Source organism: Pseudomonas sp. NFX15 (genome assembly GCF_049132105.1).
Taxonomy (GTDB): domain Bacteria; phylum Pseudomonadota; class Gammaproteobacteria; order Pseudomonadales; family Pseudomonadaceae; genus Aquipseudomonas.
The window spans coordinates 288,358-403,700 of record NZ_JAFMPV010000001.1; the positions used below are offsets into that span (position 1 = coordinate 288,358).

Here is a 115,343-nt window from a genome sequence, read left to right on the forward strand (position 1 = left end):
CGATCAGGCTGTCGGCCTGCTCATTGCCGTTGGCGTAATGCACGTAGTTACTGACGCCCGCCATCACATCCGGGCGCAGCAGGTAATCCATGAAGGCATAACCGGCCTTTTCGTCCGGCGCGTCAGCCGGCATGGCGACCATGTCGAACCAGATCGCCGCGCCTTCCTTGGGAATCGAGTAGCCGATATCGATACCGTTGTTGGCTTCCTTGGCGCGGTTTTCCGCTTGCAGGATGTCACCGGAGAAGCCGACCGCGACGCAGATATCGCCGTTGGCCAGGTCACTGGTGTACTTGGACGAGTGGAAGTAGCTGACATACGGCCGCACTTTCATCAGCAGCGCTTCAGCCTTTTTGTAGTCTTCCGGGTTTTTGCTGTGATGCGGCAGGCCGAGGTAGTTCAGCGCCGCCGGCAGCAACTCCGGGCCATTGTCGAGTATGGCCACGCCGCACTTCTGCAACTTCTCCATGTTTTCGGGCTTGAAGATCAAGTCCCAGGAGTCCACCGGGGCATTGTCACCCAGCACGGCCTTGACCTTGGCAATGTTGTAGCCAATGCCGGTGCTGCCCCACAGGTACGGGAAGCCGTGTTCGTTGCCCGGGTCGTTGACCTGCAGCGCCTTCATCAGCACCGGGTTGAGGTTCTTCCAGTTCGGCAACTGGCTCTTGTCGAGCTTCTTTAGCGCCCCGCCCTGAATCTGCCGGGCCATGAAGTGGTTGGACGGGAAGACCACGTCGTAACCGGATTTACCGGTCATCAACTTGCCGTCCAGGGTTTCGTTGCTGTCGTAGACGTCGTAGGTAAAACCGATGCCGGTTTCTTTCTGAAAGTTTTTCGTGGTGTCCGGCGCGATGTAATCCGACCAGTTATAGATCTTGACGGTGTCGGCCGCCTGACTGATCGATGCAGCCAGCATCAGCGGGGCCAGGGTCAGTGTCTTTCGCAGCATGAGTCGATTCCTGTAGTTTTTTTTGTTGGCAGGCAATCAAAGGGATCAGTGTTCTATTGTTTTGAATTCAGAAAATCAGCACGTAGGTCTTGCGCACGGTTTCCTGGATGTCCCAGATACCGAGGGTGTTGGCCGGCATCATCAGCGCATCACCGGCTTCGATGTGCAGGGTTTCGCCGCCGCCATCCGGGGTGAAGGTGCAGCGACCCTGAATGAAGTGGCAAAACTCCTGGGCGACGATCTGCCGCCGCCAACGGCCGGGGGTGCACTCCCAGACGCCGGTCTCGACGCCGTCGTCGCGCTCCACACTGGTGGTAGACGCCACGGCCACGGGTGTACCCAGCGGCACGGCGACCGGATTGGACTCGTCCAGCTTCAGGGTTGCGGTGTTCTTGAATTGCGTGATGCTCATGGGAATACCTGTTGATGTAGAAACGCCATTTAGTGCATGAAACCTTCCATAAAACCGGCGACCCCGCTGGCGAGCTTGCGCCGCCACGGTGCGGTGGCCGGGTTGGCCAGGGTCTGGTCTTCATGGACAAAGCTGCGGATGATCGCGTTGTAGCCGAGCCAGCGGATCGGTTCCGGTTCCCAGGCCCGCAGTGCATCAATGCCACGCTGCGGCATCACCCAGGGCTGGCGGACCAGTTCGGTGTCGCGCCCCAGGATCAAGTCGGCCAGGGTTCGGCCGCCCAGGTTGCTGGCACCTACGCCCTCCCCGCCATAACCGCCCGACAAGGCAATGCCATTGGCCCGGTCGCAGAGCATGTGCGGCTTGAAGTGCCGGGACATGCCGAGGTTGCCGCCCCAGGCATGGGTGATCTGCACGTTCTTCAATTGCGGGAACAACTCGCCGAACAGATAGCGCCGCAGCTGTTTCTCGCCAGCAGTCAGGTCGAAGTCGTGGCGCAGTTTGCCGGCAAACTGGTAGCCGCCTCGGGCACCAAAGATCAAACGGTTGTCCGCGCTGCGCTGACCGTAGGTGACCTGGCGGCTGGCTTCGCTGAACGCCTGGCCACGGCTCAGGCCGATTTCGTCCCAAGTGGCCGCCGACAACGGCTCGGTCGCGACGATCAGGCTCTGCACCGGCATCTGGTAGCGCCCCAATGGCGGCAGCGTGACGGAGTAACCTTCTACCGCCGGCACCAACCAGCGGCTGCGCACCGAGGCTTTCGCCGTGCGCAGGCTGCCGGACTGCCAATGGGTAACCGGGCTGTTTTCATAAATCTTGACGCCCAGGCGCTCCACCGTGCGGGCCAGGCCGCGTACCAGTTTGGCCGGGTGAATCGTCGCTACGTGCGGTGCGTAGATCCCGCCATAGGGTTTGGCGACACGAATCTGCTGCGCCAGTTGTTCCGGGGTGAGCCAGCGATAATCGCTGTCATTGAGGCCTTGGCGATGCAAGTCGTCGAGGTACTGACGCAGGCTGGTTTCCTGCTCCGGATAACGGGCGGCGCAATACAGCACCCCGCCCTTGCGGTAATCGCAGTCGATGCCCTCACGCTCGAGGACAACTTCCACTTCATCGGGAATGCGGTGCAGCAAATCGTAGGAGGCGCGACGGTCTTCGGGCGACAGGCCCGTCAGCAGCCGGTCTTCGCCCAGCAAATTACCCATCAGCCAGCCGCCATTACGCCCCGACGCGCCGAACCCGGCGGTTTGCGCTTCGACGATGGCAATGCTCAGGTCGGGTTTGTGCTGCTTGAGGTAGTACGCGGTCCACAGCCCGGTATAGCCGGCGCCGATGATCGCCACGTCGACATCCAGGTCCCGTTCCAGCGCCGGACGCGCCAACAAAGGCTCGTCGAGCTGGTCCATCCACAAACTGATAGTGCGCCACGCCGGCATGCAAGACTCCGCCACTGAAAACGTCGATGGCGTGGATCCTAGTGCGAGGGCTCAGGCGCTGTCTTGCGCGCGTGCACGCAAAGAAATTTGTTTGACATAGGCCTTGGGCGACTGGCCCGTATGCTGGCGAAAACAGCTGTAGAACGCCGACAACGAATTGAATCCGGCAGCGAAGGCCAGTTCATCGATGCGCACGGGCGGCGTGGCGGCGTCCAGCGCCGCGAGCAAATGCTGCAGGCGCGCTTGGTTAACGTAGCGGTAGAAACTCTGGCCAAGCACCTGATTGAGCAGATAGGAAATCTGGTTGCGGCTGTAGCCGCACTCCTTTGCCACCCGTTGCAGGTCCAGTTCCGGGTCGAGGTACGGCTGCTGGCGCTGGAAATACTGTTGCAGGTCATCAGCCATGAAGCTCAGCTGGCGCGGCGACAAGCCGAGTCGGCTGACGGCCGGGCGCTGGCTGGCGGAGGTTTTGCTGACGGGGTGTTCGTGCACCAGCGAAGCATATTCGTTGACTCGCCAGATCAGCCCGTCCTTGACGGTGATCGCTTCACTGGCGCGAAACGACACCAGCCCATCACCGCCGCGCAAGGTAATCCGGTATTGAATGAACGCCGTGTTGCCGTCCAGGCGAATGCGGTCGGAATGCTCCAGGGCTTCATCTGGATCACGCGGCATACTGCTGCGCACGTACTCGCGCAAGTCGGCCAGGTTCATGACCCGGTTCTGGAAAAAGTCGTTGTATTGGACTTCGGGGTGATAAAGCGCCATGACGCCATCCAGATCCCGGTGCTTCCAGCGCAGGTGATAACGCATGACCGTCTCGCGCGTGGCCTGGGTTTGCAGCGGGCCATCATCATCGGCGTGCATTGAAAATCTCGACGGGAAAAACCCCGAGCTTGCCCAACTTCTGCCTGGCCTTCAACGACTAAACCGATGATGGCTTGTGGCCGCAACCCCCTCGCGAAGCGTGAGCTGAATCAAAAAAAATGCATCAATCGCCAAACGGCCTGAAAAATCCACATTCTTTTCACATACGGATGCTACTTTTAAAGACTGTCACTGGTTGAACCATTGAAGGTTCTTCCCTCCTACCATGAGCTAACGGAAGCGCTCGATAATGAAGGCGGGCAACACATGAACAAAGGGTTCAGTAAGGTCACCTTTCCAAACGCCTGCCAGCTGATGCGCTGGCATTTTCATCCCATGGGATTCGAGGCGAGCATGGATGCACCGGGCAGCATGATTGCCCGTCTGTTTGACCGGGCCACTGGCGAGACCATGATCGCCATTGCCGGTATTCCGTGCGCCACTGTCATGAATGCGGCAGATGTGGAACGAATAATCGAAGCGGTGGAGGACGAGCTGGAAGCCTTCATCCCCCCGGAGGCCCTCAGGAGTTATGCCTGAAGGCCCAGCCATTAGATAGCCCACTTCAAGTGGGCTTTTTGTTGCGCGCTAACCCCTACCTGTAGGAGCGAGCTGGCTCGCGAAGGACGTTAACGATTACGCGTACGGTCTGGATAAACGAATGGTTGCTACGTTTTTCGCGAGTAGGCTCGCTCCTACAGGGCATCGATACGGGCCGTGGTTTTGCGGTGATCGGCAAAAAACGCCTTGCCCTTGCCGATCCGGTCGGAGGCCTTGGGCAGGTTCGCGGCCTGTTTGTCCTGGGCATCAACGTACCAGTAGCAATGGCTGACGGCCCGAGTGATACCCACATAGGCCAACCGCAGAATCTCGTCCTTCTGGGCGCTGTCGTAGGGTTCGCTGTCACCTGCCTTGCCCAGGCCTGCCATGCGGTAAACCTGATTTTTGTATGGCGAGCTGGTCAGGTGTTGGCAATCGCCCAGCAGGAACACGGCATCCGCTTGCAGGCCCTTGGCGCTGTGATAGGTCAGCTGCTTCAGGCGCCGAGCCTCGAACGGCAAGCTCGAATCAACATTAACTACTGGCTGAATATGTTCTTCAATCAATGACTTATCGCTGCTTTTTCGATAAAGCATCAGGATCGAATCGCCTCTTCTGTAATGCTCCATCAGACGCTGGGCCATGCCCTGGTCATCACGATCGAGGATGTTCACCGGCAGCAACGCCTTCGGTTCGCCACTGGCCTTGGCCTTCTTGCCGGCAATCGCCGGTGCGGCGCGCACGATGTGCTCGGCGGCATCAATGATGTGCTGGTGGCTGCGATAGTTGTCACTGAGCATGACCTTGGTGGTGCTCGGTGACGGGAACTCCTTGTTGAACTCCATGAAATACGTCGGCGAACTGCCACGCCAACCATAGATGGACTGCCAGTCATCGCCCACACATAGCAGCGAAGAACGCTGGGCACCGCGCCCGACGTGCATGGCCGGCCCGCGACTGCGAATCTCTGCCAGGCTGGCCCTGATCCACGAGACGATCTGCGGCGAAACGTCCTGGAATTCATCGATCATCAGGTGCGACAACGGCCGCAGCAGGTCATCGCTGAGCAGCTTGAGGTTCTCAGGCGAATGCTCGCTGAACAGGGCAAACATCCGGTTGTAGGTCATGATTGGCGGTTTTTGGTCCAGCAAGTGATCTTCCAGCGCCCGCCAAAAGAGGCTCAACGCCTCGAAGAAGAACCGGTCAGGGTCATCCTTGGCGAAACGCATCTGCCCGACAGCGGTGGGCACATCCAGTCCAAGGTTTTCGATGAAACCGGCGGCAGCCACAAAGCAATCAAGCAACGGCGCGGACGCAAGCTCGCCGTTGATCTTGTAGTCGAAGCCAGGGCCGGCGCTGGCATCACCCGCCAACGATGCCAAGACACGCATGGATGACTCATAACTCTCTATCCATATCAATGGCTTACGACAGAAAGCTTGAAACAGGGTGCGCTTTACTGCCCATTCCGCACGCACGCTCAACTTGGCGTTGGGCCGTGTGACCTGTGGGTTTTCCCGGGGATCAAAGCCCAGTACCACCCAGGCATCCAGGGACGGAATGTAGCCATGGCAATGAAACGTCGAGCCGTTGATATCGAACGTCTGGCGCTTGGGTTCGATGCCCTTGATCGGCCAGGCGCCGGCGCGAAACCACAGGTCCTCGATGGCGTCACACAGTTCTTCATCGCGTTTAGCCGCCAACTCGGTTACGCCAATACGCTTTTGCACGTCCGGGTGATCGCGCTCCAGTTCCTTGAGTTGCAAGGCATGGCGCGATAACGGTTGGATCAGCTCGCGAAAACGCTGATCCTCCGTGTGCAGGTGGTGATAACAGGCATTGAGTTGTTGGCGTTGCGCGTCATTGATGCGCAGATCGAACGGGTTGCTGTCGGCCTCATCGTCGCCGTTGGCCGGCCGCAGGCTGAGGTTTTCAAACGCCTGCAGGCGCTCGAAGCCGGGAAGACTGCGGACCATCGGCAGGATCCGCGAGTGGAAGGTGCGCACCAGGTCCCGCGCCTCCTTGAAGCTGATCACGCGCCCCCACACGGCAAACAGTTCGGTCAACTTGTTGATGAAGTCTTTGCGTGACTCGCGGGTGAAGGTCACCACGGTCATCGAACTCAGCTCGAAGCCCAGGTAATGGGTCAACAGCAGGATGCGCAGCACCAGCGTGGTCGATTTGCCGGCACCGGCGCCGGCAATCACCGAGGTGGATGGCGTGTCACTGAAGATCATCTTCCACTGGGCGGCGCTGGGTTGGGCATGCGCTGGCAACAATCGGGCGACGTCGGCTTTCATGCGCTTCTTCAGTTCGGCACTCAACGGCAGGCGCCAATCGTCGAACAGCAAGTCATCGACATTCGGCGGCCGATGCGCGGTGGAGCGCGAGTCGCGGATCAGCAGGACTTGCCGCCCTTCTTCCAACCCTTCGAGCTTGCCTTCCTTATAGCCGTAATCGACACCGGCGCTGTGGCCGCTGCGAAAACCATCGGCCTGCCCATGCAGCCACGAAGCACGGTGCTGTGCGTGCAGGCGGGTCAGGCTGTAACCGAAGAACCGGGCCAGCAGTCGCTTGATCAGCGGCATCTCGGCCAGGGGGCGAAGCTCAGGAGGAAGATCGGGGGTGTGTTGCGGCACGCGGACTGACTCCAGGGTGTGAGGCTGTTGGGCGCTATGGTGTCTGCATTTGCCGTCGAGTTCTAGTGAATTGCTTGTAACTCATTGGCTTATGCGATGAAATGAAAGCCGGCTGAGAATCTTTCGAGGCTATTTCATATCAGTCTATTCGATCGGAATGCTGCATTTTTTACGCTTTTTATCGATGGTTACCTGTTGGATGATGGCCGCCATCACCCACCGGTCTCGCTTCGTGGTCAGGCACTAGGCCCCATGACGAACCTTTTCAGGAGACGATCATGCTTGAACTCAGACCTTTCAACTCGCTCGGTGGCGCTCACCACGGCTGGTTGGATGCTCACCACCATTTTTCGTTCGCCGAATACTACGATCCCAAGCGTATGAACTGGGGCAACCTGCGGGTCTGGAATGACGACGTGATCGCGCCCGGCACCGGTTTCCCACAGCACCCGCACCGGGACATGGAAATCATCACCTATGTTCGCGAAGGCGCCATTACCCACCAGGACAACCTGGGCAACAAGGGTCGTACCGAAGCGGGCGATGTCCAGGTCATGAGCGCTGGCACCGGGATCGCCCACAGCGAATACAACCTGGAAGCGACACCCACCAAGATCTTCCAGATCTGGATCATCCCGAATGAATCCGGTCTGGCCCCGTCCTGGGGCGCCAAGCCGTTCCCCAAAGGCGACCGCGAAGGTTTTGTCACCCTGGCCAGCGGCAAGGCAGGCGACGACCAGAGCCTGCGCATCCGTGCCGACGCCCGTTTGGTTGCCGCCAACCTGAAGGCTGGTGAATCGGCCGAATACGTACTGGACCCCGGACGCCGCGCTTATCTGGTTCCAGCCACAGGAATCATTGAAGTCAATGGTTTGCGTGCACAAGCTCGAGACGGTATTGCAGTAGCCGATGAGCAGGTGCTGCGGGTAACGGCGATTGAGGACAGTGAGATCGTGCTGGTGGACCTGGCCTGATTTGGCCAGACAAGCGGACAAAAAAGGGGCGACCACGATGGTCGCCCCTTTTTTTACGTTTGTGGGAGCTGGCTTACCAGCGAAGGCGTCACCAGCCTCAACATCTATGCCGAATCAACCGCCGATTTCGCTGGCAAGCCAGCGCCTACAAGATTGCGTGTTACTTGGAGGAAATAGCGCCATCCACCAGCGTTTGCGCCTCGGCCACCAGTTGCTTGAGGTGCTCGTCGCTGACAAAGCTTTCGGCGTAGATTTTGTAGATGTCTTCCGTGCCCGACGGACGCGCGGCGAACCAGCCGTTTTCGGTCATGACCTTCAGACCGCCAATCGCCTGGTCGTTGCCCGGTGCATGGCTGAGGATGCTCTGGATCGGTTCGCCGGCCAGTTCAGTCGAGGTGACCTGTTGCGGCGACAGCTTGCTCAGCAGGGCTTTCTGCTCCGGATTGGCCTTGGCATCGACGCGCACCGAGAACGGTTCGCCCAGCTCATCGGTCAGGGCACGGTAGGCTTGGCTCGGATCGCGGCCAGTACGGGCGGTCATTTCTGCCGCCAGCAGCGCCGGAATCAAACCGTCCTTGTCAGTGCTCCAGACGCCGCCATCCTTGCGCAGGAACGAGGCGCCGGCGCTTTCTTCGCCGCCGAAACCCAAGGAACCATCGAACAGGCCCTCGGCAAACCATTTGAAACCGACCGGTACTTCGTACAGGCGACGCCCCAGGCGCTTGGCCACGCGGTCGATCAAGCCACTGCTGACCACGGTTTTACCCACGGCTGCATCGGCGCGCCATTGCGGTCGGTTCTGGAACAGATAATCGATGGACACCGCGAGGTAGTTGTTAGGCGCGAGCAAACCGCCGGACGGGGTCACGATGCCATGGCGGTCGTGGTCCGGGTCGCAGGCGAACGCCACGTCGAAACGTTCTTTGAGGCCGATCAGGCCTTGCATGGCGTGACTCGACGACGGGTCCATGCGGATCTGGCCATCCCAGTCGACCGTCATGAAGCGGAAGGTCGAATCGACGTCCTTGTTTACTACGTCCAAGTCCAGGCGGTAATGCTCGGCAATTGCCGACCAGTAGCGCACCCCTGCTCCACCCAACGGATCAACGCCCAGGCGCAGCTTGGCATCGCGGATGGCGTCGAAATCAATCACGTTGATCAGGTCGGCGACGTAGGTGTTGAGGTAATCGTGACGATGGGTGGTGCTCGCCTTCAGGGCCTGCTCATAGCTGATGCGCTTGACGCCAGCGAGCTTGTTGGCCAGCAGTTCGTTGGCCTTGGCTTCGATCCACTTGGTGATGTGGGTATCGGCCGGGCCACCGTTGGTGGGGTTGTATTTGTAACCACCACTTTGCGGCGGGTTGTGCGACGGCGTGATGACGATGCCGTCGGCCAGGCCGCTGGTGCGACCCCGGTTGTAGCAAAGAATCGCATGGGAAATGGCCGGGGTCGGCGTGTACTCGTCGCCTTCGGCGATCATCACGGTCACGCCATTGGCTGCCAGCACTTCCAGGGCGCTGGCGCCAGCCGGCGTGGACAGGGCGTGGGTGTCGATACCGACAAACAGCGGGCCATCAATGCCTTGAGCTTCGCGATACAGGCAAATCGCCTGGCTGATTGCCAGCACGTGCCATTCGTTGAAACTCAAGTCGAACGAGCTGCCCCGGTGCCCGGACGTGCCAAAGGCAACGCGTTGGGTCGAAATCGCAGCATCAGGCTGGCCGGTGTAATAGGCCGTCACCAGTCGCGGGATGTCGACCAACAAGGCCGCCGGTGCCGGTTTGCCCGCAAAAGGACTGAGTGTCATGCAAAACCTCTGGAATCGAGTGGTTCAGGGATGGGTCGCAGTTTACTGGCAGTTTGACCGTAACGCGATGGGATCGATCCAGCCGCGCCACAGATGTTTTTTGCTGCATTCAATCGACCGTTTCCAATCGCAGGGCATCCCCCAAGAGACTCAGCGCGGCAGCCAGGTTGTGATCGCCGCCAAACGTGTGGCTCAGGCGCAAATGTTGATGGTGCAGGTCCTGGAGACTGAACAGCTCACCCGGCGCAATGACCACCTGTTGCGCCAGCAGACGCTGGAACACTCGCCGCACATTGACCTGGCGCACGGAGCGGGCCCAGATCGTCGCGCCGCCCTCAGGCTCGACGAAGTGCAAGGCGTCGCCCAAGCGTTCTTGCAACAACACGCTCATTTGCCCCTTGCGTTCCTTGAGCAGGCGTCGCAACACCAACAGGTGTTGGTCGAGACGACTGCTGCTGTACAAGCGTGCGATGGCTTTCTGGCGGATCGGCGAGAGACGAAAGGCTCGCAGCAAAAAGTGCCGTTGCAATTGCGCACTCAAATGCCTGGAAAGCAGATAGCCATAAGGTGCCTCCGGCCCGATGACTTTCTCGAACGTGGAAAACACCATAAGGCGCTCCGGCGCCAGCAGGTCACGAAAGCGCAGCCCCCCGGCGTCGAAGGCGAGTTCGCCATGGCAGTCGTTCTCCAGCACCCAGCTGTCATGCATCGCCAACAACCGCGCGACGGCTTGCCGGTTTTCGTCGGGCGCCAGGCTGCCGCGTGGCATGTTCAAGGTGGATGAGAGCATTACCAGACGCACCGGTTCGGTATCAAGCAGTACGTTAAGACGCTCAAGATCCAGGCCGCCATCGGTTTGCACCGGCAGTTCCATCACGCGCACACTCATGGTTTGCAACAAACGCAGGATCGTCCAGTCACAGGGCGACTCGACCACGACGGTGGCGTCTTTGAGGCCCAGTACGGTGATCAGGATTTCCAGCACGCCGCGCAAATCCGCGCCGATGTAGACGTCATCGGCATGCCAGTAACGCATCGGTGAGGTGGTGTAGCGCGCCGCCAGGGCCGTGCGCAATTCGAGTTCGCCGCAGGGTTGCGACGGCGACTGCGGCTGCCGGGGATACTGGCGCAGCAGCTCGCGCTCCAGGAGTAACAAAGGACTGTCGAGCGGCTGCAACAACGCTGGCTCATCGGTGCTCAGCACCAGCATCCCCGGGCGCCTTGCGTTGACGTAGACGGCTTCCAACAGGTCGCCGCCGCTGTCCAGCAGGTTGACCGAAGACACCGGAAGCGCGTAGTAGCCGGACTTGGCCACCGAATAGACGCGTCCCTCTTTCTCCAGCAGCGAATAGGCGTACTGGATGGTCGAGATCGACACATTCAGACGCTCCGCCAGGTGTCGCAACGACGGCAGGCGAATCCGTGCATCACCTTCAGATTCAGTGATCAGGCTGGCCAGGTAGCGGTACACCGCCTGGTACGCAAAATCCGTTTCACGATGACCTTTCATGGCTGAAAGCCGACGGCTCTGACTGACAATCCGTGCACGCTCAGCGACCTGCGGACCATTCATCTGCCAACAGCATGCTTGCGTCTGGCTCGCCGGCATCGACGGGCAACGTGGTGTCGATCAACGCCATGGACGCCGCGGCCAGTTGTTCGGCCATTGGCTCCATCCGGTAGAGCCGGCCAATCAGGCTGACCGGCAAACCACTGACGTCCACCATCCATTGCATGACCTGTTCGGCCACCGCAAAACCCTGCATGGCTCGGTGCAGGTCGGGCATGGCCACCAGCATGCCGGGATGGCACTGGCGCAGGAAACGCTCAAGCCCCGCGCCTCGGTCGACAAAGGGCGAAAACAGCAGGCACAACAGTTGCGCTTCGCTAAGGCCCAGGTTTTTTTGCGCCTCGAGCGCCGCGCGCTGACGCTGTCCTGACAGCGCGGCCGGGTTGCCGAAAACCTCGATCGCCTGCTCGCACAGGCGCTCCGGCAAGCGTTTGCGGCGCATCATCACCAGCGCACGCTGCAGGTATTGCGCCACTCCGACTTCGTAGCTGCGACCCTGAACGAAACAGGCCTGCAACCCCCTGACGTGCGCCGAGATCGACGGGCTGACGAATTCGCTGTCACTGATTTGCGTCGACAGTTCATCGGGCTGGAAACCGAGGAACTCGGTCAACAAGGGCCAGCGTTCTTCCAGGTTACTCACCAACATGTCATGAATGTCGAGGCAAGCGGCGCGGCGACAGGCCTCAAACTGCCCCAGCGGGCGCCATTGCGATCGCTCGTCATCCGCATGAAAAGCGTGATAGCAGTCGCTACCCAACTGATCGAGCAACGTGAACAGGCCCGCGTAACTCGATTCGCCGGCGTAGGATGGTTGCAAGCCAGCCTTGGCAGCCGAACGCTTCAATCCATCGATAAACTGTTTCTGCTGGCGCGGTGTGTCGCTGAAGATCAGAGCGTCCACCCCGCCGTCCCAGCGGGCGATTTGCCCGTAGAATTCGCCGGTGGCCAGATAACCGTCGTCCCACAGGTCGAGCCCACCGCTCCACGCACGACGGTGGCCGACCAGCAGCAGGTTCACACGGTTCGACTCGCGGCCGGCGTCGGAAATCGGCACCAGGTGATTGAATGGCAGGACCTCGCGATCATCCACCATCAGCACCTCGACCCGTGGATCGTCATAGACGAACAAGGCGCTGTTGGTGCGCTGCATGTTCTCGATTGCCGCGCTGCCTGCTCCGTTCAAGCGCAACGAGGCGATGCGCAGGCGAAACGTCGCTGGCGACCGCGTGGCGATGGTCAATTGCGCCGCGCGCAACAAGGCCAGGGTGTAGCAGTTGTCACGGGACCCGGACTGGATCGCCAGTACCTTGTAGTCGCCAATGTGCTCCATGCCCCCCGCCGCCACCGCCAGACGCTGGATCAGCAGTTGCAATGCGGTCCGTTCGGCCCGTGAGAAATAACCCAGCAATCGCTGCAATACTTGTTGGTAGACATAGTTCATCGCTTGATCATGGATGCTGGTCATCTTTATTTACCTGATGCTCGTAAGTTCAATATCGCGCGAACAGCAAATCCCGTTGGACTGGCCGCACGATTAGAGTCATTGACTTTATTGCCAAATGCTAACGCTTGAAGTTGATCGCAATCATTTGAAACGATCGCGCAAGCTCCGTGTTCGGGTGATGAAGATTAGGCTGTAACGCCCGGCTGGCAAGGGTTTTATCGACCAGGACGGGCGTCTTAGGAAATGTCCGACAGAGTCCCACAGACATTTAACACAAGAAATAAAGAAAGAAGTTGTCACTGCCTGTTCGGCAATTACACAACAACCCTTTAGTTCGCCAATGTACATCGGCGATGGACATTGAAACGTTTCAGCCTGACGCCCAGCCATGACTCATTCCTTGAGATGAAAGTAATCATTCAATTATCAGGGCTTAGTGGCTGATTAGAAGCTACAGATTACGGACAAAAACCAGTTCAGTTGCTTGCCCGGTCTGCGGGAAGGGGTTTTTAAGGGGCTGAAACGAAAGAGTCCGTGCAGGCACGGACTCTTGGGTGAGGCTGTGTTACGCCGGTTCGACCTGCAGGGCGACCCGCTCGCGGCATGGGCATTCGTCCATGTAGCGGTGCGCTTCGACGAACTCGGCAAACGGGAACACCCGAGTCTTGAGCGGCAGCAGCACGCGGTCGGCGGTCAGCTGGTTGATGTCGCGCAAGGCACGTTGCAGTGCGGCCTGGTCCTGGGTGATGCCCAGTTCCGGCTTGCCGGTGAAGTTGCCGATGCAGTGCACAAAGAACTGGATGTTCTTCTGAAACGCTGCGCAGGCCGGGAACGGCGTCTGGTTGCCGCCTTGCAGGCCATACAGTACCAGGCTGCCGCGAGGCGCCAACACATCGCCCAGCAATGACATCTGCGGACCGCCCAGTCCATCGAACACCACGTCTACGCCACGGTTATCGGTGATCTTGTTGATCCGCATCAACAGATCTTCTTCCTCGGTGACGATGACTTTGTCAGCACCCAGCGACAACAGGTATTCACGTTCCTCCGCCGTCTTGGTCGCAGCAATCACTCGAACGCCCAAGGCCTTGCCCAGTTGTACGAACGATGGGCCGGCGCAGTGGCTGGCGTCGGTCACGAGGGCAAACTGCCCCGGTTTGACCCGTGCCAGGTCGGCATAGGCGAAGTAGGCAATCAGCAACGGCGTGTAGTGCACGCTGGCTTCGATCGGGCTGAGAATGTCCGGATAACGCGTGACTGCCGTGCGCGGCAACACAATCAGCTCACCGTAGACCGGGTAGTCGTTCGGGCTTTGGGCCGGAAAGCTGGCCACTTTGTCGCCGACCGCGAGGTCATCGACGCCATCGCCGACCGCGGTGACGATACCGGCCATCTCCTGGCCGAGGCCCGAAGGCAGACGGGCATGGGACGGGGCCAGGTTCTGGCGCCACAGTGTGTCGTACCAACTGATGCCGATCGCCTCGACGCGCACCTGCACTTCGCCCGGTGCAGGCAAGGACGCCGCATGCTCTTCGCATTTGAGCACCTCGGCAGGACCAAACTTGTGAAAACGGATCGTGCGGGACATCGCAAACCTCGCCAATTGAACCTCTAATGCCTTGAACTCTAGCTGGGCTTTTAACCCAAGACTATCAGTGGGTATTAATAGTCGACATGCCTGTCATTGATTCCGCATCAGTGCCATTGATGACAATTGAGCCAGCAAACCGCAGCGACTCGTGCAGGAAATCTGAATTACCCGGTGCAGAGTACCAGCCTTTCCCCGTAATATTCCTGCGGGCCATTGTTCCCATATGGCCGCCCACGTCAAGCTTGCTGACTCTGCCAGGACTCCAGATGAATCGTAATGACCTGCGTCGTGTCGACCTGAACCTGTTGATCGTTTTCGAAACATTGATGCATGAACGCAGCGTGACCCGTGCGGCGGAGAAGCTGTTTCTCGGACAACCGGCCATCAGTGCGGCGCTCTCGCGCCTGCGCGGGCTGTTCGACGACCCGTTGTTCGTGCGCACCGGCCGCAGCATGGAACCCACCGCTCGGGCCATCGAGATCTTCGCCCTGCTCTCGCCGGCGCTGGATTCGATTTCCACCGCCGTCAGCCGTGCCGCCGAGTTCGATCCTGCCACAAGTACCGCCGTGTTCCGCATCGGCCTTTCGGACGACGTCGAGTTCGCCTTGTTGCCGATGCTGCTCAAGCGCCTGCGCGCCGAGTCGCCGGGGATCGTGCTGGTCGTGCGCCGGGTCAACTACATCCTGATGCCGGGTTTGCTGGCCTCTGGCGAGATCTCCATCGGCGTCAGCTACACCACCGACCTGCCGGCCAACGCCAAGCGCAAGGTCCTGCGTCGCAGCAAGCCCAAACTGTTGCGCGCCGACACCGTGCCGGGGCCGTTGAGCCTGGATGATTATTGCGAGCGCCCTCACGCGTTGGTGTCGTTTGCCGGCGACCTCAGCGGCTTCATAGATGAAGAACTGGAAAAACTCGGGCGCAAACGTCACGTGGTACTCGCGGTTCCGCAGTTCAACGGGTTGAGTACCTTGCTGGCGGGCACTGACATCGTCGCCACGGTGCCGGACTACACCGCCGATGCGCTAACCGCGGCAGGCGGCGTGCGAGCGGAAGACCCACCGTTGCCGGCGCGCAGTTTCGAACTGCACATGGCTTGGCGCGGGTCGCAGGATAATGACCCGGGCGAGCGCTGGTTGCGGTCGCGGATTCAGATGTTCTTCGGGGATCCGGATAGTTTGTGATTGAAGTCCACTGAACTCCAGAAAATGTAGGCGAAGTGCAACCTCCTCGAAACGGTATCGGCCAACGGTAGAAACTACTGTACGGATACCCATTTCTTGTACAACTTCGAGCCGCTATAGCGGCAACGACGAACCTCATCACAATCACCATTGGAGTTGTGGCCGAGTCAATCATCGATCCATAAACTCGCCAGGCACAAGATCCTGACTCAACTGGCCCGGCGCAAAGCCTCGACTAGCTCAGCCTTACGCATAGTTGAGCGTCCAGCGATTTGCTGTTTTCGCGCTCGGGTCATTAATTCCGTCTTGCTCATGTCCTCGAGTTGCTGACCGGGTCTAGGCACACCTTGGCGGCTAGCTGCCGCTCGACGGCCGGACGATTTACGAGCCTTTGTCTTTGCCGCTTCGCTGGTTTTCTGCCCCGAGCCTCCCTTACGCTCACCGCCACCTGATTGTTTGTTAACGGTAGCCCACGCACGGCTCTCAGCCTCGTTCTTGGAAACACCCTTGGCCTCATAGCTGTCTTCGATGTGTTCGGCCTTACGTTTCTGTTCGTCTGTGTATTTGTCTTTATCACCGCGTGGCATGATCGAATCCTCTTCGTTAACAGTGACATTCACCTACTAAGGTAGAAGCGCCGGTTTAACCATCAGTTCGTCCAGGTCGACCAGTGGTTTATCTGACTGATCTCGAGACCAATTACTCCCTTCGCTATTTTTTTGTCCAACGCCGGGCACGACCCGTTAACCGGCGCGCCTCAAGAGTTCGTTCCTTTCGTCAGGGGCATCTTAATTAAATAAACCTTTCGTATTTCCAGGACCTCCATTGCTAGACAACTGAACTGAAAACGAATGGCGAGGTGGATGATGAAAGCAGTGGTATTTCATGACGTGGGTGACATCCGGATGGACGATGTGGCCGACCCCGTAATTCAGGAACCAACAGATGCCGTTGTGAGAATTACGGCAGCAGCCATCTGCGGGACGGATCTGCATTTTATTCGGGGCACCGTCCCCGACATGCAGCCTGGGACGATATTGGGGCATGAAGGTGTCGGGATCATCGAGGCACTGGGCGATGACGTACGGAATCTTAAGGTGGGTGATCGGGTTATCATTCCCTCTACCATTGCCTGCGGTAACTGTTCCTATTGCAGGGCCGGCTATTTCTCACAATGCGATGTCGTCAATCCTCACGGCAAACAGGCCGGCACCTCGTTTTTCGGCGGTCCTAAAGGCACAGGACCGTTCCACGGTCTGCAAGCCGAGAAAGCTCGTATTCCCTACGCCCATATCGGCTTGATCAAGATTCCGCAGGCCATTAGCGATGACCAGGCCATTGCCATGTCGGATATTTTCCCTACCGCCTGGTTTGGCGCGCAGATGGCCGAAATCCGGGACGGCGATAGTGTCGCAGTGTTCGGCTGTGGCCCCGTTGGCCTATTTACCATTGTCAGTGCGAAATTGATGGGTGCCGGCCGCGTGTTTGCCATTGACGGCTTGGCGGACCGACTTGAGCGCGCCCGCGAACTGGGCGCCGAGTGCATAAATTTCGAAAAGGAAGACCCGGTGCAAACGCTGCACCGCCTCACGGACGGTATAGGTGTGGACCGCGCCGTTGATGCCGTAGGCATCGACGCCAACCATGCGCACCAGGCACATTCACAAACCCAATGGCAACCGGGCGATGCACCGGCTCAGGCGTTGCAATGGGCCATCGAAGGGTTGGCTAAGGCCGGCACCCTATCGATCATCGGCGTGTACCCACCGGGCTTTGACACCTTCCCCATGGGTGCGGCGATGAATAAGAACCTGACTATGAACATGGGCAACTGCCACCATCGCAAGTACATTCCCAAGTTGATCGAAATGACCTTGGCTGGTCGTGTCGACCCGGCAAAAATACTCACCCAGAAAGAGCCACTGACTGACGCCATTGAAGCCTTCAAGTCGTTTGATAAACGTGAGAGCGGCTGGATCAAAGTCAAACTGATGCCCCAAGGTTGATGAAGTCGGTCCGGGTTCGATAGCTGCCAGGAAACCCTCGGCAGCTATTGTTTTAGCCTGGAAAACAGTTCCAAGGTTGAAGCGATCAAAAAACAAGATTTTTGTCAGTTTGGCGCCCAGTAAAACCATCGATTTATTAAACAGATATTCTTTGATACCGGCTTGCATCGTCGCGGTCACAATTTTTACTGGAGGGTGAAACCCACCCGAAAACATATGACCAGGTTCAGCTTCCTGCCGCACAGCGTATTAACAGGAGCTAACAAACGGGACCGCACCCATGCATTCTCAATACACCAATGCCCAACTCCTCGCCTGTCGCTGCCTGGCGATGGAGCGGAATAAAAAGCTGTTTGATGAGGCAAATGCCATCAGCCGCTCCGCATTCGAACTGCTCGAGCAACCGGATCTGGACAGCGAGAAATTCCAACGCTATCTCCAACTGCGAAGGAAAGCTGAAACCCTGTTTTGCGAGGCCTTGGATCATCTGACCTTATTGAATGAAAACTTCCCGCCGCTTCCTGTTCAAAAGCTGATGGAGGCTTGCGACAGCTCACTTCACCAAGAGGAAAGCAGCGGATAGACCCTTATGCGAGTGCCTGGACTGGATGGACTTGTGGACGCTGGAAAATGGCTTGTCTGGATCGCTATATCGGCTACTACCATCCCTACGCCGCCAGCCATGACGAGCTGGATGCTGACCTGGCACTGCAGGAAGAAGTACGAAACGTAGCACGGCCAGTGGTCAATGCGGTGAGAGAACGGCGTACGGGCAACTTGTCCCAACCCGATGCCACATGACGCGTGCCGCGACCAAATAACGAAAACGCGTGACAGCCGTTCTTCTATTTATTGGAACCCTCTGGTCTTTGTGCTCTCCATCATAGAAACGGCAAAAGGGAGAATTCACCAGGATTGCCCTGGCAAATGGTCTGCGACCGAAGGGCGTTCTTATGGTTGAACACTGCAATCCTCATGGAAAACCTTATCGAATAGGTGGCATGGCCACCTGTGAAATGCCGTGTTTGAGCAGCTCCAGGCATTACCGCATCAGCGCTTGTATGACTGGCGCGACGACAAACGACAGACGCTGCGCTCAGCCTTATCAATACGCCTGTTGGAGCGCGCCATTGGTGTGATTTATCGCCCGCAAACCGAGCGCCAAAGCCATTACTTCGACGCGACCCTGAGCGAGCAATTTGATGCATACCTGTGGTTCGCCCATACCCTCGCCATCACACCGCTAAAGACCGTGCACTCGTCCAGTCATGAAGAGGACACCTTCCCCTTCGGCATATGATTGACCCAGCACCTGCCAGCGGTTGATTCAAGGTCTCTGATGAACGAGGGTTACCCGCTGGTGACTCTATGGGATTGGCCACCGGCGAAAACTCGTTCATTGCGGTGGAGGTATGGCATTGCTGATGCCCGCTCGCAGGTCGTCATTTTCCTGGAATTTTTTGTAACGTCGCCTACTCATTAGCCCATGAGTAAGTAACAAACGTATGGCGAGACAATGATCTGGGACCTCATGATGAAAATCCGAGCCACTGTTATTTGCGAAAGAGATAAACAGGTCTTGTTGGTGCGCAAGCCGGCGTCAAAATGGGCTCTGCCTGGTGGAAAGGTCGAGTTTGGCGAAGCTATTGCTGGAGCTGCGGCTCGAGAACTCCAAGAAGAAACGGGACTAAACGCCGAGCAGCTTCTATACATATTTGAGTTTGAATCTACTCATACCCACCATCATGTTTTTGAGGCTTCAATCATAAATATTGAAAGTGTGACCCCTCAAAACGAGATCAGCGAGTGTATTTGGTGCGCGCTGACCTCGATCGACCAACTCAACATAAGCAGGGCTACACAATCGATTATTAGGTCATTTGTACGTCGACTTTAAAATTATAAAACCGCTGCTGTGTACGCTCGGCAGAAAAATGAATTGGAATCCTGATCCACCGAATCAATGTATTGAACGGAGTCTTATCATGACTTGTCGCATACGCTTGGATTATCTACTGGACACATTTCTTGGCCCCATAGCAAAAACCGTGGAATGTGAGGGAGTGATCATTCCGATTACGCCTGGTGCCTTTCAAGTGCAGGTGCAAGCCCCTTTCCCGGAGGATCTTCACAAGGCACATACCGTGACTGTATTTCAACCGTCAAAACAGCCTTTAGCCGGCACCTTGGTTCACACTCGTAGAATGGCAAATGGGGATCTGGAACTGCAGATTGATGTATGACATCCAAGGGCGATTTCAATGGCCGCCGAAAGTCGATACATCATCAGCTTCATTGTTGTGCGTGCCCCATTTGCCTTGGTGGAAGCAAGTCGTAATTTATCAGGGCTATCCACGGTCATTTGCTGATGCCAACGACGATGGCATTGGTGATTTGCCAGGAAAATAATAACCAATGGTTCGCATGGTCCATCGCGTCAGCCCTTAAATACGTGATCACCAGGACGTCAATCAATCGGGCCGGTATCGATCGCTCGATCCTGGCGGTCACCCACAGCTTGGCCTTCTCGACAGCCCACCGTTATTTGTTTTCATCCGCTTTTTTCTGCTGAAGTTGCACAGACGATTTTGTGCCATCCGGATTGCTCTTCGCCGTGCTGTCAGAGTTGTCGAAACATCCCTGCAGCATCAGCAGGCTGCAGAAGCTCAGGCCTAAGTAAAAATGTTTCATTGTTGTCACCCATTAATTCTATTCCAGTGCCAAGAAAGCCATCAGAGGATAGGTTTTCCGCCTGTGACCCCAAACCGTTCCCCGGATATATAACTGCCTTCGTCCGATGCCAACAGTACATAAATCGGCGCTACTTCAACCGGCTGTCCTGGTCGTCCTAACGGGGTGTTTGATCCGAAGTTTTTCACCGAGTCTTCGGCCATCGTGGAGGGTATTAACGGTGTCCAGATAGGCCCCGGCGCTACGCTATTGACTCGAATGCCACGCTTGCCAAGCATCTGTGCAAGCCCTGCGGTGAAGTTCGCAATCGCCCCTTTTGTAGTGGCATAGGCCAACAAGCTGGGATTGGGCGCATCGGAGTTGACTGAGCTGGTATTGATGATCGAGCTGCCCTCCGCCATGTTGGGCAACGCCGCTTTGCAAATGCGGAATATGGCGGTGATATTGACATCGAATGTCTTTACCCATTCCTCGTCGGGAATTTCTTCCAACGTCTCATAGGTCATCTGAAAGGCTGCATTGTTCACCAGAATGTCAATGCGACCGAACTTTGCCACGGTGTCATTCACGATCCCGGCACAATGCGCCTGACTGGCAATGTTCCCCGGCAATAACAGGCATTGCCGGCCCGCGTCCTCGACCCACCGTGCGGTTTCTTTGGCGTCCTCATGCTCGTCCAGATAGGAGATCGCCAAATCAGCGCCTTCACGGGCAAAGGCGATCGCCACAGCGCGGCCAATGCCACTGTCGCCGCCAGTAATCAAAGCGATCTTGCCGGCCAGCCGGCCCGATCCCTCATAACTGGACTCACCGCAATCGGGATACGGTTCCATTCGGCTTTGCTCGCCGGGGACAGGCTGCTGCTGAGGTTTGAATGGAGGTTTTGGATAGGTCTTCATCGAAGTCTCTCCTGAGGTTTGTTGATTCGAAGCCACTTCAAGGTGGACTTGAATACTGCGCAGTGAGTTCGCTTTTTTCGCGAGTAGTCAGGGGGCAAGCGCGGGTTCGGGATCCAGCTTCCATGGTTAGCGAAGCGCGCCGGCTGGCATGCAGCCCGACGCAAGCAAACCCAGACGAAGGAAAAATTTCGTCTGCTCAGACTTTTCTGTCAGAGAGACAAGACTTCTGTTCAACCGAAAAAAGCGCGTGCCTGACGGGCGGTGTAAAGGCGAACTGTCCGTCGAAAACACTGAATTATCTGAAAACGCTGCTATCTATTTGCGAGCTCTTCATCAAGAGCAACTAAAAAGGGGAAGCAAACGTGAGCGGTGCTTTAGTCCGACATTTCGAAGCCATTTTCAGCCAGCTTCATACACTACGAACTGCTGTTGAATCCTTGAAGGAAAAGGAGCGAGTTCATTCGCTGCGGGGGCACCAAACCGTGGATAGCTCGGAGGCGATTCACCTTTCCTTCCAAAGACTTCAGACTGCCATCAAGGAAATGGAAGACACCTTATTGATGATTGCAGAAGCCACAGGCGAAATCGGTAAGCTCTGATTAACCGGGCACATTGATCTGCCCGAATCGAAGGCCGAGTAGAATTCGTTCGCCGAAAGCGCTTTGCCCGACATCCTCAAGCAGGAGCGAAGGTGAAAAACCTTCAGGACAAGTTAAAGCCATCGGCACGCAGACTAACGCCGACCAAGCCTTGATCGGATCAGCAGCACACCACCTTTTACGTGAGAACCGGCTTTGGTCGGTCGCATGACATACCGCTTATCGGTCATCTTGAAAATATTCAAAACATTTACAGGCCGGTTGAAATCGGAATTAGTGTCCGTTGCATACGGATGAATTAGCAAAGGCCAATCGATGTTGGAGAATAATCATGAATACCGGTAATAAAAATCAGGGTAATGATCGCGACAAGTCACCCAGCAGTGACAAAAAAGGTGGTCAGTCGGGCAGCGGCAATTTTGCCAATGATCGTGAAAAGGCCTCCGAAGCCGGCCGTAAGGGCGGACAACAAAGCCACAGAGGTGGTCGCAAATCTTGAGTTCGCTCAGTCAGACAGGGGCGGCATCGCTGCCCCTCCTGAAAAGGGGTTAGCCATGAGAGCGCCAATCGAAAGACACCTCGATGCAGAGCATTTAGAACCGGATCCACATGTTCAGGACGACAGGAAGCCGGAGATACCGGCGAATCCGTCTGTAATTCAACCTAGCGACGAATACGTCGAACAGCTACAGAATAGCGCGCGTAGCGAAACGTCGATAATTCAGCCGGGATGTTATGAGCGCCGACAAGGTGCAGTACAATCCGAGAGAGTTACCGGCGCTTCACATACGCCGCCTGTTTGCGAACGAAGTTCATAGTCGCAACGAACACCTGTCAGTGCGAGGTGGTGTATGCCTGTACATGTCATCAATTTCACCGGCCCAATCAATGCGTCGACCTGTGGTCAGCTTATTGAGAAAGCATCGACCGCGGTGCAGCAAAGTGCTTCAGGCTTGATCGTGAATATCGCGACTATGGGTGGTGAATGCAGTTACGGCTTTACCATGTATAACTTTTTGCTTTCGCTACCGATTTCGGTGCAAACGCACAATCTCGGAACCGTCGAATCGATGGGCAACATCGTTTTCCTGGCTGGCCAGCGCAGAACGGCTTGCGTGCATAGCAAATTTCTCTTCCATCCTTTTCACTGGCACCTTCAAGGTTCCGTCGATCATTCCCGTATGTCTGAATACGCCATGAGCCTGGACTACGACTTGCAACTCTATGCGCGCATCGTCGCCGAGCGGACGGAAGGTGCCGATGAGAAACTGGAAACGGAAAAATACCTGATTGCCGCCCCACGCATCATCGACCCTCCTCAAGCGTTGGCCTGCGGGTTGATACAGGCGATCGCGTCACCACTGATTGATGCGCAATCCGTGACCTGTACCATCCACTCGTGACGCCTTTGCTCTGCTTACGCAGGTTGCTCACTGCTCCCCAAAAAGACATGGCGTAGTATTGCGAGACGGCACAACGATTTGACCGCCATTTTATTAGGCCTTTGATCATGAAGTCTTCCGTGAAGCGTTCCCCCAACGTCCCGCAGCGCAAGGAGCTGATACCCAGCACCCTGCCCTTTCCTGTGGTCGGCATTGGCGCTTCCGCTGGCGGCCTCCAGGCGGTGGAATCATTTTTCGAGCACATGCCCAATGACAACGGCATGGCCTTCGTCATTATTTTTCACTTGTCGCCCGATTATCCAAGCCAAGTCGATCGGATCATTCAGGAGGTCACCAAGATGCCAGTGCGGCAGGTGACCGAGACGCTCTCCATCGAAAAGAACACCGTGTATGTCATCTCGCCGGCGCACAACCTGATGATGAACGACGGGTATCTGTCGGTGATGCCATCGGATCGGCCGCCTGGCATGCATGTGGCCATCGATCTGTTCTTCCGAGACCTGGCGGATGTGCACAAGGAACGTGCTTTCTGCCTGATACTGTCGGGTACGGGCTCTGACGGCGCAGTGGGGCTTTCACGGATCAAGGAACAAGGCGGCATCACCCTGGTGCAGACACCGGAAGATGCCGAATACGATGGCATGCCCCGTGCCGCCATCAATACGCAGATGGTTGATCTGGTGTTGCCCGTGGTGGAGATGCCGCAAAAACTGCTGGAGCTCTGGCGTAACTCGAAGTCCATCATATTGCCGACCGCCAACGACCCGGAAATCAAGACCACCCCTCCTGCTTCCGAACGCGATGCCGCCTTGGCCGAGCAGCAGCTGCAAGACATCTTGATCCAGCTGCGCAATGGAACCGGTCACGATTTCAAACACTACAAGCGGGCCACCGTACTGCGCCGCATCGAGCGTCGCCTGCAGGTGACCGCACAGCCGGATCTGGGCGCCTATTACGATTATCTGCAAGCTCACCCCGAAGAAACCAAGGCCTTACTGGGGGACATGCTGATCGGTGTGACCAATTTCTTTCGCGACCGCGAGGCCTTCGAGGCATTGGAACGCGATGTCATCCCCGATCTGGTTAAAGCCCTGCAGGACAGCCTGCCGCATCGGGATGAAATCCGAACCTGGTCAGCGGGCTGCTCTACCGGCGAAGAAGCCTATAGCCTGGCCATTCTGCTGACCGAGCAAATGGCCTTGGAGGCCAGCCCGGCCAAGCTGCAGGTGTTTGCCACCGACATCGATGACCGCGCGATTGCCTTTGGTCGAAGTGGCGTCTACCCCGAGGCAATCATTACCGACGTTCCGCCGCCGCGCATGCGCCAATATTTCACCCTGGAAAACCATCACTACCGCGTGCGCAAGGAAATTCGCGAGAAAGTGCTGTTCGCCAAGCACAGCCTGTTGCTCGACCCGCCCTTCTCGCAACTCGACCTGATCGTCTGCCGTAACCTGCTGATCTACCTCGACCGCGAGGTGCAGCGCGAGATCATGCAGATGTTCCACTTTGCCTTGCGCCCCGGCGGTTACCTATTCCTCGGTTCCTCGGAGTCCGCCGATGGCTGCCTGGATCTGTTTACGCCGGTGGACAAACGCAACCGCATCTTCCGCGCCAAGAGCGTCTCCAGCAGTCCCCGACGTGCCCCCACCCTGCCACGCGGCGGTTATGCACGTACGACGGCCGCCCCACGGCCTTTGGAGCCAGCGGTTGCTCGCAAGGTGTCGTTTGCCGACATTCACTTGCGCGCGCTGGAGAAAGCGGCACCGCCGAGCATCATCGTCGATGCCAATGCCAATATCCTGCACATGAGTGAAGGTGCCGGGCGTTTTCTGCGCTACGTGGCCGGTGAGATCTCACGCAATCTGTTGACGCTGGCCCACCCGGATCTGCGTCTGGACATTCGCACCACGCTATACCAGGTACAGCAGAGCGGGCTACCGGTCACCTCGCGCAAAGTCCGCATCGAGCGTGAGCAGCGCAGTTACCTGGTCGACCTGAACGTGCATCCTTACAAGGATGACGAGACTGACAGCGAATACAACCTGGTGATCTTCGAGGAGCACGAGGTCGATCCTCAAGCGCAGCTTGATGGCATTGTCAGCCAGACCGAAAACCAGATGTTGGCCAACCTTGAGCACGAACTGCAACGCACCAAGCTGCAATTGCAAGAGACCGTCGAACAGTCGGAAGTCTCCAGCGAAGAGCTCAAGGCTTCCAATGAAGAAATGCACGCCATCAACGAAGAACTGCGCTCAGCCACCGAAGAACTGGAAACCAGCAAGGAAGAATTGCAATCGATCAATGAAGAGCTGCTGACCGTCAATGCCGAACTGAAGGCCAAAGTCGAAGAGACCGACAAGGTCAACGATTACCTGACCAACCTGATTGCCTCCACAGACATCGCTACCGTATTCATTGATCGTAATTTGCGTATTCGCTGGTTTACCCCACGCGCCACCGAAATTTTCAGCATGCTGCCCGTTGATACCGGCCGCTCGCTGATGGACATCACCCATCGCCTGGACTATCCGGACATGGTCGAAGATGTGGCGACGGTCTTCGAGTCGCTGAACATGATCGAGCGTGAGGTCTGCAGCAGCGACCAGCGCTGGTACATCGCCCGCCTATTGCCTTACCGCTCCAGTGAAGACCACATCGACGGCACGGTGCTGACCTTTATCGATATCTCCAAGCGCCGTGCCGCCGAGGAGGAGTTGAGCATCAGTGAAGAGCGCATGCGCCTGGTCGCCGAGAGCACCCATGATTTCGCCATTATCATCCTCGATGATCACGGCGCGATCACCGACTGGAACACCGGGGCCAAGTTGATTTTTGGTTACGCCAAGGAGGAAGTACTCGGCGCCTATTACGATCTGATCTTCACACCGGAAGAACGCAGCTCAGGTGCACCGGAAATTGAACTGCGTACGGCTCGGGAGCATGGTCGGGGCGAAGATGAACGCTGGCACCTGCGCAAGGACGGCAGCCGTTTCTACTGCAGCGGTGAAGTCATCCGACTTGAAGGCGAGAGCCTCAAAGGTTATGTGAAGATCGCCCGCGACCTCACCGGCCACAAGCGCCTGCACGACGAACAAACTCAACGGCTGGCCGAAACCCAAACCAGCAGTCATCTCAAAGACGAGTTTTTCGCGGTGATGTCCCATGAGCTCAAGCACCCGCTCAACCTCATTCAACTCAACGCCGAATTGCTGCGCCGTTTGCCGATGACCAGAAGCGTCAGCCCGGCGATGAAAGCGGTCAATACCATTTGCGACGCGGTATCGAGTCAGGCGCGGATCATCGACGATTTGCTGGACGTTGCCCGTGTGCGCACCGGCAAACTCAAATTAAAAAAACAGGCGGTGGATCTGGGACGGATTCTGCAGGACATCCACACGGTGGTGGTCAACGATCAACACCCTTGCGAAATCATCCTCCAGGTACCGCAGCCGCCGGAGCCACCGCTGGTGGTCGATGCTGACAGTACGCGCCTGGAACAGATCATCTGGAATCTGGTGAACAATGCCCTGAAGTTCACCCCAAAGGACGGCCGCGTCGAACTGATTGCCCGACGTGTCGAAGACATGGCGCAACTGGACGTTATCGACAGCGGCATTGGCCTTGAACAGCACAACCTGCACAAGGTGTTCGACCTGTTTACCCAAGCAGAAAACCAGCACGCCATCCACCAGCGCGAAGGCCTGGGCATTGGCCTGTCACTGGTGCGGCAACTGGTGGAAGCCCACGGTGGCTCGGCGGATGTGCGCTCCGAAGGGACTGGTCGGGGCTGCACTTTTACCATTCGGCTTCCGCTGTGCCATCCCCATCAGCAGGCGGCAGATCAAGCGCAGACCTCCGGTGAATCAGGACGATTGTTTGGCCAGAAGATACTGCTGGTGGATGACTCCCGCGACGTGATGGAAGTGTTGCAAATGCTGCTGGAAATGGAAGGCGCCCACGTGGAAGCTTTCAGCGACCCGCTACTGGCCCTCAAAGCTGCGAAAGAAGGCAACTATGATGTGATCATTTCCGACATTGGCATGCCCGTCATGGATGGCCACGCACTCATCCAGGCCATTCGCCAGATTGTCCATCACAAATACACGCCGGCCATTGCGCTCACAGGTTATGCCACCAGCAGCGATCAGAAAAAAACCAGGCAATCGGGGTTCAATTACCACGTGAGCAAGCCGGTTGCCCATGATGACTTCATCGATATCATTGATGAGGCCTGTAAATCTCGACCCTATTAACTACTTAAAAAGCGCCTTGGCCTTGCCGCTTATTGCTCCCCTACACTTCAGGTGCCTTCTCCAACGCCTTCGACCGCCTGGGCATAGCGCTGAGTGGCTTCGGTCACCAAGCGTTTTCTTTCGTTTCGATCAATGAATTCTTGTTTCAGATATTCCTCAGCGAGGCGCAGCAGCTCCTCATATTGCTCTTGTGCGGTCATTCGGATTTCTGGCCGTTCCAGAAGTTTGTACCAGGTTGCTAATGCTTGCCCTTTTCGATCTTCGTACATGGCCATGACTCCGTTATTGGTATTCAGTAGAGGGTCATGACGACGCCTGTGTTCCTGAAATTTGAGCATGTACGGGTGCAGCCGTTGAACCGTGAAAGGTGTGTGATTGGGGAGCAAACACTTCTGAGATCAGAGCCGTCCGTCGGCATCTTCAGAAAGCAAATAAATGAAGTGAACCACTGTCGATAAATAGCATTCTTAAAGTTATGCCTGTGCTGGCCATGCCAGGCTGATTGTGTAACTCCTCATTGCCCGCATCGATGTGCGGGCTTTTTTTGCACGGTGGTTGAAAACTCCAAGATCACTGCGATACGCCAACATCCTTATTGGATGTCTCCTTTGTTCGATCGCCAAAGTCTTATTTGGATTCCATCGTCGCCGCTTGATTGCCGCCTTGCTCAGCGATCTTCGTCAACTTTTCGTCTGCCCCCTTTTCTTCAGCCAGTGTCGCGGATAAAAGCCCCACGGCGTCGTCTAGTTTGAGGTGCAGCCATTGCGATCAGCGTGCCGTAGCTGGCGATCTCGTAGTGCTCGACCTTCTGTGCCGCGCCAATCAGGCCTGCATCCTGAGCTTAATGCGTAACTTTCTCGAGACACGTGTGGCCTCACGTTCAAAAGACAAAGCCGTCGCAAGAAACAGATTTGGCGAGCCCACATCGAATCGCTCGGTTCTGGAAAAGTTGATCATCACGTTCACCTCGATAAGCGAAGTAAAGGAACACCGCGTCCCGCAGCGGTACGCGGTGAATAGCCTCACGTGTCAGATTTGGTTTGCGCACCGGCGCCGAGGTCGGCACCGGTGACCGGATTACTGTCCGGATCGGACATTGTCCTGGACTTCATATCCATCAGAAGCGCATCGTCTTCAGCACTTAATTCCACGCTGGCCATGCCATCACCGCCATCGACTGCTGGCGTGGGATCATCCACGAATTCCCAATCGTCTCCCTGGTTCCAGGGGCCACGCGTGCTGCCTTCCCCTTGAGACATGTTGAAGTACACGTTAGTGAATTCGGGCATACCCGGTAGCTTGCCCTGCGGAAAGTTTGGCTGGATGGCATGCAATGCTTTTTCGAAAGACACCTGGTGGGCAATCTCCCGCGTCATCAAGAAACCCAGCGCCTCTTTCACGCCTGGATCGTCGGTGACATTCATCAAGCGCTCATAAACGATTTTTGCCCGGGCCTCGGCAGCAATATTGGAGCGCATATCAGCGGTGGGCTCGCCAATGGTATCGACATACGCTGCCGACCACGGAATGCCTGCCGAGTTAGTCAGAGGGGCGCCGGCACCATACAGCAGACTGGTGATGTGAGAGTCGTTGCCGGCTCCGTTGATGGCGCGATAGAGCTCTCCTTCTGCTTCGACGCCTTCGGCCATTTGGCCTTTGGCACCCTTGTTCAACATGACGATGATCGAGCCGACAATCTCCAGGTGACTGAGCTCTTCGGTTGCGATGTCCATCAATAGATCTTTACGGCCAGGATCATCTTCCGCCAGAGCTTGAGTGAAGTAACGCGAAGCGGCTGCCAGCTCTCCTTGAGCTCCTCCGAATTGTTCGAGTAACAGGTTGGCCAACCCAGGATTGGGCTGGGCAACGCGTACGGTGTATTGAAGTCGCTTGTTATGTAAAAACATGACAAATCTCCTCAGGCTTATGAATGTTGGCGGCGTTTTTTTAGAATCGCGCGCCTACCTTCTTGTGAAGCAACAGCCCGTTAGAAATTTCAAAAATCTCCCATAGGTGGCGATAAGTGGTTATAGGTCGAAAGACCAAGCGGAAGCGGGACGGTTTTCGCTTCGTCGGATTTGTTCTTTTTTTGCACGCTAACCATTCGGAATACACGCCATTAAAGGAAATTCGGCAGAAAGAATGGGACGGCATTTCAACCATTTTCTTTATGAATCATAGTGTTTCAGAGCCGAAGGCGCGTCGGTGGCATGGGCTCAAACCAAATTCCAAGAATGATGAATTCAACAGCCGCCGTCTTTGGCGGAAGCGCGAGTCTCGTCCAGTAACAAGTCGACAACACGCTCCAACGCGTTCTGCGAGTTCTCGGTTGAACTGCTCGCTTGAGCATGACAAGCCAATTGGCGCGAAGCACTGTTGCCATCTTCCAGTAACACCAAAAGCTGATCGAACAGCTGCGATTCGTTGATTTCTTGTGCCGTCGACTCGAAAGTCGAGCGTGCCAGATTCAGCCACTGTTTGGCATTCATCACATCGCCACGGGCATCCAGAACAAACCTCCCCCGTGCGCCATATCGCTTGGCCTGCCAGCAGTTCTCTTTCAACAGTCGCTGCTGGGTTACATCAAAAACGGCGCCAGGTTGAGACACGTTGACCGCATGGGTGACGATCACCCGGAACAACGTGGCCAGCAACACCGTATCGTGCAAGCGCGGACAGGCATCGGTCATCCGCAACTCTAACGTCGGGTAGCGCGATGCGGGGCGAATACCCCACCAGCCATTGCCACCCTTTTCAATCGCGCCAATGCGTTGCAACAATGCCAGGTAGTCCTGGTAATCCATTTCATCCTGGAAATACTCAGGTGTGCCCATGCGCGGCCAGGCATCGCAAATCACCTGCCGATAGCTTTGAAAGCCGCTGTCTTCGCCTTCCCAAAACGGGGACGAACAACTCAGCAACAGCAGCATCGGCAGCCAAGGGGAAACTTCATTCATTACCGCAATGCGGTCGACGCCAGGGGGGATCTCGACATGGACATGCAATCCGCTGAGCACGCTGCGGCGGGCAACCGACTGGAACTCATTAAACAACTGCTGAAAGTGCGGCAACGGTGTTGATTGCTGATCCCGCCAACGAGCCAAGGGATGGCTGCCCGCGCACAATAGCCCTACTCCGTGATCGGCCAGTGCCTCGTTCAATCGCCCGCGAACTTCGGCCAGATATCCAAACGCTTCAGTGCTCGTTAAAAAGACTGGTGACGCCACCTCTATCTGCCCCTGGAACATTTCAAAGGCAAAACGTTCACCAACGATAGTGCGGCATGTACGCACGATCCCAATGGGCGGCTCAGCCAGCATCTGCCGGCTGTCCAGATCCGTTAGAAAATATTCTTCTTCAATGCCGAAACGCAGCAACGGGCCCATAGCAGCAGCTACCATCAGGGCACACGGGTGACGGTGAGTACGACAACTGCGATGCGTTCCACGCTTTCGTACCCAGGCTTGAGCAGTTCCTCGCCAAATACATCCGGGTCGGTTTCATGATAAGTCCAGCTGAAGTGGTCGCCGGACAACAAAGGTTTCAAAGCCGCGAGAAACGGATCCCCTGCCGCGACCATCGCTACGCCCGTGTATAACAACAGCGTCCCACCCTCCTCCAGTCGCGGCAGCGATTCACGGACAATCCGCACCGACAAGGCTTCGCCCAACGCGCCACCGCCATGGCGATAGGCGCGTTGCTGGTGATCATTCATGTAGGGCGGATTGGCAACAATCAGATCAAATTGACCTTCGACACTGTTTAACAAATCACTGTGGTACGCCGTCACATTCAAGGTGCCGGCCAGCTCCGCATTGACCGCTGTCAAACGCACCGCTCGCGGGTTGATATCCACCGCCAGAACGTCGGCTTCATGCCGAGCCTGCGCGATGATTACCGCCCCGACACCGGCTCCGCACCCAATGTCTACGGCACGCTTGATGGGTTCAAAGCGTTGCTGAAGCAGCGTTCTGATTGCTTGAGCGAACCGGTAAGTATCAGGTCCGAAAAAAACCGAATCGTTTTGCAACGTGGGATACGCCGAGTGCACAAAAAGCAGCTCGTTCAGGCTCGACCAGCGAACAACGCTGCGCCATAAATCGCCGTTTTTTTCGATGATGCCCGCCTGCTCCAAGGCATCGAGCGCCGTGTGCGAAAACAGTTCGCTGGTGAACGGCATCGACCATCCGAAGACATCCCGTAGATCCCTGGCGAGAGGTGCACGATAGCGCTCTAGAAAACGTTCGTGGGTCAAAGGCGTAGGGGTGATAAAGCGATAGTTGCTCCCAAGCAAACTCGCGCCCAGTTTCAGCAAAGCCCGGTCGGCCTTTTGTTGCCCTGTCATGTCGCCTCCAAGGGTTATCGCAAACTTGAGCGCAGCTGCATAAAAAGACGTGTTGCAAAGAGGCCGGCGGGACGCCAGTGACGCGACGCAGACAACCAAGGGATCAACGCGCCGATCTGGTCGACGGGTGATAAATATTCAAGGCTGCTTCTCAACGTTTCGATTTCCGCATCCTCCACCTCAGGTTGTTGCATATCCATGTGCAACGTACGGACACGGAAAGGTTGACCGTCCGGGTCTTTCCAACCATCGGCAATCCAGTCACGCAACAGTTGTTTCTCGTAGCCGCTGAACACACCGAACATCACTGCGCCACTGCCCTCGATCAGATGCCAAAATCGGCTGTTTTGAGGTGGTTGGCCACGAAGGATCCAACCCTTTCGCTCCATTGCGTCTAGAAAGGCATCCATCTTTCCCGGTTCAGCCAGCCATTGATTAACGGTGCGACCTTCGATCCGGCAAAAGTCGGAATGCATGTGTTGTCCGAACCGGCGTTTACGCTCCAGCATGGAAAGAACTTCCTGGTTTAAATCAAAACGCTGGATCACGGCAGTCGATCCTGATCCCAGGTCATTGAGGCGATAACCTTGTGCCACGCGTCGATAGAATTCCTTGCGTCCTTCTCCAGGCGGCATCAATTGCAGTAATGCCTGCACAGCCTTGCGACCATGGCCGGTACTCACATTGTCGATCGTCACATGCAACCGGAAATACTGCGGATCAATGCCGAGCTCGCGCAGTTCATAGGCTGTAATCAACAAGTGCAGCGGCAATTGCTCATAGCCAAGGTTGTAACCAATCGCCTCCGGCAGGTAAGTATCACCGCAGTGACCTAACGCCAGCTGCAACGCACCTTGCAGGTAATCTTCGTCGTCAAGGTTTTGCAGGTCTATGCAGTCATGCTCGCTCAGCAACGTACGGTAAATCACCACGTGATTGCGTCTTGCAATGCCTTCGCCCAGTTCTTCCAGGTAAGTGTCCAGAAGGCCATCGAAGCGGCAATCCTGCCAATGCGTCAGCAAGCCAGATAGCCACGCGCCATCCACGTTTTTGGTCGGTGCTACATGCTGTAGAAAGTACATTGCGTGGGATCTATTAGTGAAATAGCGTCGCGGGGCTCCTTCCTTGCGCGATTGGAGGTAACTGTCGTACTCACGCGCTACAGCGGCGCAGCGAGTTTGCGACCATTCCATTAGCTGCCGTGGATCGTCAGGCAAATCGGGAGGTAATTGCGCAGCTTCGCGCAATTGCCGCTCGATGTAATGGCACGCGAGCGAAGTTGCCTCGGTTGACTCCTTCAATAGCTCTTCGTAAACATACCGATTCGATTCGTTTTGTCCAAACCTGTGCGGCACAGAGATTCCGACTGGGGATTGAATGAGTGTCATGACGTCTCTCCCTATTGAATTAAGCCGCATCGATGGCGTCATGATCAGAAGAGTCTGTGCCTTAGCGGAAATTCCATTTTTAAGTTATGTGGCAAAGCGCTTGAATGAAATCTGTAGAAAAAGTCTGAACATCATCCCTCTGCGGCTTTCAAAACCTCAAGAATCGGATCAAGGAAGAGACAATGGCCCTTCACTTAGAATCGACCATCTCCACACTCCCTTCCCGTCAGGGTGCTTCTACCCTGCGCTTGGCATTCGGTATAGGTCTGCTTTTTTTCACCGGAGTTGCAGTGGCTATCGGGGCGTTGCTGACCATAGCGAACAACCTGGATACCCAGGACGAGCGCCGAACTGAATTTTATTCAGCCCGCGCGCTGGAAAACCGAATTGCATCGGCGAAGCGCTACATCACCAGCTACGCCAACTGGACGACGGCTTACGAACATCTTAGCGGCGAGGTCGACGTCAACTGGGCCTACACTGAGCAAAACGTGGGCAAAACCTTGTTCACCAAAGACGGCTTTGACGGCGTTTTCGTGCTCGACCACGAGCGCACCAAATACGCACTGATACGCGGCCAGCCTATGCAGCAAGACATCTCGGCTTTCGCACAGGCCTCGGCATTTTCACTGGTGGATCAAGTGCAGAATCAGGCTGACATGAGCCAACCTATCAGCTCCTACACCCTGTTCGAAGACTGGCCTGCATTAATAACCGCTTCAGCGATCCTGCCGGAAGATCAACCCGTCCAAAATCCCAAAACAGTGTCCGTGCTGGTCTTTATCGACAAGCTGACCCCGCGCAAACTTCGCGAACTGGGTAATGCCTATGGTCTGAATAACCTCACCCTCTTACTCGATGGCACGATAAAAGACACGCAGCCACGGGTGCCACTGGACAGCACCGGCTACAGTCTTGTTGCCGACTTGAATCGTCCGGGTTTTCACCTGATGTGGTCGTTGTTGCCGACACTGCTTGGCACCATGTTTGTGCTTCTTTTGGTGACGGCCTATTTTTTTCGCCATGCACTGCGCTCTTCCCAATTTGTCGATCGCAGTTTCGCTGCCATGCAAACGTCTAACCAGGCATTGGAAGAGGCTAACCAAGCGCTCGAGGCCAGTGAAGAGCGATTCAGGGCAGTGGCCGAAGCGGCATCGGATTGGATCTGGGAAATCGACAAGAGCCTTTCTATAACGTATCTGTCGGATCGTTTTGGCGCTGTGACGGGTTTTTCCGCTCGACAATGGTTAGGCCAGGATTTTGAAAAACTGCTGTCTTGCGACACTACACCGTTGTCTTTGTGGTTCACCAAAATGGCCGAAAACGCCTCTGCCAGTGATTTGCGGTGTACCTATCGCGACCATTCAGGCCAGACCCGCTATTGCCGGGTTTCTGCCCGACCGGCCATGGAAAAAGGTAGTGTGATGGGTTATCGGGGCACCGCCACCGACATCACTGACGAGGTCGCTGCCCACGCGCAGATTCAGCATCTGTCGCTCCACGATGCGCTGACCGGTTTACCCAATAGAAACAAACTGACGCGTTTTCTCGATGAGGCTTTGTTGCTCAAGGAGCGCGCCTCGGCACTGTCAATCCTGATGATTGACCTGGATAACTTCAAACCCATCAACGATACCCTCGGCCACCCTGTCGGCGACGCGGTTCTAAAAGAGGTGGCGCAACGCTTGCGCGAGTGCACCCGTGATCACGATCTGGTCGCCAGGCTTGGCGGTGACGAATTTGTCGTGGTGCTCAGCGGTATGGACAGCCACCACGAAATCGACAAATTCTGCACTCGCCTGATCGGCAATTTGCATCAACCAATCCCGTATGAAGGCAAAGCTTTGCATGTGGGTGCAAGCGTCGGCATTGCCCTTAGCCGTCGTCAAGGTTTTGTACCCGAGGAGCTGATCCGGTGCGCCGACATCGCTTTGTATCAGGCAAAATCGAGCGGCAAAAACACTTGGTGTTATTTCGAACCGCACATGAGCGAGCAAATTCGGAGTCGTCGCCAATTAGAGGATGATCTGCGCCGAGCAATTGAAAACCATGAGCTCTTATTACATTACCAGCCACGTTATAAGGTCAACGGCAAGGAAATCGTCTCTGTGGAAGCACTGGTCAGGTGGCAGCATCCGACCCGTGATCTACTAAGCCCCGACTTATTTATTCCTCTGGCCGAGCAAACCGATCTCATCGTACCGTTGGGTCGATGGGTGCTTCGCGAAGCTTGCGAGACAGCCCTGACCTGGCCCGATGATGTGATGGTCTCGGTCAACCTGTCCCCCGCGCAATTTACTCGCAGCGAGGTCGTCGAGGATGTTCGTGAGATTCTGATCAGCACCCGGTTCCCTGCCAGTCGCCTCGAACTGGAGATCACGGAAAACGTGATGCTCAACGACACCGAAGGCGCCCTGAAAAGCATGAACGCCCTTAAAGAACTGGGCGTGCGCTTGAATATGGACGACTTCGGCACTGGCTATTCATCGTTGGGTTACCTGCGAGCGTATCCGTTTGACGGCATCAAGATCGACAAACGGTTCATCGCTTCAATGACCAGTGGCGATAATGATCGGGCGGTTGTGCAGGCGATCATCGGCTTGGGCAAGGCATTAGGCCTGACGGTGACCGCTGAAGGTGTCGAGACCGAGGAGCAATTGAATATTCTCGACGAAGACCAATGTCAGGAGGTGCAGGGTTACCTGATGAGTCGTCCGGTCGATAAAAAAACAGTGTTACAGATGCTTTATGCTTGAAGAATCACGCTGGGCAGAGCGCTCATCCGAGTTCGGTCCTGATCGGGGCGAAGGTCGAACCTCGCCGCAGTTCGGCGGATTGCATAATTGAGACCTCAAAACGTTAGATCCTGATGTAAAACATATGGAAATTAACCTTTGCTGTGTTCAGGCGAGGTCGGACCCTCTTTGATGCCGCGAGGTCCAGCAACACCCCAGACGATCAAACCGATAACTGGAAAGACAATCAGGCCAACGGCCCAGGCGGCTTTGACACCTACCGATTTGTCGCTGCGGAACACACTGATCATGGCCCATAGGTCAACGAGCAGGATAATGACGGCGATTGCAATGGCAAAATAGCTGGTAGCTTGCGACATGACTCAACCCTCCTGAGACTGGTGATCATTAGGCCTCAGGGAATTGCTGGTGTTCCAAGCAAAACGTCTTGCACGTGGAGCTGGTAGTGCAATCCACGTCGCACAAAGAGTTGAATTCCATCTGTTGATCAGCTAGCGATCAGTTGTCTGAGAAATGATTGAAATCTTGCCGTTGCGCTCAATGATTGCGAACTTGATTTCTTCCAGCTTCTCAATGCCCTGGCTGGAACGTGCAGCCTCCATAATGTCGGCTTCCACCAGTCGCGCGTGACGTAATCGTTGATGCAACAGCTTGCCGTTCTCAACAATGATCGTGGGTTCGCCATCGATCAAACGTGAGACCCGGCTCGAACGTTGTTTGAGCAATGAAAATCCGACATCGATAGCAATCAGAGTGACGATAACGAGCATTGAATTCGTCAGTGAAAAATCATCACCCAGCAACGCTTGCTGAGTGGCCTCGCCAATAATCATCAGCAATACAAAATCAAAGGTGGTCAGCTCGGCCAACGAGCGTCGGCCAGCAATCTTGAACAGCACCATGAGCGCCACATACATCGCTGCCGCACGCAATACCGAATCCATGGGTCACCTATGGGAAAATGAACTGACTAAGTGTCACACCAGGGCTCCCGGGCGTAGTGACGTGACTTCGAAAAAAACCTAAGCCGTCGCCGCGCAGCGTGAGATACAAGTTGGCCTGCCCCTGATTGTCGGCTTGCACCCATAAGCGCATGCCATTGGACAAACTTCTGCTGCGCAACGGCTCAGGTTGCAGCGATTCAATGCTAAAGCCCTCCAGCATTTCCCCCGACAGATCCAGCTCGATTTGGGTTTCCGGCTTTGCGCTAATACTGACTTTCATCGAATTCGTCGAACCATTGCGGTGGAACATTTCGTATTCCACCCTGATATGACCATCCGCGCTGCGTACATCGCGAGAACTGAGTAGCCCCCGCGAGAACAGACCAATCAATCCAAAAAACATCAACAAGACCAGCACGTACCAACCGAACCGCTCAAAACGCCAAATCTTCATCTGATAGGACATGTTTTCGTGAATAGGATAATCCCGACTCTGTAAATCCGGGTGTTCGGCATCATCCTTCATCGTTTTATACCTCACACGCCGAGCGATGCCTGTTCATGGAAATGGGGTAGCCGTTGTAGGGCATACTCTGTTGCCTCCGTTTGCACTTGGCAGCGGGTACCAAAAAAACGGTGCTCATGAGTAAACACACTTTTGACGTCTTTCGATTGAAACGCCCAGGCGAAACAGATGGTGCCCGCGGGGATGCCATCAACGTCTTCAGGCCCCAGAATGCCCGTCGTTGCCACCGCGACATTGGCCGTACTGTCTTGTAAAGCGCCTAAGGCCATCTCCCTGGCAACTTCCAAGCTGGTCAGATTGAATGTTTCGATGGTGTAAGCGCGGACATGCAAGAGACGTTGTTTGGCTTGTGGGGAATACACGACGTAACCGCATTCAATGAACTGGCCGCTACCTTCGACTTCCGACAACAGCGTAACGATTTTACCGGCGGTGCACGACTCAGCCGTGGTCAGTATCAAGGAGTGTCTACGTAGGTAAGCGACTGTGTCCTCAGCGATGGCCATGATCAATTCTCGAAAGTGCTGTTTGTGTGCCAGCCTGATAATCCTCTCCCGCGACAGCGCGCAGATAGGCTTGATCAGCGAGCAGCCTCAAATCTCGCCATTCATTCCAAGTGACGATTCCCAATCGATCCATCTCGTCGGTTCGACGAACGAGTTCGTCATGGTAAGCATCAGGGCAGTCCATACGCAGCTGCTTATTTTCCAGCGCGCGATGCCAGGCATCAAAGGCCTGCAGTCTCGCCTCTTGAGCCGGTGTCAGTAGATTTTTGAAGGCATTCATCTCATTCGCCCAACCCGGATATTTCTTGGTGGAGCATTCGGCCACAGAATAGGTTCACAACATCTGACGAAGCGGAATTTTTAAGTTTTAGCATCAACCGACCCTGGCCATCGGAGTGGCACAGATCAAAATTTCTACCGCCAAAGTCCGCGCGCCCCTCTGTCACGGTTGTAGTCTGGCTACACGCTCCATACAACACCGTGACAACGACAGTTTGCATTTAAAAATCGACGAGCTTATACGGGCCACCAAGGATGCGTTGGCGCCTATGAGCAGATAGCTGAGCATTCTCGTGCTTGTTTCAGTCGATTAACGGTTTTTGGAAACCGGTTCATGAGGATCGACCAACGATAACCCCGGACTTAGCGGGTCGCTGACTCGCCGAGGATGAACACCATCATCACCAGCAGCCAGAGCAGGTACAGCCAGCCAAACAACCGCACCCACCCCCGGTGACGATAAAGGCCCTGGTAAAACACCAGCAGCAACAGAAACTGGCCAGCGGCGGCGAGCATGACCACGCTGTCGTGCCGCGGCCAGAACAACGTGACCAGCACTTCCACGGCCAGCAACAACAGCAGGCCAGCATAGACTTTCAACGCATTCACCAGACTCATGTCAGCGCCCCACCAGGTAAAGCGTCGGGAACAGCAAAACCCAGATCCCGTCCACCAGGTGCCAGTACAGGGTGACCATTTCCAGACGCGTGCTGGCCTGATGTCCTTGCAGCCGACCCCGTGTGAATCCCAGGTAAAGCCAAAGCCCCAACCCCACGGCGATCAGGACGTGCACGCCGTGCAGCGCCGTGGCAATGAAATACAGGTTCATGAACAAGCGCGCCGAGGGCAAGTGCAGCGGTGAATCCGCCGCGAAACCGGGTAGCAACCCTTCGCGGTATTCCAGTGTGTATTCGAGGCCTTTGCAGGCCAGGAACAGCGCAGCCAACAACGTTGCTCCCATCAGGCAGCGACGCAGACGCTGTTCACTCGCCTGCTCGCTGTCGGTCAGCGCCAGGGTCATCAACAAGCTGCTGGTCAACAGAATGAAGGTGTTGAGCGTCGCCAGGCCGAAGTGCAAACCCGCCACGGCTTCGGCGACGCCGTCGGGGTGCTGCATCCGGTAGAACCATGCCACCATGATAAGACTGCCGAACATCATCACTTCACCGGCGAGGAACAGCCACATGCCCAGCCACGCCGCCTCACGCTGTTGCGCCCAGGCTGCGAACGGTTCGGATGGCTTTTGCTCAGAGCGGATCACGGCGCGCCTCCGGGGAGTAATCGTAGGCTTCGAAGTCCACGGTCACCGGTGCTTCGAAATTATGCACCGGCGGCGGCGACGGCACGCGCCATTCCAGCCCGGCCGCCTCCCACGGATTCATCGGCGCCCTCTCGCCCCACCGCAGGGAGCCGAGCAAGTAGAAAAATGGCAAGGCGTACGCCAGCGCCAGAATCGACGCCCCGGCCGAAGACAGCACATTGAGAAATTGCAGGTCCGGGTCATAACTTTGGTAACGCCGGGGCATGCCCAGGTAGCCAAGCAGAAACTGCGGAAAGAACGTCAGGTTGAACCCGCAGAAAATCAGCACCGCGGTGATTTTCCCCCACAGCTGCGAATACAGGCGCCCGGTGATTTTCGGCCACCAGAAATGCAGTGCGCCGAAATACCCGGCCACCGCCGCGCCGACCATGATGTAGTGGAAATGCGCGACGACGAAATACGTGTCATGGGCGTGCAAATCGGCCGCCAGGAGCGCCAGGAACAACCCGGTCACCCCGCCGATGATGAACAGCCCGATAAAGGTCAGGGCAAACAGGAACGGTGCGTGCAGCACCAGGTCGCTCTTGTACAGCGTCGCGCTCCAGTTGTAGGCCTTGATCGCCGAGGGAATCGACACCAGAAAGCTCAACAGCGAAAACACCAGGCTGGCGTACATCGACTGCCCGGCGACAAACATGTGATGGCCCCAGACCAGGAAGCCGATCACCGCAATCGCTATGCTGGACCAGACGACAAAGCGATAACCGAAGATGCGCTTGTGCCCGGACGCCGTAATCAGCTCGCTGACAACCCCCATCGCCGGCAGGATCATGATGTACACCGCCGGGTGGCTGTAGAACCAGAACAGATGCTGGAACAGCAGCGGATCGCCGCCCAACCGCGGGTCGAATACGCCGATGTTGAACAGGTGCTCGGCGGCCACCAGCAGCAAGGTGATCGCCAGCACCGGGGTCGCCAGCACCAGAATGATCGAGGTCGCATACATCGTCCAGACAAACAGCGGCAGACGCATCCAGGTCATGCCAGGTGCGCGCAACGTGTGCACGGTGACGATGATGTTGATGCCGGTGAAGATCGAGGAGAATCCGGCGATGAACACACCGCAGATTACCGCCACCACGTGGCCGTTGCTGAACATCGTCGACAGCGGTGTGTAGAAGGTCCAGCCGGTATCAACCCCGCCCAGCAGCAACGCTAGCAAGGTGAACAAGCCGCCCCCCAGCAGCAGGTACCAGCTGAACAGGTTCAGGCGCGGGAACGCCATGTCCCGGGCGCCGATCATGATCGGCACCAGGAAGTTGCCGAACACACTGGGAATCGACGGGATCAGGAAAAACCAGACCATGATCACTCCGTGCAAGGTGAACGCGCGGTTGTACCCATCGGCGGTCAGCACGTCGCCGTTGGGCGTCACCAGTTCGATGCGGATAAGGCTCGCCGCCAGCCCGCCAACAAAGAAAAAGAAGGTCACGGTGATCATGTACAGCACGGCAATGCGCTTGTGGTCACGGGTCAGGAACCACGACAGCAGGCCTTGCCGATGCAAATAGCTGGGTGAGCTCATTTCGGATCCCCGGAGGCGGTGGCAGGCAATGAACGCAAATAAGCCACCAGGCGTTGCACGGCTTCTTCGTCCAGCAGATTGCTGTAGGTCGGCATGATCGGCAGGTAACCGGCCACCACCTGTTTTTGCGGCAGCATGATGCTGTCGCGCAGGTAGGCGTCGTCGGCCACGACCTGGCTGCCATCGGTCAGGCGAACCGAGCGGTTGAATATGCCAGCCAGGGGCGGCGCGCTCGCGGAATCATGGCAGCTGCCGCAGCCGTACTGGCGGTACAAGTCCTGGCCCTGGCTGATCAGGTCGGCGGCGCTGCCAGTGTCCTGCAGCCATTGCTCGTAGTCGCCAGGGTCGAGCACCACCAGCCGGGCAAGCATCGCGGCATGGTCGGTGCCGCAGTATTCGGCGCAGTACACCTGATAAATGCCGCTGTGTTCGGCCTGGAACCAGAGCATGCTGTAGCGCCCCGGCAGCACGTCCTGCTTGATGCGCAGGCTGGGGAAAAACAGGCTGTGGATCACGTCCTCGGAAATCATCGTCAACTTCACCGGGCGCCGCGCCGGGACGTGCAAGGTGTTGATCTCGCGCTGCCCGCCCTGGTGCTGGAATTTCCACATCCATTGGCGCGCAGTGACTTGCACTTCCAGGGCATCGGCTGGTGGCGTACGGGCGAAAAAGAACAGCCGCGCCGAGAACAGGAAGATCACCAACGAGCCTATGAACGGCAGAATAATCCACGCCAGTTCGATCGGCAGGTTGCTCTGCGGCCGATGATCGCGATCTGCCTTTTTCCCGCGCCGATAACGCCAGATGAAAATCCACAGCGCCACGAACACCGGCACCACGAACAACGCCATCATCCCGGTGAAACCGATCACCAGCCAATCGACCGACACTGCGTAATCCGACGCCTGCTCGGGCCACAAATGCAGGAAGCGCTCGTTCATGACAGCCTCCGGCGTTCGCGGCGCAGCGCCAGCAGGATGAACAGGCCCAGCGCCAGCACGGTCGCGACGCCGGCCACTTGCAGCAACAGGATGATCCGACTGTTGTAGGTGCCGCTCTGCGGATCGTAGTGATAACACAGCAGCAGAAGCTGCTCCTTGAGCGCGCCCAACTTGCCCTGCCCAGCTTCGGTCAACGCCAGGCGCAGGTCATCGGCCTGATAGCCGAGGCCATAGAGCCAGCGCGAGAGACGCCCGTCGCCGGTCACCACGGCGACGGCGGAACTGTGGGCGTATTGCTGCTGGTGTTCGTCATAGCGGTAGCCAAACCCGATCGAACCAGCCAAGGCCTGACTGGCCGCCGCATCGCCGCTGAGCAAATGCAGGCCCGGTTCGTTTGTCAGCGCCGGCCAGTGCTGGCTGAGTTTGGCCAGCTCCTCCCGGGCGGCCGTCGCGTCTTCCCGCGGATCGAAACTGAAGGCGATCACCTGAAAGTCGCGGCCGATCCGGTAAGGCTGATTGGCCAGTTGGCTGAACAGCGTTGAAAGCGCCGCGCCACAGACATTCGGGCAGCGGTAGTACAACGGCACCAGGAGCGTGGGCTGGCCCTTCAACAGGTCGCCCAGACGAACCGGATGATCGTGCTGGTCAGTAAACCGTGCGTCCCGCGCCAGAGGCTCACCGACCCGGGCCGGGTCGATGCCGGCGGCGCTGAACGGGTCAAACGCCTGCGCGACGCTGTGCTGCAGCGTCATCAGCCACAGCAACGCCAGCACCAGCGCGCCCCGTTCAAGGTTCATGGGGTGCGGCCTCGGGAGTTGGCCATCCCCGCTCCAGCAGGATGGCCCGCGCCTGTTCCAGCGGCAGGTGGACGATGCGGTGGTCGCGGTCGACCCAACCGTAGCTGTCGAGACGAATGCGCTCGGCAGCAAGTTGCCGTTCACCGTCCTGACGTGGTTGGGATTGCAGGCGTGGAGCCGGCGGTAGCAGGCGTTCCCGTTCGAGAGTACTCAAGGGTGGCTGCAGCGACGTCGCGTGCTGCTGATAACCGTTGAGCAGCCAGGCCACGCCGGTCAGGCACAACGCAATGGCGGCCAGCAGCAACGCCACGAACCCACCGACTTTGCGACTGTCGACCCGATTCGGTTCATGACCGCGCGGTTGTTCAGGTTTCATGGCGCCTCCTTTGCCACTGCCAATGCCACCAGGTCCACAGACCGAGGCCGTAAACGCCCTGACAGAACAGCGCCACGGCACCGACGCCGAGAGAAGCATCCGGGAATATCGACGGCAGGCTGAGCCAGATCGACTCCAGCGTCCCCAGCAACAGGATAGCCACACAACCCCAGACCAGCACCCGAGGCCGACCACCCCAGGGCGAAGCCAGCGCCAGCAAACAAGCCAGTTGCCCCGCCACCAGCACCGCGCTGACCCCACCCCACGCCCCCGCTTCGCGCATGCGATACCAGTAGGTCTCGTGCTCAAGGTTCACCGACCAAATGATCAGGTACTGCATGAAATGCACGTACACCCAGAGCGCCAGCGCGCTGACCAGCAACCCTCGCAATGTATGACACTGTGCCACCGGCAGCGGCACGAGATTCCAGCACAACACGCAGAGACCAGCGAACGCCAGGCCCTCGAGCAGTTGCCGGGCGATCAAAAGCAAACCGAAGATGCTGGAAGCGAACCCCGGCTGCAACGACATCAACCAGTCGACCGCCGCCAGGCTGGCGACCAGCGCGTAAAGAATCAACCCCGGACCACAGTGCCGCGGCGCCCAGCGATGCAGGACCAGGGCTACCCCGGCGTACAGCACGCTGCGCAGCACAAAGAACCACGGCGACAACCACACTCCACGAAACCCGGAACCCTCGACCGCGAACCATGGATACACCCACGCCATCGCGAGCAACGTCGGCAGCAACATGGGCACTAACCACGCCACCGCGCTGCGCCCCAAGCGACTGCCCGGCGCCAGCAGCACTTGCCAGCGGCCACTGACCAATGGCGTGAGCAGGGCCAAGAACAGACAGCCCAACACAATGTTGCTGCCGTTGATCGCGGCGGCCAACGCCCCCGCGCCGACCCAGGCTGGCTGCCAGATCCCGAGCAATACGATGCCGATGACACCCATGACGAAAACAGCGGATTGGCGCCTCATCGGTCGCCCTCCTCGAACGCCTGCCGCACTGACTCAGGCAAACGATCCAGCGGCGCCTGCTGGCTCAGCTGCAGCACACGCACATGGGCGACAATGGCCCAGCGCTCGTCCGGTTCGATGCGCGATTCGTAACCGTACATCAGGCCTTTGCCGTGTGCGATCACTTCCATCAGCTCAGCGTCGGTCGCGCCCAGCAAACGCGCTTCGCCGAGGGGCGGTGGTGGCGGAAAGCCGCGGCCGACCACCAGGCCATTCCCCCGACCACTCAGGCCATGGCATGGCGTGCAGAATGTCTGGTAGCCCGCCTCACCCTGGGTGAGCAAGGCATCAGTTATTGGCGGACGCTGCAGCCCTTTCGCTTCACGCGCAAGCTGACCGCGAGCGACGGTACCCGAGGGCGGCTGGCGACTGCTCAAGCCATTGGCGAACAAGGCGCCGGGGCGTTGTTCCTGCACCTTGGCCTGGCGCGACATATCATCGCAGCCGCTGCACAACACGGCGATGAGCAACGCCCAAGGCCAGGCCTTCATGGCTGCACCTCGTGTACGCTGATCGCACGTTCGGCCAGCCAGGCGCGGGTGACCTGACCATCGAACAGCGGATCGGCGGCCTCGATAAACAGAAAGAACCCATCGTCGCTGGCCCGCTCAAACGCCTGAGCGCCGAACAGAGGGTGATGCAAACGCGGTAAACGACTGGCGATCAGCAGCGTCAGGACAGCGGCCACCGCCGCCCCGACAACGGCGAACAGAAACGTCACCACCATCAGCGACGGCACGGCAATCAACGGCCGTCCGCCGACGTTTAGCGGGTAGTTCAAGACCGAGCCGATTTGCATCAGCAGCGCGAGCGCGATGCCCAGCAACGCCCCGAAGCAAGCGCTGCCCGGCACCCTGGACGCCCTGGGTTCAAATAGCGGCAGCAGCGCCTCCAGTGGAAACGGCGCGAACGCATCGAGCTGCCGATAACCCATCGCCCAGGCATGCAGGCTGGCCTCAACCAATGGTTGCGGCGCATCGAACTCTGCCAGCAAGCCCAGGGATTCAGGCATCGCCACGCTCCTTGTGCAGCGCTTGCTTGACCTCGAACGCCGAGACCATCGGCACGTACCGCAGGAACACGCTGTAGGGCACCAGGAACACGCCGAAGCTGCCGATGAACAACGTCCAGTCACACAGCGTCGGGGTGTAGCCGCCCCACGCCGAGACCAGGAAATCCCGGGTCTGCGGGGCGATCAACAACATGAATCGCTCGGCCCACATGCCCACCAGCACCGCCAGCGCCACCGCCGCCAACGTCCCCGGCCGTTGGCGCACCGACCGCCACCACAATGCCTGAAGCACGCCGACGTTGCAGAAGATGGCCAGCCAGAAACTCCAGGCGTGGGGCCCCGCCAGGCGCGTCATCAAGACCTCGATCTCATGAGCGTCGCCGCCGTAGAACGGCATGAACAGGTCCGCCAGATAGCCGTAGGCCGTCATCAAACCGGTGGCCAGCAGCAGGCGACCGAGCATGTCCAGATGACGCCGGGTGATCAACGCTTCGATGCGCAACAGCCAGCGCACGCCAATGGCGAGTAACGCCACCAAGGCAAACCCGGAGAACACCGCACCGGCCACGAAGTACGGCGGGAACAGCGTCGAATGCCAGCCGCTTTGCGGGCCCATGGTCAGCAGGAAGGAATAGCCGCTGGACACCGCAAACACTAACGGGATCGCCAGCATTGCCAGTACACGGGTGGTCTGTCGCCACAACGCCCAGTGCCGCTGCGAACCGCGCCAGCCCAGCGCCATCAGGCCATACAACCTCTGCGCGATCACGCCGGTGGCACGGTCCCGCGCCGTGGCAAAATCCGGAATCGCGCCCACCAGCAGAAACAGCACCGATACGCTCAGGTAGGACAAGATCGCGAACATGTCCCAGGCGGTCGGGCTCTTGAACTGCGGCCACAGGCCCATTTCATTTGGGTACGGCATGGTCCAGTAGAACAGCCATGGTCGCCCCAGGTGCAGGATGGGGTACAGCGCAGCACAGATCACCGCCATCAGCGTCATCAGTTCCGCGAGGCGATTGAGGCTGTGCCGCCAAGGTCGCTCAATCAGCCACAGCAGTGCCGAGATGAAGGTGCCGGCATGGCCGATCCCTAGCCACCAGATGTAATTGAGAATGCCGAAGCCCCAGTGCACCGGCTGATTGTTGCCCCACATGCCGACGCCGTTGGCCAGCAACACGGTGGCGGAGGCCAGGTACATCAGCAACAGACCGAGGCCGAGGCCGAACAGCCAGCGCCAGGTTCGCCGCCGCGTAAATTGTTGCAAGGGGCCGAACACCTGCCGCGACACTTGCTGATCACTCAAATCCCGGGGCAGAAAGTGGCCGGTGTCGTGCAGCAGCGGTTCAGCTTTCATCGTCACTCTCGCCATCTTCTATCCGCGCCAGATAGCTGGTGCGCGGGCGCGTCCCAAGGGCCTCGAGCAGGCGGTAATGCCGTGGATCACGGCGACCGCTGCTGACCGCGCTGGCGGCATCGGCGATATCACCAAAACGGATGGCCTGACTCGGGCAGGTCTGCTGGCACGCGGTAACCACCGCGCGGGTGTCGAATTCGACGCCGCGTTGCTTACTGTCGATCCGCGCCGCGCTGATGCGTTGCGTGCAATAAGTGCACTTCTCCATGACGCCCCGAGAGCGCACGGTCACTTCGGGATTGCGTTGCGCCTGAATCGACGGGGCGGCGTTGGCGCTCCAGTCCAGCCAATTGAAGCGACGCACCTTGTACGGGCAATACGACGCACAGGTGCGCGTGCCGATGCAGCGGTTGTAGACCATCTGGTTCAGGCCATCACGGCTGTGCACCGTGGCATTCACCGGGCAGCCGGTTTCACAAGGCGCCTGTTCGCAATGCATGCACGGCAAGGGTTGAAAACGCGAGCGCGGCGCATCCAGCGAGCCATGGTAATAATGGTCGATGCGCAGCCAGTGCATGCTGCGCCCCTTGGCGACCTGTTCGGCGCCGACCACCGCGATATTGTTTTCCGCCTGACACGCGGTGACGCAGGCGTTGCATCCCGTGCACAGGTCGAGGTCGATGACCATGCCCCATTGCGGGCCACTGTCGGCGGCTGCGGTGTAGAGCGACACGGGGATCTGTTGCGCCGGTATTTGCGGTTGCGCGCGTGGCACCACGCGTATCGGCGGTGTCTCATCGTTCGGCAATACGTGATGCGCCTGCGTGAAAGCGAGGGCATGGCGATCGCCGCTGGAACGCACCGAAGCATTCACCGACGAGGCCTGAATCGGTCGCACCGCATAGCCCAGACCGTTGCCGACCCGCCCGGCATTACTGCGGCCATAACCGGTGTACAAAGCGATCACCTGGTCGGCCTGCCCCGGTTCGATCCACGCCGCGCCGCGCAGTAATTGGCCCGGCAGCGCCACTTCGACGCCGTCGCCATTGCCTACACCGACCCGCTCCGCTAGCCGGGGTGACAACCCGACCACGTTGCTCCAGGTCAAGGTGCTAATAGGTTTTGGCAGTTCTTGCAGCCAGCCCAGATTGGCGAAACGCCCGTCCCACACGCAAGGGTCCGGGCGCACCACGGCTTCAAGGCCCTCGGAGTCAGGCATGTTCAACACCACCGGCGCCGCGTCAGGAACATCGACCGCCGCGGCAGCAGATTCGATCCAGCCATCGGCCAACGCCTGGAGCCACTGGTGTTGCGCGACGTGGGCCCAGGTGGTTCGCACAACACTCAAGGCATCGCTGTCGGCGGACGTTAGCAACAACTCGATGAACTGATGGCTGGTGCGGGTCGAGTACATCGGCTCGATCAACGGCTGAAGAATGCACGCGCTACCATCCGCCGCTCGTGCGTCACTCCAGCCCTCCAGTGCATGGTTGAGTGGCACATGCCAATGACAGTGCGAGGCGCTTTCATCGTAATAAAGCCCGGCATGCAGACAAAACGGCACCTTCTGCATCAGGCCCTCAAGGCCCAGCTCCGGCGCCGATGTCTGCAACGGATTGCAATCGAGCAGCAATAACTGGCTGACATTGGCCGCGTCCAGCTGCTGAACCAACTGTTCCAGTGGCGCCCAGAATTGACTGTGTTCGTAGCCCAGCAATGTCGGCGACTGCCAGTCCAGCGTCTGGCCATGCGCACCCAGCCGTTGGTTGAGCCGCATCACCTGGGCCTGCACATCCATCGCCGCTTGTGTGCCAACGCAGACCAAGCCGCGGCCGGGATGGGCCTTAAGCGCTGCGGCGGCGGCCTCGACCCAATCGAGCTGCCGCGCACTCAGGCGCGGCTGGTCGGCAACTTGGGCGCCCAGGGCTCGGCTCAGCGCTAATGCCAGGTCAGGCAGGCGTGACGGTGCTATCGCCAGTCGACGCGTCGCGGCGGCGCCGGTCAGGGTCGGGATGCTCTCGGCGACGAACGACAACGCCGCACCCTGCCCTTGCGCTGCTTGCCGCCGACGTTCGGCCCAACCCTGTTGCAACGGCGTCTGCCGCGGGCCACTGCCCAGCGGGTCATCTTCCAGGCAAACCAGCACCTCGGCGTTTTGCAGATAGCGCCGGGCCTGCAAAGGCTGGCCGAACACCCGCTCGCTGGTGCGCAAGGCTTCGGTTTCGGCGAAGGGCTCGGCGTGATAAAAGCGCGCCTCGGGCCAGCGCTGACGCAGCGCCTCCAATTGGCGCGCCAGGGTGGGCGAACTGCTGGCGCCGCAGAGGATGTGCAGGCCTTTGCCCTGCGCAGCGTCCAGCGTCAGTCGTTGCCGGGCCAGCGCACCGCGCACCTCGTCCCAACTGGTTTCCCGGCCCTTGAAACGCGGGGCTTGGGAGCGGTCCGGGTCGTACAGCTGCAGGATGGCTGCCTGGGTGAAGGCATCGCACGTCCCACCGGACATCGGGTGTTGCGGATTGCCTTCGAGTTTGATCGGCCTCCCCGCCAGTGTCTTGCCAAGCACGGGTTGGGCAACGCCGCAAAAGGGAATGGCGGTTGCGTACCAGCTCGCAACGCCGGGGGTCAATTGCGGCGCCTGGCGGACCGCTGGCACGGCGTGTTCAGGGGTTTTGCCACAGGCCGCGAGACCGGCCAGGGCCAGGGACGCCGCCATCAATTGCAGAAACCGCCGACGATCCATCAGGGGTGCGGCGCCGGGGAATTCCGCTTCGATCAACGCCTGCGCCTCGGGCTTTGCGGCCAATGCTTCGAGCCCGCGCCAATACGCAGCACCCTTGAGCCCGGTGAGGTGCTCGCGCAGGGCGGCAAAGTCCATGATGGAGGCGCTCATCGATGGCAGGTCCCGCAGTCGGTCAAGCCTTGCGCATCGATGTGCCGTTCTTTCATCAGGCGTTCACCGAGTACCCGCCGATCCTCGTCGGTGTGCCATTGCTGCGCGGTGACTTGCCCGACCGGACGAAGCTGCGGTGCCGGATCGCGATGACAAGCCAGGCATTGTCCCATGTTCAGCGGTTCGGCCTTGAACAGCAGTTGCATGCGGTCCACCGCGCCGTGGCATTCGCTGCAGCCGACGCCGGCGTTCACGTGCACGCCGTGGTGGAAGTACACGTAATCCGGCAGCTCGACCACGCGCTGCCAATGCAACGGCTGTTGCTCGCGCAGGCTTTTGCGCAACGGCTCGAGCACGTCGGCGTTCTTCCAGATTTGCGAGTGGCAGGTCATGCAGGTTTCGGTGGGCGGCAGACTGGCCATCGCAGAGGACTCCACCGAGCTGTGGCAGTAGCGGCAATCGATCTTCAGCTCGCCGGCATGGTGCGCATGGCTGAACGGCAGTGGCTGTTCAACCACCCAGTTACGGCCGGTTCGATAATCGGAGCGGTCCAGGGCCAACACCACGAGCAATCCTCCCGCGAGGCCGACAAACAGTATCAGTAGCCCCAGGCGCAGCCAGGTATCGGCCGAGCGGCTGAAGATCTGCGCCATCGCCGGATTCCAGAATTCGGGTTCATAAGGCTATGGCTCCGTCTGCACCCAGGAGTTCTAATTTTTTTGGCGTCATCACGCAGACAAGTGCGCTCCCCTTTTTACTTCGAGGCAGTACCGAGCCCATCTCCTCTTCTTGATGATTTTCCCAGTCGTTTGCCAGGCGCGCCGACGGCATATCGGTGCACCCGGGTGATCGGCCAGGGTGCGGGGGTTCATGTTTTCCAGCAGTGCTCATCGACACTGCTGCCGTCCTTTGAATTGTTATGAACCGGTTCAATCGGCGCCGGCATTGTCCTGCGAGGACGTTTCATTATCGTCGGGAACTTCGGTTTCTGCCGATGGGTATGACGATTGGCGCGTTTGGGCATTGGGATAGCCGGGTAAGCCACGGGTATCGCCCCGCGTGGTGCCCTCGTCGCCTTTCAGCGGATGCTGCCAGTCAGTCGTCGCGTTCGGGTCTTCGTCTCGTCCGGCACTTCCCAGAACGAAGCCGTCATCGTTGGGACTCTGATCGTTCTTGAGCGATTTTTCAGGCCGTGATGGTTTATTCATGGCTGCCTCCAATTGGCGTGGGTCGAACTTTTTTGAAGCGCACTTAACTGGGGAGTGCGATGCACAAGACGAACGGTGCGCGCGTTTATCTCTTCATTTCGCTCTACGCCTCTACATTTATCAAAAACTTATACGAAGCGGCGCCGGACGGGAGTCCCTGTAGAACTTCCGAGGCGGCCCGATACCATTCATCGGGTACATAAAAAAAACTTCAAGCATTTTTCAACGAGGCGAAATCCGAGTAAGTGTCCATTGCGACAATAAGCAACTAACGAAACGCTTTTAGATATTGGAGAGCTATCATGACTACAGGTAATAAAAACCCTGGAAACTTCGCCAATGATCGTGATAAAGCTTCTGAAGCCGGTAAGAAAGGCGGTCAGGCATCGGGCGGCAACTTTGCCAACGACCGTGAAAAAGCTTCGGAAGCAGGACGCAAAGGTGGCCAGAACAGCCACGGCGGCGGTCGCAAAGCCGAGTAAAATCAAGGGTGACCGTGCTTCCCTCACGCGCATGGACGCGATAAACGGGACACAACCACCTTAGGTGAAATCGACAATCCATGAAACGTCTCGCGCCTGCGAACGGCGGGTGTAATTGTGTTATCAACCTGCGTTGCCGTAATAGGCGAAGCGACGCGATACAACTTTATGTGGCTGGGTGGTCATATAGCCATTCAACTAATGAATATATGTCTGTTCTTTATGATCACCGTTATACATATGAGGCACATAGAAATGGCACAAGACAAACAAAGCGGAATGTCTGTAAACGAAGCGGGTAAAAAAGGTGGCGAAGCCACTTCCGCGTCCCATGACAAAGAGTTCTACCAGGAAATTGGCAGCAAAGGTGGCCAAAATAGCGGTGGTAACTTTAAAAATGATCCCGAACGTGCAGCAGAAGCTGGAACCAAAGGCGGTCAGAACAGTGGCGGCAACTTCAAAAACGATCCGGAACGAGCCGCCGAGGCCGGAAGCAAAGGTGGTCAGAACAGCGGCGGCAATTTTGCCAATGATCGGGAAAAGGCCTCCGAAGCAGGACGCAAGGGTGGTGAAAACAGCCATGGTGGTGGGCGCAACAGCAATAGCTAATGCGACTGGTGCAGGGGAGCCTAGCTCCCCTGCCATTTCCGCACCGCGGCGGCAAGTGGCTGCTTAATACCCCGCCAAAGGTGACTTCTAACGGACGACACTTTACTAGGAGCCCGCATGATAAACGCTCAATCAAACTCCCGTTGCGCATGCCAGGAATGCTCTTGCAGTTTCACTTCCGACAACGCGGTCGAGCGCGACGGCAAGCGTTATTGCAGTCAGGCCTGTGCAGACCTTCACCCGAACGGCAATCCCTGTCCGGCCTCTGATTGTCATTGTGAACGCAGCATGGCGCTGCATGACCGCCACGTTAGTGATTCGAAGCTGGACGAAGCGGTCGAAGAAACTTTTCCAGCCAGCGATCCGATATCGCCATGATCGACGCGCCGACAGGGGCGCGTCACCCTTTGTCTTTCAAATAGACCACGGGAGGCGCGCTGTTCTTTTTAAAAAGCCATAGCCCAATGATCAACGCCCCGGAGTTCGAATGGATAAGCGAAGAGAAAGCACCGAACGACAAGCGTGGCGGTAGATGAGTTCGCGCCCCGCTGACAGAGATTTCAAAATCAAAAGCCGAACGGTACGGGTACCCTAAATGAAATGACTTACCACAATCTGAACGGAGAACTCACCATGACATCACCCGTATCGATCTTCAGAGGGGCCGACGAAGAAGATGAACAGGCTCGGATAAACGCTATGTTTTATGAGGCGGACAAGCTTGAAGATATTGCCTACCGCCTGTTCGATGAAAGCACTCGAGACGCTGGCGTTTGGCAACACTTTAACGAAGTCAAATCCGCGGCAGATGCCAAACGCACCGAGGCTTGTCGCGCGTGGATGAACATGCGCCGCAAAGTTGCTCCTGTTTGACGCCCGATCCTTTCGTGGGTGGAACTATGGCGCGCTGGGTTGAAAAAAACACTGGCGAAAAACGTCCACGCTGCGCATCCGGTGGCTTGGCAACATCACACCGCGCAACATGAAGCGCACTATTGGCTATTGCCTGGGCTATCTCGCTGCGAGCTTGCTTTTTGGCCGGCTGTAATCTGATCATTTTCAACCCCAAGGGCGACGTCGCCAGCGATGAGCGCGATCTGATCGTTCTGGCGACGCGACTCAGGCCTCGCCGCCTCGACCCTGATGCCCTTCTGTGCCGACGCCACGGCCATTAGCATGGAAGGCGGCAACGAAAACGCCGCGTACCGACTGGCCGCGATTACCGACCAAGAGGTGTTGCTGGCGATTTCCCTGCCACGCTACTCCCTTGACACCCTGCAACTGGCACCCTTCGCCAATGAACGAGGCGCATCCATGACCGTCATATGCATCGACGCTGAACGGAGAAGATCAGCAAAAGAATTTCGTATACCCTTACGCTATCTCACTCCAAATGACCGCCGCCGTGAACCTACCCAAATTCAACGCACCCGACCTTGGCAACACGCCTTCGACTTCGGAAATCATCACTCGCCATCTGCGGGATGCGATTGTCGCCGGGCATTTTGCCGAGGATGAGCCGATCCGTCAGGACGACATCGCCCGCCAGTTCAATGTCAGCAAGATCCCGGTGCGTGAAGCCCTCAAGCGGCTGGAGGCCGAAGGGTTGGTGATGTTCCAGCGCAATCGCGGGGCAATGGTCACGCGGGTGTCCGATGCGGAACTGGCGCAGATGTTCGAAGTGCGGATGTTGCTGGAGGACAAGATTCTGCGCCTGGCGATTCCAAACATGACCGAAGAGACCTTCGCCCGTGCCGAACGCATCTGTCAGGAGTTCATTGGCGAGGATGATGTGGGGCGCTGGGCCGAGCTCAACTGGGAGCTGCATTCCTGCCTGTACGAGCCGGCGCAGCGACCGTTCCTGGTGAGTCTGATCCGTTCCGTCAACGACAAGCTGGAGCGTTATCTGCGCATGCAGATGAGCCTGTCGGCCGGTAAGGAACGGGCCGATCACGAGCACCGCGAGATTCTGGCGGCCTGCCGCGCCGGCGACGTGGACCTGGCGGTGAAGCTTCTGGACGAACACATTGCCGGCGTTTGCAAGACTCTGTTCGAACACCTGCCCCACACCCACTGACCGCTCTGGATACTGTGCCGATTTCGTCATCGATACAGGCTAAATCCATCAAGCCGCCCTCCTAGCGCACGGGCCACTCTTGCGTTCACTCAACCGAATGGACGTGGCCCTCCCATGAAACGCATCTCTGTGATCGATTCCCACACCGGCGGCGAACCGACCCGCCTGGTGACCGCAGGCTTTCCTGATCTGGGCACTGGCAGCATGGCCGAACGGCGCAAGGTCCTGGCCGAACAGCATGATCAGTGGCGCGCCGCCTGCGTGCTGGAACCACGGGGCAGTGATGTGCTGGTGGGCGCCCTGCTCTGCACGCCGGTGGACCCAAACGCCTGTGCCGGGGTGATTTTCTTCAACAACACCGGTTATCTGGGCATGTGCGGCCACGGCACCATCGGCCTGGTGGCGTCGTTGGCGCACCTGGGCAAGATCGGCCCCGGCGTGCACAGCATCGAAACGCCGGTGGGCACGGTGCAGGCTACCCTGCACGAAGACCATTCGGTGAGCGTGCGCAACGTGCCGGCCTACCGTTATCGCAAGGCGCTGGCGGTGCAGGTACCGGGCATTGGGCAAGTGGTCGGTGATATCGCTTGGGGCGGCAACTGGTTTTTCCTGATCGCCGAGCATGGCCTGCGGGTGGCTGGCGACAACCTCGAAGCGCTGACCGCCTACACCTTCGCCGTGCAGCAAGCACTGCAAGCCCAAGGCATTCACGGTGAAGACGGCGGCCTGATCGATCACGTCGAATTGTTCGCCGATGACGATCACGCCGACAGCCGCAACTTCGTGCTCTGCCCCGGCAAAGCCTATGACCGTTCGCCCTGCGGTACCGGCACCAGTGCCAAACTGGCCTGCCTGGCCGCCGACGACAAGTTGCAACCGGGACAGATCTGGCGCCAGGCCAGCGTCATCGGCAGCGCGTTCGAGGGTTCCTACGAATTGCAGGGTGAGCGCATCGTGCCGACCATTCGTGGTCGTGCGTTCATCAGTGCCGAGGCGAGCCTGATCATCGAACAGGCCGACCCGTTCGCCTGGGGCATTCGCCCATGAACGAAGGCCAGATGGCCGATGTGATCGTGATCGGCGCCGGCATTATCGGCGCCGCCTGTGCCCAGGCGCTGGCCCGTCGTGGCTTGCAGGTGCTGGTGCTGGACGCCGGCCTGCACAGCGCCACGGCCGCCGGCATGGGCCACTTGCTGGTACTTGACGACAACCCCGCCGAACTGGCCCTCAGTCAATACTCGTTGCAGCGCTGGCGCGAACTGGGCACGGATCTGCCCGACAGCTGTGCCTACCGCTGCAACGGCACGCTGTGGCTGGCGGCGAACGCCGAAGAAATGGCAGTGGCCCACAGCAAATTCCTCAACCTGCAAGCCCAAGGCGTGGCTTGCGAACTGATCGGCGCCAGCGCCCTGCGCCAGCGCGAACCGGAACTGAGCGAAGGACTCGAAGGCGGCTTGCTGATCAACGGCGACGGCATTCTATACGCCCCGGCGGCGGCCAGATGGATGCTCGACACGCCGAACGTCCACCAGCGCCGGGCACGGGTCAGTGCGGTCGACGGCAACCGCGTCGGCCTCGAAGATGGGCACTGGTTGAGCGCCGATGCCGTGGTGTTGGCCAATGGCATTCAAGCCAACGAACTGTGCCCGGAATTGCCCATCGAGCCAAAAAAAGGCCACTTGCTGATCACTGACCGCTACCCCGGCAGCGTCACCCATACCCTGGTGGAACTGGGTTATGTCACCAGTGCCCACAATGCCACTGGGCCGTCGACCGCCTGCAATATCCAGCCGCGCCCCACCGGGCAACTGTTCATCGGCGCCTCGCGGCAATTCGGCACCAGCGACCCACAAGTCGAAGGCTGGATGCTCGCGAAAATGCTCAAGCGTGCCGCCGAGTACATGCCCGGGCTGGCCCGGCTCAATGGCATCCGTGCCTGGACCGGTTTTCGCGCCGCCAGCCCCGACGGATTGCCGCTGGTGGGCCAACATCCTCAACAGCAAGGCTTGTGGCTGGCAGTCGGTCACGAAGGACTGGGCGTCACCACCGCCCCCGGCACCGCCGATTTACTGGTGGCGCAACTGTTCAACGAAACCCCGCCATTGGCCGCGCAGCCTTATCTGCCCCAGCGTTTTCTCGGAGAACCGGTCTATGCCTGAATTGCTGCTGGATGGCCGCGCCCTGAAAGTCGCCGAAGGCACCAGCGTCGCTGCGGCCCTGGCGTTGGCCAGTGACGGCTGCACGCGCACCTCGGTCAGCGGTCAGCGCCGTGCGCCGCTGTGCGGCATGGGCATTTGTCAGGAATGCCGGGTGACCATCGATGGCCGGCGTCGACTGGCGTGCCAGACCCTGTGCCGTGACGGCATGCAGGTGGAGACTCGGCCATGAATGAATACGCTGATCTGTTGATCATTGGCGCCGGCCCTGCCGGGATGAGTGCCGCGCTTGCCGCCGCCCCCAGCGGCGCGCGCATTGTCATGCTCGACGACAACTCGCTGCCGGGCGGGCAAATCTGGCGCGACGGGCCTCAAGCCAACGTGCCCGGTCAGGCCCGGCGCCTGCGTGAGCGCCTGGCATCGTGCAACAACGTCCGCCATCACGCCGGTACTCGGGTGATCGCCAATCCTGGCACGAAACAACTGCTGGTGGAAAATGACGACCATGGCTGGTTGATCAGCTACGACAAACTGATTCTGTGCACCGGCGCCCGTGAATTGCTGCTGCCCTTCCCCGGCTGGACCCTGCCGGGTGTCACCGGTGCGGGTGGTTTGCAGGCGTTGATCAAGGCCGGTTTGCCGGTGCAGGACGAGCGTGTGGTGATCGCCGGCAGCGGTCCGCTGTTACTGGCCAGTGCCGCCACCGCCAAACAGCATGGTGCGCACGTGCAACGCATCGCCGAGCAAGCCAGCCGCAGCGCCGTCGCCGGGTTCGCCGCGCAACTGCCGCGCTGGCCCGGCAAATGGCTGCAATCGTTCAACCTGTTCGACCACCATTACCGCACCGCTACCCACGTATTGGCAGCGCTCGGCACCGACCGGGTGGAAGGCGTGCGCCTGCAACAACAAGGCAACATCGTCGAACTGGAATGTGACCGACTGGCCTGTGGTTTCGGGTTGATTGCGAATATCCAGTTGGGTCAGGCACTGGGTTGCGCCATCGAAGAACAAGCCATCGCCGTGGATGCCTGGCAAGCCAGCAGCCGCGCCGACCATTATGCGGCGGGCGAATGCACCGGGTTCGGCGGCAGTGAGCTGGCCTTGGTGGAAGGAGCGATTGCCGGCCACGCAGCGGTCGGCAATCTGCAAGCCGCCAGGCAATTGTGGCCTCGCCGGGCGCGCTGGCAGGGTTTCGCCAAGGCACTGAACCGCGCGTTCGCCCTCGATCCGCGACTCAAGTCCCTGCCCCAACCCGACACCCTGGTTTGCCGCTGTGAAGACGTGCCCTACGCGGCATTGACCGGTCACGCTGACTGGCGCGAAGCCAAGCTCGCCAGTCGCTGCGGCATGGGCGCATGCCAAGGCCGGGTGTGTGGCGGTGCAGTGCAGCATTTGTTTGGCTGGCAGCCCTCGGCACCGCGCCCACCCTTCAGCCCGGCGCGGATCGAAACCTTGATGTCCCTCGACGATACCCCGCCAGCGTGATGACCACGCCAGGGGTTTCGGCCACGCTGCCAAGTCTCTATGATCCCGGGGGTCACCCTCAGACCCCAAGCGCCATGTATCCCTCGCTCACCACCTTTAAACCTTGCGACCTGCTGACGCTGCTGAACAGCCTTCAGCCCATCGCGCCGTTGCTTGACACCCTCTCGGACGTGGTGTTTTTCATCAAGGACTGCGAGGCCCGCTACACCTTCGTCAACCAGACCCTGGCCCGGCGTTGTGGTTTCAAACACCGGGACGAACTGTTGGGGCGCACCGCCGAAATGGTCTTCCCGGAACGCTTCGGTCCGCTGTACACCGAGCAGGATCGGCGCGTGCTGTCCAGCGGCCGCGAACTGGCCGATCAGCTGGAACTGCATTTGTATTATGGTAATCAGCCGATCTGGTGCCTGACCCACAAACTTGCCTTGATGGATGAGCAGGGTCGAATCGTCGGCCTGGCCGGTATTTCCCGCGACCTGCAATCGCCGCAGTCGAATCATCCGGCGTTCCAGAAACTCGCCGCCGTGGATGCCCATATCCGCCGCCACTTCGCCCGCGCCATCAGCCTCGCCGAACTGACCACCATCGCCGGGTATTCCGTGGCGCAATTGGAGCGCCACTGCAAACGGGTGTTCCAGCTCACCCCACGGCAAATGATTCACAAGGCGCGCCTGGAAGAAGGCTCGCGGTTGTTACTGCACACCGAGTTGCCGATTACCGAGATTGCCTTGCGCTGCGGGTATACCGACCACAGTGCTTTTAGCCGGCAGTTTCGGGCGCTGACCAGTTTGTCGCCGAGCCAGTATCGCGATAATCAGCGTTAGGCGGGAGATGAAACGTGGCCAGTGTTCCTTAAAGGTGCGCCCACACACCCATTGCTCCCATCTGTAACACTGCCATCGTTTGCCCAGGTTCACTCTTCCACCTGATGCTCTCTTGCAAGACCTCTACTCCAAGGCCTGACAATTAATTCACCGTCGAGACTGGCATTGGGCACGTTGATTGCTATTGTTAATATCGTATACGAAATCCCCAATACGATATCTAACAGCACTCACATCAACGAGGCCTCTATGAAAAACCCCGCATTTGCCGTAGCCCTCAGCGCTGTTCTCAGTACGTCCTTTATCGCCACGTCCCAGGCCGACAAGCTCGACGACATCATCGGTTCGGGCAAGCTGCGCTGCGCCGTGACCCTGGACTTCCCGCCCATGGGCTTTCGCGATGCCAGCAACTCGCCGGCCGGCTTCGATGTGGACTATTGCCACGACCTGGCGAAGATCCTCGGGGTCGAGGCCGAAGTGGTGGAAACGCCGTTCCCGGATCGCATTCCGGCACTGGTCTCCGGGCGGGCTGACGTGATCGTCGCGTCCACCTCCGACACCCTCGAACGCGCCAAGACCGTCGGCCTCACCGTGCCTTACTTTGCCTTCCAGATGGTGGTGCTGACCCGCGACGATACCGGCATCAACGGCTTCGACGACCTCAAGGGCAAAGCCGTGGGTAACACCAGCGGCACCTATGAGGCCATCGCCCTGGAGAAAGATGTGAAGAACTGGGGCTCTGGCAGTTTCCGCGCCTACCAGTCACAGAGCGATACCCTGCTGGCTGTCGCCCAAGGCCACATCGATGCCACCGTGGTCACCAATACCGTGGCCGCCGCCACCCTCAAGTCGGGCAAATACAAAAACCTGAAAGTCGCCGGTAACGCCCCGTATGTCATCGACTACGTGTCCCTGGGGGCCAAGCGCAGCGAGTACGGCCTGCTCAACTACCTCAACCTGTTCGTCAACCAACAGGTGCGCACCGGTCGCTACAAGGAGCTGTTCACTAAATGGGTCGGCACCGAGATCCCGCCGACCAACCTGACCGTGCCTCAGGTCTACTACTGAGATGTCCGGCATGCCTAGGCCCATTTCTCTGACCGGGCGTAGCCTGGTGGCGGGTGCCGCACAAGGCGCCCTGCTGTTTGCCGATGTCGGCTTGAGCTTCTGGGGCGGCGTCGATCCCTGCACGGGTGAAGTCATCGACCGCCATCACCCGCTCAGCGGCCAACACCTGGCCGGTCGCGTGCTGGCGATTCCCAGTGGTCGCGGCTCGTGCACCGGCAGCAGTGTGTTGATGGAGTTGATCAGCAACGGCCATGCACCGGCGGCACTGGTGCTGGCCGAAGCCGACGAGATTCTGACCTTGGGCGTGCTGGTGGCGCAGACCATTTTTGCCCGTTCCCTGCCGGTGCTGTGCATCGGTCAGGAGGCCTTCGCCGCCTTGCGCGGCCAGGCCTTCGCCCGGGTCGAAAATACAAGGCTGAGCCTGTTCGAGCACCTGCCGGGCGACGCCTGGCAGGCGCTCGACAACCCACTTCCAAACACTGGCAGCCGCGCCTCGATCAGGCTCACCGAGCACGATCAGGCGCTGCTCGATGGCCGGCATGGCAAGGCCGCACAAATGGCCATGCAGATCGTCCTGCGCATGGCCGAACTGCAGGGTGCCGACCACTTGGTGGATGTCACTCAAGCACACATCGACGGCTGCATTTACACGGGACCTGCGAGCCTGCGCTTTGCCGAGCAACTGGTGCAATGGGGCGCAAAAGTGCGGGTGCCCACCACCCTCAATTCAATTTCTGTCGACCAGCGCCGTTGGCGCGAACTGGGTATTGACCCGGCCCTGGGTGAACCGGCCAGTGCCTTGGGCGATGCCTACATGGCGATGGGCGCACAGCTGAGTTTTACCTGCGCGCCGTACCTGCTCGACACTGCACCTAAGGCTGGCGAGCAGATCGTCTGGGCAGAATCCAACGCCGTGGTCTACGCCAACAGCGTGCTCGGTGCACGCACCCTCAAATACCCGGATTACCTGGACATCTGCATCGCGCTCACCGGTCGCGCCCCGCTGATCGGCTGCCACCTGGACGCGCAACGCAAGGCACGTTTACTGATCGAGTTGCCGGCCCTCGGTGAACTGGACGATGCCTTCTACCCGCTGTTGGGTTACCACATTGGTGCCCTGGCCGGCAGTCGCGTACCGCTGGTGCTGGGACTGGAAAATCACCAGCCGAACTTGGACGACCTCAAAGCCTTTGGCGCGGCTTTCGCCACCACCTCTGCGGCGCCCCTGTTTCACATCGCCGGGATCACCCCCGAGGCCATTGACCCGGCACAGGTGCTGGATGCCGACACGGCCATTGCCGTGGAAAAAATCCGCCTGAATGACCTGCTGTCGAGTTGGCGCGAACTCAACAGTGCTCGCGATAACCGGGTGGATGTGGTGTCGCTGGGTAACCCGCACTTTTCCCTCAGCGAGTTCGCTCACCTGGCGCGACTGTGCCGCGCACGACACAGACACCCGCAGGTGGTGCTTGCCATCACCTGCGGTCGTGCCGTGTTGGAGCAGGCCCGCGAGGCCGGGCACATCGCTGTGATCGAAGCATTTGGCGCGACCCTGGTCACCGACACCTGCTGGTGCATGCTCGGCGAACCGGTCATCCCCCTGGCGGCCAAGACCCTGATGACCAACTCGGGCAAATACGCCCACTACGCACCGGGCCTGGTCGGCCGCAAGGTGCACTTCGCCAGCTTGGCCGAATGCGTCGACGCGGCCTGCACCGCAACGGCCAGCGGACGTTTGCCAGCCTGGTTACAACCTGCCGCCCTACTGGAGAGCCCAGCGCATGTTTGACTACAGCTTCCAATGGCGCTCCGCCCTGCGCGCCCTGCCGGACATGCTGGCCGGTGCCATTGTCACCTTCGAAACCGCCGCGTTGTCGATGATCTTCGGCGTACTGATCGCCCTGGCCCTGACGGTGATGCGCGAGGCCAAACACCCTTTACTGCGCGGTTTCGGCAACGGCTGGGTGTCGATTGCCCGCAACACCCCGTCGCTGTTCCAGATCTACATCCTCTACTTTGGCCTCGGCTCGCTGAACCTGCACGTCAGTTCCTGGTTCGCCCTGCTGGCCGGGATCACCTTCAACAATGCCGGGTACCTGGCGGAAAACTTTCGCGGCGGCCTCAAGGCCGTGCCGAACACGCAGGTACGTGCGGCGCGTTCCCTGGGCATGAGTGCCTTCCAGGCCTACCGCATGATCATCGTCCCGCAACTGCTGCGGATCGTGTTCTACCCGCTGACCAATCAGATGGTCTGGGCGGTGTTGATGACGTCGCTGGGGGTGATCGTAGGGCTCAACAATGACCTGACGGGGGTGACCCAGGAATACAACGTCAAAACCTTCCGCACCTTCGAGTATTTCGCCATCGCAGCGGTGCTGTATTACGCCATTGCCAAGGCTATCGTCGCGACAGCGCGGCTGATGGCCTGGCGGTTGTTCCGTTACTGAGGAGCTGTGCATGTTTTCCACCGATTTTTCCTCGAATGACCTGATGTTCCTGCTCAACGGTGCGTGGGTCACGATGCAGCTGACGTTCTGGTCGATCATTCTCGGCTCCGTGGCCGGGTTGTTCTTCGGTCTGCTGCGGGCCTTGCTGCCACGGGCCAGCCTGCCGCTGGCGTGGGTGCTGGACGTGTTTCGCAGCGTGCCGTTGCTGATCCAGTTCGTGCTGTTCAACTCGCTCAAAAGCATCGTCGGTTTGAACATCAGCGCCTTCAGCGTCGGCTGCATTGTGCTGGGTGTTTATGCCGCCGCGTACTTCACCGAGATCGTGCGTGCTGGCGTGTTGGCGGTGCCGTTCACCGTGCGCCGGGCCAGCCGTTCGCTGGGGCTGAGCTTCTTGCAGGACTTGCGCTGGATCGTCCTGCCGATGGCCACCCGGGTAGCGTTCCCCGGCTGGCTGAACCTGGTGCTCGGTGTCATGAAAGACACCGCGCTGGTGATGTGGATCGGCATCGTCGAACTGCTGCGCGCCTCGCAAACCATCGTCACCCGCATCCAGGAACCGTTGCTGGTGCTGTGCATCGCGGGCCTTATCTACTACGTCATGAGCCTGGTGGTCGCACGCCTGGGCGCTCGTCTGGAAAGAAGGTGGCAAGAAAATGATTGAGATCGACAACGTACACAAATCATTCGGCAACCTCGAAGTGGTCAAGGGCGTCAACCTGACGGTGAACAAAGGCGAAGTGGTGTCGATCATCGGCGGCTCAGGCTCCGGCAAATCGACCTTGCTGATGTGCATCAACGGCCTGGAACCGATCCAGAAAGGCAACATCCGCGTTGACGGCGTCGAGGTCCATCACAGCGCCACCGACCTCAATCGCCTGCGGCAGAAGATCGGCATTGTGTTCCAGCAATGGAATGCCTTCCCGCATCTGACCGTGCTGGAAAACGTCATGCTCGCGCCGCGCAAAGTGCTGGGCAAAAGCAAGGCTGAAGCTCAAGAGCTGGCAGTCAGGCAACTGACCCACGTCGGTCTGGGCGACAAGCTCAAGACCTTCCCGGGCAAGCTGTCCGGCGGACAGCAACAACGCATGGCCATCGCCCGCGCCCTGGCCATGTCACCGGACTACATGCTGTTTGACGAAGCCACCTCGGCCCTCGACCCGCAGTTGGTCGGCGAAGTGCTGGACACCATGCGCATGCTCGCCGAAGACGGCATGACCATGGTCTTGGTGACCCACGAGATCCGCTTCGCGCGGGACGTGTCCGACCGTGTGGCGTTCTTTCGCAATGGCCTGGTGCATGAGATCGGCTCGCCCGATCAGGTGATTGGCAATCCGGTGCGTGCGGAGACCGCAGCGTTCCTTAAATCAGTGAAATAACCCAAGGCCAAAGCAACCCTGTAGGAGCTGGCTTGCCAGCGATGGACCTCAACGATGACGCGTGCATGCTGGATAAACGCGTCGTCCTTGCACTCTTCGCTGGCAAGCCAGCTCCTACAGTGCTCAAGGTCCTGACAGACAACACAAGGATCAAACCATGCGTTCATCTAAAGTCATTCATGTCGTCAGCTGCCACGCCGAAGGTGAAGTCGGCGATGTGATCGTGGGCGGTGTCGCCCCGCCGCCCGGCGCCACCGTGTGGGAACAATCACGCTGGATCGCCCGGGACGAAACCCTGCGCAACTTCGTGCTCAACGAGCCCCGTGGTGGCGTGTTCCGCCACGTCAATCTGCTGGTTCCGGCCAAAGACCCTCGGGCGCAGATGGCCTGGATCATCATGGAACCGGCCGACACCCCGCCGATGTCCGGCTCCAACTCGTTGTGCGTCGCCACCGTATTGCTCGACAGCGGCATCCTGCCCATGACCGAGCCGCAAACCCGCCTGGTGCTGGAAGCGCCCGGCGGCCTGATCGAAGCCGTGGCCGACTGCCGGGATGGCAAGGTGCAACGGGTGGAAGTGAAAAACGTGCCGTCTTTCGCTGATCGACTGGACGCGTGGATTGAAGTTGAAGGCATCGGTTCGTTGAAGGTCGACACCGCTTATGGCGGCGACAGTTTTGTGATCGTCGATGCCCAAGGCCTGGGTTTCTCCATCCGCCCGGATGAAGCGGCCGATCTGGTGGCGGTCGGGCTGAAAATCACCCGCGCCGCCAATGAGCAACTGGGCTTCGTCCACCCGCTGAACCCTGAGTGGTCGCACATTTCCTTCTGCCAGATCGCCGCGCCCATCGTCCATGAGAACGGCATCGCCACCGGCGCCAATGCGGTGGTGATTCAACCGGGCAAGATCGACCGCTCCCCCACCGGCACGGGTTGCTCGGCGCGCATGGCGGTGTTGCACGCCAAAGGCTTGATGCAGGTTGGCGAACGTTTTGTCGGCCGCTCGATCATCGGCTCCGAGTTCCACTGCCGCATTGATTCGCTGACCGAAGTCGCCGGCCGTGCCGCGATTTATCCGTGCATTTCCGGGCGGGCGTGGATCACCGGCACCCATCAATTACTGCTCGATCCGAGTGATCCGTGGCCACAAGGCTATCGTCTGTCCGACACCTGGCCCGGCGCCTGACCACGCCATCCCTGAACCCCCAGACCAACGGCTAGCAAAACCCCCTAAAACCCGAAAAAAGAACTGGCCGAGCATCGTCATTTTAAATATCGTATACGAAATACAATTAACGAACCGGAGGCAACAATGAGCAAGCGCATTAACTGGAGTGGCGTCTTCCCCGCAGTGACCACTCAATTCAACGATGACTTCTCCATCAATCTGGAAAAAACCCATCAGGTGATTTCCAACGTGATCCGCGACGGCGTGTCCGGCCTGGTGGTCTGCGGCTCGGTGGGTGAAAACACCTCGCTGACCGCCGAAGAAAAAATCGCCGTGACCGAAGTGGCCGTCGATGCCGCCCGTGGTCGCGTGCCGGTGATTTGCGGTGTGGCTGAGTTCACCAGCGTGGCCGCGGCCAAGGTCGCCAATGCGGTGCGCCGGGTCGGCGTCGATGGCGTGATGCTGATGCCGGCGCTGGTCTACGGTTCCAAGCCGTTCGAGACCGCCGAGCATTACCGCTATGTGGCAAAAAACGCCGATGTGCCGCTGATGGTTTACAACAACCCGCCTATCTATAAGAACGACGTCACCCCCGACATCCTGATTTCCCTGGCCGACTGCGACAACGTGGTGTGCTTCAAGGACTCCTCTGGCGACACCCGCCGCTTCATCGACGTGCGCAACGAAGTCGGTGACCGTTTCGTGCTGTTCGCCGGCCTCGACGACGTGGTGCTCGAAAGCATCGCCGTGGGTGCCGAAGGTTGGGTCTCGGGCATGTCCAACGTGTTCCCGAAAGAAGGCGAAACCATCTTCCGCCTCGCCAAGGCCGGCCGCTTCGCTGAAGCGATGCCGATCTACGAATGGCTGATGCCGATCCTGCACCTCGATGCCCGTGCCGACCTGGTGCAGTGCATCAAGCTGTGTGAAGCCATCGCCGGTCGCGGCAGCGCGTTGACCCGTCCGCCACGCCTGGCCCTGCCGGAAGCCGACCGCGTGTTCGTCGAGCAGATCATGGCCAAGGCCTTGGCCAACCGCCCGGAGCTGCCGGACGTCGGTCTCTGAGTGATTGCCGGGCGGGTCTATGCAGACCCGGCCCGGCTGCCCGTTTTTTGCGCCTCAACAAGGAACGTCAGCATGTCCAATCCTCAACACACTCAAAGCGCAACCACACCCTCGGGACTTAAACGCGTCGTGGCCGCCGCCATGGCCGGCACCGTCGCCGAGTGGTACGAATTCTTTCTCTACGGCACCGCCTCGGCGCTGGTCTTTGGCCAGTTGTTCTTCCGCCAGACCGACAGCCCCGTCGATGGCATCATCGCGGCCTTCGCCCTGTACGCGGTGGGCTTTCTCGCCCGGCCATTGGGCGGTTTGGTGTTCGGTCACTACGGTGACAAATTCGGCCGCAAACGCCTGTTGCAACTGAGCCTGGTGGTGGTCGGCATCACCACGTTCCTGATGGGGTGCCTGCCTGGCTTCGACCAAATCGGTTACGCAGCGCCAGTGCTACTGGTGCTGTTGCGGTTGATCCAGGGTTTCGCTTTCGGTGGCGAATGGGGCGGCGCGATTCTGCTGGTGTCCGAACATTGTCCGGACAATCGTCGGGGCTTTTGGGCCAGTTGGCCGCAAGCCGGGGTGCCGGCCGGCAACCTGGTGGCCACGGTGGCCCTGCTGCTGTTGTCGTCGAACCTGTCGGAGCAACAGTTCCTCGCCTGGGGCTGGCGCGTGGCGTTCTGGTTCTCGGCGGTAGTCGTGTTGATCGGTTACTGGATTCGCACCAGCGTCGATGACGCGCCGATCTTCAAAGAAGCCCAGGCCCGCCAGGCACACACCAAGCAGCAACAGCTCGGCGTGGTGGAAGTGTTGCGTCATCACTGGCGTTCGGTGCTGGTGGGGATCGGCGCACGGTTTGCCGAGAACATCCTCTATTACACCGTGGTGACGTTCTCGATTACCTATCTCAAACTGGTGGTGCACAAGGACACTTCGCAAATTCTGCTGCTGATGTTCGGCGCGCACCTGCTGCACTTCTTCCTGATCCCGCTGATGGGTTATTTGTCGGACATTGTCGGGCGCAAGCCGGTGTACCTGACCGGCGCAGTGCTCACAGCGTTCTGGGGTTTCATCGGTTTCCCGCTGATGGACACCGGCAACAACTGGCTGATCATGGCCGCCATCACCCTGGGCCTGGCCATCGAGTCGATGACGTATGCGCCTTACTCGGCGCTGATGGCTGAACTGTTCCCGACACACGTGCGCTACACCGCTTTGTCCCTGTGCTACCAGGTGGCGCCGATCTTTGCCGGTTCCCTGGCACCGCTGATCGCCATCACCTTGCTCAACAAGTACCACAGCTCGACGCCGATCGCCTGGTACCTGGTGGGCGCCGCGCTGATTTCCGTGGTGGCTGTCGGCCTTGCCCGCGAGACCCGTGGCAAGTCATTGCGCCAGGTGGATGCCGAGTCGGCGGCACGGGTGGCGGCGCTGGACCCGGCCTCGAGGAGCCCACGCCGGGCCGATTCTCTGGCTTGAGTAAATCCCTGTAGGAGCGAGCCTGCTCGCGATGGACGTTAACGATACCGCGCTGATCCTGGATAAACGCGGTGTCGTAGAAACCATCGCGAGCAGGCTCGCTCCCACAAAGGTTTTGCGTTGCTACCCCCCTTTTTTCGACAGGAGCTTTCTTGATGTCTGAGATCCTCGGCTACAACTACATCGGCGGCGTCCGCAGCGCAGCCGGCAACATCGTCCTGCACAGTCACGACGCCAGCACCGGTGAAGCGCTGCCGTTTTCATTCATCCAAGCCACCGCGCAAGAAGTCGACGCCGCCGCCCAGGCCGCCGCAGCCGCCTACCCGGCTTTTCGCAACCTGCCGGCGACGCGCCGCGCAGAATTCCTTGAAGCCATCGCCACGCAACTGGATGCCCTCGATGATCAATTCGTCGCCCTGGTGACCCGTGAGACCGCCCTGCCCAGCGCCCGGATTCAGGGCGAGCGCGGCCGCACCAGCGGCCAGATGCGCCTGTTCGCCCAGGTCCTGCGTCGGGGCGACTTCTATGGCGCGCGCATCGACCGTGCGCTGCCGGAGCGTCAGCCGTTGCCACGGGTTGACCTGCGCCAGTACCGGATCGGCGTCGGTCCGGTAGCCGTGTTTGGCGCCAGCAATTTTCCATTGGCCTTCTCGACGGCGGGCGGCGATACCGCAGCAGCCCTGGCCGCCGGTTGCCCGGTGGTGTTCAAGGCCCACAGCGGGCACATCGCAACCGCCGAGTGCGTGGCCAATGCGATCTTGCGCGCCGCCGAGCAGACCGACATGCCCAAGGGGGTGTTCAACATGATCTACGGCGCGGGTGTCGGTGAAGCGCTGGTCAAGCACCCGGCGATTCAGGCCGTCGGTTTCACCGGCTCGCTCAAAGGTGGCCGTGCCCTGTGCGATATGGCCGCCGCACGGCAACAACCCATCCCGGTGTTCGCCGAGATGAGCAGCATCAATCCCGTGTTGGTATTGCCCGACGCATTGCGTGCACGCGGCGAGAAAATCGCCGGTGAACTGGTGGCATCGGTGGTCCAGGGTTGCGGGCAGTTCTGCACCAATCCGGGGTTGGTCATGGGTATTCGCGCCCCTGAATGGACGGCGTTCACGGCGCGACTCAGCAGCCTGATGGCTGAGCAACCGGCGCAAACCATGCTCAACGCTGGCACCCTCGGCAGCTATGAAAAAGGCGTGAAGGCCTTGCTCGAGCATCCGGGCGTGACGCACCTGGCCGGCCACGATCAGCAGGGCAACCAGGCGCGGCCGCAACTGTTCAAGGCCGACGTCAGCCTGCTGCTCAATGGGGATCCACTGCTCCAGGAAGAAGTGTTCGGGCCGACCACCCTTGTCGTCGAGGTGGCGGACGAGGTAGAGCTACGGCAGGCGTTGAACAGCGTGCACGGGCAACTGACGGCGACATTGATTGGCGAAGCATCGGATCTTCAGGCCCATGCGGAGCTGCTGGTACTGCTCGAACAAAAAGTCGGCCGGGTTCTGTTCAACGGTTATCCCACCGGGGTCGAGGTCTGCGATGCCATGGTCCATGGCGGGCCTTACCCTGCTACCTCCGATGCCAGAGGCACGTCGGTGGGCAGCCTGGCCATCGAGCGGTTCCTGCGTCCGGTGTGCTTCCAGAACTGCCCGGACGACTTCCTCCCCGACGCCTTGAAAAACGCCAACCCGCTGGGGATTGCACGGCTGGTGGATGGCAGCAGCCAACGCGGCTCAATCTAGACAACCCCACAAAAACTGTGGGAGCGAGCCTGCTCGCGATGGCGGTGTGTCATTCAACAATGATGTCGCCTGACATTGCGCCTTCGCGAGCAGGCTCGCTCCTACAGGATTGAGCACTTTGTTTCAATCAGCCGAGCAGCGCCATGAGGTCGTTGTACAGCGCCTCGGGAATATGCACGCCTGCCTCCAGGCTGCGTACCCGCGCCGCGTAACGTCGTTGCGACGGTAAGCGTGCGCCCTGCCCTTCAATGCCCTGGAACAATGTTTCGGCCCGGGCCAAATGTTCTTCAGTGGCATCCCCCAGGAAGCGCCGAGGGTCCAGGGCGATGATCAACTCGCCATGGTACGGCGACGACTTGCTGCCCCCGTCGTACGCCAGCGATTCGGCGCTGGTCAGGTCACCGATCAGCGGCCCGGCAATCAACTCCACCATCGCTGCCAGCGCCGACCCCTTGTGCCCGCCAAACGTCAGCATCGCGCCGCTGTCGAGCACCACGTTGGCGTCGGTGCTCGGCTGGCCTTGGGCGTCAACGCCCCAACCTTCGGGAATGGCCTTGCCGGCACGCCGGTGCAGCTCAATGTCACCCCGGGCAATCGCGCTGGTGGCGAAGTCGAACACAAACGGATCTTGCCCCGCACGCGGCCAACCGAAGGCAATGGGATTGGTGCCGAACACCGGCAGTCGTCCTCCCGCCGGCGCCACCCAGGCGTGGCTCGGGTTACACGCCAGTGCCACCAGGCCGGCAGCCGTCAGTTGCTCGATCTCCACCCACAGCGCCGAGAAATGTACACAGCGGTTGATGGCCAACGCCGCAATGCCGTTGGACCGGGTTTTCTGCGCCAGCAACGGCAACCCCGCCTGAAACGCCAACTGCGAAAACCCGCCGCCAGCATCCACCCGCACAATCGACGGCGCCTGGTCGATCACCTGTGGCTCGGCATCGGCTGACACCTTGCCGGCCCGCAGGGAATTCACACACCCAAGGACCCGGTACAAACCGTGGGAGGCACAGCCATCACGTTCGCCAGCGATCACCGTCGCCGCCACCGCTTGTGCATGCGCCAGATTAAAACCGTTATGCAACAAGATCGATTCGGCCAACTCACGGGCTTCGATCAGGGTCAGTCGGATCATGGTCATCTCCTTGGACAGACCGGTCAGGGTGGTCTGTTCGAGGCGTTATGGCTTGATGGGTTTGTGCATTGGCGGTGACGAAATTGGCACAGCGCAGGCCCGTTGAACCCGTGGCTGCCGAGATCCAGTGTAGGAGCGAGCCTGCTCGCGATGGCCGCACCTCTCTTTCAAGACTGATTGATGCTTTTGCGGCAACACAGAATTACCATCGACCCAATTGATGCATCATTAATAAAAGGCGCAGGCTAGAGAGCTGGCCAGGGTCTTATATCATTCCGAATGATAGTTACCTTCGCCCCATTCGATTCGTGACATATCACCCTGCCGCGCATCATTCGCCAATCTCAACACATTGGCGGATGCATCCATGGAACAGTCACTCAAACATTTGCGCTTCCCGTTGGCCTTGTTGGCCGTACTGGTGATGAGCGCCTGCGGTAAAGCCCCGGAAACTGCCGCCACCGCACCCGCCGCCAAAGTCAGCGTGGCCAAGGTGCTCGAACAACCGGTCAACGAGTGGGACGAATTCACCGGGCGCCTTGAAGCCCCGGAAACCGTGCAGATTCGTCCACGGGTCTCCGGCCAGATCGACGAAGTGGCTTTCACTGAAGGCGCACTGGTCAAGAAAGGCGACCTGCTGTTCCAGATCGACCCCCGCCCTTTCCAGGCTGAGGTCCGCCGCCTCGAAGCGCTGGTTGCCCAATCTCGCGCCAACGCGACCCGCAGTGAAAACGAAGCCCAACGCGGTGAACGCCTGCGTACCAGCAACGCCATTTCCGCGGAACTCGCCGACTCGCGTACCAGCGCCGCTCAAGAAGCCCGCGCCGCGGTCGGTGCCCTGCAAGCACAGCTTGATCTGGCGAAATTGAACCTGAGCTTCACCCGCGTCACCGCGCCGATCAGCGGCCGCGTCAGCCGCGCGGAAATCACCGCCGGCAACCTGGTGACCGCCGATACCACCGCGCTGACCAGCGTGGTTTCCACCGACAAGGTCTACGCCTACTTCGACGCTGACGAGCGCGTCTTCCTCAAGTACACCGAACTGGCTCGCCAGGGCAAACGCGGCGCCACCACCCCGGTCTACATGGGCCTGTCCAACGAAGACGGCAACCCGCACCAGGGCGTGATGAACTTCGTCGACAACCAGGTCAACCCGAAGACCGGCACCATCCGTGGCCGCGCCGTGTTCGACAACAGCGATGGCAGCTACACCCCGGGCCTGTATGCACGTCTGAAACTGGTGGGCAGCGGCACCTACAGCGCCATGCTGATCAACGATGAAGCCGTCGGCACCGACCTTGGCAAGAAGTTCGTGATCGTGATGGACGGCGACAACAAGACCGCCTACCGCGCTGTGGAACTGGGGCCGAAGATCGAAGGCTTGCGCATCGTGCGCAGCGGCCTGAACAAGGACGACACCATCATCGTCAAGGGCCTGCAACGGGTACGCCCTGGTTCACCGGTCACCCCCGAGGTGATTCCGATGGCCAGCGAACAAACCCTCGCGGCACTCGCACAACAACGCCAAGCGCTGGAAGCCAGCAACCTGCCCCAAGTCGCACCTGCCAAGGTTGCGCCGGGTACGGCTGTGAAACTGGCTGCCACGACCCCACGCGGTTAAGGGATTTCTACGATGAATTTTTCCCAATTCTTCATTTCGCGGCCGATCTTCGCAGCGGTGCTGTCGCTGTTGATCCTGATCGCCGGTGCGATCTCGCTGTTCCAGCTGCCGATCAGCGAATACCCGGAAGTGGTGCCGCCGACCGTTGTGGTCCGTGCCAACTTCCCGGGGGCCAACCCGAAAGTCATCGGTGAAACCGTAGCCGCTCCGCTGGAGCAAGCCATTACCGGCGTCGAGAACATGCTGTACATGTCCTCACAGTCGACCGCCGACGGCAAGATCACCCTGACCATTACTTTTGCGCTGGGGACTGACCTGGACAACGCACAGGTGCAGGTACAGAACCGCGTGACCCGGACCGAGCCGAAACTTCCCGAGGAAGTGACGCGCATCGGCATCACCGTGGACAAGGCATCACCCGACCTGACGATGGTGGTGCACTTGACCTCGCCGGACAAACGCTACGACATGCTCTACCTGTCCAACTACGCGATCCTGAATATCAAGGATGAGCTGGCGCGCCTGGGCGGTGTCGGTGACGTGCAGTTGTTCGGCATGGGCGACTATTCGCTGCGCGTATGGCTCGACCCGAACAAGACCGCTTCGCGCAACCTGACCGCGACTGATGTGGTCACCGCGATTCGTGAGCAGAACCGCCAGGTGGCCGCTGGTGCACTGGGCGCGCCCCCTGCCCCGAATGCGCAAAGCTTCCAGCTGTCGGTCAACACCCAAGGCCGTCTGGTCAGTGAGGAAGAATTCGAGAACATCATCATTCGCTCTGGCGACAACGGTGAAATCACTCGCCTGAAGGACATTGCGCGCGTCGAGCTGGGTTCCAGCCAGTACGCCCTGCGTTCGCTGCTGAACAATCAACCCGCCGTGGCGATCCCGATCTTCCAGCGTCCTGGTTCCAACGCCATCGAGATCTCCAACGAGGTTCGGGCCAAAATGGCCGAACTGAAGAAGAGCTTCCCCGAAGGCATGGATTTCAGCATCGTCTATGACCCGACGATCTTCGTGCGCGGCTCCATCGAGGCGGTGGTTCACACCCTCTTCGAAGCGCTGATCCTCGTGGTACTGGTGGTGATCCTGTTCCTGCAAACCTGGCGCGCCTCGATCATTCCGTTGGTTGCTGTGCCGGTCTCGCTGATCGGTACCTTTGCCGTGATGCACTTGTTCGGCTTCTCGCTCAATGCCCTGTCGCTGTTCGGCCTGGTACTGGCGATCGGTATCGTGGTGGACGATGCGATCGTGGTGGTGGAGAACGTCGAGCGCAACATCGAGCTCGGACTGACCCCGGTCGAAGCCACCAAGCGCGCCATGCGCGAAGTGACCGGCCCGATCATCGCGACGGCGCTGGTGTTGTGTGCGGTGTTTATCCCGGCGGCGTTCATCTCCGGTCTGACGGGTCAGTTCTACAAGCAGTTCGCCCTGACCATCGCCATTTCGACGGTGATCTCGGCCTTCAACTCGTTGACCCTGTCGCCAGCCCTGGCCGCCGTATTGCTCAAGGGTCACGACGCACCGAAAGACCGTTTTTCCCGGGTGCTGGACAAGATGTTTGGCGGCTGGTTGTTCCGTCCATTCAATCGATTTTTTGAAAAGGCCAGCCATGGTTATGTCGGCACCGTCGCCCGTGTGATCCGCTCCAGCGGTATTGCCCTGATGCTGTACGCCGGCTTGATGGTCCTGACCTTCTTCGGTTTCTCCAGCACCCCGACCGGTTTCGTCCCCGGCCAGGACAAGCAATACCTGGTGGCCTTCGCGCAATTGCCGGACGCCTCGAGCCTGGACCGTACCGAAGACGTGATCAAGCGCATGTCCGACCTGGCGTTGAAACAGCCGGGCGTGGAAAGCGCAGTGGCCTTCCCTGGCCTGTCGATCAACGGTTTCACCAACAGCCCGAACGCCGGCATCGTGTTCGTCACCCTCAAACCGTTCGAAGAGCGTAAAGACCCGAGCATGTCCGCCGGCGCCATTGCCGGTGCCTTGAACGGCCAGTACGCGAACATTCAAGAAGCCTACATGGCGATCTTCCCGCCGCCGCCCGTACAAGGCCTGGGCACCATCGGTGGTTTCCGCCTGCAAATCGAAGACCGGGGCAACCTGGGCTACGAAGAGCTGTACAAGGAAACCATGAACATCATCGCCAAGAGCCACAATGTGCCGGAACTGGCGGGCCTGTTCACCAGCTACACGGTCAACGTGCCTCAGGTCGACGCGGCTATCGACCGCGAGAAGGCCAAGACCCACGGCGTGGCTGTCAGCGACATCTTCGACACCCTGCAGATCTACCTGGGTTCGTTGTATGCCAACGACTTCAACCGCTTCGGTCGCACTTATCAGGTCAACGTTCAGGCTGAGCAGCAGTTCCGCCTCGAATCCGACCAGATCGGCCAGCTCAAAGTGCGCAACAACAAAGGCGAGATGATCCCGCTGGCGACCTTCATCAAGGTCAGCGACACCTCGGGCCCGGACCGCGTGATGCATTACAACGGCTTCATCACCGCTGAAATCAACGGTGCTGCAGCCCCTGGCTACAGCTCCGGCCAGGCCGAGAAAGCCATCGAGAAACTGCTCAAGGAAGAACTGCCGAACGGCATGACCTACGAGTGGACCGACCTGACCTACCAGCAGATTTTGTCCGGTAACACCGCGCTGTTCGTGTTCCCGCTCTGTGTGCTGCTGGCGTTCCTGGTTCTCGCGGCCCAATACGAAAGCTGGAGCCTGCCACTGGCGGTGATCCTGATCGTACCGATGACCTTGCTGTCGGCCATCACCGGTGTGATTGCCTCCGGCGGTGACAACAACATCTTCACCCAGATCGGCCTGATCGTACTGGTGGGCCTGGCCTGTAAGAACGCGATCCTGATCGTCGAGTTCGCCAAGGACAAACAACTCGAAGGCATGAACCCGCTGGCCGCGGTCCTGGAAGCGTGCCGCCTGCGTCTGCGGCCGATCCTGATGACCTCCTTCGCGTTCATCATGGGTGTCGTGCCCCTGGTGTTCTCCAGCGGCGCCGGTGCCGAAATGCGTCACGCCATGGGTGTGGCGGTGTTCTCCGGGATGCTTGGGGTGACCTTCTTCGGCCTGTTGCTGACGCCAGTGTTCTACGTACTGATTCGTAACTTTGTCGAGCGTGGCCAAGCGCGCAAAGCGGCCAAGGCCACCCTGAAGCTGGAGTCGCACTGATGAGTTTGAAAGCCTTCCTGCCGAGCCTCCTGGTACTGGCGCTGAGCGCCTGTGCCGTGGGCCCGGACTACAAGACGCCCACCACCGAGGCGGCCCACATCACGGCCGTCACCGATGGCGCCGCCGGCCAGAAGAACTTTGACCGTTCGCGTTTCGAAGGCATCTGGTGGCAGCAGTTCGAAGACCCGACCCTCAACCAGTTGGTGACCAAGTCCCTGCAAGGCAACCGTGATCTGCGCGTCGCCTTCGCTCGCTGGAAAGCAGCGCGGGCGATTCGCGATGACGTCAGCAACGATGCCATGCCGACCATCACCAGCCGCGTCAGCAGTGACCTGGGCAAAGGCCAGATTCCGGGACAGACCACCGATCGGGTTAACAGCGAACGCTATGACCTGGGCCTGGACATGGCTTGGGAGATCGACCTGTTTGGCCGCATCCAGCGCAATCTGGAATCGGCCAATGCCGAGCAACAGGCCTTTGAGGCTGACCTGTATCAACTGCAAGTCACCATGATTGCCGAACTGGTGGATTCCTACGGTCAACTGCGCGGTGCGCAACTGCGGGAAAAAATCGCCCTGGCCAACCTGGAAAACCAGCAGGAATCGCGCAAGATCACCATCAGCCTGCGCGACGCCGGCGTCGGCGATCAGCTCGATGTAGAGCGTGCCGATGCGCGTCTGGCATCGGTCGAAGCCAGCGTGCCGCAATTGCAGGCCGAGCAGGTTCGGCAGAAAAACCGTATCGCCACTCTGCTGGGCGAGCGTCCGGACAAGCTGAGCGTGGACCTGAGCCCAAAAGACTTGCCGGCAATTGCCAAGGCATTGCCCATTGGTGATCCGGGTCAGTTGTTGCAACGCCGTCCGGACATCCTCAGCGCCGAACGCAAGCTGGCCTCGGCCACGGCGCGTATCGGCGTGGCCAAGGCCGATTTGTTCCCACGGGTCAGCCTCAGCGGCTTCCTCGGCTTTACCGCCGGGCGTGGTTCGCAGATCGGCTCTTCGGCGGCCAATGCCTGGGCACTCGGTCCGAGCATCACCTGGGCGGCGTTTGACCTGGGCAGTGTGAAGGCGCGTCTGCGCGGTGCGGATGCCGATGCCGAAGGCGCCTTGGCGACTTACGAGCAGCAAGTGTTGCTGGCCCTGGAGGAGTCGGAAAATGCCTTCAGCGACTACGGAAAACGCCAGCAACGGTTGATTTCGTTGATTCGCCAAAGTGAGTCCAGCCGTTCCGCGGCGGACCTGGCAGAGATTCGTTATCGCGAAGGCACCGCGGATTTCCTCGTATTGCTTGACGCCCAGCGAGAACGCCTGGCCGCCGAAGACAGCCAGGCCCAGGCTGAAGTCGACCTGTATCGCGGCATCGTCGCGATCTACAAGGCCCTCGGCGGCGGCTGGCAGCCGGAGACGGTCGCCAGCAACTGACGGCGTTGTTAAAGAGCTCCTTTGGTTGGCCGCAACCAACCAATTCCTTTGCCCCGCGTCTCATTCGGTCGCGGGGCTTTTTTTGCCCATAATTTACAAATCTCCTGTAGGAGCTGGCTTGCCAGCGAAGGTGCCGGCACATTCAACATACGAGTCGCCTGACACACCGCCTTCGCTGGCAAGCCAGCTCCTACAAATGGATTTGCGTTAGACCCAGATCCCGCATTCACCCATGCCCTGTAGGAGCTGGCTTGCCAGCGAAAGCATTTCGTCAGCCGACGTATAAGGTGGCTGACACACCGCCTTCGCTGGCAAGCCAGCTCCTACAATGGTTAGCGTATGCATTGGCAAGATGAACCCAGCGCCTACAAGTTATCGGTGGCTTTCTTCGACGGTGACGGTTGCAGTGGTGCCGGCACGCAGGTTGTTTTTACCGGCGTAATCGGCGTCGATCTCGATTCGCACCGGCACCCGTTGCGCGAGCTTGACCCAGGTGTAGCTGGGGTTGATGTTGGCCAGCAGCCGGCCGCCGGGCAGGTTTTCCCGGTCGGCAATGGCGAAGGCGATGCTCTGGACTTTGCCGCCGAACGTTTCGCCGCTCATCAATTCGATGTTCACCCGGTCGCCCTCCCGGATCCTCGGCAACTTGGTCTCTTCGAAGTAACCGCTGACGTAAAACGAATCACTGTCCACCAGCGCCAGCAATGGCCCGCCGGCCGTGGCGAAGTCGCCCTCACGGGTCAGCAGGTTGGTGACAAAACCGGTCACCGGGGACACCACGTGGGTACGTTGCAAGTCGAGTTCGGACTGGGTCAACGCCGCAATCGCCAGTTGCACGTTGGCTTGAGCCAGCACCAGGTTGGCCTGATTGCGCAGCAAGTCAGCCTGGGCCACCGACACATCGGTATTGGCCTTCTCCCACTCTTCGCCGGAAATTGCCGAACGATCCTTGAGCGTGCGTCGGCGCTGCTCTTCGCTTTGGCGCTGTTTGAGCAAGGCTTGACTGGCGGTGATGGTCGCCTGGGCCTGCCCGAGCGAGGCTTTCGACACCTCGACCGCGCGCTTGGCATGCTCCACCGCCAGGTTGTACCGCGCCGGGTCGATCTCCAGCAACGCTTGGCCTTTATTGACGTGCTGGTTGTCCTGAACGGCCAGGCTGACGATTCGCCCGGAAACGTCGGCGGACAAGGTCACCACATCGGCGCGCACCCGGGCATCGCGGGTCCAGGGTGCGCGGGTGTAGTGCTCCCAGGCGAACCAGCCGAGGACCAAGGCGAGCAACACCACGGCGACGGTCGAGAGTCGGGAAAGAATATTGTTCAAGGTTTCACGCTCCCATCACCAGTATCAACGTGGCGCAGACGCAGACGTACAGCGCGCCCTCGAACAACGCCTCATGCCAGACAAACCGCAGCACACCGACGCGCCGCAGGATCCAGTCCAGCAGCAGAAAAATCGGCAAGCCCAGCAGCAACGCCTGGGCAATCGGCGGCAGATAGGCGCCCCCCACTTCCAGATCAATGGGCAAGGATTGGGTCTCCTTCAAGGCCTGAGGGATGAAAATAGCCGCGATAACGTTCGACGAACGACACCACGATCAACAGCGCCACGCGCATGCGGAACACCGACCACAAGTGTTCATGCGCATCGGTGTGCAACGCATCCAGCTCGTCGCCCAGGGCGCGCAGGCTATCGAGCACCTGCGTCGCCTCGACCCCGGGCCGGCCGGCGACCAGCCTGCCCGTGTCCCGTACGGTCGAAAACAAACGGCTTTGCAGATCCGGGTTGAGCAGCGCGTTGTTCTGCCCCTGTTGCCTGAGCTGATTCAAGGCAATGCCCAACGCCATGCAGCCCAGGCTGACCTGGAACAGTTCATGGGACTGCGGCTCCTGCGTGGCCGGTAGCAGCCCCAGCATCATCGTCAGCCGATCAACCATGCGGCTCTCGAAAGCGAATTGCTGTTCATCGGTCGCCGAAGTTTTCAGCAGCGCGTAGACCTGCTCACCGTTCTCCTTGTGCAGCCGGCGCATGCGCAAATCCGGCCGGAACGGGAAAATCAGCGCATACACGCTCAAGGCCAACACTGTCGCGCAGGTATAGGCGCCGGCAAACTCGAACCACTGGGTTGCGGTGTTTTGCCCGATCCCGACATTTAAAGGGCCGAGCAGCAAAAACGTCGTGAGCCCCAAACCAATGCCAGTCCCGGTGGTGGGCGGATTGGCCAAGCCCACCGCAACCGCGTAGAGCAACGGCACCAGCAACAAGGCGAGCATTTCGAAATTGCTGATCATCGGTACAAACAGAAATTGCAGCAGCGCCGACGTCACCAGCGCCAGGCCGAATCCCCGTGCATAGCTCTGCACCGCGAGCAGCGGCCGGGGAAACGTCGACATCAGCGAGCACAGGATGCCCAGCAACACCATGCCGGCACGCGCACCGTCCCAGCCGGTTTCGATCCAGATCAGACCGGCGATCGACAGTGCGCAAAACGCCCGTACCGCGTTCATGGTTGCCAGGGTCCAGTCCAGGTGCAGCGGATTTTCCCGCCCGCGAAACACACTGCTGGCAGGCCGCCCGCTCTGGATGGCGTCGCTTAATTCGAGGATCTGCTCCAGTTGTTGCAGCAGGCGCGCCTGCTCCCAGCGCAGCGACCAGGACAGTGAACGCAAAGTGGCCGGTAGCGGTTCGGTCAACTGTTCAGCCCTGTAGGCCAACCGATCGAAACGTTGTTGCAGGGAAGTGAAATGCTGGCGCTTTTCACTGGACAGCGAACGCCCCTGCTGCGCCAGTTCATCGAGAAACGCCAGTTCTTCGGCGCGTATTTGTTGGATTTCTTCGGGCAGCTCGCCTTCCCAGCGCTCGGTCAACAGTAGCCGCTGATGGCGCAAGGCGGTCAGCCGTGCCGTCAACAACACCAATTGATTGCCCAGCAATTGCACCAGCCCGTTGGCACTGCGCAGGCGCGGCGCATCGTAGTACATGTGCCGGCGCACGCCCTCCAGGCCGCTGATCTGGCCCAACAGCTGCATTTGCCGCTGCTGGAAATCGGCTTCACTTTCTTCGGTGCGAATCACCGCGCTGGCATGGGTGGCCAGCAGCTTGGTGATCTGGTCGATCCTGGCGAAGTAATCCTTGGCCACGGCTTCAGGCCTGGCGGTGAGCAGGCTGACCACACACACGCAGGCGACGGCCAACAAGGTTTCAGTGAGGCGGGTCACGGCCAGCAAAAAAGTGCCGTCCTGATCGGGGATCGCCAGCAACGCGATGACTACAGCGGTGTAGCCGCTGAGCACGAAGGCCCCGGAGCTGGTGTAACGCAACAATGTGCCGCCGGCCGTGCACAGCGCCAGCCACAGGGCCAGGGTGGCGATGAAAGGCAGCGGTGCCTGCGGAAAAATCGCCATGGTGGCCACCGCCACCACCGCGCCCATGGTCGTCCCGATGACCTGGCCAAAGCTGCGTGCCAGCACCATACCCCCCAGTGGCTGGCTGATGATGACCACCGCCATGATCGACCACTTCGGCTGGTCCAGGTCGAACAAAAACGCCAGGTACAGCGTGAGCAAACCAGCGACGATGGTTCGCAGGGCAAACAGCAACACCCCGGGGCCGGGGTGGAGCATGGCTTTGAAATATTGCAGCAACGCTTGCATGGGCAGGCTCATGAACATATCTCCTGCAAGCGTAGTCACTGCTGGGGGGTAACGAGAGGTTTCACTTGTCGACGCAGTCTGTAGGCTTTTTCATTCCCCGTTGAACGGTTGTTGACACAGTCAAGGTTTGACTCAACGCCGCGCCTGACAGAAGCTGGCGCCTTTGCAAAAGCTCGAACGCTTTGGATCTATGCATGCCCAAGTCCCGCCGCAATCTGTTGATCAGCCTCTGCGCCCTGCTCGTCCTCGGCCTCGTGTGGTTTTCCCTGCGTGTCACCACGCCGGTCATCCCCGAAGCCATTCTGCATGGCTACAGTGAGGCGCTGGCGGCCGCCCGCAACGGTCAACCGGGCGCGGCGCGGATGCTTTACCAGCAATTGGGTCGGCCGGACCTCTCGCCCAAGCGCCGGGTGTGGCTGCACGCCGAGTTGCCCAACTATCCAAGCTCAGTAGCGCTGAAGCTGGCGGATGCCGACTTGCAGAACGAAGCGCCCGAAGTACGCATCGCTGCGATCAAGAGCATCAGCGGCCTGGTGCCGAACGGCCAGCGCAGTTTATTGCTGGGGCCTTTGCTCGACGACAGTGAACAAAGCGTGCGGCTGGCCGCGATCAACGCCCTCTTGGGGTTGTCGCCGGATGATCTGGGCCTGTATTTCGGGCCGCTTGAGCAAGCCATCGACGCCTGGGAGCAAGTGCTCAAGAGCGCGCCGCAAAGCGCCGAAAACCAGTATCAACTGGCGCGCCTGCACCTGCACAACGCCGAGCTCAAGGAAGCCCAGCAGGCGCTGGACAACACCCTGCGCCTGGCGCCGGATAATTTGCCGGCGCTGGTGCTGCAAATCGAAGTGCTGGACAAGCAAGGCCAAAACGAAGCCGCCCGACAGCTGTTGGCCAGGCAACTGCAAGCCCAGCCCAGCTCGGCATACCTGCAACATGCATTGGGCTTATGGTTACTGCATCACGACCAAAGCGAATTCGCCCTGCTCGGCCTTTCCAAGGCGGTTGAACTTGAGCCGAACAACCGCGATTACCGCTACGACCTGGCCACCACGTTGCACGGCGAGCAGGAACTGGACGCGGCGCAGAAACAATTGCAGGAAATCGTTCAGCGTCATCCGAACGACCGCAAGGCCCGGGTGATGTTGATCAATTACTGGACGGAAAGCGGGCAACTGCAAAACGTCCAGGTGCTGTTGGCGCAGCTCGAACAGATGAACCCTGATGACCCGGCGCTGCAACAAGGGCTTTGAGCCCGACTGAAATTTCGTGGAACCGTCGTCGCGGCCAAGGGTCAAGTGAAAAGGCAGCCAATTGCCACAACTTCACCATGGCTGCCGGCTTACCAAAGGTCAGGAGAGGACGCCAATTTGTCTCGATTCAACGAATTCAAAAGCACAAAAGCCGCCACCGGTATCGAAGGTCTGGACGATATCCTTGACGGCGGATTGTCCCGTGGACATGTGTTTTTACTGGAGGGCGAACCCGGCACCGGCAAGACCACCGTGGCGCTGCACTTCCTGTTGGCGGGCGCGAAAGCCGGCGAACGTTCGTTGTACATCACGTTGTCGGAAACCGAGCGCGAACTGCGTCAGGGTGCGCGGTCCCATGGCTGGGAAATGGACGACAACGTCCATATATTTGAATTGACCCCGCCAGAAAGCCTGCTCAATGCCGAACAGCAACAGACACTGCTGTATTCCTCCGACCTTGAATTGGGGGAAGCCACTCGCCAGATCTTCGAAGTGGTCGAACGGATCCAGCCGACCCGCGTGGTGCTGGACAGCCTGTCCGAGATCCGCCTGCTGGCCCAAAGCTCACTGCGCTATCGCCGGCAGATTCTTGCCATCAAGCATTACTTCGTGCGCTACGACGCGACCGTCCTGTTGCTGGATGACCTGACCACCGAGTCCCTGGACAAAACCGTACACAGCGTCGCCCACGGCGTGATTCGCCTGGAAGAACTGACTCCCAACTACGGCGCCGAGCGCCGGCGCATCCGCGTGGTGAAGTACCGCGGCCAGAAGTATCGGGGCGGTTTCCACGATTTCACCATCATGAGCGACGGTGTCCATGTGTTCCCGCGGCTAGTGGCTGCCGAACATCGTGGTCAATACGTGCGCCAGCAATTGACCAGCGGCATTCGCGAAATGGATGCGTTGCTCGGCGGCGGTATCGAAACCGGTTCCAGCACGTTGATTCTCGGCCCGGCCGGTACCGGCAAATCGCTGATCTCCATGATCTTCGCCGCCGCGGCAGTGGCCAGGGGCGAAAAAGCCGCGCTGTTCATTTTCGATGAAGAGTTGGGGTTGCTGTTCGAGCGCATGAAGAACATCGGCATTGATTTGCAGGCGTTGCAGGACACCGGCAACCTGCTGATCGAACAAGTGGACGCGGCCGAACTGTCACCCGGCGAGTTCTCCCACCGCGTTCGCCGCTGCGTCGACGAAGGCAAGATCAAGACCGTAGTGATCGACAGCATCAACGGCTATCAGGCGGCCATGCCCGAAGAGAATGCGTTGGTGCTGCACATGCACGAACTGTTGCTGTACCTCAACCGACAGGGTGCCGCGACCTTCATGACCGTGGCCCAGCACGGCCTGGTCGGCGACATGCAGGCCCCGGTCGACATCACTTACCTGGCCGACACGGTCATTCTGCTGCGTTACTTCGAAGCGCTGGGCAAAGTGCGCCGGGCGATTTCGATCATCAAGAAACGCACCGGCAGCCACGAATCGACCATTCGTGAATACCGCATCAGCACCGAGGGCATGACCATCGGCGAACCACTGGAAGCGTTCCAGGGCGTATTGCGTGGCGTGCCCACGTATCTCGGAGCGAGCAACCCGTTGCTCGCGGATGAACGCCCGTGACGGCCATGCACGCAATACCGGAACGCGCCCTCATCCTTGCACCGCGAGGGCGCGACGGGCAGATTGCGCTGATGATGCTCAATGAAGCGGGCTTTCACGGGGTCATCAGTCTCGATCTGACGGGATTGTGCGCAGAGCTGGAACACGGTGCCGGCCTGCTGCTGATTTCTTCTGAGGCCTTGCTCGGCGGCGACCTCGAACCGCTGATCCGCCTGATCGAGCAACAACCGGCGTGGTCGGACCTGCCGATTGTATTGATGACGCATCACGGTGGCCCACAACAGAACCCCGTGTCACGCTTTGGCGAGCAATTGGGCAACGTGACCTTTCTTGAACGGCCTTTTCATCCGGTGACCTTGATCAGTCTCGTCACCACGGCCCTGCGTGGGCGGCGACGACAATACGAGGCCAGGGATCGACTGATCGACCTGAGCCAGAGCGAATTGCGCCTGCAAAACACCCTCGAAACCCTTGAGCAGCAGGTAGAGGAACGCACCGCGCAGTTGCGCCACAACGAGGAAGTGCTGCGCCAGTCGCAGAAAATGGAAGCGGTCGGCCAGCTTACCGGCGGCATCGCCCATGACTTCAACAACATGCTGACCGGCATCATCGGCAGCCTGGAGCTGCTGCGTCGACGCCTGGCCCGGGGTCGTACCGAAGACCTCGACAGCCTGATCGACCTGGGCGTGACGTCGGCCAACCGCGCGGCGGGCCTCACGCACCGCCTGCTGGCGTTTTCCCGCCGCCAATCACTGGATTCCAAACCCGTGGAGATGAACACCCTGGTGGTCTCCATGGATGAACTGTTGCAGAGCAGCATCAACGAAAGCATTCGCCTGGACATGCGACTGGACGAGCAATTGTGGGTGGCCGAGGCCGATCCCAATCAACTGGAAAGCGCCCTGCTCAACCTGGTGATCAATGCCCGCGATGCCATGCCCAATGGCGGTAACCTGCTGGTCGCCACGTCCAATCAGTACCTCAGCGAGGATTTCACCCAGGCACAAACCAATCTCGATGCCGGTGATTACGTGGTACTCAGCGTCACCGACACCGGTTGCGGTATGCCACAGAGCATCATCAACCGGGCGTTCGATCCGTTTTTCACCACCAAACCCATCGGCCAGGGCACGGGCCTCGGTCTGTCGATGATCTACGGCTTCAGCAAGCAGTCGGGCGGCCACGTCGCGATCCAGAGCGAAGTGGGCAAAGGCACCACGGTGAGTCTGTACCTGCCGCGTTTTGGCGGCGACCTGCCGCAGGATCAGCAGATCGACATTGTACACTCGCCCTTCGCCAGCAACGGCGAGACGGTATTGATTGTCGAAGACGATCCGGCGGTGAGAGTGCTGGTCAGCACGGTGCTGAGCGAACTGGGTTATGCCTTCGTCGAGGCGTCTGACGGGGCTAGCGCGATGCCGATCCTCGACTCGACCCAACGCATCGACCTGTTGATCAGCGATGTCGGCTTGCCCGGCATGAATGGCCGGCAACTGGCGGAAATCGGCCGGCAACTGCGCCCGGATCTGCGGGTACTGTTCATCACCGGCTACGCCGAGCACGCGGCGGTGCGCGGCGGATTCCTCGATCCAGGCATGCAGATGATCACCAAGCCCTTCACCTTCGATCTCTTGACGGCGAAGGTACGGGAGATGATCAAGGCCTGATCCCTAAGACAGCATGTCCTGCATCAGTTCCTGCAGCTTGTCCAGGTCAAACGGTTTGTCCAGGATCGGCGCCTTGCGCGTGATCGGGCTGTCGGTCTCGCGGATTTCCTGGGCGTAGCCGCTGATGAAAATCACCTTGAGTTCCGGTCGCAGCTTCACGGCGGGTTCGGCGATCTGTACGCCGGAGATCCCGCCGGGCAGGCGGAAGTCGGTGATCATCATGTCCAGGTGCGGTTTGCTGGCCAGGATCTCGAACGCCTGTTCGCCGTTCTCGGCCTGCAATACGCGATAACCTTCACCCGACAGGTAAGCGGACAGCACCATCAGGATCGAGGGATCGTCCTCGACGACGAGTACTACATCTTGTGCATCTTCGCTCATGGGAAGCCTTTGTTCGGTCAATAGCTGCTGATACGACCGTGGGGTCGACCAGAGGTTGCGTTTTTCTGGCTGTTTTCCTACAGCGGCAGACAAACGCGAAACAAGGCGCCTTCGCCAATCCGGCTCTGGACCGTAATAGTACCGCCGTGGGCGGTGACAATCTGTTCTGAAATAAACAAGCCCAGGCCGAGCCCGGCGACGGCATGCTTGGCCGACACGCGTTCGAACTGCTGGAAAATCCGCTTCTGGTTTTCTTCGCTGATGCCAATCCCCTGGTCCTGCACGTCCACCAATGCCTGGCCGCCTTCACTGTAGACCCTTAACGAGATCGGGCGCTTGGCCCCGTAGCGCAAGGCATTGGTCAACAGGTTGGAAATGACCTGCTCGATCCGGAACTCATCCCACGTGCCGATCACCGGTTGTTCGGCATCGACGGTGACCGAGGCTTCGGCCGCCTCGATCTGCTGGGAAAAGTTGCGCAACACGTCGCGAACCAGCTGCGAAAGATCGAAGACCGTCGGGCGGATCGACAACTTGCCGGTGCGAATGCGCGAGACATCGAGCATGTCCTCGATCAGGCGTATCAGGCTTTTGATCTGCCGCTCGTCGCGGTCGACCATGGCGTGCATCTTGTCCAGGGTGAACGCCGCGGCGTTGTCGCGGGCCAGGTGCATCTTGCGCAACTGGGTCTCGAGGATCAGGCCGTTGAGCGGCGTGCGCACTTCATGGGCCACGATGGACATGAAGTCATCGCGCATGCGCACCGCCTGCTCAAGCTCCAGCTGGGTCGCTTGCAGCTGTTTGAGCAGCGCTTCCTGCTCACGACGGCTTTGCTCCAGCGCCAGCACCTGTTCCTTCATCGCCTTGCTCTGGCGATACAGGTCGACAAACACGTTGACCTTGCTCTTGACCGCGTGGATATCCAGCGGCTTGTGCAGGAAATCCACGGCGCCGCTTTCATAGCCCTTGAACGCGTAGTTGAGTTCGCGCCCGGCAGCGCTGACGAAAACGATGGGGATGTTCTTGGTTTTTTCCGTACCGCGCATCAACTCGGCCAGCTCGAAGCCGTTCATGCCGGGCATCTGCACATCGAGAATGGCCATGGCGAACTCGTGTTGCAGCAGCAGTGACAAGGCTTCGTCAGCCGACAGCGCCTTGTACACGATGCGGTCTTCACGCTTGATCAGCGCTTCGAGCGCCAGCAGATTTTCCGGCAGATCATCGACGATCAGCAGTTTGGCCTGAATATTACTTAGCATGCGATTCGTTCCAGCTCGACAAGCAAACGGCCGATGCCGTGTATGGGAAGTATGTGGTCTGGCTGGTGTAAATCCAGCGCCGCCTGGGGCATCGTGGCGACCTGCGCTTCCAGCGGGTCTTGCACGATGGTCATGCCGCCGTGCTGTTTGACCTGGGCCAGGCCGCGTGCGCCGTCGCGATTGGCGCCGGTCAGCAGCACGGCCGCCAGGTGCACGCCATAGGCATCGGCGGCAGACTCGAACAGGTAATCAATGGCCGGCCGTGAATGGTGCACGCGGGGTTCCAGGCTCAATGAAAAGCTGCGGTCATGCTCCACCGACAGGTGATAACCGGGGGCGGCGAAGTAGAGCGTGCCGGCCTCGACCCGGGTTTTGTCGCTGGCCTCCAGCACCGGCAGCGCCACCCGCCGGGAAAAGACGTCCACCAATTGGCTACGGCGCTCCTCCGGCAGGTGCAGGACGACGATGATCGGCAACTCGAAACCTTCGCGTAGCGGGCCGAGGATATTGAGCAACGCCTCGACGCCACCGGCGGAAGCGCCGATGACGATGGCCTGGATGTCGGGCAAACCCGTTGCACTGTTCATGATTTGCGGTAGATCCGTTCTTGTCTGACCAACGCTTCGAATTGATTGCCGAAGGACGAAAAATCCGGGGTTTCCTTGCTGCCCAGCACCAGGAAACCACGATGGCAGAGGGACTCATGAAACAAGCCAAACGCCCGATCCTGAAGCTTTTTATTGAAGTAAATCAATACATTGCGACATGAAATTAATTGGGTTTCGGAGAACACGCTATCGGTCGCCAGGCTGTGATCGGCGAAGGTCACGTTCTCGCGCAGCGACTTGTCGAAAATCGCATAGCCATAGGCCGCCGTGTAGTAGTCGGCGAATGAAGTCTGCCCGCCCGCCTGCTGGTAATTAGCCGTATAGGCGCGGACATTCTCCATCGAGAAAATCCCTTGCTTGGCTTTTTCAAGCGAGCGCGGGTTGATGTCGGTGGCGTAGATGATTGTGCGGTCGAGCAAGCCCTCTTCGCGCAGCAGGATGGCCATCGAGTAGACCTCTTCCCCGGTGCTGCACCCGGCGATCCAGATCTTGATCGAGGGGTAGGTGCGCAGCAGCGGCACCACTTCCTTGCGGATGGCGAGGAAGTGCGACGGGTCACGAAACATCTCGCTGACCGGGATGGTCAACAGTTGCAGCAGCTGCATGAACGCCGTGGGATCGTGCAGGACTTTTTCCTGCAACGCCGAAATGGTGCTGCACTCGAACTGGCTCAACGCATGGTTGACCCGACGCTTGATCGAAGCGCCGGAATAATCGCGAAAATCGTAGCTGTACTTGAGGTAAATCGCCTCGATCAACAACCGCAACTCAATTTCGCTGCTGCGCTCTCCTGAAAAACTGCGTTCCACTAGATACGTTCCATTTTCGGTAACCACACACGAATCAGTGAAAACAGGCGATCGAGGTCGATGGGCTTGGCCAGGTAATCGTTGGCACCCGCCTGCAGGCAGCGCTCCTGATCGTCCTTCATGGCCTTGGCCGTCACCGCTATGATCGGCAGTTTGCGCCAGCGCGGATCCTTGCGGATTTGCACGGTGGCTTCAAAGCCGTCCATCTCCGGCATCATCACGTCCATCAACACCAAATCGATGTCTTCGACCTCATTCAATCGTTCAATCGCTTCGCGACCGTTGCGGCCAATGACCACGACCGCGCCCTTTTGCTCCAGCGCGCTGGTGAGGGCGAAAATGTTGCGCACATCGTCGTCCACCAACAGTACCTTACGGCCTTCGAAGACCTTGTCGCGACTGCGGGCGACCTTGAGCATCTTCTGCCGTTCATGGGACAGCCGCGATTCGACTTTGTGCAGAAAAAGTGTCACTTCGTCCAGCAGGCGCTCGGGAGAGCGTGCGCCCTTGATGATGATCGAGCGCGAATATTTGCGCAGTTCGGCCTCTTCATCACGGGTCAGGTTGCGCCCGGTGTAGACGATGACCGGCGGGAAGGAGCAGATGTCTTCGGTAGACATGCGCTTGAGCAGGTCATTGCCGAGCATGTCCGGCAGTTTCAGGTCGATGATCATGCAGTCGAAAACCGAGGTACGCAGCAGGTCCAGCGCTTCCTGGGCCAGGCCGACGGCGGTGATCTCGATGTCATCGTCGCCGATCAGGCGGGCAATGCTGTCGCGCTGCAAGTCATCGTCCTCGACCAGCAACACGCGCTTGACCTTCTGGATCAGCTTGGCTTCAAGGCGCGCAAAGACATCCTTGAGTTCTTCGCGAGTGGTCGGCTTGACGGCGTAGCCAACGGCGCCCATGTGCATCGCCGCTTCGACCCGGTCTTCGACGGAAATAACGTGCACCGGGATGTGCCGGGTTTCGGCGTGTTCCTTCAAGCGTTGCAGCACCGTCAGACCGGAGTGGTCCGGCAGGCGCATGTCCAGCAGGATCGCATCGGGGATGAACGCCTTGGCCAGGTCGTAGCCTTCGTCAGCACCGTGCGCCACCAGGCATTGGTAACCCAGTTCGTGGGCGAGGTCATAGAGGATGTGCGCAAAATTCGATTCATCTTCCACCACCAGGATGCAGCGGGTGTTGAAAGGCCCTTTATTGCGGTCATCGTCAAAGCGCGGGATGTCGACGGCCGCCGGCAGTGGCGACAACGTGGGTGGCATCGGACTCGGAGCCACCGCCATGGGCACAGCCCGCATCGGCTGGACAGGTTCATCGCCGGGTTCCACGTACTGTTGCGGCAACACCAGGGTGAACAGGCTGCCCTGCCCCGGCGTGCTGTTCACGTCGATCGAACCGCCGAGCAGCGCGGCCAGGTCGCGGGAAATCGACAAGCCAAGCCCGGTGCCGCCATAACGCCGATTGGTGGTGCCATCGGCCTGACGGAACGCTTCGAAGATACTTTCATGCTGCTCCGAGGCAATGCCGATCCCGGAATCGCGCACGCTGAACGCAATGCCATTGTTCGGCGCCGCCGCGACAGACAGTTTGACGCTGCCACTTTCGGTGAACTTCACCGCGTTGGACAGCAGGTTCTTGAGCACCTGCTCCAGGCGCTGGCGGTCGGTGAACATCATCAACGGCGCGCCATCTTGCACCTCGACCTGGAAATCCAGCTGTTTGTCCGTGGCCAACGGCTGGAACAGGCCACGCAGGCCATCGACAAGGCGCGCCACACTGGTGTTCTCCGGACGGATTTCCAGTTTGCCGGCCTCGACCTTGGAAATGTCCAGGATGTCGTTGATCAGGTTGAGCAAGTCGTTGCCGGCGGAGTAGATCGACTCGGCGAACTTGACCTGCTCGGCGCTGAGGTTTTCCTCGGGGTTTTCCGCCAGCAATTTGGCCAGGATCAACGAGCTGTTCAGCGGTGTGCGCAGCTCGTGGGACATGTTGGCGAGGAATTCGGACTTGTACTTGCTTGAGCGTTGCAGTTCTTCAGCACGCTCTTCGAGCTGGATCTGGGCCTGATTGAGCTGGGTGTTCTTCTGGTCCATGGCATCGCGTTGCTCGGCCAGGGCCTCGGCCTGCTCGGCGAGTTGTTCGTTGGTCTGCTCGAGTTCCACCTGTTGGGTTTCCAGGTGCGCCTGGGACTCCTTGAGAATCCGCGATTGTTCTTCCAGCTCTTCGTTGGCGGTCTTGAGCTCTTCCTGCTGCACTTGCAGCTCTTCGTTGAGTTGCTGGGTTTCGGCCAGCACTTCCTGCAAGCGCTGGCGATAACGCGCCGCCTCGATGGAGGTGCCGATGTTGCTGGCAATCAGCTCCAGCAACTCGACATCGCGGTCGTTGAGCGGGCGCAGGAAGCCCAACTCGATCACGCCATTGACCCGGTCGTCATCGCTGGTCGGCACTACCAGCACACTGTGCGGCAAACCGTCACCCAGGCCAGAGCTGACTTTGAAGTAATCCTGTGGCACTTCGTCCAGGCGAATCAGGCGTGCCTGTTGCGCGACCTGGCCGACAATGCCTTCGCCGCTGTAGAGCTGCTGATCGCGCTCTTCCTGTTCCCGGGAGAAGCCATAGCTGGCGACGCGCTTGAGGCCGCCATGCTCTTCGCGCACATAAATGGCCGCCACTGCCGTGCCCAGGTACTGTGCGCAAAATTGCAGGATGTTACGCCCCAGCATGTTCAGGCTCAGTTGCCCCAGCACCTGCTCGGCCAGTTCGGTCTGGCCATTGCGCAGCCAGGCCTGCTGTTCCAGGCGATGGGCACTGGCCTGCTGGGCGGCCAGGTTGACGCTGTAATTTTGCGACAGGGTGAGCAGGTCCCGGCGCCCGATATACGCCAGCAAACCGCTGACACCCAGGATGAACACCAGGTACAGGCTGATGCTCAACACCGTGGTCGAGCGAACGTTCTCGTTACGCGTGGTGCGCAATTGTTGCTCAGTATCGATGACGTCTTCGTACTGCTTGCGAATCGCGTCGGTCAGGCGCTTGCCGCGCCCGGCCTTGACCGCGGAGCGATAATCGCCGCTGCTGCGCTGCAAATCGATCATCGATTGCGCGTAGTGGGTCCACTCCAGTTGCAAGGCCTGTAGCCGCCGCAGGCGGTCGGTCTGCACCGGGTTGTCGGCGGTCAGTTCGAGCAAGGTGTCGAGCGCCACGGCAATGCGCGGCTTGGCGGTTTCGTAAGGGTCGAGGAAATGTTCGTCGCCACTGAGCAGGAAACCGCGCATGCCGGTTTCCAGGTCCACGGTCAGCTTGACCGCTTCATTGGCGTTATTGATCACCCGGTCGGTGTGTTCGACCCACTGGATGGTCGAGAGCAGATAAGTGATCAGCGACACGAAGAACACGGCACTGATAACGCCCAACCCCAAGGGCAGGCTGATGTTGCGGCTCAGGAGTTTACGGAATCGTTGCTCATCTACCGAGGACGCGGAGGTCATGGGGCGGGCCTTGTCGAACTGTCAGAATGCAGGGAGTTTGCCCCAAAACTGGCACATTGATCCAATTTTCTGACATGTTTTCGCGCAAAGTCCTACATTCCGCTGCGCCTGCGTAAAGCCGCGGGTTATCCTTGCTGGCCGGCGTCGCATGCTTTTTTGCATCGCATCGGGAACTTGTCGGGATCCGCCACTTACTCATGCAAGAGGCCGGTGATTTGCAGTGTCCGGTATTGCCCATTTTTTCAGGAATTCCACTATGTCATCCGCCAACGCCTCCATCATTCTTGTCGTCGAAGACGATGCCATCGTGCGCATGCTGATCGTCGACGTACTGGATGAGTTGGAGTTCCAGGTGCTGGAGGCCGATGGCAGTGAACAGGCGCTGAAGATCCTCAAGGACACCCGCCAACACGTCGACCTGATGATGACCGATGTCGGGTTGCCGGGCATGGACGGCCGCGAGTTGGCCATTGAAGCGCGAAAATTGCGCCCGACCCTGCCGATCCTGTTTGCCAGCGGCTATGCCGAGAGCATCGACGTGCCCGAAGGCATGCACTTGATCGGCAAACCCTTCTCCATCGATCAGTTGCGCGACAAGGTCAAAGGCATTCTCGGGTGACCTGGCGGGTGGCTGTGGTTTAATGCGCGACTTTTTCGCCCCCAGCCTGTCTTCGCTCCAAGGAAACCCCGTACATGATTGAGCCCCGCGCAACCAAAGTCCTGGTCATTGGTTACGTCTGGCCCGAGCCCCGCTCCTCTGCTGCCAGCGGTCACGTGATGCAAATCCTCGAGGTTTTGCGGGCGCAAGGCTGGGACGTCACGTTCAGCAGCCCGGCAGGCTTCGGCGAGCAACGTGCCGACCTGACGGCGCTGGGGATTCGCGAAGTCCCTATCGAACTCAACAACAGCAGCTTCGACACCTTCATCAGTGAACTGGCGCCGGACATCGTGCTGTTCGATCAATTCATGATGGAAGAACAGTTCGGTTGGCGGGTCGAGAAGTATTGCCCCGACGCCTTGCGCGTACTCGAAAGTTGCGACCTGCAAAGCTTGAGGCATGCGCGGCATCAACGCCTCAAGGAACGCTTGAAGGCCAGCAACGACAACGATGACTTCAGCGACCTGTTTGCCCCGGCGTTGCGTGAAGAATTCGAACACATGGCCGATACCGACCTGGCGAAGCGCGAGATCGCTTCGTTCTATCGCTGTGATCTGACGCTGATGGTGTCTGAAGTGGAAATCGAACTGCTGGTCAAGCAGTTCGGGTTTGCTCGCCATCTGTTGCACTGGTGCCCGTTGATGGTCGATCTGCCACACCTGCCACCGGTGCCCTTCGAAGACCGCGCCCACTTTCTGCATATCGGTAACTTTCGCCATGCGCCCAACTGGGATGCGGTGCTCTGGCTGAAAACCGCGATATGGCCGCTGATTCGCGCACAACTGCCCGGCGCTCAGCTGCATATCTATGGTGCCTATACGCCCCCCAAGGCGACCGCCCTGCACAACCCGGCCCAGGGTTTTCATGTGATGAATTGGGCGCCGGACGCGCTGCAAGTGATGTCGGCAGCGCGGGTTTGCATGGCGCCGCTGCGTTTTGGCGCAGGCGTCAAAGGCAAGATTGTCGATGCCATGGTCTGTGGCACGCCCAATGTGACGACGCCCGTCGGTGCGGAAGCGATGCATGGCGAAGAAGCATGGCCCGGTGCAGTCACCCGTTCGGCCCGCGATTTCGCCGATCACGCCGTGCAACTGCACAACGAAAAGGCGCGTTGGCTGGACGCCCAGGCGCACGGGCAAACCCTGCTCGCCAACCGTTACCGCAAAACCGTGCATGGCCCGGCGCTGATCCAGCGCCTGATCGAATGCCAACGGGACCTTTCCAACATCCGGCGCGACAACTTCACCGGCAGCATGCTGCGTCATCACCAGCACAAAAGCACCCAGTACATGGCGCAGTGGATCGAGGCGAAAAATCGCTTGAATCAGGATTAAGCCGCCACGCTGCGCACTACATAGTTACCGCCATTGCGCTGCCCGACCGGCTAACCTTTGAGCTTCACACCCCACGGACGGGGTGATTCGCACAAGGAATGGCCATGACTGGCAACACGCGCGGCTTGCTCGACAAGCAAACCTGGATGAGCACCGCCCTCGACATCGACACACTCAAACTGACCGATATCGTCTGGCCTGGCGTGCACAACGCCGGCATGGACAAACAATCGCCCCACTACGACGCCGTGATTGGCAACTGGACAGCCTGTCAGAACGATACGTTTTCCTGGCAACTGGCCAACGGCGCCCGGGCCTTTGATATTCGCCTGGGCTACACGGCCGGGGCGGATCGTTCAGGCTTTTACTTTCACCACAACGGATACCGCTCGCACCGCGTCCTCGACGACCTGATCGATGCCCTGCTGCTGTTCCTGGAGCGTAATCCGGACGAGTTCATCGTGCTCGACTTCCATCAATTGGCGGACGGCGATAAACCTTTCGACGTTAAAAGGCTCAGTGACTGGTTGGTGCGACGGCTCGGGCTGCGCGCCGTACTGCCCGGTGCCGCACTCCAGACAATTGGCGAATTGAAACGTGCGAGCCAGCATCGCCGCGTGATCCTCGCGGCGCCCGCCATTGCGCAGCTCGATGGCGAGTTTTTCTGGCCGCGCATTGCGCACAAGTGGCGCGACAACACATTTTCCGACACGGCCGAACTGCATCGTTTCATTGCCAAAACCCTGGAAGACGCACCTTACGAAACCTTTCTCTGGTCACTGTCGGCCAACACCTACTCCCTGCTGGGTGGGCCCGGCCATATCAAGCGACAAATCAACGACTGGTTCAACACCACGGGAGACTGGGTCACGCGTTGCAGCATCATCAGTACCGATTTCTTCGACGAGTCGGACATCGTCCGATACTGCTGGAGCGCCACCAGCATGAAAGCGGTCTACGGTCGCGCCCTGCACGAACCGCTGCACCGGCGGTAGTAGCGCTATCCCTGCGCCGGCAGGCATGATCGGGGCGGGATAACAACAAAGCGCCCTGACATGACCCGCACCGCCCGAGTGACCGACCCTTCCTATGAACTGATGGACGACCACAATGGCTTGTCCATCATCTATCGCCAGCACGGTTTCCCCTGCCCGCTGGTGCGTTGGCATTTTCACAAGGAATACGAACTGCACCTGATCGTCGCCAGTTCCGGCAAGGTGTTCATCGGCGATTACATCGGCAACTTCTACCCGCAAACCCTGTTCCTGACCGGCCCCAACCTGCCCCACAACTGGATCAGCCAGGTGGCCGAGGACGAAGTGGTGCCCAAGCGCGACATGCTGGTCAATTTCACCGACGAGTTGTTCGACAGCGGCTTTCAGGTGTTCGCCGAACTCAAGACCCTGGCACCGCTGCTGGAGCGTGCACAGTACGGCATCGAGTTTCGCTGCAAGCACACCATCGCCCAGGCCATGGAGTTGATGCAGCGCATCGCCGACACCCGCGGCGTTACCCGCCTCGGGCACTTTTTCATCCTCCTGGAATTGCTCGCGGCCAGCGACGACTACCAACTGCTCTCCGGCGCCACCACCGCGCAACTGGCTGACGAGCACAACATCGACCGCACCAACCGTGCGGTCGACTACATCTTTGCCCACTACGCCCGGGAATTGCCCCTGGAAGAAGTCGCCGAGTACCTGGGCATGAAACCGACGTATTTCAGCCGCGTGTTCAAGCAGGCTACCGGGCGTAATTTCATCGAGTTCGTCAATCGCCTGCGTATCAGCAAGTCGTGCGAGCTGCTGGCCGATGGCGACAAACCGGTGACTGACGTGTGCTTCGAGTCGGGTTTCAACAATATTTCCAACTTCAACCGGCGCTTCCAGCAACTCAAGGGCATGACGCCTTCGCATTACCGGCGCCTGGTGGTGCAGCGCCTGACCGAGCAAAACCTCGGCTGACAAGAGGAGCTCCTGTAGGAGCCGGCTTGAAGTGGTCCAGTATTTTTCAACCTGACGCACCGCTTTCGCTGGCAAGCCAGCGCCTACAACGTACGTATACCGTCTTGAAACCTGTACGGAATTAGTCCCCCTCCCTGGCTGAAAAGCCCTTCCTTGCGTTCACCCGCCCAAACCTCAGTGCAAAAAAGTATCAATCGAAGTGCGATGGATGATTTGTTTCCCCCGGCATTGAGGGATGTAATCAGTGCACATTCTTCCTGCCGTCGCAAGACACAAAAACAATAACTGTCCTTCTGTAGCCCGCCGGGTGCAGAAAAGGAGTGCACGATGCAACCTTCGGTAAAAGCCCTGCTTGCCCTCACCTGGATGACCCTCAGCAGCGTCAGCCTTGGCGCCCAGACCCTGACCATCGCCACCGTCAACAACAGCGACATGATCCGCATGCAAAAGCTCTCGAAAACGTTCGAGGCCGAGCACCCGGACATCAAGCTCAATTGGGTGGTGCTCGAAGAAAACGTGCTGCGCCAGCGCCTGACCACCGACATCGCCACCCAGGGCGGGCAGTTCGACGTGCTGACCATTGGCATGTACGAAGCCGCACTCTGGGGCGCCAAGGGTTGGCTGGAGCCGATGAAGGATCTGCCGGCCAGTTACGCCCTCGACGATGTGTTCCCGTCGGTGCGCGAGGGCCTGTCGGTGAAGGGTTCGCTGTATGCCCTGCCGTTCTACGCCGAAAGCTCCATCACCTATTACCGCACCGACCTGTTCAAGGACGCCGGACTGACCATGCCCGAGCGCCCGACCTGGGAGCAGATCGGTGAGTTCGCCGCCAAACTCAACAAGCCCGGGCAGGAACAGTACGGCATTTGCCTCAGGGGCAAGGCCGGCTGGGGCGAGAACATGGCGCTGATCACCACCGTGGCCAATGCGTATGGCGCGCGCTGGTTCGATGAGAAGTGGCAGCCGGAATTCAACGGCCCCGAATGGAAGAACGCGCTTAACTTCTACGTCGACACCATGAAGAAATCCGGCCCGCCGGGCGCATCGAGCAATGGTTTTAACGAGAACCTGGCGCTGTTCAACAGCGGCAAGTGCGCGATCTGGGTCGATGCCAGCGTCGCCGGCTCGTTCGTCACCGACAAGACCCAGAGCAAGGTCGCCGACCACGTCGGCTTCACCTATGCGCCGCATCAGGTCACGGACAAAGGCTCGGCCTGGTTGTATTCCTGGGCCTTGGCGATTCCGACCAGCTCCAAGGCCAAGGACGCGGCGAAAACCTTCAGCGCCTGGGCCACCTCCAAGGAGTACGGGGAACTGGTGGCGAAAACCGACGGCATCGCCAACGTACCGCCAGGTACCCGGGCCTCGACCTACAGCGAGGCCTACATGAACGCCGCGCCGTTTGCCAAGGTCACGCTGGAGTCGCTCAAGGCTGCCGACCCAAGCAAGCCGGGCGCCCGACCGGTGCCGTACATCGGCATTCAACTGGTGACCATTCCCGAGTTCCAGGGCATTGGGACCCAGGTCGGCAAATCCTTTTCGGCGGCGTTGATCGGCCAGACCACGGTCGACCAGGCGTTGGCGGCGGCCCAGCAAACCACCGAACGCGAGATGAAGCGCGCGGGTTATCCCAAGTAACCCCGCTGCCCGCTCCTGCCTTCTGTAGGCGTGAGCCTGCTCGCGATGACCGGCACCCATTCAACATTGTGGGTGACTGATACACCGCGATCGCGAGCAGGCTCGCTTCTACAGTTGACCTTCGTTGCCTGTACACAATCGGTTTGACGCCATGAATACCTCAACTGCCAAAGCTCACCTGGACCTTGCCCAACCTGCGCGCAAAACCCGCGTGGCCAACCCCGGCTGGTTCCTGGTCAGCCCTTCGGTGCTCTTGCTGCTGCTGTGGATGATCGTGCCGCTGGGCATGACCGTCTACTTCTCGACCATCCGCTACAACTTGCTCAACCCCGGCGAAAATGAGTTCGTCGGCCTTGAGAACTTCACCTACTTCCTGACCGATTCGGGGTTCCTGCCCGGCGCCACCAACACGCTGTTGCTGGTGGGCAGCGTGCTGCTGATCAGCGTGGTGTTCGGTGTGCTGATCAGTGCGCTGCTGGAGGCCAGTGAGTTTTTTGGTCGCGGTATTGTGCGGGTGATGCTGATTTCGCCGTTTTTCATCATGCCCACCGTCGGCGCACTGATCTGGAAGAACCTGATTTTCCATCCGGTGTCGGGGATTCTCGCCTACGTCTGGAAGCTGTTCGGCGCGCAACCGGTGGACTGGCTGGCGCACTACCCGCTGCTGTCGATCATCATTATTGTCTCGTGGCAGTGGCTGCCCTTCGCGATCCTGATCCTGATGACCGCCATGCAGTCCCTCGACCAGGAACAAAAAGAAGCCGCGCGCCTGGACGGTGCGGGGCCGATTGCGATTTTCTGGCACCTGACCCTGCCGCATCTGGCGCGGCCGATTGCGGTGGTAGTGATGATCGAGACCATTTTCCTGCTGTCGGTGTTCGCCGAAATCTTCACCACCACCAACGGTGGCCCCGGCTACGCCTCGACCAACCTCGCCTACCTGATCTACAACCAGGCGCTGGTGCAGTTCGACGTCGGCATGGCCTCGGCCGGCGGGCTGATCGCCGTGGTCATCGCCAACATCGCCGCGATCATTCTGGTGCGGATGATCGGCAAAAACCTGACCGACAAAGCCTGAGGCCTGCCATGACTCTTCAACAATCCCGTCGTTTGCAAAGCCTGTTGCTCGGCACGTTGGCCTGGGCCATCGCGATCCTGGTGTTCTTCCCGATCTTCTGGATGGTGATGACCAGCTTCAAGACCGAAATCGATGCCTTCGCCACCCCGCCGCAGTTCATCTTCACGCCGACTCTTGAGAACTACCTGCACGTCAATGAGCGCAGCGATTACTTCAGCTTCGCCTGGAACTCGGTGGTGATTTCCTTCAGCGCAACCGCCCTGTGCCTGTTGATCGCAGTGCCGGCGGCGTATTCCATGGCGTTCTACGAAACCCAGCGCACCAAGGGCACGCTGTTGTGGATGCTCTCGACCAAGATGCTGCCGCCGGTGGGCGTGCTGATGCCGATCTACCTGCTGGCCAAGAGTTTCGGCCTGCTCGACACGCGTATCGCGCTGATCGTGATCTACACGCTGATCAACCTGCCGATCGTGGTCTGGATGATTTACACCTACTTCAAGGACATCCCCAAGGACATCCTCGAAGCCGCGCGCCTGGACGGTGCCACGCTGATGCAGGAAATGCTCCGGGTATTGCTGCCTATCGCCAAGGGTGGCCTGGCCTCCACGGTGCTGCTGTCGCTGATCCTGTGCTGGAACGAGGCGTTCTGGTCGCTGAACCTGACCTCGTCGAAAGCCGCACCGCTGACCGCGTTGATCGCCTCCTATTCGAGCCCCGAAGGTTTGTTCTGGGCCAAGTTGTCGGCCGTGTCGACCCTGGCCTGCGCACCGATCCTGATCTTCGGCTGGATCAGCCAGAAACAACTGGTGCGCGGCCTGTCGTTCGGCGCCGTGAAATGAATCCTCCCGAATCCCTGTAGGAGCGAGCCTGCTCGCGATGGACGTGAACGATAACGCTGGCTGTCAGGCAGAACGTGTCGTCTGTGAGTTTTTCGCGAGCAAGCTCGCTCCTACAGAAAAGCCTGACCGGTTCAATCTGAATAAAAACATGCGGAGACCCACCACCATGGCCAACCTGAAAATCAAGAATCTGCAAAAAGGCTTCGAAGGCTTCTCCATCATCAAGGGCATCGACCTGGAAGTGAACGACAAGGAATTCGTGGTCTTCGTTGGCCCCTCGGGCTGCGGCAAGTCCACGCTGCTGCGGCTGATCGCGGGGCTGGAGGAAGTCAGCGGTGGCACCATCGAACTCGATGGCCGCGACATCACCGAAGTCAGCCCGGCCAAACGCGACCTGGCCATGGTGTTCCAGACCTACGCCCTGTACCCGCACATGAGCGTGCGCAAGAACATGTCGTTCGCGTTGGACCTTGCCGGCGTGCCCAAAGCCGAAGTGGAAAAGAAGGTCGGCGAAGCGGCGCGCATCCTCGAACTGGGGCCGATGCTCGAGCGCAAGCCCAAGCAACTGTCTGGTGGCCAGCGCCAGCGCGTGGCGATTGGCCGGGCCATCGTGCGCAATCCGAAAATCTTCCTGTTCGACGAACCGCTGTCCAACCTCGACGCCGCCCTGCGCGTACAGATGCGCCTGGAACTACTGCGCCTGCACAAGGACTTGCAAGCCACGATGATCTACGTGACCCACGACCAGGTCGAAGCCATGACCATGGCCGACAAAGTCGTCGTCCTCAACGGCGGCCAGATCGAGCAAGTCGGCTCGCCGCTGGACCTCTATCACCAGCCGGCCAATCTGTTCGTCGCCGGCTTTCTCGGCACGCCGAAAATGGGCTTTCTCAAAGGCCAGGTCACCCGAGTCGACGGCCAGGGTTGCGACGTGCAACTGGACGCCGGCACCCGCATCACGCTCGCGTTGAGCAGCGCCAACCTGAGCGTCGGCAGCGCCGTGACGCTGGGTATTCGCCCGGAGCATCTGGAACTGGCCAAGCCCGGGGATTGCACCTTGCAAGTCACCGCCGATGTCAGCGAACGCCTGGGCAGCGACACCTTCTGCCACGTCCGTACGTCTTCCGGTGAAGCCCTGACGATGCGCGTTCGCGGCGACCTGGCCAGCCGCTACAGCGAAACCCTGAGCCTGCACCTGGTTGCACAACACTGCCATTTATTCGATGCCAACGGTGTGGCATTGACCCGCCCGCTGCGCGTTGCCGCCTGATTTGCGAGAGCCTGCGATGAAACTCAACACCACCAACCTCAATCGCCTCGCGTCCGAAGTGGCCCTGCCCACCTACGCGCTTGACGATACCCGCCAAGGCATCGCGCACATCGGTGTCGGCGGGTTCCACCGTGCCCATCAGGCGTATTACACCGACGCGTTGATGAACACCGGAGAAGGCCTGGACTGGGCCATCTGTGGCGTCGGTTTGCGCGCCGAGGACCGCCGTGCCCGTGACGACCTCAAGGATCAGGACCACCTGTTCACCCTGTTCGAACTCGGCGACAGCGACGATACGCAAGTGCGAGTGATCGGCGCCCTGCGCGACATGCTGCTGGCAGAAGACGGCGCCCAGGCGCTGATCGACAAACTCGCCAACCCCGAGATCCGCATCGTCTCGCTGACCATCACCGAAGGCGGCTATTGCATCGACGACAGCAACGGCGAGTTCATGGCGCACTTGCCGCAGATCCAGCATGACCTGGCGCACCCGGCTGCCCCGACCACGGTATTCGGTTTTCTCTGCGCTGCCCTGGCCAAACGCCGCGCCACCAACACGCCGGCCTTCACCCTGATGTCTTGCGATAACCTGCCGCACAATGGTGCCGTGACCCGTAAGGCGCTGCTCGCCTTCGCGGCGTTGCTGGATGGGACGCTCAGGGACTGGATCGACGCCAACGTCAGTTTCCCCAACGCCATGGTCGACCGCATCACGCCAATGACCAGCACCCGGCATCGTCTGCAACTGGCCGACAAGCATGGCGTGGACGACGCCTGGCCGGTGGTCTGCGAGCCCTTTGTGCAATGGGTGCTGGAAGACAAGTTCGTCAACGGGCGTCCGGCCTGGGAGAAGGTCGGCGTGCAGTTCACCGACGACGTCACGCCCTACGAAGACATGAAGATCAAGCTGCTCAACGGCAGCCATCTGGCGCTGACCTACCTGGGGTTCCTCAAGGGTTACCGCTTCGTCCACGAGACCATGAACGACCCGCTGTTCGTGCGCTACATGCGCACGTACATGGACCTGGACGTCACACCACAACTGGCGCCGGTGCCGGGCATCGACCTGACCGAGTACAAGAACACCCTGGTGGCGCGGTTCTCCAACCAGGCGATTGCCGATCAACTGGAACGTGTGTGCTCGGACGGCTCGTCGAAGTTTCCAAAGTTCACCGTGCCGACCATCAACCGCCTGATTGCCGATGGCCGCGAGACCAAGCGCGCAGCGTTGGTGGTGGCCGCGTGGGCCTTGTACCTCAAGGGTGTGGATGAGCAAGGCCGGACCTACTCAATCCCCGACCCCCGGGCAGCGTTCTGCCAGGCGCTGGTGGCCGATGATGTGCTGATTACCCAGCGTTTGCTAGCGGTCGAGGAGATTTTCGGGACGGCATTGGCGCGCTCACCGGCGTTTGTCGCAGCGTTCGAGTGGTGCTGCAACAGCTTGCGCGAAGTGGGGGTGTCGGGGACTTTGGAGCGGGTACTGGCGTAAGTCCCGCGGTGAACCGGCTGCCCTCTTCGCTACAAGGATACGCAATCCACTGTAGGCGCTGGCTTGCCAGCGAAGGCGGCCTGACAGTCAGCACAAATGTTCAATGTTCAATGAAATCGACCTGACGATCCAAGGACCTTGCATGACCACCCCACGACACTTCCTCGGCATCGACTGCGGCACCCAGGGCACCAAAGCCATCATTCTCGACGCGGCCAGTGGTGAAGTGCTCGGCCAGGGCGCGGCCGGCCACAGCCTGATCAGTGGCGCCAATGGCCGTCGCGAACAGGACACGCATCAATGGCTGGAAGCTTTCGCCACCGCCACCCGCCGCGCCTTGCTCGCCGCCAAAATCGATGGCCGGTCGATCCTCGGCATTGGCGTGTCCGGCCAGCAACATGGCCTGGTGCTGCTCGATGCCCAAGGCCAGGTGTTGCGCCCGGCCAAACTCTGGTGCGACACCGAAACCACGGCGCAAAACGACCACCTGTTGGCTCACCTGGGCGGCGAACAGGGTTCACTGGAACGCCTCGGCGTGGTCATCGCGCCGGGCTATACCGTGTCCAAGCTGTTATGGACCCAAGAGCAGCACCCCGACATGTTCGCCCGGATCGCCCGCATCCTGCTGCCCCACGACTACCTTAACCATTGGCTCACCGGCCGTAGTTGCAGCGAATACGGCGATGCCTCGGGCACCGGGTATTTCAACGTGCGCACACGCCAATGGGACGAGCAACTGCTGGAGCACATCGACCCCAGCGGACGCCTGCACGCTGCGTTGCCGGAACTGATCGAGGCCGACCAAACGGTCGGCACGATCCTGCCGGGAATCGCCGAACACCTGGGCATCAACCCGAGGGCATTGGTATCCAGTGGCGGCGGTGACAACATGATGGGCGCCATCGGCACGGGCAACATCCAGTCCGGTGTGATCACCATGAGCCTCGGCTCATCAGGCACGGTGTACGCCTATGCCGACCAGCCGACTGTCGCCGCAGACTGCGCAGTGGCTACATTCTGCTCGTCCAGCGGTGGCTGGCTGCCGTTGATCTGCACCATGAACCTGACAAACGCCACCGGGTTGATTCGCGATCTGCTGGACGTGGACATCGAGGCATTCAACGAACTGGTGGCCCAGGCACCGGTCGGTGCCGATGGTGTGTGCATGCTGCCGTTCTTCAACGGCGAGCGGGTGCCTGCCCTGCCCCATGCCAGCGGCAGCCTGTCGGGCCTGACCCTGACTAACCTGACCCGGTCCAATTTGTGCCGGGCGGTGGTTGAAGGCACGACATTCGGATTGCGCTACGGACTGGACCTGCTACGCCACAATGGCTTACAAAGCCGCAGCATTCGGCTGATTGGCGGTGGTTCGAAAAGTGCCGTGTGGCGGCAGATCGTCGCCGACATTATGAATACACCCGTGATTTGTACCGAACAAAGCGAGGCCGCAGCGCTGGGTGCGGCGATTCAGGCTGCATGGTGCGTCGCCCGGGCGGAGGGTCGCGAAGTCAGCCTGGCAGACTTGTGCCAGCGCTGCGTAAAACTCGACCCGGCCAGTGAAACCCTGCCCGTCGCCGAGCAGGTACAAGCCTGTCAGCAAGCTTATGAGCGTTATCAACAGCATGTCGCAAACCTTTGAAGAGTAAAAAATTATGTATCTGGTGTGTGGCGAAGCGCTGTTCGATTTTTTCAGTGAAGACGACGCCAACGGGCTCGCGTCGAAAATAAATTTCAAGGCCATTGCCGGTGGCTCGCCGTTCAACGTGGCAGTAGGATTGCGCCGCTTGGGCGTGGATTCTGCGCTGTTGGCCGGGCTATCCACCGACTACCTGGGCCGGCGCCTGTTGCAGGTGTTGCAAGATGAAGGTGTGCGCCAGGATTACTTGGTCGATTTCGCCGCGCCGACCACCCTGGCGATGGTCGCGGTTGGCGCCAATGGCTCGCCGCAGTACAGCTTCCGTGGTGAAGGCTGCGCCGATCGACAATTGCAACCGGAGCACCTGCCGACCCTCGGGCCAGAGGTGCGCGGCCTGCACATCGGCTCGTTTTCCCTGGTGGTGCAGCCGATTGCCGACACGCTGTTGGCCCTGGTACGCCGGGAAAGCGGCCAGCGCCTGATCAGCCTCGACCCGAACGTGCGCCTGAATCCCGAGCCGAACATTGAGCTGTGGCGCCAGCGCGTCGCGACGCTGGTGGAGTTGGCTGACCTGATCAAAGTCAGCGACGAGGACTTGCACCTGTTGTATCCCGGCCAGGACCCGGCGCAGGTGATCGAAGGCTGGTTGCAGCATCGTTGCCCGTTGGTGTTCCTGACCCGAGGTGGCGAAGGCGCGAGCGTGTTCAGTAGAGCCCATGGGGCGTGGTCTACGCCGGCGTGTGAAGTAAAAATCGCCGACACCGTGGGCGCGGGCGATACCTTCCAAGCGGCGTTGATTACCTGGTTGACCGAGCAGCAACTGGATTCGGTGGAATGCGTGCAGCAACTGGGGCGCGAACAGATCGACAGCCTCCTGAAATTCGCGGTTCAGGCTGCGGCATTGACGTGCAGCAAGACCGGGCCGGATTTGCCGTATCGGCAGCAACTGGATCTGCGCTGAGTTCACGGCCCCCTTCGCCGCCAAGCCAGCTCCTACAGGGATTTGCGTAACCCTGTAGGCGCTGGCTTGCCAGCGAAGAGGCCGGCACATTCAACGCAAATGTCCCCTTCAGGATCGCTTTCGCTGGCAAGCCATCCCGGACAGGAGTTTGCGACAGGCGGCGTTCAGCCGGGTTAACCCTCGCTTAACCGTGCGGTCCAACACTTCACTGGACCGCACGCCCTCAGACAGTTCTGACGACCAGTGCGGCAGGTTCGACAAGCGCCACATCGAACTGACTTTCCGTCCGCACCGGAGATCGCTGATGAACACTCGCACCCTGCTGGTAACCGCCCTCGCCTGCATTACCTTTGCCGGCCTGGCCCAGGCCAATGACACATCCACGTCCCAAGCCGTGCCCTACCACTACGGTATGCCACTGCATGTCAGCAAAGTGATTTCACTGTCCGAGCCTTCCACCCTGGAATGCAAAGTGGTGAAGGCCGACATGAAGTACATCGATGACACGGGCAAGGCCGCCGAAATTATCTACCGCAAACTGTCCGACGCTTGCACGAACCAAGGCTGACCGAAAAGTCTGAATCGGCACTCGGTGGTATGCCTTTGAGGGATCCGGCGCTATGCTCTAGCGCCTCCCTCACTGCCCGCAAGGATTCGCCATGCAGTTGTCGTTTCGCACCTTGTCCACCTTCACTGCCATCTTGTGTTGTGTACTGGCCCTGATCTGGGGGCTAGCACCACAAAAGTTGCTGGCATTCTGGGATATCGAGTTTTCATTCGCAGCTGGACTGATAGCACGCCGCACGGCTGTGCTGTTCGCGGCGCTGAGCGTGATTTTCTATCTGGTACGCAACCAGCCTCCCTGCGCAACGCGCCGGGCATTGAGCCATGGCTTCGTCGTCGGCTGCTGGGGATTGGCCGTACTGGGCTTCAGCGAATGGCTCAACGGCCACGTCGGGCCGGGCATTTTGCTGGCTGTGGGGGTTGAACTGGCGCTGGGCCTGGCGTTTTTCCAGACCCGGCGCGTGTCGGCGGAACTCGAGACCGCAGGCTAAATCGCTTTGCCGAGCATCGTATGCGGGTCGACCGCAAAGTGCTGTTGCCGGGTTCGCAGTTGGGCAATTAATTCGTTGATTTCCCGACAGCCATTGAGCCCGGAGGCATCAATGCCGCTAACCAAAAGTTCCAGTTGGTCGGTTTGCCCATCGGCGAAGACCTTGACGGTCATCGATAGATCCGGTGACAGCGTGCACACGCAACGTTTAGGTAGAAAACTGCTTTCGATGATGTTGCGAAGTTCCAAGGCAGATAAAAACATGGCGACCCTCTCCTTTTGTGAGACTGCCAAAGACGATCAACACTCGCTCATGTAAAAGCCGGCGAGTTTCAAGGACAGCTACAGCATAAAACATGCCCTGAATCTCGCCGTGCTGCTCATCGGCAAATCAAGGGTTTAGGTGCATCACCTGCGAGCACTGTCATGCACTTTGCAATAAAGTCCCTTGGCAGCCCTGCAAATTGCACGCCCGGCCCCGCCGGTTTGCATTCGCTGCACACGACAGTGAAAATGCCGCCATTCATTTTCAAGCAAGGAGGCACCATGGGCACATTGACTATTAATGCGGCACTCGGACTGTTCGCGTTCGGGCTGTCGGGGCTGGTACACGCCGCCAAACTCGAAGACACCGCACCTTATCCAAAGGCCGAAAACGGTTTTACCCGCCAGGTCATTCATCTGGCTCCGCAAGCCAGGGAAAACGATTTCCAGGTCGAGATTCTCGCTGGCAAGACCATGAAGTCCGACTGCAATCACCCACGCCTGGGCGGCATCCTCGAAGAAAAGAACCTTGAGGGCTGGGGTTATCCGTTCTATCGCCTGGAAAAGGTCATTGGCCCGATGAGCACGCTGATGGCCTGCCCGCAAGGCTCGAGCAAGCAGGATTTCGTACCGGTGGTCGGTGATGGCTTCCTGCTGCGCTACAACAGCAAGTTGCCGCTGGTGTTGTACGTGCCCAAGGACATTGAAGTGCGCTACCGGATCTGGTCGGCCTCCAAAAAAATCGAGAAAGCCGTCCAGGAATAACCGGCCATCACGCCGGGGCGCCACTCAATGCGGCGCGCTCGGCGACATGTCCCAGGCTAAGGATCTTTTTGATGCAGTGTTCAAGCAGGTTTTGCTGATCGCCGGGCAAGCGCTCCTCGTGCACCACCTTGTCGCCATCGAACTCCAGGCGAATCAGCTCCTGGCTGACAAGTATCGGGCAGACGTCAAGCCTGGCATTCATGGGATGTTTGAGCCGCCACCGCGAGGCGCGGGATTGGGAACGAATTTGGGCGGGCTGGCGGGGGCTGTCCGGTCCGGATAGCGATTGCCGATTCCACCGTTGTCCAGCGTCGGTGGTCGCGGCGCCGGTACGGTATTGGGTCCGCGTATGGCCGGGGCATTGGGTTGAGTGCCTTGCATGCTGTTAGGGTTGGCCCGGTGAATAGGGCTGTTGTAAGGATTGTTGTTGGTGCTGCCCGGCAGGTTCTGGGCCAATTGCAGCGCAGAAGAGGCATCGGCCAACGGCACCAGCAGGCCACTGAGGGCCAGTGTCAATGCGCCAAACAGGGATGGGTTCATGGGTAGCCTCTGTGCATTTGCGTGGACAAGGACTTCGATACCACGCTACGCCCGGCGTTCGGATTTGTTAACCAAAACCTTCCCGGCCGGCGGTAGCACGTGTTTGCTCCGGCCACGAAACCGCCACGCACACCACGGAAACTTTTGCTCGACGCCACAGGTCACCTGATCATCACTCGCGAGTAGACGACCATGGCACGGGCAATCTGGAAAGGCGCAATCAGCTTTGGACTGGTGCACATCCCCGTGGCGCTGGTCTCGGCCACCTCCTCCCAAGGCGTCGATTTCGACTGGCTCGACAGCCGCAGCATGGACCCGGTGGGTTACAAGCGCGTCAACAAGGTCACCGGTAAAGAGGTCACCAAAGAGAACATCGTCAAGGGCGTGCAGTACGAAAAGGGCCGCTACGTGGTACTCAGCGAGGAGGAAATCCGCTCCGCGCACCCGCTCTCGACCCAGACCATCGACATTTTCTCGTTTGTCGACGGCAAGCAGATTCCGTTGCAGAACATCGACACGCCTTACTACCTGGCACCCGACAAACGCGGCGGCAAGGTCTACGCCCTATTGCGCGAAACCCTGAGCAAAACCGGCAAGGTCGCCCTCGCCCACGTGGTCCTGCATACCCGACAGCACCTTGCGGCGCTGATGCCGCTGGAATCTGCACTGGTGCTGGTGATGCTGCGCTGGCCGGCCGAGGTGCGCAGCCTGGATGAACTGGCATTGGGCAGCGAAGTGACCAAACCCGAACTGGCCAAGGGCGAACTGGACATGGCCAAGCGCCTGGTACAGGACATGAGTGCCGAATGGACGCCGGACGACTACCGCGACGGTTTTGAAGACAAGATCATGGCCCTGGTGGAGAAAAAGGCCCATGAAGGCAAGATCGAAGACGTCGAGACCGCCACCGGTGAAGAGGAACGTAAAACTGCGGATGTCATTGACTTGACCGAGTTGCTCAAGCGCAGCCTTGGCAGCAAAGGGGCCAGCAAGGCACCGGCCAAGCCCAAGACGAGCAGTAAACCGGCGGCGAGGAAGAAAGTCAGTAAATAGGCGCAACTGTCTTCAATCACAGACACACCGCTTTCGCTGGCAAGCCAGCGCCTACACAGAACACGCCAAACCTGTAGGAGCGGGCTTGCCCGCGAAAAGGCCAGCCGCCCAACCACACGACTCAAATCAGAAAGAACACCACCAGCAGCCCGGCAAAGATCGACCATTTTTCGAGGTAGTAACGCGTGCGATTGCGTTTTTTCAGCGCTTTGCCGCGCAAGCGAACCTTGTAGATCCGGCTGAACAACCGATTGAGCCCACCGGTCCGGTCCCCGGCCTCGTTCGGTGCACCGGCCGCCGACATCACATGGCGGCTGAACCAGCGATTGAAGTCCGCCGCCCACTGGTACTTCATCGGCCGTTCGACGTCGCAGAACAAGATGATGCGATTGTGCGGCGTGGTGTTCTCGGCGTAATGAATGTAGGTCTCGTCGAACATCACCGCTTCACCGTCGCGCCAGTAGTAATCCTGGCCATCGACATTGATGTAGCAACCGGCATCGTTGGGCGTTTCCAGCCCGAGGTGAAAACGATAGGACCCGGCATACGGGTCGCGATGGCGCACCAGCCTGGAGCCGGGGGGCAACTCGGCGAACATCGCAGCCTTGACCGAACCGATGCCCTGCACCAGCTCGGTGGTGCGTGGGCACAACTTCATCGCCGACGGATGGCTATCGCCATACCACTTGAGATAGAAACGCTTCCAGCCTGTCTTGAAAAACGAGTTGAAACCGACGTCGTCGTATTGGCTAGAGCGCTTGATTTCCCCGGCGCGGAGCAGGTTCTGGCCTTCAGCGCGGATTTCTTCCCAATTCGCCTGCAACGGTGTCAGGTCGGGGAATTGGGTCGGGTCGAGATAAGGCTTGTTGGGGATTTTCGAAAATAGATAAAGAAAGCAATTGATCGGCGCCAGGAACGTCGAGTGGTCACTCAGCTGACGCCCCAGTTTATGGCGCACTTGGCCACGCAGATGAACATACGCAATGGAGACAACATAGATAGCGGCAATGATGATTTTCACGGCAATCGTCACAGGTCGAATGTAAACAAACTGCGCCCTTTTCCGGCAGGCCGGTCCCCGGGTCTTGCGCAGCGACTGAATTCGAAACAGCGGCCCCGTAGCGCCCTCAATCGGCCGACGGTTGGCCGTCCGGTGGATGGAGGCATTTTAGCCACAAGTTGTAACCAATAGTTAACCTGAAAGCAAAATCTGAATCCCGACTCCTTAGCTCAAAGTAAAAATTTCAATCTCACGCGCGTACTTTTCTGCCGAAAAAACCATGGCCGACTTCTTCAGCAGAATCGGCCAGTCGTGGACATTCAGTCTTGCAATTGATCACACCGAAAAGCCTTCAGTGCCACTGAGTGGAGTTGCAGGATGGAAGACTTGATGGGTTAACCACCATGCTGATGTTTGTATTTGTTCTTATGCTTGTGATCGGAATGATGGTCGTTATCGTCGGCCAGATTGTTGCCGACCGCACTGCCTGCCGCGCCGCCGAGCCCTGCGCCGATCAGACCGCCTGTGGAACCACCAAGACTGTTGCCGATCACCTGGCCACCCGCTGCCCCGAGACCTCCACCAATGGCTGATTCGGTCTTCTTACCACTCTTGGCCGTCATTGCGCCCCCGGCCGCGCCGCCGACACCGGCTCCGATCGCCGCGCCGGCGCTACCCCCGACAGCCTGACCGACAACACCGCCCAAGGCACCACCGAGACCTCCACCGACTGCTGTGTTCGTGGTTTCACCGGCGACGGCGTAATGAGAGACAAGAAAGCTAAACGCAACGACTGACAATGATTTACGCATCTAACAGACCTCCGGAAATTCACAAGAGCCGGAAAGTCTGTTTGCCCGAAAGAGTCAGGTCAATGTGTATTCAGCCGTGCATTAATCTGGATCAATAAATCGCCAAGTAGGATCACCGCTTGTCGAGCAACTACTCTAATTCTCGATGTATATTTCAATATCATGCTGCATCGACCCGTTGAACCCACAGCGGAAGCGGTCGTTGATGAGCGTGCGCGATTGGCCGTTTTGCTGCCCATCGCGAGGGGCAGAAAACGGCCGATTCTGTTGAAAAAGTCCCCTTTATGTTCGGCTGCTGTTGGCAAAAATGGAGTACTGGCTTACAGGTACTCGAAGAAGTTGGCCTTGATACCCTCCGTCGTGGCTGGCAGGAAAGCAGTCTTCGGCGCAGCGGGCGGCGCGGGTTGATGGAGGGAGGCGGACAGCGGCTGGACCTTGTAGCCCGCCTGCAGCTTCTCGACATTGGGCATGTCGGCTGGATTGAACAACTGGGTGCGGATCAACGTCAGTGCGAAGGGGGTTGTGGAGCTGAACACCTTGTCGATGCCAGGGGGAGGCGCAGCCTTCCAGTCGGGGCCTGCGATCATATAGCTCCCGGGTGCACTGGCCGTGGCCCGGCTGCCGATGTAGCCGTAGTTATAAGTATTGCCGTCGATCAGTTGCACCGAGTAGTAGCGCTTTTGGCTTTACCGGCACCGCGCCTAGGTATACCTGGCTATGGTTGCTGCTGATGTTGGTGTTTATCCTGGGTGAGTCGGCGACGCGCTGAGCCGCACCGGCACCGATTTGGCCGCAGGTACCTTGCTGCGTTCGGCGTGGTGCCAGAGCGGCACCAGCGGGTTGCATTCTGGGTAGTACGCGGCGGCGCAGCCTTCGGGAATGTCGTAGGCGATAATTTCGAATGGCCCGACCTGACGCTTGACCTCCGGTTCGATCGCGGTGGTCAACATCACTTGTGCGCCGGGCGTGAAGCCCAGGCGCACGATGTCGTTGCAGTGCATGAAAATCACCTCGCGCGTGCCGCTGACCCCGCGAAAACGATCGTCAAAACCGTAAATCGTGGTGTTGAACTGATCGTTGCTGCGCAGCGTCATCAGTTGCAGGACATCCCGTGCCGGTTGCGCAAGGTTCACGTCATCATCTTCTGCCAGGGTCACAGGGTTGACGAACTGCGCCTTGCCGCTCGGGGTCAGCCACTCGCGCTGCGCGGCGGCAATCGGGCGATGGAAGCCGCCCGGCTCGGCCATACGGCTTTCCATGTCGTGGAATATCTGCGGGTAGATCTGCCCGATGGCCGTCCGGACCTTGGTGTAGTCTGTGCTCCAGGCCTGCCAGTCGATCGTGCAGCCAGTGGAGAGAGTGGCCATGGCCAGTCCGGCGACGATGCTGGTCTCGGCGCGCACGTGGGGGCTGACCGGCTCGCTGCTGCCACGCCAGCTGTGGATGCAGCCGGTACTGTCTTCTGTGGTGTAGGTTTGCACTACGCCGTCCTGCCGGTCGATTTCGATACGTCCCAGGCTTGGCAGTAGCCACTGATGACGAGCCGGCAGCAAGTGCGTGCGGTTGAGCTTGGTGGCGACCTGTACATTCAAGTGTAATCCTTGCCAGGCGGGCTCCATGCGGGAGGTGTCGGGAATAGCGCGTAGAAAGTTGCCACCCAGGCCGATAAAACCGCGCACCTGACCGCTGAGAATCCCTTCGCACGCATCTACCGTGCACAAGCCCATTTTCTCCGGCACCTTGAAGCCGAAGTGCTGTTCGATCAACTCCGTCGGCACTTTTTTCGGGTCTTCGGTAATGCCCACCGTGCGCTGGCCTTGCACATTGGAGTGGCCGCGCACCGGGCAGATCCCGGCACCGGCCTTGCCGATATTGCCGCGCAATAGCATCAGGTTCACCAGCATCTGTACATTGGTCACGCCGTGGCGATGCTGGGTCAGCCCCATGCCGTAGACGAACATCACACGTTGGCTGTGGGCATACACGGTCGCGGCGGCTTCCAGTGCGCCGCGCGTCAGCCCGCTCTGGTGCTCCAGGTGTGTCCAGGCACAACCACGCACATAGGTGGTGAAGGTTTCGAAACCTTCGGTGTGGCGGGCGATGAAGTCGTAATCGAGTACGGCCGGGCTGCCTTGTTCAGTGGCGAGGTCATCCATTTCCAGCAACGCCTTGGCGATACCGGTGATCGCTGCCGTGTCACCGCCAATTGCTACCTGATGGTACTGGGTGCTGATCAAGGTCGAGTCGGGCGTGAGCATTTCCGTGGGGGACTGCGGGTTGACGAAACGCTCCAGGCCGCGTTCGCGCAGGGGGTTGAACGTGATGATGGGCACATCGCGTCGACGCACGTCCTGCAGTTGATGCAGCATGCGCGGGCTATTGCTGCCGACGTTCTGGCCAAAGAAAAACAGACAATCGGTGTGCTCGAAGTCTGCCAGGGTCACGGTGCCTACCGGCACACCGATGCTTTCCTGCAACCCTACCGAAGTACTCTCGTGGCACATGTTGGAGCTGTCGGGCAGGTTGTTAGTGCCGTAGGCCCGCGCGAACAGCTGGTACATGAACGAGGTTTCCAGCGACGCCCGCCCGGAGGCATAGAACACCACGCTGTCGGGATCCATGGCCTTGAGCTGGGTGCCGATTTCACGGTAGGCCTCTTCCCAGGAGGTTTCCCGGTAATGGTCAGTGTCGGGGTCGTAGCGTAGCGGGTGGGTCAGGCGGCCATGCTGCTCCAGCGCATAGTCGGGCCAAGTGCGCAGTTCGCTGAGGCTGTGCTCGGCGAAGAACGCCGGGTCTGTCTTCAGGGACGTCAGTTCCCAAGCGGTGGCCTTGGCGCCGTTCTCGCAGAACTCCAGCGCATGGGGATGTCCAGGCTTGGCCCAGGCGCAACTGACGCAGGCAAACCCATCCGGCTTGTTCTGTTTGAACAGGGCGGCGGGCGCTTTGGCCAGTGCCTGTTCACGCCACAATATCTGCATCACCGATTTGGCCGAACCCCAACCGCCACAGGCATGGGTATAGGGCTGGAAATGGCTTTTGGGATAGATAAGCATCAGGCGCCCCCCCGGTCTTGGCACAATACAGCTAGGACGCGCCGGTATACGCAAAGGTTCGAGTGGATTCGTGGGTGGAAGATGCCGTTTGTCAGTGTTGCTCACCACACCCCTGTGTGCTGTGAACAGACAACGAGGTGAGCAACATGAAAGCAATCAGGATTGAGCAGCTTGGCGGCCCCGAGATCATGCGGTTCTGTGACGTTGAAGTGCCGGAGCCTCAGGCCGGCGAGGTGCCGCCATAGCGGTGGCGACCGTACCCTGAAGCCGGACGAAGATGTGCAAAAAGGCAATTATAAATTTCCGCCCATCGAGGTCGTTAAACCCTGATCGTTTCGCTGCCCGGTAACTCTGACCTTTATTATGTCGACTACCGGGCAGACCCCAGTATCGTGGCCCGGTTTGCACTGTCAGGGGACGCCCAGTACGACGGCGGAAACACCGATGCTCTGGCGCAGTTCATCGAGGCGAAAGCTTTAGCGAACGCAAAGCGAACCGAAACTCATAAAGATCGGGAGCGCATCAAACGTATGACGAAAAGTTGATGTATAGCAATCAGTTCTTTCTGTTGCCCGGTATAGGTCCACAGCATTACTTCGCAATAGCCTAACCTCTGACAAATCGACCAATCAGGGAGAGTATGATTAAACTTAACCTCTACCTTTTCTAAAGCCGATCAAGGCCAACACTTATGCCATCCAACGTGAAGCGCTCAACCAATGTTCCGCAGCGCAAGGAGCTGATACCCAGCACCCTGCCCTTTCCTGTGGTCGGCATTGGCGCTTCCGCTGGCGGCCTCCAGGCGGTGAATTCATTTTTCGAGCACATGCCCAATGACAACGGCATGGCCTTTGTCATTATTTTTCACTTGTCGCCCGATTATCCCAGCCAAGTCGATCGGATCATTCAGGAAGTCACCAAAATGCCGGTGCGGCAGGTGACCGAGACGCTCTCCATCGAAAAGAACACCGTGTATGTCATCTCGCCGGCGCACAACCTGATGATGAACGATGGTTATCTGTCGGTGACGCCATCGGATCGGCCGCCCGGCATGCATGTGGCCATTGACCTGTTCTTCCGAGACCTGGCGGATGTGCACAAGGAGCGGGCCTTCTGCCTGATACTGTCCGGCACTGGCTCTGACGGTGCGGTAGGGCTTTCACGGATCAAGGAACAAGGCGGCATCACCTTGGTGCAGACTCCGGAAGATGCCGAATACGACGGCATGCCCCGTGCCGCCATCAATACGCAGATGGTTGATCTGGTGTTGCCCGTGGTGGAGATGCCGCAAAAACTGCTGGAGCTCTGGCGTAATTCCAAGGCCATCACACTACCGACCGCCAACGATCCGGAAATCAAGACCACCCCTCCTGCTTCCGAACGTGATGCCGCCATGGCCGAGCAGCAACTGCAAGACATCTTGATGCAGCTGCGCAATGGAACCGGTCACGATTTCAAACACTACAAGCGGGCCACCGTGCTGCGCCGCATCGAGCGTCGCCTGCAAGTGACCGCACAGCCGGATCTGGGCGCCTATTACGATTATCTGCAAGCTCACCCCGAAGAAACCAAGGCCTTACTGGGGGACATGCTGATCGGTGTGACCAATTTCTTTCGCGACCGCGAGGCCTTCGAGGCATTGGAACGCGATGTCATCCCCGATCTGGTTAAAGCCCTGCAGGACAGCCTGCCGCATCGGGATGAAATCCGAACCTGGTCAGCGGGCTGCTCTACCGGCGAAGAAGCCTATAGCCTGGCCATTCTGCTGACCGAGCAAATGGCCTTGGAGGCCAGCCCGGCCAAGCTGCAGGTGTTTGCCACCGACATCGATGACCGCGCGATTGCCTTTGGTCGAAGTGGCGTCTACCCCGAGGCAATCATTACCGACGTTCCGCCGCCGCGCATGCGCCAATATTTCACCCTGGAAAACCATCACTACCGCGTGCGCAAGGAAATTCGCGAGAAAGTGCTGTTCGCCAAGCACAGCCTGTTGCTCGACCCGCCCTTCTCGCAACTCGACCTGATCGTCTGCCGTAACCTGCTGATCTACCTCGACCGCGAGGTGCAGCGCGAGATCATGCAGATGTTCCACTTTGCCTTGCGCCCCGGCGGTTACCTATTCCTCGGTTCCTCGGAGTCCGCCGATGGCTGCCTGGATCTGTTTACGCCGGTGGACAAACGCAACCGCATCTTCCGCGCCAAGAGCGTCTCCAGCAGTCCCCGACGCGCCCCCACCCTGCCACGCGGCGGTTATGCACGTACGACGGCCGCCCCACGGCCTCTGGAGCCAGCGGTTACTCGCAAGGTGTCGTTTGCCGACATTCATTTGCGCGCGCTGGAGAAAGCGGCACCGCCTAGCATCATCGTCGATGCCAATGCCAATATCCTGCACATGAGTGAAGGTGCCGGGCGTTTTCTGCGCTACGTGGCCGGTGAGATCTCACGCAATCTGTTGACGCTGGCCCACCCGGATCTGCGTCTGGACATTCGCACCACGCTATACCAGGTACAGCAGAGCGGGCTACCGGTCACCTCGCGCAAAGTCCGCATCGAGCGTGAGCAGCGCAGTTACCTGGTCGACCTGAACGTGCATCCTTACAAGGATGACGAGACTGACAGCGAATACAACCTGGTGATCTTCGAGGAGCACGAGGTCGATCCTGAACAGCTGTTCGATGTCGGCACCAGCCAAACTGAAAACCAGATGCTGACCAACCTTGAGCACGAACTGCAACGCACCAAGCTGCAATTGCAAGAGACCGTCGAACAGTCGGAAGTCTCCAGCGAAGAGCTCAAGGCCTCCAATGAAGAAATGCACGCGATCAACGAAGAACTGCGCTCAGCCACCGAAGAACTGGAAACCAGCAAGGAAGAACTGCAATCGATCAATGAAGAGCTGCTGACTGTCAATGCCGAACTCAAGGCCAAAGTCGAAGAGACCGACAAAATCAATGACTACCTGACCAACCTGATTGCCTCCACAGACATCGCTACCGTATTCATTGATCGTAATTTGCGTATTCGCTGGTTTACCCCACGCGCCACCGAAATTTTCAGCATGCTGCCCGTTGATACCGGCCGCTCGCTGATGGACATCACCCATCGCCTGGACTATCCGGACATGGTCGAAGATGTGGCGACGGTCTTCGAGTCGCTGAACATGATCGAGCGTGAGGTCTGCAGCAGCGACCAGCGCTGGTACATCGCCCGTCTATTGCCTTACCGCTCCAGCGAGGATCACATCGACGGCACGGTGCTGACCTTCATCGATATTTCCAAGCGCCGTGCCGCCGAGGAAGAGTTGCGCATCAGTGAAGAGCGCATGCGCCTGGTCGCCGAGAGCACCCATGATTTCGCCATTATCATCCTCGATGATCACGGCGCGATCACCGACTGGAACACCGGGGCCAAG

104 protein-coding genes and 4 pseudogenes (2 of these 108 only partly in view) are annotated in these 115,343 nt (G+C 59.3%); 56 read left to right on the forward strand and 52 right to left on the reverse strand.

The annotated features are described in order from the left end of the window. The 4 genes from J1D76_RS01195 to J1D76_RS01210 all read right to left on the reverse strand — a co-directional run. A protein-coding gene (locus J1D76_RS01195) for a polyamine ABC transporter substrate-binding protein (RefSeq protein WP_421136620.1) crosses the window boundary here: on the reverse strand, nt 1–949 show its 5' portion. 137 nt of this gene lie to the left of the window's left edge; only the first 949 of its 1,086 coding nucleotides appear in the window; the start codon lies at nt 947–949; its stop codon lies beyond the left edge, outside the window. A 67-nt stretch (nt 950–1,016) separates the two neighbouring features. Next, complete coding sequence (locus tag J1D76_RS01200) at nt 1,017–1,361, reverse strand: cupin domain-containing protein (protein WP_421136621.1); 345 nt, start codon at nt 1,359–1,361, stop codon at nt 1,017–1,019. Nucleotides 1,362–1,390: 29 nt separating this feature from the next. Beyond that, nucleotides 1,391–2,797 carry an NAD(P)/FAD-dependent oxidoreductase gene (locus tag J1D76_RS01205; protein ID WP_421136622.1) on the reverse strand — a complete coding sequence of 469 codons (1,407 nt, stop codon included), beginning with the start codon at nt 2,795–2,797 and terminating at the stop codon, nt 1,391–1,393. Nucleotides 2,798–2,848: 51 nt separating this feature from the next. Beyond that, entirely contained in the window at nt 2,849–3,664 is an 816-nt protein-coding gene (locus tag J1D76_RS01210) for a helix-turn-helix domain-containing protein (RefSeq protein WP_421136623.1), read from the reverse strand. A gap of 267 nt (nt 3,665–3,931) precedes the next feature. Here J1D76_RS01210 and J1D76_RS01215 point away from each other — a divergent pair, with 267 nt between their 5' ends. Then, nucleotides 3,932–4,204, forward strand: coding sequence for a DUF1652 domain-containing protein (locus tag J1D76_RS01215; protein WP_103393320.1), 273 nt, complete (start codon nt 3,932–3,934; stop codon nt 4,202–4,204). A gap of 155 nt (nt 4,205–4,359) precedes the next feature. Here the strand turns inward: J1D76_RS01215 and J1D76_RS01220 are convergent, their stop codons facing one another. Continuing rightward, nucleotides 4,360–6,843, reverse strand: coding sequence for a UvrD-helicase domain-containing protein (locus J1D76_RS01220; protein WP_421136624.1), 2,484 nt, complete (start codon nt 6,841–6,843; stop codon nt 4,360–4,362). A gap of 278 nt (nt 6,844–7,121) precedes the next feature. On the opposite strand from J1D76_RS01220, the gene J1D76_RS01225 reads away from it, so the two are divergent. Beyond that, nucleotides 7,122–7,817, forward strand: coding sequence for a pirin family protein (locus tag J1D76_RS01225; RefSeq protein WP_421136625.1), 696 nt, complete (start codon nt 7,122–7,124; stop codon nt 7,815–7,817). Nucleotides 7,818–7,977: 160 nt separating this feature from the next. On the opposite strand, the gene pgm is transcribed toward J1D76_RS01225, so the two are convergent. The 4 genes from pgm to J1D76_RS01245 form a co-directional block, all read right to left on the reverse strand. After that, nucleotides 7,978–9,624 carry a phosphoglucomutase (alpha-D-glucose-1,6-bisphosphate-dependent) gene (gene pgm / locus J1D76_RS01230; RefSeq protein WP_421136626.1) on the reverse strand — a complete coding sequence of 549 codons (1,647 nt, stop codon included), beginning with the start codon at nt 9,622–9,624 and terminating at the stop codon, nt 7,978–7,980. A gap of 109 nt (nt 9,625–9,733) precedes the next feature. After that, nucleotides 9,734–11,134, reverse strand: a complete 1,401-nt coding sequence (locus tag J1D76_RS01235) for a PLP-dependent aminotransferase family protein (protein ID WP_421136627.1) — start codon at nt 11,132–11,134, stop codon at nt 9,734–9,736. 40 nt (nt 11,135–11,174) lie between these two features. Next, nucleotides 11,175–12,662 carry a hypothetical protein gene (locus tag J1D76_RS01240; protein ID WP_421136628.1) on the reverse strand — a complete coding sequence of 496 codons (1,488 nt, stop codon included), beginning with the start codon at nt 12,660–12,662 and terminating at the stop codon, nt 11,175–11,177. 544 nt (nt 12,663–13,206) lie between these two features. Next, nucleotides 13,207–14,229, reverse strand: a complete 1,023-nt coding sequence (locus J1D76_RS01245) for a zinc-dependent alcohol dehydrogenase family protein (RefSeq protein WP_421136629.1) — start codon at nt 14,227–14,229, stop codon at nt 13,207–13,209. Between the two features lie 269 nt (nt 14,230–14,498). Here J1D76_RS01245 and J1D76_RS01250 point away from each other — a divergent pair, with 269 nt between their 5' ends. Beyond that, the gene (locus tag J1D76_RS01250; protein WP_421136630.1) at nt 14,499–15,413 is read left to right on the forward strand and encodes a LysR family transcriptional regulator; all 915 of its coding nucleotides are present in this window, start codon (nt 14,499–14,501) and stop codon (nt 15,411–15,413) included. Between the two features lie 209 nt (nt 15,414–15,622). On the opposite strand, the gene J1D76_RS01255 is transcribed toward J1D76_RS01250, so the two are convergent. Next, nucleotides 15,623–16,000, reverse strand: coding sequence for a termination factor Rho (locus tag J1D76_RS01255; protein ID WP_421136631.1), 378 nt, complete (start codon nt 15,998–16,000; stop codon nt 15,623–15,625). Nucleotides 16,001–16,279: 279 nt separating this feature from the next. Here J1D76_RS01255 and J1D76_RS01260 point away from each other — a divergent pair, with 279 nt between their 5' ends. From J1D76_RS01260 to J1D76_RS01285, 6 genes are all read left to right on the forward strand, one after another. Beyond that, nucleotides 16,280–17,419: a zinc-dependent alcohol dehydrogenase gene (locus J1D76_RS01260; protein WP_421136797.1), complete on the forward strand. Its 1,140-nt coding sequence runs from the start codon at nt 16,280–16,282 to the stop codon at nt 17,417–17,419. A gap of 280 nt (nt 17,420–17,699) precedes the next feature. Further along, nucleotides 17,700–18,002, forward strand: a complete 303-nt coding sequence (locus J1D76_RS01265) for a hypothetical protein (RefSeq protein WP_421136632.1) — start codon at nt 17,700–17,702, stop codon at nt 18,000–18,002. Nucleotides 18,003–18,049: 47 nt separating this feature from the next. After that, complete coding sequence (locus J1D76_RS01270; RefSeq protein ID WP_421136633.1) at nt 18,050–18,220, forward strand: hypothetical protein; 171 nt, start codon at nt 18,050–18,052, stop codon at nt 18,218–18,220. Nucleotides 18,221–18,440: 220 nt separating this feature from the next. Then, complete coding sequence (locus J1D76_RS01275) at nt 18,441–18,719, forward strand: erythromycin esterase family protein (protein ID WP_421136634.1); 279 nt, start codon at nt 18,441–18,443, stop codon at nt 18,717–18,719. Nucleotides 18,720–18,953: 234 nt separating this feature from the next. Further along, a complete protein-coding gene (locus J1D76_RS01280; protein WP_421136798.1) occupies nt 18,954–19,316 on the forward strand; it encodes an NUDIX hydrolase in 363 nt (120 codons plus the stop codon). A gap of 338 nt (nt 19,317–19,654) precedes the next feature. After that, the gene (locus J1D76_RS01285; protein WP_421136803.1) at nt 19,655–19,828 is read left to right on the forward strand and encodes a hypothetical protein; all 174 of its coding nucleotides are present in this window, start codon (nt 19,655–19,657) and stop codon (nt 19,826–19,828) included. A gap of 132 nt (nt 19,829–19,960) precedes the next feature. Here the strand turns inward: J1D76_RS01285 and J1D76_RS01290 are convergent, their stop codons facing one another. Both J1D76_RS01290 and J1D76_RS01295 read right to left on the reverse strand, forming a co-directional pair. Further along, nucleotides 19,961–20,110, reverse strand: coding sequence for a hypothetical protein (locus J1D76_RS01290; RefSeq protein ID WP_421136635.1), 150 nt, complete (start codon nt 20,108–20,110; stop codon nt 19,961–19,963). A gap of 41 nt (nt 20,111–20,151) precedes the next feature. Next, nucleotides 20,152–21,009: an SDR family oxidoreductase gene (locus J1D76_RS01295; protein ID WP_421136636.1), complete on the reverse strand. Its 858-nt coding sequence runs from the start codon at nt 21,007–21,009 to the stop codon at nt 20,152–20,154. A gap of 362 nt (nt 21,010–21,371) precedes the next feature. Between J1D76_RS01295 and J1D76_RS01300 the strand changes: the two genes are divergently transcribed. From J1D76_RS01300 to J1D76_RS01315, 4 genes and pseudogenes are all read left to right on the forward strand, one after another. Continuing rightward, on the forward strand, nt 21,372–21,608 hold the full coding sequence (locus tag J1D76_RS01300; RefSeq protein ID WP_421136637.1) for a hypothetical protein: 237 nt from the start codon (nt 21,372–21,374) through the stop codon (nt 21,606–21,608). Between the two features lie 388 nt (nt 21,609–21,996). Continuing rightward, nucleotides 21,997–22,107 (forward strand): annotated as a pseudogene (locus J1D76_RS01305) (general stress protein); the annotation flags it as partial. A 352-nt stretch (nt 22,108–22,459) separates the two neighbouring features. Continuing rightward, nucleotides 22,460–23,011, forward strand: coding sequence for an ATP-dependent Clp protease proteolytic subunit (locus J1D76_RS01310; RefSeq protein WP_421136638.1), 552 nt, complete (start codon nt 22,460–22,462; stop codon nt 23,009–23,011). 107 nt (nt 23,012–23,118) lie between these two features. Further along, entirely contained in the window at nt 23,119–27,267 is a 4,149-nt protein-coding gene (locus tag J1D76_RS01315; protein ID WP_421136639.1) for a CheR family methyltransferase, read from the forward strand. Nucleotides 27,268–27,314: 47 nt separating this feature from the next. On the opposite strand, the gene J1D76_RS01320 is transcribed toward J1D76_RS01315, so the two are convergent. From J1D76_RS01320 to J1D76_RS01345, 6 genes and pseudogenes are all read right to left on the reverse strand, one after another. Next, nucleotides 27,315–27,536 (reverse strand): hypothetical protein, encoded by a 222-nt coding sequence (locus J1D76_RS01320; protein ID WP_421136640.1) that lies wholly within the window; start codon nt 27,534–27,536, stop codon nt 27,315–27,317. 358 nt (nt 27,537–27,894) lie between these two features. After that, nucleotides 27,895–28,102 (reverse strand): annotated as a pseudogene (locus tag J1D76_RS01325) (ferritin-like domain-containing protein); the annotation flags it as partial. 187 nt (nt 28,103–28,289) lie between these two features. Then, entirely contained in the window at nt 28,290–29,174 is an 885-nt protein-coding gene (locus J1D76_RS01330) for a manganese catalase family protein (protein ID WP_421136641.1), read from the reverse strand. Between the two features lie 336 nt (nt 29,175–29,510). Continuing rightward, entirely contained in the window at nt 29,511–30,644 is a 1,134-nt protein-coding gene (locus J1D76_RS01335) for a carboxylate-amine ligase (RefSeq protein ID WP_421136799.1), read from the reverse strand. A 23-nt stretch (nt 30,645–30,667) separates the two neighbouring features. Then, nucleotides 30,668–31,612, reverse strand: coding sequence for a methyltransferase (locus tag J1D76_RS01340; protein WP_421136642.1), 945 nt, complete (start codon nt 31,610–31,612; stop codon nt 30,668–30,670). Between the two features lie 14 nt (nt 31,613–31,626). Continuing rightward, nucleotides 31,627–33,000 carry an iron-containing redox enzyme family protein gene (locus tag J1D76_RS01345; RefSeq protein WP_421136643.1) on the reverse strand — a complete coding sequence of 458 codons (1,374 nt, stop codon included), beginning with the start codon at nt 32,998–33,000 and terminating at the stop codon, nt 31,627–31,629. Between the two features lie 182 nt (nt 33,001–33,182). Between J1D76_RS01345 and J1D76_RS01350 the strand changes: the two genes are divergently transcribed. After that, complete coding sequence (locus J1D76_RS01350) at nt 33,183–35,756, forward strand: bifunctional diguanylate cyclase/phosphodiesterase (RefSeq protein ID WP_421136644.1); 2,574 nt, start codon at nt 33,183–33,185, stop codon at nt 35,754–35,756. Between the two features lie 131 nt (nt 35,757–35,887). Here J1D76_RS01350 and J1D76_RS01355 read toward each other — a convergent pair whose 3' ends face one another. The 18 genes from J1D76_RS01355 to J1D76_RS01440 all read right to left on the reverse strand — a co-directional run bounded on the left by J1D76_RS01355 (nt 35,888) and on the right by J1D76_RS01440 (nt 50,462). After that, nucleotides 35,888–36,115 carry a PLD nuclease N-terminal domain-containing protein gene (locus J1D76_RS01355; RefSeq protein WP_421136645.1) on the reverse strand — a complete coding sequence of 76 codons (228 nt, stop codon included), beginning with the start codon at nt 36,113–36,115 and terminating at the stop codon, nt 35,888–35,890. Nucleotides 36,116–36,247: 132 nt separating this feature from the next. After that, nucleotides 36,248–36,700, reverse strand: coding sequence for a DUF421 domain-containing protein (locus J1D76_RS01360; RefSeq protein WP_421136646.1), 453 nt, complete (start codon nt 36,698–36,700; stop codon nt 36,248–36,250). A gap of 7 nt (nt 36,701–36,707) precedes the next feature. Beyond that, a complete protein-coding gene (locus J1D76_RS01365) occupies nt 36,708–37,226 on the reverse strand; it encodes a hypothetical protein (RefSeq protein ID WP_421136647.1) in 519 nt (172 codons plus the stop codon). Between the two features lie 11 nt (nt 37,227–37,237). Beyond that, nucleotides 37,238–37,732 (reverse strand): CinA family protein, encoded by a 495-nt coding sequence (locus tag J1D76_RS01370; RefSeq protein ID WP_421136648.1) that lies wholly within the window; start codon nt 37,730–37,732, stop codon nt 37,238–37,240. Continuing rightward, the gene (locus J1D76_RS01375) at nt 37,719–38,012 is read right to left on the reverse strand and encodes a hypothetical protein (RefSeq protein ID WP_421136649.1); all 294 of its coding nucleotides are present in this window, start codon (nt 38,010–38,012) and stop codon (nt 37,719–37,721) included. The genes J1D76_RS01370 and J1D76_RS01375 overlap by 14 nt, the downstream gene beginning before the upstream one ends. A 362-nt stretch (nt 38,013–38,374) precedes the next feature. Beyond that, nucleotides 38,375–38,629 carry a hypothetical protein gene (locus tag J1D76_RS01380; protein WP_421136650.1) on the reverse strand — a complete coding sequence of 85 codons (255 nt, stop codon included), beginning with the start codon at nt 38,627–38,629 and terminating at the stop codon, nt 38,375–38,377. A gap of 1 nt (nt 38,630) precedes the next feature. After that, entirely contained in the window at nt 38,631–39,272 is a 642-nt protein-coding gene (locus tag J1D76_RS01385) for a cytochrome c oxidase subunit 3 (protein ID WP_421136651.1), read from the reverse strand. After that, nucleotides 39,259–40,857 (reverse strand): cytochrome c oxidase subunit I, encoded by a 1,599-nt coding sequence (locus J1D76_RS01390; RefSeq protein WP_421136652.1) that lies wholly within the window; start codon nt 40,855–40,857, stop codon nt 39,259–39,261. Before J1D76_RS01390 ends, J1D76_RS01385 begins: the two co-directional genes overlap by 14 nt. After that, the gene (gene coxB / locus J1D76_RS01395; RefSeq protein ID WP_421136653.1) at nt 40,854–41,798 is read right to left on the reverse strand and encodes a cytochrome c oxidase subunit II; all 945 of its coding nucleotides are present in this window, start codon (nt 41,796–41,798) and stop codon (nt 40,854–40,856) included. Before coxB ends, J1D76_RS01390 begins: the two co-directional genes overlap by 4 nt. After that, nucleotides 41,795–42,595 carry an SCO family protein gene (locus tag J1D76_RS01400; RefSeq protein ID WP_421136654.1) on the reverse strand — a complete coding sequence of 267 codons (801 nt, stop codon included), beginning with the start codon at nt 42,593–42,595 and terminating at the stop codon, nt 41,795–41,797. Before J1D76_RS01400 ends, coxB begins: the two co-directional genes overlap by 4 nt. Then, nucleotides 42,585–42,971 (reverse strand): hypothetical protein, encoded by a 387-nt coding sequence (locus tag J1D76_RS01405; protein ID WP_421136655.1) that lies wholly within the window; start codon nt 42,969–42,971, stop codon nt 42,585–42,587. Before J1D76_RS01405 ends, J1D76_RS01400 begins: the two co-directional genes overlap by 11 nt. Next, nucleotides 42,961–43,959 (reverse strand): hypothetical protein, encoded by a 999-nt coding sequence (locus tag J1D76_RS01410; protein WP_421136656.1) that lies wholly within the window; start codon nt 43,957–43,959, stop codon nt 42,961–42,963. The genes J1D76_RS01405 and J1D76_RS01410 overlap by 11 nt, the downstream gene beginning before the upstream one ends. Continuing rightward, on the reverse strand, nt 43,956–44,489 hold the full coding sequence (locus J1D76_RS01415) for a c-type cytochrome (protein ID WP_421136657.1): 534 nt from the start codon (nt 44,487–44,489) through the stop codon (nt 43,956–43,958). Before J1D76_RS01415 ends, J1D76_RS01410 begins: the two co-directional genes overlap by 4 nt. Continuing rightward, nucleotides 44,486–45,010, reverse strand: a complete 525-nt coding sequence (locus J1D76_RS01420) for a DUF3341 domain-containing protein (protein WP_421136658.1) — start codon at nt 45,008–45,010, stop codon at nt 44,486–44,488. Before J1D76_RS01420 ends, J1D76_RS01415 begins: the two co-directional genes overlap by 4 nt. Next, nucleotides 45,003–46,367 (reverse strand): NrfD/PsrC family molybdoenzyme membrane anchor subunit, encoded by a 1,365-nt coding sequence (nrfD, locus tag J1D76_RS01425; RefSeq protein WP_421136659.1) that lies wholly within the window; start codon nt 46,365–46,367, stop codon nt 45,003–45,005. Before nrfD ends, J1D76_RS01420 begins: the two co-directional genes overlap by 8 nt. Beyond that, nucleotides 46,357–49,254: a TAT-variant-translocated molybdopterin oxidoreductase gene (locus J1D76_RS01430; RefSeq protein ID WP_421136660.1), complete on the reverse strand. Its 2,898-nt coding sequence runs from the start codon at nt 49,252–49,254 to the stop codon at nt 46,357–46,359. The genes nrfD and J1D76_RS01430 overlap by 11 nt, the downstream gene beginning before the upstream one ends. Beyond that, complete coding sequence (locus tag J1D76_RS01435; protein WP_421136661.1) at nt 49,251–49,907, reverse strand: cytochrome c3 family protein; 657 nt, start codon at nt 49,905–49,907, stop codon at nt 49,251–49,253. Before J1D76_RS01435 ends, J1D76_RS01430 begins: the two co-directional genes overlap by 4 nt. Nucleotides 49,908–50,183: 276 nt before the next feature. Beyond that, nucleotides 50,184–50,462 (reverse strand): hypothetical protein, encoded by a 279-nt coding sequence (locus J1D76_RS01440; RefSeq protein WP_421136662.1) that lies wholly within the window; start codon nt 50,460–50,462, stop codon nt 50,184–50,186. 302 nt (nt 50,463–50,764) lie between these two features. On the opposite strand from J1D76_RS01440, the gene J1D76_RS01445 reads away from it, so the two are divergent. The 20 genes and pseudogenes from J1D76_RS01445 to J1D76_RS01540 all read left to right on the forward strand — a co-directional run bounded on the left by J1D76_RS01445 (nt 50,765) and on the right by J1D76_RS01540 (nt 68,419). Then, nucleotides 50,765–50,944, forward strand: a complete 180-nt coding sequence (locus tag J1D76_RS01445; protein ID WP_421136663.1) for a general stress protein — start codon at nt 50,765–50,767, stop codon at nt 50,942–50,944. Nucleotides 50,945–51,199: 255 nt separating this feature from the next. Continuing rightward, entirely contained in the window at nt 51,200–51,553 is a 354-nt protein-coding gene (locus J1D76_RS01450; RefSeq protein WP_421136664.1) for a general stress protein, read from the forward strand. 117 nt (nt 51,554–51,670) lie between these two features. Then, nucleotides 51,671–51,931 (forward strand): metallothionein, encoded by a 261-nt coding sequence (locus J1D76_RS01455; protein WP_421136665.1) that lies wholly within the window; start codon nt 51,671–51,673, stop codon nt 51,929–51,931. Nucleotides 51,932–52,186: 255 nt separating this feature from the next. Continuing rightward, nucleotides 52,187–52,426: a hypothetical protein gene (locus J1D76_RS01460; RefSeq protein WP_421136666.1), complete on the forward strand. Its 240-nt coding sequence runs from the start codon at nt 52,187–52,189 to the stop codon at nt 52,424–52,426. A 246-nt stretch (nt 52,427–52,672) separates the two neighbouring features. Then, nucleotides 52,673–52,879, forward strand: a pseudogene (locus tag J1D76_RS01465) (SIS domain-containing protein); the annotation flags it as partial. A gap of 67 nt (nt 52,880–52,946) precedes the next feature. Continuing rightward, nucleotides 52,947–53,630, forward strand: coding sequence for a GntR family transcriptional regulator (locus tag J1D76_RS01470; RefSeq protein ID WP_421136667.1), 684 nt, complete (start codon nt 52,947–52,949; stop codon nt 53,628–53,630). Nucleotides 53,631–53,744: 114 nt separating this feature from the next. After that, complete coding sequence (locus J1D76_RS01475; protein WP_421136668.1) at nt 53,745–54,677, forward strand: 4-hydroxyproline epimerase; 933 nt, start codon at nt 53,745–53,747, stop codon at nt 54,675–54,677. Then, entirely contained in the window at nt 54,674–55,789 is a 1,116-nt protein-coding gene (locus J1D76_RS01480) for an NAD(P)/FAD-dependent oxidoreductase (protein ID WP_421136669.1), read from the forward strand. The genes J1D76_RS01475 and J1D76_RS01480 overlap by 4 nt, the downstream gene beginning before the upstream one ends. Next, entirely contained in the window at nt 55,782–56,018 is a 237-nt protein-coding gene (locus tag J1D76_RS01485; protein WP_421136670.1) for a 2Fe-2S iron-sulfur cluster-binding protein, read from the forward strand. Before J1D76_RS01480 ends, J1D76_RS01485 begins: the two co-directional genes overlap by 8 nt. After that, complete coding sequence (locus J1D76_RS01490; protein ID WP_421136671.1) at nt 56,015–57,271, forward strand: FAD-dependent oxidoreductase; 1,257 nt, start codon at nt 56,015–56,017, stop codon at nt 57,269–57,271. The genes J1D76_RS01485 and J1D76_RS01490 overlap by 4 nt, the downstream gene beginning before the upstream one ends. Before the next feature lie 74 nt (nt 57,272–57,345). Beyond that, on the forward strand, nt 57,346–58,095 hold the full coding sequence (locus tag J1D76_RS01495; RefSeq protein ID WP_421136672.1) for a helix-turn-helix domain-containing protein: 750 nt from the start codon (nt 57,346–57,348) through the stop codon (nt 58,093–58,095). Between the two features lie 249 nt (nt 58,096–58,344). Then, nucleotides 58,345–59,163: a transporter substrate-binding domain-containing protein gene (locus J1D76_RS01500; RefSeq protein WP_421136673.1), complete on the forward strand. Its 819-nt coding sequence runs from the start codon at nt 58,345–58,347 to the stop codon at nt 59,161–59,163. Between the two features lie 10 nt (nt 59,164–59,173). Next, on the forward strand, nt 59,174–60,952 hold the full coding sequence (locus J1D76_RS01505; RefSeq protein ID WP_421136674.1) for an aconitase X: 1,779 nt from the start codon (nt 59,174–59,176) through the stop codon (nt 60,950–60,952). Continuing rightward, nucleotides 60,945–61,610: an amino acid ABC transporter permease gene (locus J1D76_RS01510; RefSeq protein ID WP_421136675.1), complete on the forward strand. Its 666-nt coding sequence runs from the start codon at nt 60,945–60,947 to the stop codon at nt 61,608–61,610. The genes J1D76_RS01505 and J1D76_RS01510 overlap by 8 nt, the downstream gene beginning before the upstream one ends. Nucleotides 61,611–61,620: 10 nt before the next feature. Further along, nucleotides 61,621–62,271 carry an amino acid ABC transporter permease gene (locus J1D76_RS01515; protein ID WP_046042022.1) on the forward strand — a complete coding sequence of 217 codons (651 nt, stop codon included), beginning with the start codon at nt 61,621–61,623 and terminating at the stop codon, nt 62,269–62,271. Further along, nucleotides 62,264–62,986: an amino acid ABC transporter ATP-binding protein gene (locus J1D76_RS01520; RefSeq protein WP_421136676.1), complete on the forward strand. Its 723-nt coding sequence runs from the start codon at nt 62,264–62,266 to the stop codon at nt 62,984–62,986. The genes J1D76_RS01515 and J1D76_RS01520 overlap by 8 nt, the downstream gene beginning before the upstream one ends. 157 nt (nt 62,987–63,143) lie before the next feature. Next, nucleotides 63,144–64,172, forward strand: coding sequence for a trans-3-hydroxy-L-proline dehydratase (locus J1D76_RS01525; protein ID WP_421136677.1), 1,029 nt, complete (start codon nt 63,144–63,146; stop codon nt 64,170–64,172). A 126-nt stretch (nt 64,173–64,298) separates the two neighbouring features. After that, the gene (locus J1D76_RS01530; protein ID WP_046027192.1) at nt 64,299–65,216 is read left to right on the forward strand and encodes a dihydrodipicolinate synthase family protein; all 918 of its coding nucleotides are present in this window, start codon (nt 64,299–64,301) and stop codon (nt 65,214–65,216) included. 72 nt (nt 65,217–65,288) lie between these two features. Beyond that, entirely contained in the window at nt 65,289–66,683 is a 1,395-nt protein-coding gene (gene abaF / locus J1D76_RS01535) for a fosfomycin efflux MFS transporter AbaF (RefSeq protein WP_421136678.1), read from the forward strand. 155 nt (nt 66,684–66,838) lie between these two features. Beyond that, nucleotides 66,839–68,419 (forward strand): aldehyde dehydrogenase (NADP(+)), encoded by a 1,581-nt coding sequence (locus J1D76_RS01540; protein ID WP_421136679.1) that lies wholly within the window; start codon nt 66,839–66,841, stop codon nt 68,417–68,419. Between the two features lie 127 nt (nt 68,420–68,546). On the opposite strand, the gene J1D76_RS01545 is transcribed toward J1D76_RS01540, so the two are convergent. Then, complete coding sequence (locus J1D76_RS01545; protein WP_421136680.1) at nt 68,547–69,554, reverse strand: Ldh family oxidoreductase; 1,008 nt, start codon at nt 69,552–69,554, stop codon at nt 68,547–68,549. A 367-nt stretch (nt 69,555–69,921) separates the two neighbouring features. Here J1D76_RS01545 and mexE point away from each other — a divergent pair, with 367 nt between their 5' ends. From mexE to J1D76_RS01560, 3 genes are read left to right on the forward strand one after another with little or no spacing between them, the layout of a single operon-like run. After that, nucleotides 69,922–71,175 (forward strand): multidrug efflux RND transporter periplasmic adaptor subunit MexE, encoded by a 1,254-nt coding sequence (gene mexE, locus J1D76_RS01550; protein ID WP_421136681.1) that lies wholly within the window; start codon nt 69,922–69,924, stop codon nt 71,173–71,175. Nucleotides 71,176–71,187: 12 nt separating this feature from the next. Further along, nucleotides 71,188–74,367 carry an efflux RND transporter permease subunit gene (locus tag J1D76_RS01555; protein ID WP_421136682.1) on the forward strand — a complete coding sequence of 1,060 codons (3,180 nt, stop codon included), beginning with the start codon at nt 71,188–71,190 and terminating at the stop codon, nt 74,365–74,367. Beyond that, on the forward strand, nt 74,367–75,788 hold the full coding sequence (locus J1D76_RS01560) for an efflux transporter outer membrane subunit (protein WP_421136683.1): 1,422 nt from the start codon (nt 74,367–74,369) through the stop codon (nt 75,786–75,788). The genes J1D76_RS01555 and J1D76_RS01560 overlap by 1 nt, the downstream gene beginning before the upstream one ends. Nucleotides 75,789–76,160: 372 nt before the next feature. On the opposite strand, the gene J1D76_RS01565 is transcribed toward J1D76_RS01560, so the two are convergent. The 3 genes from J1D76_RS01565 to J1D76_RS01575 are packed head-to-tail and all read right to left on the reverse strand — an operon-like array spanning nt 76,161 to nt 79,453. Next, nucleotides 76,161–77,111: an HlyD family efflux transporter periplasmic adaptor subunit gene (locus J1D76_RS01565; protein ID WP_421136684.1), complete on the reverse strand. Its 951-nt coding sequence runs from the start codon at nt 77,109–77,111 to the stop codon at nt 76,161–76,163. A 4-nt stretch (nt 77,112–77,115) separates the two neighbouring features. Then, the gene (locus J1D76_RS01570; RefSeq protein WP_421136685.1) at nt 77,116–77,316 is read right to left on the reverse strand and encodes a DUF1656 domain-containing protein; all 201 of its coding nucleotides are present in this window, start codon (nt 77,314–77,316) and stop codon (nt 77,116–77,118) included. Further along, a complete protein-coding gene (locus J1D76_RS01575) occupies nt 77,306–79,453 on the reverse strand; it encodes an FUSC family protein (protein ID WP_421136686.1) in 2,148 nt (715 codons plus the stop codon). The genes J1D76_RS01570 and J1D76_RS01575 overlap by 11 nt, the downstream gene beginning before the upstream one ends. A gap of 182 nt (nt 79,454–79,635) precedes the next feature. Here J1D76_RS01575 and J1D76_RS01580 point away from each other — a divergent pair, with 182 nt between their 5' ends. The 3 genes from J1D76_RS01580 (at nt 79,636) to J1D76_RS01590 (ending at nt 83,978) form a co-directional block, all read left to right on the forward strand. Then, on the forward strand, nt 79,636–80,691 hold the full coding sequence (locus J1D76_RS01580) for a tetratricopeptide repeat protein (RefSeq protein ID WP_421136687.1): 1,056 nt from the start codon (nt 79,636–79,638) through the stop codon (nt 80,689–80,691). Between the two features lie 117 nt (nt 80,692–80,808). Beyond that, nucleotides 80,809–82,311 carry an ATPase domain-containing protein gene (locus J1D76_RS01585; protein WP_421136688.1) on the forward strand — a complete coding sequence of 501 codons (1,503 nt, stop codon included), beginning with the start codon at nt 80,809–80,811 and terminating at the stop codon, nt 82,309–82,311. Nucleotides 82,312–82,316: 5 nt separating this feature from the next. Further along, the gene (locus tag J1D76_RS01590) at nt 82,317–83,978 is read left to right on the forward strand and encodes a response regulator (protein WP_421136689.1); all 1,662 of its coding nucleotides are present in this window, start codon (nt 82,317–82,319) and stop codon (nt 83,976–83,978) included. A gap of 3 nt (nt 83,979–83,981) precedes the next feature. On the opposite strand, the gene J1D76_RS01595 is transcribed toward J1D76_RS01590, so the two are convergent. The 5 genes from J1D76_RS01595 to J1D76_RS01615 all read right to left on the reverse strand — a co-directional run bounded on the left by J1D76_RS01595 (nt 83,982) and on the right by J1D76_RS01615 (nt 90,526). Next, complete coding sequence (locus J1D76_RS01595; RefSeq protein WP_007970583.1) at nt 83,982–84,359, reverse strand: response regulator; 378 nt, start codon at nt 84,357–84,359, stop codon at nt 83,982–83,984. Nucleotides 84,360–84,436: 77 nt separating this feature from the next. Continuing rightward, entirely contained in the window at nt 84,437–85,618 is a 1,182-nt protein-coding gene (locus J1D76_RS01600) for a hybrid sensor histidine kinase/response regulator (protein WP_421136690.1), read from the reverse strand. Next, a complete protein-coding gene (locus tag J1D76_RS01605; RefSeq protein WP_421136691.1) occupies nt 85,612–86,205 on the reverse strand; it encodes a chemotaxis protein CheB in 594 nt (197 codons plus the stop codon). The genes J1D76_RS01600 and J1D76_RS01605 overlap by 7 nt, the downstream gene beginning before the upstream one ends. Further along, the gene (locus J1D76_RS01610) at nt 86,202–87,035 is read right to left on the reverse strand and encodes a CheR family methyltransferase (RefSeq protein ID WP_421136692.1); all 834 of its coding nucleotides are present in this window, start codon (nt 87,033–87,035) and stop codon (nt 86,202–86,204) included. Before J1D76_RS01610 ends, J1D76_RS01605 begins: the two co-directional genes overlap by 4 nt. Next, entirely contained in the window at nt 87,035–90,526 is a 3,492-nt protein-coding gene (locus J1D76_RS01615) for a response regulator (RefSeq protein WP_421136693.1), read from the reverse strand. Before J1D76_RS01615 ends, J1D76_RS01610 begins: the two co-directional genes overlap by 1 nt. A gap of 256 nt (nt 90,527–90,782) precedes the next feature. On the opposite strand from J1D76_RS01615, the gene J1D76_RS01620 reads away from it, so the two are divergent. The 13 genes from J1D76_RS01620 to J1D76_RS01680 all read left to right on the forward strand — a co-directional run bounded on the left by J1D76_RS01620 (nt 90,783) and on the right by J1D76_RS01680 (nt 104,445). Next, entirely contained in the window at nt 90,783–91,145 is a 363-nt protein-coding gene (locus tag J1D76_RS01620) for a response regulator (RefSeq protein WP_421136694.1), read from the forward strand. 74 nt (nt 91,146–91,219) lie between these two features. Continuing rightward, entirely contained in the window at nt 91,220–92,518 is a 1,299-nt protein-coding gene (locus tag J1D76_RS01625) for a glycosyltransferase (protein ID WP_421136695.1), read from the forward strand. A 104-nt stretch (nt 92,519–92,622) separates the two neighbouring features. Further along, nucleotides 92,623–93,513: a phospholipase gene (locus tag J1D76_RS01630; RefSeq protein ID WP_421136696.1), complete on the forward strand. Its 891-nt coding sequence runs from the start codon at nt 92,623–92,625 to the stop codon at nt 93,511–93,513. Nucleotides 93,514–93,573: 60 nt separating this feature from the next. Beyond that, nucleotides 93,574–94,479, forward strand: coding sequence for an AraC family transcriptional regulator (locus tag J1D76_RS01635; protein WP_421136697.1), 906 nt, complete (start codon nt 93,574–93,576; stop codon nt 94,477–94,479). Nucleotides 94,480–94,806: 327 nt separating this feature from the next. After that, nucleotides 94,807–96,117: an ABC transporter substrate-binding protein gene (locus J1D76_RS01640; protein ID WP_421136698.1), complete on the forward strand. Its 1,311-nt coding sequence runs from the start codon at nt 94,807–94,809 to the stop codon at nt 96,115–96,117. Nucleotides 96,118–96,268: 151 nt separating this feature from the next. Beyond that, the gene (locus J1D76_RS01645) at nt 96,269–97,195 is read left to right on the forward strand and encodes a carbohydrate ABC transporter permease (protein ID WP_421136699.1); all 927 of its coding nucleotides are present in this window, start codon (nt 96,269–96,271) and stop codon (nt 97,193–97,195) included. Between the two features lie 8 nt (nt 97,196–97,203). Beyond that, complete coding sequence (locus J1D76_RS01650; protein ID WP_421136700.1) at nt 97,204–98,034, forward strand: carbohydrate ABC transporter permease; 831 nt, start codon at nt 97,204–97,206, stop codon at nt 98,032–98,034. Between the two features lie 166 nt (nt 98,035–98,200). Continuing rightward, nucleotides 98,201–99,304, forward strand: a complete 1,104-nt coding sequence (locus J1D76_RS01655) for an ABC transporter ATP-binding protein (protein WP_421136701.1) — start codon at nt 98,201–98,203, stop codon at nt 99,302–99,304. Nucleotides 99,305–99,320: 16 nt separating this feature from the next. Further along, nucleotides 99,321–100,793 (forward strand): mannitol dehydrogenase family protein, encoded by a 1,473-nt coding sequence (locus J1D76_RS01660; protein ID WP_421136702.1) that lies wholly within the window; start codon nt 99,321–99,323, stop codon nt 100,791–100,793. Nucleotides 100,794–100,935: 142 nt separating this feature from the next. Beyond that, nucleotides 100,936–102,432 (forward strand): xylulokinase, encoded by a 1,497-nt coding sequence (gene xylB / locus J1D76_RS01665; RefSeq protein ID WP_421136703.1) that lies wholly within the window; start codon nt 100,936–100,938, stop codon nt 102,430–102,432. A gap of 13 nt (nt 102,433–102,445) precedes the next feature. Next, a complete protein-coding gene (locus tag J1D76_RS01670) occupies nt 102,446–103,390 on the forward strand; it encodes a carbohydrate kinase family protein (protein ID WP_421136704.1) in 945 nt (314 codons plus the stop codon). A gap of 304 nt (nt 103,391–103,694) precedes the next feature. After that, nucleotides 103,695–103,958, forward strand: a complete 264-nt coding sequence (locus J1D76_RS01675; protein ID WP_421136705.1) for a DUF2790 domain-containing protein — start codon at nt 103,695–103,697, stop codon at nt 103,956–103,958. A gap of 91 nt (nt 103,959–104,049) precedes the next feature. Then, the gene (locus tag J1D76_RS01680; protein WP_421136706.1) at nt 104,050–104,445 is read left to right on the forward strand and encodes a hypothetical protein; all 396 of its coding nucleotides are present in this window, start codon (nt 104,050–104,052) and stop codon (nt 104,443–104,445) included. Here J1D76_RS01680 and J1D76_RS01685 read toward each other — a convergent pair. Beyond that, nucleotides 104,442–104,708, reverse strand: a complete 267-nt coding sequence (locus tag J1D76_RS01685) for a DUF1652 domain-containing protein (protein WP_421136707.1) — start codon at nt 104,706–104,708, stop codon at nt 104,442–104,444. The two genes, J1D76_RS01680 and J1D76_RS01685, sit on opposite strands and share 4 nt — an antisense overlap. 282 nt (nt 104,709–104,990) lie before the next feature. Between J1D76_RS01685 and eco the strand changes: the two genes are divergently transcribed. Continuing rightward, nucleotides 104,991–105,473: a serine protease inhibitor ecotin gene (eco, locus tag J1D76_RS01690; RefSeq protein ID WP_421136708.1), complete on the forward strand. Its 483-nt coding sequence runs from the start codon at nt 104,991–104,993 to the stop codon at nt 105,471–105,473. 7 nt (nt 105,474–105,480) lie between these two features. Here eco and J1D76_RS01695 read toward each other — a convergent pair whose 3' ends face one another. Beyond that, nucleotides 105,481–105,675: a hypothetical protein gene (locus tag J1D76_RS01695; RefSeq protein WP_421136804.1), complete on the reverse strand. Its 195-nt coding sequence runs from the start codon at nt 105,673–105,675 to the stop codon at nt 105,481–105,483. Next, complete coding sequence (locus tag J1D76_RS01700) at nt 105,672–106,013, reverse strand: hypothetical protein (RefSeq protein WP_421136709.1); 342 nt, start codon at nt 106,011–106,013, stop codon at nt 105,672–105,674. Before J1D76_RS01700 ends, J1D76_RS01695 begins: the two co-directional genes overlap by 4 nt. Nucleotides 106,014–106,205: 192 nt before the next feature. Here J1D76_RS01700 and J1D76_RS01705 point away from each other — a divergent pair, with 192 nt between their 5' ends. Further along, on the forward strand, nt 106,206–107,066 hold the full coding sequence (locus J1D76_RS01705) for a Ku protein (RefSeq protein WP_421136710.1): 861 nt from the start codon (nt 106,206–106,208) through the stop codon (nt 107,064–107,066). Nucleotides 107,067–107,187: 121 nt separating this feature from the next. Here J1D76_RS01705 and lpxO read toward each other — a convergent pair whose 3' ends face one another. From lpxO to J1D76_RS01725, 4 genes and pseudogenes are all read right to left on the reverse strand, one after another. After that, a complete protein-coding gene (gene lpxO, locus J1D76_RS01710; RefSeq protein ID WP_421136711.1) occupies nt 107,188–108,087 on the reverse strand; it encodes a lipid A hydroxylase LpxO in 900 nt (299 codons plus the stop codon). Between the two features lie 374 nt (nt 108,088–108,461). After that, a complete protein-coding gene (locus J1D76_RS01715; protein WP_421136712.1) occupies nt 108,462–108,878 on the reverse strand; it encodes a glycine zipper domain-containing protein in 417 nt (138 codons plus the stop codon). Nucleotides 108,879–109,198: 320 nt separating this feature from the next. Then, a pseudogene (locus tag J1D76_RS01720) lies at nt 109,199–109,549 on the reverse strand (DUF1254 domain-containing protein); the annotation flags it as partial. A gap of 69 nt (nt 109,550–109,618) precedes the next feature. Continuing rightward, complete coding sequence (locus tag J1D76_RS01725; protein WP_421136713.1) at nt 109,619–111,931, reverse strand: FdhF/YdeP family oxidoreductase; 2,313 nt, start codon at nt 111,929–111,931, stop codon at nt 109,619–109,621. Nucleotides 111,932–112,622: 691 nt separating this feature from the next. Between J1D76_RS01725 and J1D76_RS01730 the strand changes: the two genes are divergently transcribed. After that, nucleotides 112,623–115,343: the 5' portion of a CheR family methyltransferase gene (locus J1D76_RS01730; protein ID WP_421136714.1), read on the forward strand. The gene runs 1,428 nt beyond the window's last position; 2,721 of the gene's 4,149 nt are visible here — the first part of the coding sequence; the start codon lies at nt 112,623–112,625; its stop codon lies off the right edge, out of view.

Bases quoted from the DNA above. Each gene is read 5' to 3' on its own strand.
- J1D76_RS01205 (WP_421136622.1), bottom strand. From the start codon at position 2,797: ATGCCGGCGTGGCGCACTATCAGTTTGTGGATGGACCAGCTCGACGAG.
- J1D76_RS01315 (WP_421136639.1), top strand. From the start codon at position 23,119: ATGAAGTCTTCCGTGAAGCGTTCCCCCAACGTCCCGCAGCGCAAGGAG.
- J1D76_RS01525 (WP_421136677.1), top strand. From the start codon at position 63,144: ATGCGTTCATCTAAAGTCATTCATGTCGTCAGCTGCCACGCCGAAGGT.
- J1D76_RS01590 (WP_421136689.1), top strand. From the start codon at position 82,317: ATGCACGCAATACCGGAACGCGCCCTCATCCTTGCACCGCGAGGGCGC.
- J1D76_RS01500 (WP_421136673.1), top strand. From the start codon at position 58,345: ATGAAAAACCCCGCATTTGCCGTAGCCCTCAGCGCTGTTCTCAGTACG.
- J1D76_RS01435 (WP_421136661.1), bottom strand. From the start codon at position 49,907: ATGGCGCAGATCTTCAGCCGCTCGGCCGATACCTGGCTGCGCCTGGGG.
- J1D76_RS01455 (WP_421136665.1), top strand. From the start codon at position 51,671: ATGATAAACGCTCAATCAAACTCCCGTTGCGCATGCCAGGAATGCTCT.
- J1D76_RS01635 (WP_421136697.1), top strand. From the start codon at position 93,574: ATGACCCGCACCGCCCGAGTGACCGACCCTTCCTATGAACTGATGGAC.
- J1D76_RS01505 (WP_421136674.1), top strand. From the start codon at position 59,174: ATGCCTAGGCCCATTTCTCTGACCGGGCGTAGCCTGGTGGCGGGTGCC.
- J1D76_RS01685 (WP_421136707.1), bottom strand. From the start codon at position 104,708: ATGTTTTTATCTGCCTTGGAACTTCGCAACATCATCGAAAGCAGTTTT.
- J1D76_RS01655 (WP_421136701.1), top strand. From the start codon at position 98,201: ATGGCCAACCTGAAAATCAAGAATCTGCAAAAAGGCTTCGAAGGCTTC.
- J1D76_RS01285 (WP_421136803.1), top strand. From the start codon at position 19,655: ATGTATGACATCCAAGGGCGATTTCAATGGCCGCCGAAAGTCGATACA.
- J1D76_RS01480 (WP_421136669.1), top strand. From the start codon at position 54,674: ATGAACGAAGGCCAGATGGCCGATGTGATCGTGATCGGCGCCGGCATT.
- nrfD (WP_421136659.1), bottom strand. From the start codon at position 46,367: ATGAAAGCTGAACCGCTGCTGCACGACACCGGCCACTTTCTGCCCCGG.
- J1D76_RS01450 (WP_421136664.1), top strand. From the start codon at position 51,200: ATGGCACAAGACAAACAAAGCGGAATGTCTGTAAACGAAGCGGGTAAA.
- J1D76_RS01695 (WP_421136804.1), bottom strand. From the start codon at position 105,675: ATGAATGCCAGGCTTGACGTCTGCCCGATACTTGTCAGCCAGGAGCTG.
- J1D76_RS01225 (WP_421136625.1), top strand. From the start codon at position 7,122: ATGCTTGAACTCAGACCTTTCAACTCGCTCGGTGGCGCTCACCACGGC.
- J1D76_RS01240 (WP_421136628.1), bottom strand. From the start codon at position 12,662: ATGACCAGCATCCATGATCAAGCGATGAACTATGTCTACCAACAAGTA.
- J1D76_RS01280 (WP_421136798.1), top strand. From the start codon at position 18,954: ATGAAAATCCGAGCCACTGTTATTTGCGAAAGAGATAAACAGGTCTTG.
- J1D76_RS01495 (WP_421136672.1), top strand. From the start codon at position 57,346: ATGTATCCCTCGCTCACCACCTTTAAACCTTGCGACCTGCTGACGCTG.
- J1D76_RS01670 (WP_421136704.1), top strand. From the start codon at position 102,446: ATGTATCTGGTGTGTGGCGAAGCGCTGTTCGATTTTTTCAGTGAAGAC.
- J1D76_RS01640 (WP_421136698.1), top strand. From the start codon at position 94,807: ATGCAACCTTCGGTAAAAGCCCTGCTTGCCCTCACCTGGATGACCCTC.
- J1D76_RS01340 (WP_421136642.1), bottom strand. From the start codon at position 31,612: ATGACAGGGCAACAAAAGGCCGACCGGGCTTTGCTGAAACTGGGCGCG.
- J1D76_RS01510 (WP_421136675.1), top strand. From the start codon at position 60,945: ATGTTTGACTACAGCTTCCAATGGCGCTCCGCCCTGCGCGCCCTGCCG.
- J1D76_RS01485 (WP_421136670.1), top strand. From the start codon at position 55,782: ATGCCTGAATTGCTGCTGGATGGCCGCGCCCTGAAAGTCGCCGAAGGC.
- J1D76_RS01445 (WP_421136663.1), top strand. From the start codon at position 50,765: ATGACTACAGGTAATAAAAACCCTGGAAACTTCGCCAATGATCGTGAT.
- J1D76_RS01675 (WP_421136705.1), top strand. From the start codon at position 103,695: ATGAACACTCGCACCCTGCTGGTAACCGCCCTCGCCTGCATTACCTTT.
- abaF (WP_421136678.1), top strand. From the start codon at position 65,289: ATGTCCAATCCTCAACACACTCAAAGCGCAACCACACCCTCGGGACTT.
- J1D76_RS01490 (WP_421136671.1), top strand. From the start codon at position 56,015: ATGAATGAATACGCTGATCTGTTGATCATTGGCGCCGGCCCTGCCGGG.
- J1D76_RS01625 (WP_421136695.1), top strand. From the start codon at position 91,220: ATGATTGAGCCCCGCGCAACCAAAGTCCTGGTCATTGGTTACGTCTGG.
- J1D76_RS01420 (WP_421136658.1), bottom strand. From the start codon at position 45,010: ATGCCTGAATCCCTGGGCTTGCTGGCAGAGTTCGATGCGCCGCAACCA.
- J1D76_RS01555 (WP_421136682.1), top strand. From the start codon at position 71,188: ATGAATTTTTCCCAATTCTTCATTTCGCGGCCGATCTTCGCAGCGGTG.
- J1D76_RS01515 (WP_046042022.1), top strand. From the start codon at position 61,621: ATGTTTTCCACCGATTTTTCCTCGAATGACCTGATGTTCCTGCTCAAC.
- J1D76_RS01700 (WP_421136709.1), bottom strand. From the start codon at position 106,013: ATGAACCCATCCCTGTTTGGCGCATTGACACTGGCCCTCAGTGGCCTG.
- J1D76_RS01600 (WP_421136690.1), bottom strand. From the start codon at position 85,618: ATGCTAAGTAATATTCAGGCCAAACTGCTGATCGTCGATGATCTGCCG.
- J1D76_RS01595 (WP_007970583.1), bottom strand. From the start codon at position 84,359: ATGAGCGAAGATGCACAAGATGTAGTACTCGTCGTCGAGGACGATCCC.
- J1D76_RS01560 (WP_421136683.1), top strand. From the start codon at position 74,367: ATGAGTTTGAAAGCCTTCCTGCCGAGCCTCCTGGTACTGGCGCTGAGC.
- J1D76_RS01725 (WP_421136713.1), bottom strand. From the start codon at position 111,931: ATGCTTATCTATCCCAAAAGCCATTTCCAGCCCTATACCCATGCCTGT.
- J1D76_RS01645 (WP_421136699.1), top strand. From the start codon at position 96,269: ATGAATACCTCAACTGCCAAAGCTCACCTGGACCTTGCCCAACCTGCG.
- J1D76_RS01260 (WP_421136797.1), top strand. From the start codon at position 16,280: ATGAAAGCAGTGGTATTTCATGACGTGGGTGACATCCGGATGGACGAT.
- J1D76_RS01680 (WP_421136706.1), top strand. From the start codon at position 104,050: ATGCAGTTGTCGTTTCGCACCTTGTCCACCTTCACTGCCATCTTGTGT.
- J1D76_RS01580 (WP_421136687.1), top strand. From the start codon at position 79,636: ATGCCCAAGTCCCGCCGCAATCTGTTGATCAGCCTCTGCGCCCTGCTC.
- mexE (WP_421136681.1), top strand. From the start codon at position 69,922: ATGGAACAGTCACTCAAACATTTGCGCTTCCCGTTGGCCTTGTTGGCC.
- J1D76_RS01575 (WP_421136686.1), bottom strand. From the start codon at position 79,453: ATGAGCCTGCCCATGCAAGCGTTGCTGCAATATTTCAAAGCCATGCTC.
- J1D76_RS01440 (WP_421136662.1), bottom strand. From the start codon at position 50,462: ATGAATAAACCATCACGGCCTGAAAAATCGCTCAAGAACGATCAGAGT.
- J1D76_RS01715 (WP_421136712.1), bottom strand. From the start codon at position 108,878: ATGCGTAAATCATTGTCAGTCGTTGCGTTTAGCTTTCTTGTCTCTCAT.
- J1D76_RS01620 (WP_421136694.1), top strand. From the start codon at position 90,783: ATGTCATCCGCCAACGCCTCCATCATTCTTGTCGTCGAAGACGATGCC.
- J1D76_RS01475 (WP_421136668.1), top strand. From the start codon at position 53,745: ATGAAACGCATCTCTGTGATCGATTCCCACACCGGCGGCGAACCGACC.
- J1D76_RS01630 (WP_421136696.1), top strand. From the start codon at position 92,623: ATGACTGGCAACACGCGCGGCTTGCTCGACAAGCAAACCTGGATGAGC.
- J1D76_RS01270 (WP_421136633.1), top strand. From the start codon at position 18,050: ATGGCTTGTCTGGATCGCTATATCGGCTACTACCATCCCTACGCCGCC.
- J1D76_RS01705 (WP_421136710.1), top strand. From the start codon at position 106,206: ATGGCACGGGCAATCTGGAAAGGCGCAATCAGCTTTGGACTGGTGCAC.
- J1D76_RS01380 (WP_421136650.1), bottom strand. From the start codon at position 38,629: ATGAGTCTGGTGAATGCGTTGAAAGTCTATGCTGGCCTGCTGTTGTTG.
- J1D76_RS01355 (WP_421136645.1), bottom strand. From the start codon at position 36,115: ATGTCGCAAGCTACCAGCTATTTTGCCATTGCAATCGCCGTCATTATC.
- J1D76_RS01405 (WP_421136655.1), bottom strand. From the start codon at position 42,971: ATGAAACCTGAACAACCGCGCGGTCATGAACCGAATCGGGTCGACAGT.
- J1D76_RS01400 (WP_421136654.1), bottom strand. From the start codon at position 42,595: ATGAACCTTGAACGGGGCGCGCTGGTGCTGGCGTTGCTGTGGCTGATG.
- J1D76_RS01375 (WP_421136649.1), bottom strand. From the start codon at position 38,012: ATGAATGCCTTCAAAAATCTACTGACACCGGCTCAAGAGGCGAGACTG.
- J1D76_RS01410 (WP_421136656.1), bottom strand. From the start codon at position 43,959: ATGAGGCGCCAATCCGCTGTTTTCGTCATGGGTGTCATCGGCATCGTA.
- J1D76_RS01605 (WP_421136691.1), bottom strand. From the start codon at position 86,205: ATGAACAGTGCAACGGGTTTGCCCGACATCCAGGCCATCGTCATCGGC.
- J1D76_RS01415 (WP_421136657.1), bottom strand. From the start codon at position 44,489: ATGAAGGCCTGGCCTTGGGCGTTGCTCATCGCCGTGTTGTGCAGCGGC.
- J1D76_RS01310 (WP_421136638.1), top strand. From the start codon at position 22,460: ATGCCTGTACATGTCATCAATTTCACCGGCCCAATCAATGCGTCGACC.
- J1D76_RS01370 (WP_421136648.1), bottom strand. From the start codon at position 37,732: ATGGCCATCGCTGAGGACACAGTCGCTTACCTACGTAGACACTCCTTG.
- J1D76_RS01345 (WP_421136643.1), bottom strand. From the start codon at position 33,000: ATGACACTCATTCAATCCCCAGTCGGAATCTCTGTGCCGCACAGGTTT.
- J1D76_RS01365 (WP_421136647.1), bottom strand. From the start codon at position 37,226: ATGAAGGATGATGCCGAACACCCGGATTTACAGAGTCGGGATTATCCT.
- pgm (WP_421136626.1), bottom strand. From the start codon at position 9,624: ATGACACTCAGTCCTTTTGCGGGCAAACCGGCACCGGCGGCCTTGTTG.
- J1D76_RS01235 (WP_421136627.1), bottom strand. From the start codon at position 11,134: ATGAAAGGTCATCGTGAAACGGATTTTGCGTACCAGGCGGTGTACCGC.
- coxB (WP_421136653.1), bottom strand. From the start codon at position 41,798: ATGAACGAGCGCTTCCTGCATTTGTGGCCCGAGCAGGCGTCGGATTAC.
- J1D76_RS01360 (WP_421136646.1), bottom strand. From the start codon at position 36,700: ATGGATTCGGTATTGCGTGCGGCAGCGATGTATGTGGCGCTCATGGTG.
- J1D76_RS01650 (WP_421136700.1), top strand. From the start codon at position 97,204: ATGACTCTTCAACAATCCCGTCGTTTGCAAAGCCTGTTGCTCGGCACG.
- J1D76_RS01295 (WP_421136636.1), bottom strand. From the start codon at position 21,009: ATGAAGACCTATCCAAAACCTCCATTCAAACCTCAGCAGCAGCCTGTC.
- J1D76_RS01430 (WP_421136660.1), bottom strand. From the start codon at position 49,254: ATGAGCGCCTCCATCATGGACTTTGCCGCCCTGCGCGAGCACCTCACC.
- J1D76_RS01390 (WP_421136652.1), bottom strand. From the start codon at position 40,857: ATGAGCTCACCCAGCTATTTGCATCGGCAAGGCCTGCTGTCGTGGTTC.
- J1D76_RS01330 (WP_421136641.1), bottom strand. From the start codon at position 29,174: ATGTTTTTACATAACAAGCGACTTCAATACACCGTACGCGTTGCCCAG.
- J1D76_RS01210 (WP_421136623.1), bottom strand. From the start codon at position 3,664: ATGCACGCCGATGATGATGGCCCGCTGCAAACCCAGGCCACGCGCGAG.
- J1D76_RS01540 (WP_421136679.1), top strand. From the start codon at position 66,839: ATGTCTGAGATCCTCGGCTACAACTACATCGGCGGCGTCCGCAGCGCA.
- J1D76_RS01545 (WP_421136680.1), bottom strand. From the start codon at position 69,554: ATGATCCGACTGACCCTGATCGAAGCCCGTGAGTTGGCCGAATCGATC.
- J1D76_RS01460 (WP_421136666.1), top strand. From the start codon at position 52,187: ATGACATCACCCGTATCGATCTTCAGAGGGGCCGACGAAGAAGATGAA.
- J1D76_RS01530 (WP_046027192.1), top strand. From the start codon at position 64,299: ATGAGCAAGCGCATTAACTGGAGTGGCGTCTTCCCCGCAGTGACCACT.
- J1D76_RS01200 (WP_421136621.1), bottom strand. From the start codon at position 1,361: ATGAGCATCACGCAATTCAAGAACACCGCAACCCTGAAGCTGGACGAG.
- J1D76_RS01470 (WP_421136667.1), top strand. From the start codon at position 52,947: ATGACCGCCGCCGTGAACCTACCCAAATTCAACGCACCCGACCTTGGC.
- J1D76_RS01660 (WP_421136702.1), top strand. From the start codon at position 99,321: ATGAAACTCAACACCACCAACCTCAATCGCCTCGCGTCCGAAGTGGCC.
- J1D76_RS01245 (WP_421136629.1), bottom strand. From the start codon at position 14,229: ATGTCCCGCACGATCCGTTTTCACAAGTTTGGTCCTGCCGAGGTGCTC.
- J1D76_RS01250 (WP_421136630.1), top strand. From the start codon at position 14,499: ATGAATCGTAATGACCTGCGTCGTGTCGACCTGAACCTGTTGATCGTT.
- J1D76_RS01320 (WP_421136640.1), bottom strand. From the start codon at position 27,536: ATGTACGAAGATCGAAAAGGGCAAGCATTAGCAACCTGGTACAAACTT.
- J1D76_RS01520 (WP_421136676.1), top strand. From the start codon at position 62,264: ATGATTGAGATCGACAACGTACACAAATCATTCGGCAACCTCGAAGTG.
- J1D76_RS01290 (WP_421136635.1), bottom strand. From the start codon at position 20,110: ATGAAACATTTTTACTTAGGCCTGAGCTTCTGCAGCCTGCTGATGCTG.
- J1D76_RS01615 (WP_421136693.1), bottom strand. From the start codon at position 90,526: ATGACCTCCGCGTCCTCGGTAGATGAGCAACGATTCCGTAAACTCCTG.
- xylB (WP_421136703.1), top strand. From the start codon at position 100,936: ATGACCACCCCACGACACTTCCTCGGCATCGACTGCGGCACCCAGGGC.
- J1D76_RS01265 (WP_421136632.1), top strand. From the start codon at position 17,700: ATGCATTCTCAATACACCAATGCCCAACTCCTCGCCTGTCGCTGCCTG.
- J1D76_RS01215 (WP_103393320.1), top strand. From the start codon at position 3,932: ATGAACAAAGGGTTCAGTAAGGTCACCTTTCCAAACGCCTGCCAGCTG.
- eco (WP_421136708.1), top strand. From the start codon at position 104,991: ATGGGCACATTGACTATTAATGCGGCACTCGGACTGTTCGCGTTCGGG.
- J1D76_RS01255 (WP_421136631.1), bottom strand. From the start codon at position 16,000: ATGCCACGCGGTGATAAAGACAAATACACAGACGAACAGAAACGTAAG.
- J1D76_RS01350 (WP_421136644.1), top strand. From the start codon at position 33,183: ATGGCCCTTCACTTAGAATCGACCATCTCCACACTCCCTTCCCGTCAG.